This is a genomic window from Micrococcus sp. HOU01, from assembly GCF_035609305.1.
GTDB lineage: Bacteria > Actinomycetota > Actinomycetes > Actinomycetales > Micrococcaceae > Micrococcus > Micrococcus luteus.
This window is the reverse complement of sequence record NZ_CP141211.1, coordinates 57,672-171,164: the sequence shown is the minus strand read 5'-3', so window position 1 is coordinate 171,164 and position 113,493 is coordinate 57,672. Positions and strand designations below refer to the sequence as shown.

General features: G+C 72.9%; 103 protein-coding genes, 5 tRNA genes and 2 pseudogenes (2 of these 110 running past the window's edge). 75 read left to right on the top strand and 35 right to left on the bottom strand.

All coding sequences use genetic code 11. From position 1 onward, the window contains the following. The 3 genes in view from SOY78_RS00810 to SOY78_RS00800 are tightly spaced (at most 3 nt apart) and all read right to left on the bottom strand, a layout consistent with a single transcriptional unit that may run on beyond the window. On the bottom strand, positions 1–1,547 hold the 5' portion of the coding sequence (locus SOY78_RS00810) for a PP2C family protein-serine/threonine phosphatase (protein WP_012750687.1). It extends 169 nt beyond the left edge of the window; 1,547 of the gene's 1,716 nt are visible here — the first part of the coding sequence; its start codon is at positions 1,545–1,547; its stop codon lies beyond the left edge, outside the window. Positions 1,548–1,550: 3 nt separating this feature from the next. Then, positions 1,551–2,111, bottom strand: a complete 561-nt coding sequence (locus SOY78_RS00805; RefSeq protein ID WP_324701651.1) for an FHA domain-containing protein FhaB/FipA — start codon at positions 2,109–2,111, stop codon at positions 1,551–1,553. Further along, positions 2,108–3,025 (bottom strand): FhaA domain-containing protein, encoded by a 918-nt coding sequence (locus SOY78_RS00800; RefSeq protein ID WP_078026171.1) that lies wholly within the window; start codon positions 3,023–3,025, stop codon positions 2,108–2,110. Before SOY78_RS00800 ends, SOY78_RS00805 begins: the two co-directional genes overlap by 4 nt. 249 nt (positions 3,026–3,274) lie before the next feature. On the opposite strand from SOY78_RS00800, the gene SOY78_RS00795 reads away from it, so the two are divergent. Continuing rightward, positions 3,275–3,358: transfer RNA gene (locus tag SOY78_RS00795), tRNA-Leu, on the top strand. A 174-nt stretch (positions 3,359–3,532) separates the two neighbouring features. On the opposite strand, the gene SOY78_RS00790 is transcribed toward SOY78_RS00795, so the two are convergent. Continuing rightward, the gene (locus SOY78_RS00790) at positions 3,533–3,883 is read right to left on the bottom strand and encodes a universal stress protein (RefSeq protein WP_324701650.1); all 351 of its coding nucleotides are present in this window, start codon (positions 3,881–3,883) and stop codon (positions 3,533–3,535) included. Between the two features lie 176 nt (positions 3,884–4,059). Here SOY78_RS00790 and SOY78_RS00785 point away from each other — a divergent pair, with 176 nt between their 5' ends. The 3 genes from SOY78_RS00785 to tctA are packed head-to-tail and all read left to right on the top strand — an operon-like array spanning position 4,060 to position 7,131. Next, on the top strand, positions 4,060–5,067 hold the full coding sequence (locus SOY78_RS00785) for a tripartite tricarboxylate transporter substrate binding protein (protein ID WP_324701649.1): 1,008 nt from the start codon (positions 4,060–4,062) through the stop codon (positions 5,065–5,067). Then, on the top strand, positions 5,064–5,624 hold the full coding sequence (locus SOY78_RS00780) for a tripartite tricarboxylate transporter TctB family protein (protein ID WP_010079710.1): 561 nt from the start codon (positions 5,064–5,066) through the stop codon (positions 5,622–5,624). The genes SOY78_RS00785 and SOY78_RS00780 overlap by 4 nt, the downstream gene beginning before the upstream one ends. Before the next feature lies 1 nt (position 5,625). Continuing rightward, a complete protein-coding gene (gene tctA / locus SOY78_RS00775; RefSeq protein ID WP_036384168.1) occupies positions 5,626–7,131 on the top strand; it encodes a tripartite tricarboxylate transporter permease TctA in 1,506 nt (501 codons plus the stop codon). A 111-nt stretch (positions 7,132–7,242) separates the two neighbouring features. On the opposite strand, the gene SOY78_RS00770 is transcribed toward tctA, so the two are convergent. Then, complete coding sequence (locus tag SOY78_RS00770; RefSeq protein ID WP_052007077.1) at positions 7,243–8,208, bottom strand: HpcH/HpaI aldolase/citrate lyase family protein; 966 nt, start codon at positions 8,206–8,208, stop codon at positions 7,243–7,245. Between the two features lie 344 nt (positions 8,209–8,552). On the opposite strand from SOY78_RS00770, the gene SOY78_RS00765 reads away from it, so the two are divergent. From SOY78_RS00765 to SOY78_RS00725, 9 genes are all read left to right on the top strand, one after another. Beyond that, complete coding sequence (locus SOY78_RS00765; RefSeq protein WP_036384170.1) at positions 8,553–9,833, top strand: Glu/Leu/Phe/Val family dehydrogenase; 1,281 nt, start codon at positions 8,553–8,555, stop codon at positions 9,831–9,833. 295 nt (positions 9,834–10,128) lie between these two features. Continuing rightward, positions 10,129–10,680 (top strand): YceI family protein, encoded by a 552-nt coding sequence (locus tag SOY78_RS00760; RefSeq protein ID WP_036384171.1) that lies wholly within the window; start codon positions 10,129–10,131, stop codon positions 10,678–10,680. 106 nt (positions 10,681–10,786) lie between these two features. Then, positions 10,787–13,561: a DEAD/DEAH box helicase family protein gene (locus tag SOY78_RS00755; protein WP_324701648.1), complete on the top strand. Its 2,775-nt coding sequence runs from the start codon at positions 10,787–10,789 to the stop codon at positions 13,559–13,561. Then, positions 13,558–14,847, top strand: coding sequence for a restriction endonuclease subunit S (locus tag SOY78_RS00750; protein ID WP_052007078.1), 1,290 nt, complete (start codon positions 13,558–13,560; stop codon positions 14,845–14,847). Before SOY78_RS00755 ends, SOY78_RS00750 begins: the two co-directional genes overlap by 4 nt. A gap of 85 nt (positions 14,848–14,932) precedes the next feature. Then, positions 14,933–16,648, top strand: coding sequence for an ATP-binding protein (locus SOY78_RS00745; protein WP_036384185.1), 1,716 nt, complete (start codon positions 14,933–14,935; stop codon positions 16,646–16,648). Next, a complete protein-coding gene (locus SOY78_RS00740; protein ID WP_036384173.1) occupies positions 16,645–18,141 on the top strand; it encodes an HsdM family class I SAM-dependent methyltransferase in 1,497 nt (498 codons plus the stop codon). The genes SOY78_RS00745 and SOY78_RS00740 overlap by 4 nt, the downstream gene beginning before the upstream one ends. Before the next feature lie 41 nt (positions 18,142–18,182). Next, positions 18,183–18,896: a dienelactone hydrolase family protein gene (locus SOY78_RS00735; RefSeq protein ID WP_036384174.1), complete on the top strand. Its 714-nt coding sequence runs from the start codon at positions 18,183–18,185 to the stop codon at positions 18,894–18,896. A gap of 86 nt (positions 18,897–18,982) precedes the next feature. Then, entirely contained in the window at positions 18,983–19,888 is a 906-nt protein-coding gene (locus tag SOY78_RS00730; RefSeq protein ID WP_036384175.1) for a hypothetical protein, read from the top strand. Positions 19,889–19,940: 52 nt separating this feature from the next. Next, positions 19,941–21,332, top strand: a complete 1,392-nt coding sequence (locus SOY78_RS00725) for an aspartate aminotransferase family protein (RefSeq protein WP_317676516.1) — start codon at positions 19,941–19,943, stop codon at positions 21,330–21,332. 169 nt (positions 21,333–21,501) lie between these two features. On the opposite strand, the gene SOY78_RS00720 is transcribed toward SOY78_RS00725, so the two are convergent. Then, complete coding sequence (locus SOY78_RS00720; RefSeq protein ID WP_182488546.1) at positions 21,502–22,839, bottom strand: uracil-xanthine permease family protein; 1,338 nt, start codon at positions 22,837–22,839, stop codon at positions 21,502–21,504. Between the two features lie 126 nt (positions 22,840–22,965). Here SOY78_RS00720 and SOY78_RS00715 point away from each other — a divergent pair, with 126 nt between their 5' ends. After that, positions 22,966–23,886: a carbohydrate kinase family protein gene (locus tag SOY78_RS00715; protein WP_036337149.1), complete on the top strand. Its 921-nt coding sequence runs from the start codon at positions 22,966–22,968 to the stop codon at positions 23,884–23,886. 103 nt (positions 23,887–23,989) lie between these two features. Here SOY78_RS00715 and SOY78_RS00710 read toward each other — a convergent pair whose 3' ends face one another. Continuing rightward, positions 23,990–25,066 (bottom strand): malate dehydrogenase, encoded by a 1,077-nt coding sequence (locus tag SOY78_RS00710; RefSeq protein ID WP_145951296.1) that lies wholly within the window; start codon positions 25,064–25,066, stop codon positions 23,990–23,992. Positions 25,067–25,139: 73 nt separating this feature from the next. Here SOY78_RS00710 and SOY78_RS00705 point away from each other — a divergent pair, with 73 nt between their 5' ends. Next, positions 25,140–25,988 (top strand): HAD family hydrolase, encoded by an 849-nt coding sequence (locus SOY78_RS00705; RefSeq protein ID WP_036316534.1) that lies wholly within the window; start codon positions 25,140–25,142, stop codon positions 25,986–25,988. 22 nt (positions 25,989–26,010) lie between these two features. Here SOY78_RS00705 and SOY78_RS00700 read toward each other — a convergent pair whose 3' ends face one another. From SOY78_RS00700 to SOY78_RS00675, 6 genes are all read right to left on the bottom strand, one after another. After that, the gene (locus tag SOY78_RS00700) at positions 26,011–26,559 is read right to left on the bottom strand and encodes an NYN domain-containing protein (protein ID WP_002858225.1); all 549 of its coding nucleotides are present in this window, start codon (positions 26,557–26,559) and stop codon (positions 26,011–26,013) included. Positions 26,560–26,592: 33 nt separating this feature from the next. Continuing rightward, positions 26,593–27,684, bottom strand: a complete 1,092-nt coding sequence (locus tag SOY78_RS00695; protein WP_049146377.1) for a hypothetical protein — start codon at positions 27,682–27,684, stop codon at positions 26,593–26,595. Positions 27,685–27,706: 22 nt separating this feature from the next. After that, positions 27,707–29,209 carry an amino acid permease gene (locus SOY78_RS00690; RefSeq protein ID WP_036380762.1) on the bottom strand — a complete coding sequence of 501 codons (1,503 nt, stop codon included), beginning with the start codon at positions 29,207–29,209 and terminating at the stop codon, positions 27,707–27,709. A 100-nt stretch (positions 29,210–29,309) separates the two neighbouring features. Beyond that, positions 29,310–30,383 (bottom strand): threonine aldolase family protein, encoded by a 1,074-nt coding sequence (locus SOY78_RS00685; RefSeq protein ID WP_036380765.1) that lies wholly within the window; start codon positions 30,381–30,383, stop codon positions 29,310–29,312. A 5-nt stretch (positions 30,384–30,388) separates the two neighbouring features. Beyond that, positions 30,389–31,063: an SDR family NAD(P)-dependent oxidoreductase gene (locus SOY78_RS00680; RefSeq protein ID WP_036380768.1), complete on the bottom strand. Its 675-nt coding sequence runs from the start codon at positions 31,061–31,063 to the stop codon at positions 30,389–30,391. Between the two features lie 3 nt (positions 31,064–31,066). Continuing rightward, entirely contained in the window at positions 31,067–32,497 is a 1,431-nt protein-coding gene (locus tag SOY78_RS00675; RefSeq protein WP_216880180.1) for a DUF6421 family protein, read from the bottom strand. 123 nt (positions 32,498–32,620) lie between these two features. On the opposite strand from SOY78_RS00675, the gene SOY78_RS00670 reads away from it, so the two are divergent. Together SOY78_RS00670 and SOY78_RS00665 are read left to right on the top strand one after the other, a co-directional pair. Next, the gene (locus tag SOY78_RS00670; protein WP_324701647.1) at positions 32,621–33,079 is read left to right on the top strand and encodes an Lrp/AsnC family transcriptional regulator; all 459 of its coding nucleotides are present in this window, start codon (positions 32,621–32,623) and stop codon (positions 33,077–33,079) included. 131 nt (positions 33,080–33,210) lie between these two features. Continuing rightward, the gene (locus SOY78_RS00665; RefSeq protein ID WP_134417071.1) at positions 33,211–34,050 is read left to right on the top strand and encodes a glycerophosphodiester phosphodiesterase; all 840 of its coding nucleotides are present in this window, start codon (positions 33,211–33,213) and stop codon (positions 34,048–34,050) included. A gap of 10 nt (positions 34,051–34,060) precedes the next feature. Here the strand turns inward: SOY78_RS00665 and SOY78_RS00660 are convergent, their stop codons facing one another. The 3 genes from SOY78_RS00660 to SOY78_RS00650 all read right to left on the bottom strand — a co-directional run bounded on the left by SOY78_RS00660 (position 34,061) and on the right by SOY78_RS00650 (position 37,988). Further along, complete coding sequence (locus SOY78_RS00660) at positions 34,061–35,566, bottom strand: aldehyde dehydrogenase family protein (protein ID WP_134417072.1); 1,506 nt, start codon at positions 35,564–35,566, stop codon at positions 34,061–34,063. Positions 35,567–35,773: 207 nt separating this feature from the next. Then, positions 35,774–37,492, bottom strand: coding sequence for a phosphoglucomutase (alpha-D-glucose-1,6-bisphosphate-dependent) (gene pgm / locus SOY78_RS00655; RefSeq protein ID WP_036380774.1), 1,719 nt, complete (start codon positions 37,490–37,492; stop codon positions 35,774–35,776). Positions 37,493–37,559: 67 nt separating this feature from the next. Further along, positions 37,560–37,988, bottom strand: a complete 429-nt coding sequence (locus SOY78_RS00650; RefSeq protein ID WP_036380778.1) for a Fur family transcriptional regulator — start codon at positions 37,986–37,988, stop codon at positions 37,560–37,562. A 161-nt stretch (positions 37,989–38,149) separates the two neighbouring features. On the opposite strand from SOY78_RS00650, the gene SOY78_RS00645 reads away from it, so the two are divergent. The 3 genes from SOY78_RS00645 to SOY78_RS00635 are packed head-to-tail and all read left to right on the top strand — an operon-like array spanning position 38,150 to position 42,056. Further along, the gene (locus SOY78_RS00645) at positions 38,150–39,268 is read left to right on the top strand and encodes an acyl-CoA hydrolase (protein ID WP_036380781.1); all 1,119 of its coding nucleotides are present in this window, start codon (positions 38,150–38,152) and stop codon (positions 39,266–39,268) included. Continuing rightward, complete coding sequence (locus SOY78_RS00640) at positions 39,265–41,490, top strand: PIG-L family deacetylase (RefSeq protein WP_324701646.1); 2,226 nt, start codon at positions 39,265–39,267, stop codon at positions 41,488–41,490. The genes SOY78_RS00645 and SOY78_RS00640 overlap by 4 nt, the downstream gene beginning before the upstream one ends. Next, the gene (locus tag SOY78_RS00635) at positions 41,487–42,056 is read left to right on the top strand and encodes a DUF4190 domain-containing protein (protein ID WP_036380784.1); all 570 of its coding nucleotides are present in this window, start codon (positions 41,487–41,489) and stop codon (positions 42,054–42,056) included. Before SOY78_RS00640 ends, SOY78_RS00635 begins: the two co-directional genes overlap by 4 nt. 9 nt (positions 42,057–42,065) lie before the next feature. Here SOY78_RS00635 and SOY78_RS00630 read toward each other — a convergent pair whose 3' ends face one another. Beyond that, entirely contained in the window at positions 42,066–43,574 is a 1,509-nt protein-coding gene (locus SOY78_RS00630; protein ID WP_324701645.1) for an amidase, read from the bottom strand. An 83-nt stretch (positions 43,575–43,657) separates the two neighbouring features. Here SOY78_RS00630 and SOY78_RS00625 point away from each other — a divergent pair, with 83 nt between their 5' ends. Continuing rightward, entirely contained in the window at positions 43,658–43,984 is a 327-nt protein-coding gene (locus SOY78_RS00625; RefSeq protein WP_010079684.1) for a rhodanese-like domain-containing protein, read from the top strand. After that, a complete protein-coding gene (pheA, locus tag SOY78_RS00620) occupies positions 43,981–44,931 on the top strand; it encodes a prephenate dehydratase (protein WP_020625278.1) in 951 nt (316 codons plus the stop codon). The genes SOY78_RS00625 and pheA overlap by 4 nt, the downstream gene beginning before the upstream one ends. Before the next feature lie 248 nt (positions 44,932–45,179). Here pheA and SOY78_RS00615 read toward each other — a convergent pair whose 3' ends face one another. Beyond that, positions 45,180–46,358 (bottom strand): diacylglycerol/lipid kinase family protein, encoded by a 1,179-nt coding sequence (locus SOY78_RS00615; protein WP_324701644.1) that lies wholly within the window; start codon positions 46,356–46,358, stop codon positions 45,180–45,182. A 43-nt stretch (positions 46,359–46,401) separates the two neighbouring features. Here SOY78_RS00615 and serS point away from each other — a divergent pair, with 43 nt between their 5' ends. The 3 genes from serS (at position 46,402) to SOY78_RS00600 (ending at position 50,167) form a co-directional block, all read left to right on the top strand. Then, positions 46,402–47,685 (top strand): serine--tRNA ligase, encoded by a 1,284-nt coding sequence (serS, locus tag SOY78_RS00610; RefSeq protein WP_036380800.1) that lies wholly within the window; start codon positions 46,402–46,404, stop codon positions 47,683–47,685. Between the two features lie 126 nt (positions 47,686–47,811). Next, entirely contained in the window at positions 47,812–48,621 is an 810-nt protein-coding gene (locus tag SOY78_RS00605) for an HAD family hydrolase (RefSeq protein WP_063189155.1), read from the top strand. 361 nt (positions 48,622–48,982) lie between these two features. Beyond that, a complete protein-coding gene (locus SOY78_RS00600) occupies positions 48,983–50,167 on the top strand; it encodes an STAS-like domain-containing protein (RefSeq protein ID WP_324701643.1) in 1,185 nt (394 codons plus the stop codon). A gap of 167 nt (positions 50,168–50,334) precedes the next feature. On the opposite strand, the gene SOY78_RS00595 is transcribed toward SOY78_RS00600, so the two are convergent. Both SOY78_RS00595 and SOY78_RS00590 read right to left on the bottom strand, forming a co-directional pair. Further along, complete coding sequence (locus SOY78_RS00595) at positions 50,335–50,976, bottom strand: hypothetical protein (RefSeq protein WP_063189153.1); 642 nt, start codon at positions 50,974–50,976, stop codon at positions 50,335–50,337. A gap of 89 nt (positions 50,977–51,065) precedes the next feature. Beyond that, positions 51,066–51,653, bottom strand: a complete 588-nt coding sequence (locus tag SOY78_RS00590) for an inorganic diphosphatase (protein WP_069941985.1) — start codon at positions 51,651–51,653, stop codon at positions 51,066–51,068. A 220-nt stretch (positions 51,654–51,873) separates the two neighbouring features. Here SOY78_RS00590 and SOY78_RS00585 point away from each other — a divergent pair, with 220 nt between their 5' ends. The 4 genes from SOY78_RS00585 to hpt are packed head-to-tail and all read left to right on the top strand — an operon-like array spanning position 51,874 to position 56,219. After that, positions 51,874–53,184, top strand: a complete 1,311-nt coding sequence (locus SOY78_RS00585; RefSeq protein ID WP_324701642.1) for a D-alanyl-D-alanine carboxypeptidase/D-alanyl-D-alanine-endopeptidase — start codon at positions 51,874–51,876, stop codon at positions 53,182–53,184. A 33-nt stretch (positions 53,185–53,217) separates the two neighbouring features. Next, positions 53,218–54,450 carry a zinc-dependent metalloprotease gene (locus tag SOY78_RS00580; protein ID WP_324701641.1) on the top strand — a complete coding sequence of 411 codons (1,233 nt, stop codon included), beginning with the start codon at positions 53,218–53,220 and terminating at the stop codon, positions 54,448–54,450. Further along, entirely contained in the window at positions 54,437–55,618 is a 1,182-nt protein-coding gene (gene tilS / locus SOY78_RS00575) for a tRNA lysidine(34) synthetase TilS (protein WP_324701640.1), read from the top strand. Before SOY78_RS00580 ends, tilS begins: the two co-directional genes overlap by 14 nt. Positions 55,619–55,667: 49 nt before the next feature. Further along, the gene (gene hpt / locus SOY78_RS00570; protein WP_020625288.1) at positions 55,668–56,219 is read left to right on the top strand and encodes a hypoxanthine phosphoribosyltransferase; all 552 of its coding nucleotides are present in this window, start codon (positions 55,668–55,670) and stop codon (positions 56,217–56,219) included. A 41-nt stretch (positions 56,220–56,260) separates the two neighbouring features. On the opposite strand, the gene SOY78_RS00565 is transcribed toward hpt, so the two are convergent. Further along, complete coding sequence (locus SOY78_RS00565) at positions 56,261–57,325, bottom strand: type IV toxin-antitoxin system AbiEi family antitoxin domain-containing protein (protein WP_324701639.1); 1,065 nt, start codon at positions 57,323–57,325, stop codon at positions 56,261–56,263. 394 nt (positions 57,326–57,719) lie between these two features. Between SOY78_RS00565 and ftsH the strand changes: the two genes are divergently transcribed. From ftsH to SOY78_RS00520, 9 genes are read left to right on the top strand one after another with little or no spacing between them, the layout of a single operon-like run. Next, entirely contained in the window at positions 57,720–59,810 is a 2,091-nt protein-coding gene (gene ftsH / locus SOY78_RS00560; RefSeq protein WP_324701638.1) for an ATP-dependent zinc metalloprotease FtsH, read from the top strand. Between the two features lie 17 nt (positions 59,811–59,827). Then, positions 59,828–60,448 (top strand): GTP cyclohydrolase I FolE, encoded by a 621-nt coding sequence (gene folE / locus SOY78_RS00555; protein ID WP_036380827.1) that lies wholly within the window; start codon positions 59,828–59,830, stop codon positions 60,446–60,448. 26 nt (positions 60,449–60,474) lie between these two features. Further along, the gene (folP, locus tag SOY78_RS00550; protein ID WP_036380829.1) at positions 60,475–61,389 is read left to right on the top strand and encodes a dihydropteroate synthase; all 915 of its coding nucleotides are present in this window, start codon (positions 60,475–60,477) and stop codon (positions 61,387–61,389) included. Beyond that, positions 61,386–61,766, top strand: coding sequence for a dihydroneopterin aldolase (gene folB / locus SOY78_RS00545; RefSeq protein WP_036337193.1), 381 nt, complete (start codon positions 61,386–61,388; stop codon positions 61,764–61,766). Before folP ends, folB begins: the two co-directional genes overlap by 4 nt. Then, the gene (folK, locus tag SOY78_RS00540) at positions 61,763–62,407 is read left to right on the top strand and encodes a 2-amino-4-hydroxy-6-hydroxymethyldihydropteridine diphosphokinase (protein WP_036337194.1); all 645 of its coding nucleotides are present in this window, start codon (positions 61,763–61,765) and stop codon (positions 62,405–62,407) included. The genes folB and folK overlap by 4 nt, the downstream gene beginning before the upstream one ends. Further along, a complete protein-coding gene (locus SOY78_RS00535; RefSeq protein ID WP_036337195.1) occupies positions 62,404–62,931 on the top strand; it encodes a DUF3180 domain-containing protein in 528 nt (175 codons plus the stop codon). The genes folK and SOY78_RS00535 overlap by 4 nt, the downstream gene beginning before the upstream one ends. Beyond that, the gene (locus SOY78_RS00530; RefSeq protein ID WP_020625296.1) at positions 62,912–63,424 is read left to right on the top strand and encodes a PH domain-containing protein; all 513 of its coding nucleotides are present in this window, start codon (positions 62,912–62,914) and stop codon (positions 63,422–63,424) included. Before SOY78_RS00535 ends, SOY78_RS00530 begins: the two co-directional genes overlap by 20 nt. Next, positions 63,421–65,106 (top strand): PH domain-containing protein, encoded by a 1,686-nt coding sequence (locus tag SOY78_RS00525; protein ID WP_141843439.1) that lies wholly within the window; start codon positions 63,421–63,423, stop codon positions 65,104–65,106. Before SOY78_RS00530 ends, SOY78_RS00525 begins: the two co-directional genes overlap by 4 nt. Then, on the top strand, positions 65,103–66,053 hold the full coding sequence (locus tag SOY78_RS00520; protein WP_063189138.1) for a Rossmann-like and DUF2520 domain-containing protein: 951 nt from the start codon (positions 65,103–65,105) through the stop codon (positions 66,051–66,053). The genes SOY78_RS00525 and SOY78_RS00520 overlap by 4 nt, the downstream gene beginning before the upstream one ends. A gap of 158 nt (positions 66,054–66,211) precedes the next feature. Here SOY78_RS00520 and SOY78_RS00515 read toward each other — a convergent pair whose 3' ends face one another. Further along, positions 66,212–66,688 (bottom strand): low molecular weight protein-tyrosine-phosphatase, encoded by a 477-nt coding sequence (locus tag SOY78_RS00515; RefSeq protein WP_141843437.1) that lies wholly within the window; start codon positions 66,686–66,688, stop codon positions 66,212–66,214. Between the two features lie 262 nt (positions 66,689–66,950). On the opposite strand from SOY78_RS00515, the gene SOY78_RS00510 reads away from it, so the two are divergent. The 10 genes from SOY78_RS00510 to SOY78_RS00465 all read left to right on the top strand — a co-directional run bounded on the left by SOY78_RS00510 (position 66,951) and on the right by SOY78_RS00465 (position 77,827). Continuing rightward, positions 66,951–67,400, top strand: coding sequence for a DUF3806 domain-containing protein (locus tag SOY78_RS00510; RefSeq protein ID WP_010079662.1), 450 nt, complete (start codon positions 66,951–66,953; stop codon positions 67,398–67,400). A gap of 95 nt (positions 67,401–67,495) precedes the next feature. Beyond that, complete coding sequence (locus SOY78_RS00505; protein WP_324701637.1) at positions 67,496–69,661, top strand: alpha/beta fold hydrolase; 2,166 nt, start codon at positions 67,496–67,498, stop codon at positions 69,659–69,661. Between the two features lie 184 nt (positions 69,662–69,845). Further along, positions 69,846–71,072 (top strand): glycerophosphodiester phosphodiesterase, encoded by a 1,227-nt coding sequence (locus tag SOY78_RS00500; RefSeq protein ID WP_324701636.1) that lies wholly within the window; start codon positions 69,846–69,848, stop codon positions 71,070–71,072. A gap of 157 nt (positions 71,073–71,229) precedes the next feature. Further along, on the top strand, positions 71,230–72,045 hold the full coding sequence (locus tag SOY78_RS00495; RefSeq protein ID WP_063189130.1) for a hypothetical protein: 816 nt from the start codon (positions 71,230–71,232) through the stop codon (positions 72,043–72,045). Further along, positions 72,042–72,509 carry a phage holin family protein gene (locus tag SOY78_RS00490; protein WP_036314802.1) on the top strand — a complete coding sequence of 156 codons (468 nt, stop codon included), beginning with the start codon at positions 72,042–72,044 and terminating at the stop codon, positions 72,507–72,509. The genes SOY78_RS00495 and SOY78_RS00490 overlap by 4 nt, the downstream gene beginning before the upstream one ends. Beyond that, on the top strand, positions 72,506–73,204 hold the full coding sequence (locus SOY78_RS00485) for a DUF3618 domain-containing protein (protein ID WP_063189128.1): 699 nt from the start codon (positions 72,506–72,508) through the stop codon (positions 73,202–73,204). The genes SOY78_RS00490 and SOY78_RS00485 overlap by 4 nt, the downstream gene beginning before the upstream one ends. Before the next feature lie 153 nt (positions 73,205–73,357). Continuing rightward, a complete protein-coding gene (gene panC / locus SOY78_RS00480) occupies positions 73,358–74,389 on the top strand; it encodes a pantoate--beta-alanine ligase (RefSeq protein WP_036338460.1) in 1,032 nt (343 codons plus the stop codon). Beyond that, the gene (locus SOY78_RS00475; protein WP_063189126.1) at positions 74,386–75,084 is read left to right on the top strand and encodes a DNA-3-methyladenine glycosylase; all 699 of its coding nucleotides are present in this window, start codon (positions 74,386–74,388) and stop codon (positions 75,082–75,084) included. Before panC ends, SOY78_RS00475 begins: the two co-directional genes overlap by 4 nt. Positions 75,085–75,131: 47 nt before the next feature. Further along, positions 75,132–75,614, top strand: coding sequence for an SRPBCC family protein (locus SOY78_RS00470; RefSeq protein WP_036380856.1), 483 nt, complete (start codon positions 75,132–75,134; stop codon positions 75,612–75,614). A 149-nt stretch (positions 75,615–75,763) separates the two neighbouring features. Next, on the top strand, positions 75,764–77,827 hold the full coding sequence (locus SOY78_RS00465) for a M13 family metallopeptidase (protein ID WP_324701635.1): 2,064 nt from the start codon (positions 75,764–75,766) through the stop codon (positions 77,825–77,827). A 39-nt stretch (positions 77,828–77,866) separates the two neighbouring features. Here the strand turns inward: SOY78_RS00465 and SOY78_RS00460 are convergent, their stop codons facing one another. Together SOY78_RS00460 and SOY78_RS00455 are read right to left on the bottom strand one after the other, a co-directional pair. Then, a complete protein-coding gene (locus SOY78_RS00460; protein ID WP_036314817.1) occupies positions 77,867–78,376 on the bottom strand; it encodes a MarR family winged helix-turn-helix transcriptional regulator in 510 nt (169 codons plus the stop codon). Further along, positions 78,369–80,243 carry an MDR family MFS transporter gene (locus tag SOY78_RS00455; protein WP_044658624.1) on the bottom strand — a complete coding sequence of 625 codons (1,875 nt, stop codon included), beginning with the start codon at positions 80,241–80,243 and terminating at the stop codon, positions 78,369–78,371. Before SOY78_RS00455 ends, SOY78_RS00460 begins: the two co-directional genes overlap by 8 nt. A 167-nt stretch (positions 80,244–80,410) precedes the next feature. On the opposite strand from SOY78_RS00455, the gene SOY78_RS00450 reads away from it, so the two are divergent. From SOY78_RS00450 to SOY78_RS00420, 7 genes are all read left to right on the top strand, one after another. Next, positions 80,411–81,400 carry a 2-hydroxyacid dehydrogenase gene (locus SOY78_RS00450; RefSeq protein ID WP_063189122.1) on the top strand — a complete coding sequence of 330 codons (990 nt, stop codon included), beginning with the start codon at positions 80,411–80,413 and terminating at the stop codon, positions 81,398–81,400. Positions 81,401–81,432: 32 nt separating this feature from the next. Continuing rightward, entirely contained in the window at positions 81,433–82,947 is a 1,515-nt protein-coding gene (lysS, locus tag SOY78_RS00445) for a lysine--tRNA ligase (protein ID WP_036384191.1), read from the top strand. 1 nt (position 82,948) lies between these two features. Next, positions 82,949–83,188, top strand: coding sequence for a hypothetical protein (locus SOY78_RS00440; RefSeq protein ID WP_036384193.1), 240 nt, complete (start codon positions 82,949–82,951; stop codon positions 83,186–83,188). A 164-nt stretch (positions 83,189–83,352) separates the two neighbouring features. After that, positions 83,353–83,655, top strand: a complete 303-nt coding sequence (locus SOY78_RS00435; protein WP_036314827.1) for a histone-like nucleoid-structuring protein Lsr2 — start codon at positions 83,353–83,355, stop codon at positions 83,653–83,655. Between the two features lie 156 nt (positions 83,656–83,811). Continuing rightward, complete coding sequence (locus tag SOY78_RS00430; RefSeq protein WP_036384196.1) at positions 83,812–86,367, top strand: ATP-dependent Clp protease ATP-binding subunit; 2,556 nt, start codon at positions 83,812–83,814, stop codon at positions 86,365–86,367. A 326-nt stretch (positions 86,368–86,693) separates the two neighbouring features. Continuing rightward, positions 86,694–86,876, top strand: a complete 183-nt coding sequence (locus tag SOY78_RS00425) for an Rv0909 family putative TA system antitoxin (RefSeq protein WP_036339128.1) — start codon at positions 86,694–86,696, stop codon at positions 86,874–86,876. Between the two features lie 96 nt (positions 86,877–86,972). Next, positions 86,973–87,488: an amino-acid N-acetyltransferase gene (locus SOY78_RS00420; protein ID WP_036314832.1), complete on the top strand. Its 516-nt coding sequence runs from the start codon at positions 86,973–86,975 to the stop codon at positions 87,486–87,488. Between the two features lie 37 nt (positions 87,489–87,525). Here the strand turns inward: SOY78_RS00420 and SOY78_RS00415 are convergent, their stop codons facing one another. Next, positions 87,526–88,458: an A/G-specific adenine glycosylase gene (locus SOY78_RS00415; protein WP_270618045.1), complete on the bottom strand. Its 933-nt coding sequence runs from the start codon at positions 88,456–88,458 to the stop codon at positions 87,526–87,528. A gap of 41 nt (positions 88,459–88,499) precedes the next feature. On the opposite strand from SOY78_RS00415, the gene SOY78_RS00410 reads away from it, so the two are divergent. Continuing rightward, positions 88,500–89,378, top strand: a complete 879-nt coding sequence (locus SOY78_RS00410; protein ID WP_324701634.1) for a hypothetical protein — start codon at positions 88,500–88,502, stop codon at positions 89,376–89,378. A gap of 13 nt (positions 89,379–89,391) precedes the next feature. On the opposite strand, the gene radA is transcribed toward SOY78_RS00410, so the two are convergent. Together radA and SOY78_RS00400 are read right to left on the bottom strand one after the other, a co-directional pair. Then, complete coding sequence (radA, locus tag SOY78_RS00405; RefSeq protein ID WP_230282497.1) at positions 89,392–90,828, bottom strand: DNA repair protein RadA; 1,437 nt, start codon at positions 90,826–90,828, stop codon at positions 89,392–89,394. Positions 90,829–90,917: 89 nt separating this feature from the next. Next, a complete protein-coding gene (locus SOY78_RS00400; protein WP_182488542.1) occupies positions 90,918–92,087 on the bottom strand; it encodes an FUSC family protein in 1,170 nt (389 codons plus the stop codon). Positions 92,088–92,313: 226 nt separating this feature from the next. On the opposite strand from SOY78_RS00400, the gene pstS reads away from it, so the two are divergent. The 4 genes from pstS (at position 92,314) to pstB (ending at position 96,593) form a co-directional block, all read left to right on the top strand. After that, a complete protein-coding gene (gene pstS / locus SOY78_RS00395) occupies positions 92,314–93,453 on the top strand; it encodes a phosphate ABC transporter substrate-binding protein PstS (protein ID WP_324701633.1) in 1,140 nt (379 codons plus the stop codon). A gap of 134 nt (positions 93,454–93,587) precedes the next feature. Next, positions 93,588–94,544 carry a phosphate ABC transporter permease subunit PstC gene (pstC, locus tag SOY78_RS00390; RefSeq protein WP_044658633.1) on the top strand — a complete coding sequence of 319 codons (957 nt, stop codon included), beginning with the start codon at positions 93,588–93,590 and terminating at the stop codon, positions 94,542–94,544. Position 94,545: 1 nt separating this feature from the next. Next, a complete protein-coding gene (gene pstA / locus SOY78_RS00385) occupies positions 94,546–95,727 on the top strand; it encodes a phosphate ABC transporter permease PstA (RefSeq protein WP_324701632.1) in 1,182 nt (393 codons plus the stop codon). A gap of 86 nt (positions 95,728–95,813) precedes the next feature. Then, on the top strand, positions 95,814–96,593 hold the full coding sequence (gene pstB, locus SOY78_RS00380; protein WP_036384205.1) for a phosphate ABC transporter ATP-binding protein PstB: 780 nt from the start codon (positions 95,814–95,816) through the stop codon (positions 96,591–96,593). 92 nt (positions 96,594–96,685) lie between these two features. Here pstB and SOY78_RS00375 read toward each other — a convergent pair whose 3' ends face one another. The 3 genes from SOY78_RS00375 to SOY78_RS00365 all read right to left on the bottom strand — a co-directional run bounded on the left by SOY78_RS00375 (position 96,686) and on the right by SOY78_RS00365 (position 99,167). Continuing rightward, positions 96,686–97,711, bottom strand: a complete 1,026-nt coding sequence (locus SOY78_RS00375; protein ID WP_036384207.1) for an inorganic phosphate transporter — start codon at positions 97,709–97,711, stop codon at positions 96,686–96,688. Positions 97,712–97,726: 15 nt separating this feature from the next. Next, positions 97,727–98,353, bottom strand: coding sequence for a hypothetical protein (locus tag SOY78_RS00370; protein WP_036314859.1), 627 nt, complete (start codon positions 98,351–98,353; stop codon positions 97,727–97,729). A gap of 139 nt (positions 98,354–98,492) precedes the next feature. Then, positions 98,493–99,167, bottom strand: a complete 675-nt coding sequence (locus SOY78_RS00365; RefSeq protein WP_002856103.1) for a hypothetical protein — start codon at positions 99,165–99,167, stop codon at positions 98,493–98,495. Between the two features lie 158 nt (positions 99,168–99,325). On the opposite strand from SOY78_RS00365, the gene SOY78_RS00360 reads away from it, so the two are divergent. Continuing rightward, a tRNA-Lys gene (locus SOY78_RS00360) sits at positions 99,326–99,398 on the top strand. A 519-nt stretch (positions 99,399–99,917) separates the two neighbouring features. Here the strand turns inward: SOY78_RS00360 and SOY78_RS11755 are convergent. Both SOY78_RS11755 and SOY78_RS00350 read right to left on the bottom strand, forming a co-directional pair. Continuing rightward, positions 99,918–100,470 (bottom strand): annotated as a pseudogene (locus SOY78_RS11755) (IS5/IS1182 family transposase); the annotation flags it as partial. A gap of 93 nt (positions 100,471–100,563) precedes the next feature. Further along, complete coding sequence (locus SOY78_RS00350) at positions 100,564–101,574, bottom strand: HNH endonuclease (protein WP_200867934.1); 1,011 nt, start codon at positions 101,572–101,574, stop codon at positions 100,564–100,566. Between the two features lie 169 nt (positions 101,575–101,743). Between SOY78_RS00350 and SOY78_RS00345 the strand changes: the two genes are divergently transcribed. The 3 genes from SOY78_RS00345 (at position 101,744) to SOY78_RS00335 (ending at position 104,073) form a co-directional block, all read left to right on the top strand. Further along, entirely contained in the window at positions 101,744–102,181 is a 438-nt protein-coding gene (locus SOY78_RS00345) for a hypothetical protein (RefSeq protein ID WP_036383545.1), read from the top strand. A gap of 263 nt (positions 102,182–102,444) precedes the next feature. Then, a complete protein-coding gene (locus SOY78_RS00340; protein ID WP_036383543.1) occupies positions 102,445–103,170 on the top strand; it encodes an alpha/beta hydrolase in 726 nt (241 codons plus the stop codon). 33 nt (positions 103,171–103,203) lie between these two features. Beyond that, positions 103,204–104,073, top strand: coding sequence for a hypothetical protein (locus SOY78_RS00335; RefSeq protein ID WP_036383541.1), 870 nt, complete (start codon positions 103,204–103,206; stop codon positions 104,071–104,073). A gap of 128 nt (positions 104,074–104,201) precedes the next feature. Here SOY78_RS00335 and SOY78_RS00330 read toward each other — a convergent pair whose 3' ends face one another. After that, positions 104,202–105,479, bottom strand: a complete 1,278-nt coding sequence (locus SOY78_RS00330; protein ID WP_324701631.1) for a DUF445 domain-containing protein — start codon at positions 105,477–105,479, stop codon at positions 104,202–104,204. A gap of 100 nt (positions 105,480–105,579) precedes the next feature. Between SOY78_RS00330 and SOY78_RS00325 the strand changes: the two genes are divergently transcribed. From SOY78_RS00325 to SOY78_RS00295, 7 genes and pseudogenes are all read left to right on the top strand, one after another. Then, positions 105,580–106,503, top strand: a complete 924-nt coding sequence (locus tag SOY78_RS00325; protein WP_036383537.1) for a glycerophosphodiester phosphodiesterase family protein — start codon at positions 105,580–105,582, stop codon at positions 106,501–106,503. Between the two features lie 8 nt (positions 106,504–106,511). After that, positions 106,512–107,172 (top strand): annotated as a pseudogene (locus tag SOY78_RS00320) (ATP-binding cassette domain-containing protein); the annotation flags it as partial. Positions 107,173–107,256: 84 nt separating this feature from the next. Then, positions 107,257–108,597: an Nramp family divalent metal transporter gene (locus tag SOY78_RS00315; protein ID WP_036383535.1), complete on the top strand. Its 1,341-nt coding sequence runs from the start codon at positions 107,257–107,259 to the stop codon at positions 108,595–108,597. A 31-nt stretch (positions 108,598–108,628) separates the two neighbouring features. Next, the gene (locus SOY78_RS00310) at positions 108,629–109,006 is read left to right on the top strand and encodes a thiamine-binding protein (protein ID WP_063189969.1); all 378 of its coding nucleotides are present in this window, start codon (positions 108,629–108,631) and stop codon (positions 109,004–109,006) included. 107 nt (positions 109,007–109,113) lie between these two features. Next, positions 109,114–109,677, top strand: a complete 564-nt coding sequence (locus SOY78_RS00305; RefSeq protein ID WP_036383531.1) for a GNAT family N-acetyltransferase — start codon at positions 109,114–109,116, stop codon at positions 109,675–109,677. Further along, entirely contained in the window at positions 109,674–110,603 is a 930-nt protein-coding gene (locus SOY78_RS00300; protein ID WP_324701630.1) for a spermidine synthase, read from the top strand. Before SOY78_RS00305 ends, SOY78_RS00300 begins: the two co-directional genes overlap by 4 nt. Before the next feature lie 60 nt (positions 110,604–110,663). Next, positions 110,664–111,638 (top strand): universal stress protein, encoded by a 975-nt coding sequence (locus SOY78_RS00295; protein WP_036383528.1) that lies wholly within the window; start codon positions 110,664–110,666, stop codon positions 111,636–111,638. Between the two features lie 7 nt (positions 111,639–111,645). Here the strand turns inward: SOY78_RS00295 and SOY78_RS00290 are convergent, their stop codons facing one another. Next, on the bottom strand, positions 111,646–112,035 hold the full coding sequence (locus SOY78_RS00290; protein ID WP_217565073.1) for a metallopeptidase family protein: 390 nt from the start codon (positions 112,033–112,035) through the stop codon (positions 111,646–111,648). A 118-nt stretch (positions 112,036–112,153) separates the two neighbouring features. Between SOY78_RS00290 and SOY78_RS00285 the strand changes: the two genes are divergently transcribed. From SOY78_RS00285 to SOY78_RS00270, 4 genes are all read left to right on the top strand, one after another. Further along, positions 112,154–112,226 (top strand) — tRNA-Glu (locus SOY78_RS00285). 116 nt (positions 112,227–112,342) lie between these two features. Continuing rightward, positions 112,343–112,416: transfer RNA gene (locus SOY78_RS00280), tRNA-Asp, on the top strand. Positions 112,417–112,488: 72 nt separating this feature from the next. Next, positions 112,489–112,564: transfer RNA gene (locus SOY78_RS00275), tRNA-Phe, on the top strand. Positions 112,565–112,656: 92 nt separating this feature from the next. Beyond that, the gene (locus tag SOY78_RS00270; protein WP_217565075.1) at positions 112,657–113,271 is read left to right on the top strand and encodes a cysteine hydrolase family protein; all 615 of its coding nucleotides are present in this window, start codon (positions 112,657–112,659) and stop codon (positions 113,269–113,271) included. Positions 113,272–113,278: 7 nt separating this feature from the next. Here the strand turns inward: SOY78_RS00270 and SOY78_RS00265 are convergent, their stop codons facing one another. Further along, positions 113,279–113,493, bottom strand: partial view of a hypothetical protein gene (locus tag SOY78_RS00265; protein WP_049147831.1) — the 3' portion only. The gene runs 52 nt beyond the window's last position; only the last 215 of its 267 coding nucleotides appear in the window; its start codon lies off the right edge, out of view; the stop codon is at positions 113,279–113,281.

Genomic DNA, 113,493 nt, shown 5'->3' with positions numbered 1-113,493 from the left:
CGCAGCTCGGCGACGATCTGCTCCGCGTGGTCCACGTCCCGGGCGGCCATGCCGGCGTTCACGCGGTCGCGTGCGTACGCGGGCAGCGCGTCCACCGGGAGGTCGGTCTGGCGGTCCACGTGGGACAGCTCGAGCGGGCCCAGCCGCTGGGAGACGCCCTTGAACACGGCGATCCGGCCGTCGTTGGCCCCCACGTAGTACTGCGTCTGGGTCCACAGGTAGCCCCACACGGCCACGGCCGCGAGGGTGAGGGCGAGCAGCGTGGTGAATACGGGGATGAACCAGCCGCGACGGTACTGCACCGGGCGGTCGTCCTTCCCACGCCGCCGACGCGCGGCCCTGGCCTCGGAGCCGCCGGCGGGCCCGGAGGTCGCCGGGGCCGGGGTGGGGGCCGTGGCCGACGCCTCGGCGGCCTCGTCGGACGGCTGGTCGGCAGCGGTGGCGGCCGGTGTGGCGGCGGAGGAGGAGCCGACGGCGGCCGCGGTGCCGCGCGGCGCGGCGGGCGGGGCGGACGGGTCCGGGCGCGCGGCGACGTCGGGATCCGGCCCGTCCGTGAGGACGGCCGCGGTGCGCCGGGGACGGTTCTCCGGCACGGGCGTCTCGCCGAGCAGGGCAGCGGCGCGGCGGCGCGTGGAGCTGCGGGTGACCACGGGGATGCGATCGGTCCTCACAGCGTTGGAGGCCGCGCCGACGAGCAGGTGGGGTCGTGCGTCCAGGTCCTCGCGCAGCAGCAGGCCGGAGACCGGGCCGACCTCGGGCGGGTGGGCCGCGGCGAGGGCCTGCTCGGACAGGTGGACGTCCGGGACGGGGGCCAGCTCCTCCGCCGTGCCCTCCGCGATCTCGAACGCCACCACGGTGACGTTGTCCGGGGCGCCGCCCTTGAGGGTCAGGTCCACGAGGGTGTCGACGGCCTGGTTGAGAGCCTCCGAGTCCCGCAGCACCTCGTGGATCTTCTCGGGGGAGACCACGTCCGTGAGGCCGTCCGAGCAGAACAGCCAGCGCTCTCCGGGGGCGACGGGCACCTCGAACACGTCCAGCTCGGGGGAGGCGTCCACGTCGCCGAGCACGCGCATGAGCACGTTCTTGTTCGGATGGAACGGGGCCTCCCCGGCCTCGAGACGCCCCTCGTCCACGAGCTTCTGCACGAACGTGTGGTCCGTGGTGACCTGGGAGAACTCGCCGTTCGCGAGCCGGTAGGCACGGGAGTCGCCGATGTGCGCGATGTGCAGCGTGGTCCCCGCGAGCAGGGCGGCGGTGCACGTGGTGCCCATGCCGGCGAGCTTGGGGTTGGCGTGCACCAGCTCGTTGAGGATCAGGTTGGCGTTCTGGATCTCGTCCGGCAGCACCGTGGCCGGGTCCTCGTAGCCCACCGCATCCAGCGGGGCCAGGTCCAGCACCGTGGACGCGCTTGCCACGTCGCCGCCCACGTGCCCGCCCATGCCGTCCGCGAGCACGACCAGATGACGGCCCACGTAGGCGGAGTCGTCGTTCTTGGCACGGACGCGGCCGACGTCGGAGCGGGCGGCGTAGCGGAGGACGAGGGTCATGGGTCAGGCCTCGAGCTCCATGACGGTCTTGCCGATGCGGATGGCCGTGCCGGGGCCCACGGGCACCGCGCGGGTGACGGGGGCGCCGTTGACGTAGGTGCCGTTCGTGGAGCCGAGGTCCTCGAGGAACCAGCGGGTGCCCTGGGGGAACAGCCGGGCGTGGCGGCCGGAGGCGTAGTTGTCCACGAGCACCAGGTCGGCGTCCTGGGCGCGGCCCATCAGCAGGGGACGGCCCTCCAGGGCGATGGTCTGCCCGGCCTTCGGGCCCTCGACCACCCGCAGAGTCCGGGACAGCCGCGGGGCCGGCGTCGTCGGCGCGGACGCGGCGGGGGACGGCGTCGACGCGGGCGCGGGGCGGTCGACCGCGGACGAGCCCGCCCCGGCGGCCCCGGCCGCGGGCACCGCGGTGACCAGGCCGGCGTCGCGCTGGGCCTGCTGGAGGCGCGTCTTGTTCCGCCGGCCGACCACGAGGTCGCGGCCCTGCGCCATGACGATGGAGATGATCAGCACCCACAGGGCCAGCAGCAGGCCCATGCGGAGCACGGCGACGGCGAGCTCGCTCATGCGCGGCCCCCCGTCCCGCCGAAGAACAGCAGCTCGGTCTGGCCGACGGTCACCACGTCCCCGTCGCGCAGGGTGACGGAGCCGTCCACGCGGCGGCCGTTGACGAGCACGCCGTTGCGGCTGCCCAGGTCCAGGAGCGTGACCGTGGAGCCGACGGTGAGCAGGCGCAGGTGCTCGCGGGACACCGAGGAGTCCGGGATCACGAGGTCGGCACGCTCGGCCGAGCGGCCGAGGATCAGGTCGTCCCCGTCCAGGGGGAGCATGCGGCCGTCCAGCTCGAGTGCCGGGCCGGCGGGCTCGGTCACGGGGCGGCCCATCACGACGGTCGGCTGGTCGGCGTGGGAGGGGGCGGCGGGCGCGGCCGGGGCGGCGGCCCGGCGGGGCGCCGGACGGGGCCCGACGCGCGGGGCGGGGGAGGGCTCGCGGGGCGCGGCCGCCGGCGGGTCCTCGACCAGTCGGTCCGGCGCCGGGGCGGTGGCTCCCGGGCCGTGGGCGGTGGCGGGCGAGGCGCCGTCGTCGTGGGGGGCCGGGGCGGTGAGCGAGCCGTCGTCCAGGCGGGTGACCACGCGCAGGTCCCCGCCGCGCACGTCCGCGTCCGGGTGGAAGGCGACCCGGACCGTGCCGGGCAGTGCATAGCCCTGGGAGTCGGCGTGGCGGATGACCTCATCGCACAGCTCGCTGGCGAGGGTGGACCCCCACGAGCGGGCGCGCTCGAAGTCGGCGGGGGAGAAGTGGACCACGTAGCTGTTGGGCGCGACCGTGTGGCCCTCGGACAGCGCGATCGACTCGTCGTCCATCGCCTGTCGCAGGGCCGAGGCGATCTCCACCGGCTTGACCGCCCGCGGACCGCCGGCCGAGAAGGCCGAGCGCACGGCCCGCTCCAGGCCGCGTTCGAGGTTGTCCAGAAGTCCCACGACGGGGCCCCTTTCCACAGTTGTCCGTCCCGATACTACGGGCCGGGCTGGGAGACCGCCGAGAACAGCGGGATTCTGCGGGTGGAGCGCGGGTGGGAGAGGCCACGGAGGGGGCGAGGCACGGGCGTGGCGGGGAGGCGGGGGCGGGCATCGGGGCCGATTTGCGCGCCCGGGCGGGCGGGGGTTAGAGTATTCCTCGCTGCCTGTGACGGTCGCCGGATGTCCGGGGCCGAGAGCAGGAAGCCGCTCGCGCGAGTGGCGGAATTGGTAGACGCGCTGGCTTCAGGTGCCAGTGTTCGCAAGGACGTGGGGGTTCAAGTCCCCCCTCGCGCACCGAGGACGAAGGCCCCGGAACCGTGTGGTTCCGGGGCCTTCGGCGTTCCCGGGCTGGTCCCACTCACCCGTTGGGGGCGGTTTCGGGCGGTATCCACGCCGAATACCGCCCGAAACCGCCCCCAAACGCCGCGGGGTGGGCCGGGCGCAGGGCCGCCCGCCCGACGCCGGCCCTCACGGCTTGACGCACACCACCGGGACGCGCGCCTCGAGGATGATCTGCTGCGTGGCCGATCCCAGCAGCAGCTTGCCCACGGGGGAGCGGTGCTTCACGCCCACCACGATCCGGCTCGCGCCCACGCGCTCGGCGTGCTCGAGCAGGTCGCTGACGGCGTCCCGGCCGCGCTCCTGGGCGTGCGCCACGGACACGGCGACGCCGGCCTCGCGCGCCTCCGCCTCGTCCGGCTCGGTCCCGTCGAGGGAGAACCAGACCACGTCCTCTCCGCGCAGGGCCGCCTCCGCCAGGGCGGCCCGCCAGGCCGCGGCGCTCTCGGGGGTGCTGGTTCCGGTGCTGATGATCGTCATGGGGACCACTGTGCGCCATGGACGCGGCCCCCGTCACCACCCGGACCGGTTGTCGTCGGTCACTCTGCGGACGCAGAGCGCACGCCTCCCCGCCGCGCTGTTACCGTGACCTCCACCACTCGCACCTGTCCCCGGCGCCACTCCCTGGCGGCGGGGTGTCTCTGTTAGGAACCGTTATGCCCTCCACCTCCCCCGACGGCCCCCCGCGCCGGCGCACGGGGATCGGCCGGATCGTCTTCAGCGTGATCGCGGTGCTCACCGTGCTCGCGGCCTCCGCCTTCTCCATCCGCTCGGCCTCGGGAGGCAACGACATCCGCACCAACCTGACCCTCATCGCCCCCGCGGCCGCCGGCGGCGGATGGGACTCGTTCCAGCGCGAGCTGCAGCAGACCATGCGCGTCAACGGGCTGGTGAACAACGTCCAGGTGGTCAACATCCCCGGTGCCGGTGGCACCATCGCCCTCGGTCAGCTGACCACGCTCGAGGACGCGAACAACCTCATGGTGGGCGGCACCGGCCAGATCGCCGCCCACGCGGCCCGTGGCACCGGCCCCGAGCTCTCCCAGGTCACCGCGGTCAGCCGCGTCGTCGAGGAGTACAGCCTCGTGGTGGTCCCGGCGGACTCGCCGTACCAGAGCATGGACGACCTGGTGACCGCCTGGCGCGCCGACCCCGCCCACGTGGCGTGGACCGGCGGCGGCTCCTTCGACCAGCTCGTCATGGCGGACATCGCCCGCACGGCCGGCGTGCCGGTCGCGGACACCACCTACATCCCGTCCGACGGCGGCGGCGAGGCCATCCAGGCCCTGCTCAACGGCACCGCCCAGGCCTCCGCCGGCGGCTTCGCGGACATCTACCCGCAGGTCGAGGCCGGCCGACTGCGCGCCCTCGGCGTGGTGGCGGCCGAGCCGCTGGCCGGCGTCGAGGAGATCCCGACCCTGCGCTCCCAGGGCTACGACGTCACGCTCACCAACTGGCGCGCCCTGTTCGTGCCCCCGGGCGTCTCCGCGGAGGAGCGCACCGAGCTCGAGGCCCTCATCGCCGAGGCGGTCGACACCCCCGAGTGGAAGGAGGCGGTGCAGCGCAACTACTGGAATCCGGTGCCCCTCTCCGGCACCGAACTCGAGGAGTTCATCGCCGCCGAGAAGGAGCGCATCGGTACGCTGACGGAGGAGATCAAGTGAGCCACGCATCCACCGTCCCCCCCGCCGCCGACGCCCCCTCCCGCTGGGGGCGCGCCGCCGGGCTCTCCGCGCTCGTCATGCCGGCCGTGCTGGCCGCGTTCAGCCTCTACCTGCTGCTGGGATCCCTGGCCATGGACACCGAGGGCGCCGACTTCCCCGGCCCGGACTTCTTTCCGCTGATCCTCGCGGTCGCGGGCCTCGTGATCGCCGCCGCGCTCGCGGTGGAGGTCGTGCGCGTGCGCCAGTCCCCCGAGGGTCAGGCCGACGCGGACGGCGAGGTCGGCCAGGCGGCCGGTCCGCTGACCCTGTTCCACTCGGACTTCGGCGCGCTGGCCTGGTGCTTCCTCGGCTTCCTCGCGTTCGCCGTCCTGCTGCCCTGGCTGGGGTGGATCCTCGCCGGGGCGCTGCTGTTCTGGTGCGTGACGCGCGCGTTCGGCGCCCCGCACCCCGTGTTCGACATCCTCGTCGCCCTGTTCGTCTCCTCGCTGGCCTACCTCGGCTTCGCGGTGGCCCTGGGCCTGACCCTGCCCTCGGGCATCCTGGGAGGTGGCTTCTGACATGGAGACCCTCGGACTCCTCATGGAGGGCTTCGCCGGAGCCCTCACCCCCATGAACCTGCTCTGGGTGGTGCTGGGCTGTCTGCTCGGCACCGCGGTCGGCGTGATGCCCGGACTGGGCTCCTCGATGGCCGTGGCCCTGCTGCTGCCCATGACCTTCGCCCTCGAGCCCACCGCCGCGTTCATCATGTTCTCCGGCGTGTACTTCGGCGGCCTCTTCGGCGACTCCACCATGGCCATCCTCATGAACACCCCCGGCCAGGCCTCGGCCATCGCCTCCACGTTCGAGGGCCACCGCATGGCTCAGGACGGCCGGGCGGCCCAGGCCCTGGCGACGGCGGCGCTCGGCGCCTTCATCGGCGGCATGGTGGCCTCGGTGTGCGTCGTGTTCCTCGCCCCCGTGCTGGCGGAGTTCTCCACGAGATTCGGCCCCGCGGAGTACTTCGCGCTCGCGCTCTTCGCGTTCGTGGCCACCTCCTCGGTGGTCGCCGACTCGGTGCTGCGCGGCCTGGCCTCCCTGGTGCTGGGACTGGGCATCGCCGTCGTCGGGATCGATGCGGTGACCGGCGCCGAGCGCTTCACGATGGGCTCCCCGCAGCTGTTCGACGGCATCCCGCTCGTGACCGTCACGGTGGCGATCCTCGCGCTCGGCGAGGTGTTCCACGTGGCCTCCCGGGTGCGCCGCGAGCACGAGGACCTGCGCATCCGCCGCACCGGCCGGCCGTGGCTGTCGGGCGCCGAGTTCCGCGAGGCCGCCCCAGCGTGGCTGCGCGGCACGGCGATCGGCCTGCCGTTCGGCATCGTGCCGGTGGGCGGCTCCGAGGTGCCGACGTTCCTGGCGTACTCGGCCGAGCGGCGCCTGGACCGGCGCCGGGCGCATCCGCAGTTCGGCCGCGGCGCGATCCGCGGGCTGGCGGCCCCGGAGGCCGCGGGCAACTCGACCACCGGCATGGCGATGGGTGCCCTGCTCACGCTCGGCCTGCCCGTCTCCGCGACGGCGGCCATCATGCTGGCGGCGTTCCGCCAGTACGGGCTGCAGCCCGGCCCCCTGCTGTTCGACCGCAGCCCGGACCTCGTGTGGGCGCTGTTGGCGAGCTTCTTCATCGCGATGATCGTGCTGCTGGCGATCAACCTGCCGTTCGCGCAGCTGTGGGCCAAGCTCCTGCTCATCCCGAAGCACTACCTCTATGCGGGGATCACGCTGTTCTGCGGGCTGGGCATCTACGCCACCACGGGCGCGGTGTTCGACCTGCTGATGCTCCTGGGGATCGGCGTGCTGGGCTTCCTGATGCGGCGGTACGGCTACCCGCTGGCGCCGCTGATGATCGGCATGGTGCTCGGCCCGCTCGCGGAGACCAGCCTGCGAGACGCCCTGCTCAGCTCGGTCGGCGACCCGGCCGTGCTCGTCTCCACCCCCATCACGTGGGTGATCTACGGGATCCTGGCGATCGTGCTGGCGTTCTCGGTGCGGGCCGCCGTCGTGCGCCGGACGCGTCAGGACGTGTGAGCGGAGGCGGGATCCGCACCCCCGAAGGCAACGCGGGTTGAGTTGTCACCGGTGTGCGGCCTCCGCACCCATGACAACTCAACCCGCGTTTCTGGTGGGCGGCGGCCCCGCTCAGTAGTGGTACGTGTCCGACGGCGCTGTGATCGCGTTGTCCTGGTCCGGGTACCGCGTGGAGTGCACCCCGAACGCGGTGGCCAGCCCGAGGATCTTCTCCGCACGCGCCTTGCGGGGCAGGTCGGAGCCGTTGCGGATCTCGCCGCCGTCGGCCTCGAAGTCCGCAAGGAACTCGTGGGCCCACGCCAGCTCCTCCTGGGACGGGCTGAGCCCCTCGTTCACGGCCGCGCACTGCTCCGGCGCGAGGCACAGCTTGCCGGTCATGCCGAACTCCGCGGTCACCGCCGTCGCCTCGGCGAGCTTCACGCCGGTGGAGCCCACGGTCGGCCCGTCGATCGCGCCCGGCAGCCCCGTGGCCCGCGCCGCGATCGTGAACTGGGACCGCGTGTACGCCAGCGCCATCGGCGACTCGCCCAGGCCGGTGTCGCGGCGGAAGTCGCCGATCCCGAAGGCCAGCCGGAACGTGCCCTTCGCGGCGGCGATCGAGTCGATCCGCTGCAGCCCGCGCGCCGTCTCCACGAGCGCCACGACGGGCACGCCGGGCAGCCGTCGGGCGGTCTCGTTCACGTGGTCCGTGGACTCCACCATCGCCAGCACGACGCCGGCCAGGCCGCCCTCGGAGACCGGCCCGCCCAGGTGCGCGGGCAGGGCCGCGGCGAGCGCCTCGACGTCCTGCTCCCACCACCGCGAGCCGTAGCCGTTGAGCCGCACCCAGCCGGTGTGCCCGGAGGTCAGCCAGGCGACGGCGTCCCCGCGGGCCTGGTCCTTGTCCTTGGGGGCCACGGCGTCCTCGATGTCGAGGATGACGATGTCCGCGGCCGAGTCCTCGGCGGGCTGGAACCGTTCGGGCTGGGCGGCGTTGACCAGCAGCCAGGAGCGGGCGAGCTCCGGGTCGATGCGCTGGCCGGGCACGGGCTGGAACGCGGGGGAGGGGGTGATCGCGGCGGGCAGGGTCACGGTCATGAGGGGCTCCTTCACGGGGCTGGGGCGTCGGGCCGACGTCGCGGGCGGGGTGCCTCGCGCGGCGGACGGCCGGGGGACGGACCAGGTGGGCCCTGAGCGAGCGGCGTCGGTTCGACGCCGAAGGGCGCCGCGGGTGTGCGGCGCGTCCACAGCACAGTACACGCCACCGTGTCCGACGTCACCCGGGTGGGCGTGGATCTCGGCTCAGAAGGGGTGACGGGTGCGGGGGGAGCGCGTAGCGTTCATCGCGGTCCGGACGGCGTCGGCCGCGCAATGGGGCGCGGCCCTCCGCGCGTCGGTCGGGCCGCGACACATCCCTTCCCACCGGACCACGAGGACGCTCAATGACGAGGATCCCCGCCGAGGACGAGGCCGTGACGGCCCCGTCCTCCCCGCTCGACAACGCCCTGGCCCAGCTCTCCGCCGCCGTGAAGACGCTCGGCTACGACGAGGGCCTGCACCAGATGCTCGCCGCCCCCCGCCGCGAGATGGCCGTCTCCATCCCCCTGCGCCGCGACGACGGCTCCACCGAGGTGCTCCGCGGCTACCGCGTGCAGCACAACTTCTCCCGCGGCCCGGCCAAGGGCGGCGTGCGCTTCAGCCTGGACGTGGACCTGGACGAGGTCCGCGCACTGGCCATGTGGATGACCTGGAAGTGCGCCCTGCTGGACGTGCCCTACGGCGGCGCCAAGGGCGGGGTGACCATCGACCCGCGCCAGTACTCGAAGGCCGAGCTCGAGCGCGTCACCCGTCGCTACACCTCCGAGATCCAGCCGATCATCGGCCCCGAGGTGGACATCCCCGCCCCGGACGTGGGCACGAACGAGCAGACCATGGCCTGGATGATGGACACCTACTCGGTGAACGTCGGCCACACCACGCTCGGCGTGGTCACCGGCAAGCCCGTCTCGCTCGGCGGCTCGCTGGGCCGCGCCTCCGCCACCTCGGCGGGCGTGGTCCACGTGGCGCTCGCCGCGCTCGAGCACCTCGGCATCGAGCCGTCGCGGGCGACGGCCGCGGTCCAGGGCTTCGGCAAGGTCGGCGCCGGCACGGTCGAGCTGCTCGAGGCGGCCGGCGTGAAGGTCGTGGCCGTGTCCGACCAGTACGGCGCCGTGCGCGACGACGAGGGCCTGCACTACGACGCCCTGCAGAGGCAGCTCTGGGACACCGGCTCCGTGAAGGACACCCCCGGCACCGCGCCCATGGACGCGGACGAGCTGCTCGAGATGGACGTGGACCTCGTGGTCCCGGCCGCCGTGCAGTCCGTGCTGACCGAGGAGAACGCCCCGCGCGTGCGCGCCCGGCTGGTGGTGGAGGGCGCCAATGGCCCCACCACGGGCGAGGCCGACCGCATCCTCTCCGAGAAGGGCGTCCTGGTCGTCCCGGACATCCTGGCCAACGCCGGCGGCGTGATCGTCTCCTACTTCGAGTGGGTCCAGGCGAACCAGGCCTACTGGTGGAGCCGCGAGGAGGTGGACGAGCGCCTGAAGCGGCGCATGGTCGCTGCGTGGCAGGCCGTGCTGGCCACCTCCGAGAGTCGCCGCGTGAGCCTGCGGGAGGCCGCCACCCTGACCGCCGTGCAGCGCGTGGCCGAGGCCCACCGCACCCGCGGCCTCTACCCGTGACGGGGGGCGGCCCCGCCGCCTGACCCCGTCCGGCCGCCCGAGCGCGGCCCCGCTGCCCGACCGCGGGCCGGCGGCCCGGAACCCCCGGAGGTTCCGGGCCGTCGTCGTGGGCGGACTCGTCCCTGATGTGCCCCCGGCCCGTGACGTCCGTCTCTATTTCGAATTTTGACGATCGAGCGTGGACGGACCGCCCGGATGATGTTTGAATTTGAAACAAGTTCGGAGGCCGAGGCGCCGCCCGCCGTGGCGGCCCACCCCGGACACACCAGACAGACCCGCTGAAAAGGAGCACCCCATGCGCGCCATCACCCCCGGCACCTGGAACCTGGACGCCGCGCACTCGGACGTCGACTTCGTCGTCCGCCACGCCGGCATCTCCAAGGTCCGCGGCACCTTCCACGCCGTGGAGGGCCAGCTCGTCATCGCCGAGGAGTTCACCCAGTCCTCCGTCGAGGTGACCGTCGACGTCGCCTCCATCAGCACCAAGAACGAGGGTCGCGACGCCCACCTGCGCTCCGCCGACTTCTTCGACGTGGAGCAGTTCCCCACCATGACCTTCCGCTCCACAGAGGTCCGCGGCGAGCCCGAGGAGTTCACCCTGGTCGGCGAGCTGACGCTGCACGGCGTCACCCAGACCGTGGAGCTCGAGGCCGAGTTCGGTGGCCAGGACAAGGATCCCTTCGGCGTGACCCGCGTGGGCTTCGAGGCCACGGGCGAGATCTCCCGCAAGGACTTCGGCCTGACCTGGAACGCGGCCACCGAGGCCGGCGGCCTCCTGGTCTCGGACAAGGTGAAGCTCGAGATCGGCGCCGCCTTCGTGCTGCCCGAGGCCGACGCCCAGGCCTGAGCCCGAGCACCGCACAGGTCGCTGTGCACCCGTCTGAATGAGACGCATCCCCCGGACCGGGCCCCTCGATGAGGGGCCCGGTCTGCTCACGCTATTCTCAGCTTTCATGGACACACCTTCGGATGCCGCCAGGGTCGCCGCCGAGGAGCGGGCCAGGGCTCTCATCGACGAGCAGTTCCGGCGCGCTGGTTGGTCCGTGCAGGACGGCGCTCAGAAGAACCTCATGGCGTCGGCGGGCGTCGCCGTTCGCGAGGTGACCATGCGGGCCGGCCACGGACGTGTCGACTACCTGCTGTACGTCGATCGCCGCCCAGTCGGCGTGATCGAGGCCAAGCCGGTGGGGACGACGCTGGCCGGAGTGGAGTGGCAGTCCGGCATGTACGCCGACGGCCTGCCGGATGACGCACTCAAGCGGGCGGTCGTGGTCGACGGCCGCCTGCCGTTCGTCTTCGAGTCCACGGGGTCCGAGTCATACCTGACCAATGGATACGATCCGAACCCGCGCGCGCGACGGGTCTTCTCGATCCCCCGGCCGGAGTACTTCTCTCAGCTGATGCGGGACGCGGAGGCCGACCCGGACGCGCCGACCTGGCGCGGCAAGGTGCGCGCCATGCCGCCCCTGCAGACGGAGGGCCTGCGCCCGGCGCAGATCGACGCCGTCCGCGGGCTGGAGCGGTCTCTGGCAGAGCAGCGGCATGATCGTTCACTGATCCAGATGGCCACCGGCGCCGGCAAGACGTTCACGGCCATCACGGCGGCGTACCGACTGCTCGCGCACGGCGGGTTCCGCCGCATCCTGTTCCTGGTGGACCGCAACAACCTGGCGGACCAGACACTGGCGGAGTTCGAGAACTACCGCCTGCCGGGTGACGGCCGGCGGTTCACCGAGGTCTACCCGGTGGACAAGCTGCGTCGCGCGGGGATGAGGGACTCCGCCAACGTGGTGATCTCCACGATCCAGCGGGTGTACGCGGGGTTGCAGGGCAAGGAGGTGCCGGACTCGGACGATCCGATGCTGGACGAGTTCGTCCCGGACCGCCCGGTGACCGTGGACTACAGCGCAGACCTTCCCCCGGAGTCCTTCGACCTGGTGATCGTGGATGAGGCGCACCGGTCGATCTACGGCGTGTGGCGGGGCGTGCTGGAGTACTTCGACGCCCACGTGGTGGGGCTGACGGCCACCCCGGGGAAGCAGACGCTCGGCTTCTTCCGCCAGAACCTCGTCTCCGAGTACACCTACCCCCAGTCGGTCGCCGACGGCGTGAACGTGGACTTCGACCTCTACCGGATCCGAACTCAGATCTCGGAGGAGGGGTCGACCATCGAGGCCGGGACGGTGGTTCCGGTGCAGGACAAGTCGACTCGGATCGAGCGCTTCGAGACGCTCGACGAGGACCTCGACTACACGCGCACGCAGCTGGACCGCGCGGTCGTGTCCACGAACCAGATCCGCCTGGTCCTGGAGGTGTTCCGGGATCGGCTGTTCACGGAGATCTTCCCGGGACGCACCGAGGTGCCCAAGACGCTGATCTTCGCCAAGGACGACAACCACGCGGAGAGCATCGTCCGCACGGTCCGCGAGGTGTTCGGCAGGGGCAACGAGTTCGCGGCCAAGATCACCTACAGCGCCCGAGACCCCAAGGGCCAGTTGCAGGCGTTCAGGAACTCGCCGGCCCTGCGTGTGGCCGTGACGGTGGACATGATCGCCACCGGCACGGACGTGAAGCCGCTGGAGTGCGTGCTGTTCATGCGCGATGTCCGCTCGGCCCAATACTTCGAGCAGATGAAGGGCCGTGGCGCCCGCACCATCCCGGATGCCGACTTCCAGGCGGTGACGCCGGACGCCGCGACGAAGACGCGGTTCGTGATCGTGGACGCCGTCGGCGTGACCGAGCACGACTTCGTGGACCCGCCGCTCAACCGCCAGAAGGCCGTCCCACTGAAGAAGCTCCTGGAGAAGGCCGCGTCACTGACGATCACCGAGGACGAAGCCGCCACCTTGGCCTCGCGGCTGGCCAAGCTCGAACTGGAGCTCTCCGACTCCGAGCGGCAGGAGCTGGACGACGTGGCCGGCGGCTCCGTCCGTCAGATGGTGAAGGACCTCGTGGCAGCCGTGGACGCCAATGAGCAGGCGTCGGTGCGTGCGGAGGCCGCCGCCCGGGGTGAGGACGAAGACAGGGCGCTCGAGGAGCACATCGAGCGGGCCGTGACACCCTTGGCCGCGAATCCGGACCTGCGGATGCGCATCCTCGAGCTGCGCCGGGCGCATGATCGTGTGATCGACGAGGTGAGTGCCGATGTGCTCCTCGACGCCTACGGCGTGGTGGATGCGGACAAAGCCCGTTCCGTGGTCGAGTCCTGGTCCGCCTACCTGGAAGAGCACCGTGATGAGATCACGGCGGTGCAGGTGATGTTCGAGGCGGGTGAGGGGCGGCTGCAGTACGCGCAGGTGGCCGAGCTCGCCGAACGGATCAAGCGCCCGCCGTATTCGTGGACGCCCGAGATCCTCTGGAAGGCGTACGAGTCCCTCGACGCCGGCCGGGTGCGGAGGAGCGATCACCACACCCTCACGGATCTCGTCTCCCTGCTGCGGTTCGCCACGGGCACCGATGACGAGCTCGTGCCCTTCGCCGACCGCGTGCGGGAGAACTACGCCGGCTGGCTGCTGGCCCAGGAGCAGGCCGGAGCCGAGTTCTCCGACACGCAGCGGTGGTGGCTGGACCGGATGGTGGAGGTGATCGGCGCGTCCGCCGAGCTGACCGTGGACGATCTGGAGGGCGCGCCCTTCACCGACCGCGGGGGCATCGACGGTGCCGTCCGCGACCTCGGCCCGCGGGCAGGGTTGCTGATCGAGGAACTGAACGAGGAGTTGACGGCGTGACGGGGCAGTGGGAGTGGACGACGCTCCGGGAGGTTCTCGTCCCGCAGCCGAACAAGAAGCCGTTGCAACAGGGCTGGAGTCCGAAGTGCATCCCCTCTCCGTCGCCCGACTCCGAGACGTGGGGCGTCTTGAAGACCACTGCGATTCAACCGGGCCGATTCGACGAGACACAGAACAAGGAGCTCCCAGCGACTCTTGCGCCCCGCCCGGCGATCGAAGTGCAGCAAGGTGACCTGTTGATGACGTGCGCGGGCCCGCGATCTCGCTGCGGCATTCCTGCCCTGGTGCGATCGACTCGCCCGCGGCTCATGATGTCCGGCAAGATGTACCGCTTCCGCCCGGTGGAGGGTGTGGACTCTGCCTTTCTTGAGAAGTGGTTGCTCTCTGCTGAGGCACAGGCGCGGATTGACGCGATGAAGACGGGGATCAGCGATAGCGGCCTGAACCTGACTCAGGATCGGTTCCTCGCGCTTCCTGTCCCTATGCCGGGCATGGAGGAGCAACGTCGGATCGTGGACATCGTCGAGGAGCACTTCGCGCGGCTCGACGTTGCTGAGGGGTCTTTAGATGTGGCTGACAAGCGCTTGGAAGGTTTGGTAGAGAGTGCAATTCAGTTATGCCTGGACTGGGGCAGTGTGCGGCAGGTTGAATTGAGAAGTCTCCTTGCGGAGCCCCTTGCGAATGGCCGCTCGGTTCCTACGCGGGAGGATGGATTCCCTGTAATTCGATTGACCGCGATTCGCGACGGGTGGGTTGACCCATTGCAGAGAAAGGGAGGTGACTGGAGTCGAAACGACGCCAAGAAGTGGCTGATTCGTCCGGGTGACTTTCTGCTGTCGCGCGGTAACGGTTCTTTGGGCCTTGTCGGACGAGGGGGGCTTGTTCTGGATGATCCTGGTGAGGTTGCATTTCCCGACACCATTGTTCGCCTTCGCCCGAATAGAGAGAAGATCGATCTGGACTACCTTTCCATGTTGTGGAACTCGCGATTAGTTCGTCGACAAATTGAGTCCAGGGTCAGGACTACCGCGGGGATCTACAAGATCAATCAAGAAGCGCTCAAGTCCATCGAGATTCCCGTGCCCAGTCTTGAAGTCCAGGGCCGCCTGGCATCCTCAATCGGAGGAGTTCGCTTGGCGGGACGACGCATTGCAGGCGTGGTGGAAGCCGAGCGGCGGCGCACCGCGGCCCTCCGCCGCGCGATCCTCACCGCTGCCTTCGCCGGCCGCCTGAGCGGACGCTCGACGGACACGGAGGTCATCGAGGAGCTGGTGGCGTCGAGGTGAGTCGCCCGCTGCTGCTCACGGCGCGTCGTCATTGCAGTCGTCATTGCACGTATCATTGCAACGTTGCAATGAGGGAGGGGTGTTGATGCTCGACGAGGTCCTCGCGCAGCTCCGCAGCACGGGTTCGGAGACCGCGCTGATCGAGGTCAAGTCTGCCGCAGGGGGGTGTCCGAGGTCGGTGCGCGAGACCCTCAGCGCCTTCGCCAACGCCCGTGGCGGCGTCGTCGTACTCGGCCTGGACGACTCCACCTTCGAGCCCACGGGCGCCGATGCGCCCGCCCTCCGGGACGCGCTGGCAGGGATGGCCGCGGATGACATGACGCCCCCCGTGCGAGGAGTCATCAGCATCGAGAACGCGGAGGGCGGCCACCAGGTGGTGGTCATGGAGGTCCCCGAGTTCGCCCCTGACCAGAAGCCCTGCTACATCACCGCCGCCGGCCGCTACCAGGGCTCCTACACCCGGAGCGACGAGGGTGACCGGCGCCTGACGGCCTATGAGATCGACCGGCTCATCGAAGGCCAGGGGCAGCCGCAGCATGACCGCGAACCGGTGCACGGAGCCACGGCGGATGACCTGCGGCCGGACCTCGTGGAGGCCCTCACCGGCCGACTGCGGACCGTTCAGCCGCGCGCCTTCGGCTCCCTGACGGATCAGGAGTGCCTGCGGCGGGCCAACGTCCTCGTCGACGCAGACGGGGTCCTCGTCCCCACTCTCGCCGGGCTGCTGGCGTGCGGCGAATACCCCCAGGGATTCTTCCCCCAGCTCAGCATCTCCGTCGTGGTCCTCCCCGGAACGACGTTCGGCGACACCGGGCCGCACGGCGAGCGCTTCGTGGACAACCGCACGTGCGAGGGGCCCCTCGTGGACATGATCGCGGATGCCCGCGACGTGCTCGTCCGGCACATGTCCCGGGCCTCCGTCATCGACGGGACAGGCAGGGCGGACCGCCTCGAATACCCACTCGAGGTGATCCGCGAGCTGCTCGTCAACGCCGTGATGCACCGGGACTACTCGGCGGGGGCCCGGGGGACCCAAGTGCAGGTGGAGCTCTACCCCGACCGCCTCGTGGTGCGGAGCCCGGGCGGCTTCTTCGGCCCCGTGGACCCGTCTTCCTTCGGCGAGCCGGACGTCTCCTCCTCCCGGAACAGCGTCCTGGCACGGCTCCTCTCCGACCTGCCGGGCTCCGACGGCAGGATGATCGCCGAGAACCGCGGATCCGGAATCCCGACCGTGCTGAAGGTGCTCGAGGCCGCCGGCATGGTCCCGCCCGAGTTCCACAGCACGCTGACGCGAGTCGAGGTGGACGTGGCCCACGACTCCCTCCTCACGGCGGAGACCCACGAATGGATTCAGGGGCTGGGCCAGGACGGACTGACGCAGTGGCAGATCCAGGCACTCGCCCTGGCCCGCAGCGGGCGGACCGTGCGGAACCAGACGCTGCAGGGATGGGGCGCCCATCAGGCGGACGCCACGCGGGAGCTGTCCGACCTCGTGCGGCGCGGGCTCACCGTCAAGCTGGGCGACCGCCGGGGTGCCAGGTACACGCTGAACCCCGACTACGTGCCGCCGGCCGCCGAGACGGGTGCGGGAGGGCTGAGCGAGCGGCAGCAGGCCATCCTCCGTGCCCTTGCCGACGGCCCCATGAAGGCCACGGAGGTGGGTGACGCCGTCGGCACCTCCTACCGGACCGCCATGAACGCGCTGAACGACCTCATCGAGGCCGGGCTGGTCGAACCCACCGCCCCGCCCCGCAGCAGAAGACGCCGCTACCGGCTCACCCCCCAGGAGGAAACCGCATGACCGTCGACGCCCGCCGCCTGGTGGACAAGCTCTGGTCCTACGTCCACGTCCTGCGGGACGACGGCGTGGGCGTGCTGGACTACACCGAACAGCTCACCTACCTGCTGTTCCTCAAGATGGCCCACGAGCGCGCCACCCGCCCGCTCAAGCCGGAGCAGGTGCTGCCGGAGCAGTACTCGTGGCAGCGCCTCATGGATGCGCGCGGACAGGACCTCGAAGCGGTCTACACCGGCATGCTCCAGGGGCTCTCCCGTGAGCCCGGTGTCGTCGGCACCATCTTCCGGAAGGCGCAGAACCGCATCCAGGACCCGGCCAAGCTCCGCAGGATCATCGTGGACCTCATCGGCGCACAGCAGTGGTCCCAGTCCGGCACGGACCTCAACGGCGACGCCTACGAGGCCATCCTCGCGCGCAGCGCGTCCGACGGAAGCTCCGGTGCCGGCCAGTACTTCACCCCCCGTGCTCTCATCGAGGCGATCGTGGACGCGGTGGACCCCACGGTGGAGGACACCGTGGTGGACCCGGCCGCCGGCACCGGCGGATTCCTCCTCGTGGCGCATGACCACGCCTCCCGGGAGGCGAGTTCCATGACGCCCACCCAGCGGGAGAAGCTGAGGGACGACTTCGTCCACGGCTACGAGCTGGTGGACGCCACCGCGCGGCTCGCCGCGATGAACCTCCTGCTCCACGGCATGGGCCGCTATGACGGAGACTCGCTGATCGACGTCCGGGACTCCCTGACGTCCGCGCCCAGCCGCCGCTGGTCCGTGGTCCTCTCCAACCCGCCTTTCGGGCGCAAGTCCTCCATGACCGTGGTGGGCGACGACGGCCGTGAGGTGCGGGAGGACCGCGAGATCGTCCGCCAGGACTTCGTGGCCACCACCAGCAACAAGCAGCTGAACTTCGTCCAGCACATCATGACGATCCTGGACGTGAATGGGCGGGCCGCCGTCGTGCTCCCTGACAACGTGCTGTTCGAAGGCGGTGCCGGCGAGGTGATCCGACGCAAGCTCCTCACGGACTTCCACCTCCACACGCTCCTGCGCCTGCCCACGGGCATCTTCTACGCCCAGGGCGTCAAGGCGAACGTGATCTTCTTCGACAAGAAGCCGGCCCGTCCCGGCGAGGTCTGGACCGATGCGATGGCCGTGTACGACCTCCGGACCAACAAGCACTTCACCCTCAAGCAGAGCCCCCTCCGCAGAGCCGACCTGGATGAGTTCGTGTCCGGATACCGGCGTCCGGAGGCGCAGGTCGGGGAACGGTGGAAGACCTTCACCTACGACGAGCTCATCGCCCGCGACAAGGCCAACCTGGACATCACGTGGCTGCGCGACGAGACCCTCGAGGACATGGACAACCTGCCGTCCCCGGACGTTCTGGCCCGGGAGATCGTCGAGGACCTCACCGCAGCTCTCGCCGAGTTCGAAGCCGTGGCCGTCTCGCTGGAGGAGCAGCTCTCGTCAGCGGACGGAACGCAGGAGGACCGCTGACCCCTCGCAGAGGGGCCCGGTCCGCTCGTAGTGTGGGGGACATGATGGCTTCGAAGACCCCGCACCAGAACGTCACGTTCGACCTGCCCACCAAGGACGGCGACCAGACGGGCCACGGCTACCTCGCGCTGCCCGCCTCCGGGAAGGGCCCCGGCGTGATCGTGATCCAGGAGTGGTGGGGTCTGGTGGACCACATCAAGGATGTGTGCGACCGCCTCGCCGACCTCGGCTTCGTCGCGCTCGCCCCCGACCTCTACGGAGGCTGGATCGCCCACGACGGCGACGAGGCCGGCGAGATGATGCAGAACCTGCCCGCCGAGGAGGGCGCCCGCCAGCTCGCCGGTGCCGTCGACTGGCTCCTGGCCCGGGACGAGGTGACCTCGCAGACCGTGGGCGCGATCGGCTTCTGCATGGGCGGCGGCTTCGTGCTCGCCCTCGCGGCCCAGCAGGGGGACAAGGTCTCCGCCGCCGTGCCCTTCTACGGCGTGGGCCAGGGCGTGCCCGGTGACTTCTCCGGCGTCACCGCCGCCGTCCAGGGCCACTACGCCGAGCAGGACGACTCCTTCCCCGTCGAGGACGCGCGGAGGCAGGAGCAGCAGATCCGCGAGGAGTCCGGGGCCGACGTCGAGTACTTCTACTACGACGCCCCGCACGCCTTCCACAACGACGAGAACCCCCAGGGCAACTACCGGCCCGAGGCCGCCGCCCTCGCCTGGGACCGCGCGGTCTCCTTCCTGAAGGAGAAGGTCCGCTGAGCGGCTCCCGTGGCGGCCGGGGCGGGAAGTCCCGCGCGAGCAGGGGCGGCCCCGCCCGGTCCACCCGCTCCGGCGACGGGCGTGGCGTGGCCAAGGGCGTGAAGCCCGCGGGCCGTGCCGGGGGCGAGGGCCGGCGTCGTCCCGCGCCCGCCCCGCCGGCCGACCTGCCCGTCCCGCCCGAGACCCTCTTCCTGGCCACCATCCCCGGGGCCACGCCGTCCACGTGGGTGGAGCGGTTCACCACGCGCCAGCGCACGGTGCAGCTCGTCAACCACGACGACGCGGCCCAGCTGGCCCACCTCGCCCACGACGACGCCGGTCAGCCCCGCCACTTCCTGCCGCAGCTGGGCTACGTGCGGCGCCGACGCGACGTGTCCGCCGAGGAGTTCCTGCGCGCCGGCGGCGTCGACCCGCGGCACGTGCACCTCGTGGGCGTGTACTCCGAGCTGCCGGTGGTGTGCGTGGGCAGGGACCACCTGCTCGCCGCGTGGGACGTGGACGCGGACGGCCCGGTGCCGCCCGCCGAGCTCGACCCGGACGAGGAGCTGGAACCCGCCCGCTTCGCCCCGGCCCCCAGTGCGGAGCCGATGGACGCCGCCGAGCTGCCCGGCGCGGGCGAGCGGATGGTCCTGGAGATCGCCGCGTCCGGCGCCGGCCACGTCGTGCTGCCGATGTCCGTGGCCCGCATGTTCGGCCGCAAGGACGTGATCGTGCTGCCGCTGGCCTCCACCCTCGACGACACCGTGGGCCTGTCCCGCGCCGACCGCGAGGCCGCCGCCACGCGGGCCGCGCTCGCGGACGAGCAGGCAGGGGCCGAGGCGGACGCGGGCGCCGCCGTCGTCGACGGGCCGGATCCCGCGGGCCAGGCGGACGACGACGCCCGCCACCCCGGCTGGGACGTCGCCCTGGCCTGGCTCAAGGCGGCCGACTCGGAGCTCGTGCAGGCGTTCGTGGGGGTGGCGCGCGGGCGAAGGGGCGCCAGCTCGCGCTGAGGGCGGGCGCGCCTATGCTCGGAATGAGCCGCATCACACTCAAGGAGGGCGCATGTCCGAGCATCAGCAGCACGTCGGCCGCCGGGACCCCCGGATCAGCGACGAGGCCATCGAGCGGGGCCGCCGCGCCCACGAGCTCGACCGCGCGCACGTGTTCCACTCGTGGAGCGCGCAGCGCGACCTGAATCCCATGACCATCCTCGATGCCGAGGGGTCGTGGGTGTGGGACGGCGAGGGTCGGCCCATGGTCGACTTCAGCGGGCAGCTCGTCTTCACGAACGTCGGCCACCGCCATCCGAAGATCGTGGCCGCGATCCGCGAGCAGGCCGAGACGCTGGCCACCGTGGCCCCGCAGCACGTCAACGACGCCCGGTCCGAGGCGGCCCGGCTGATCACGGAGCGGCTGCCGGAGTCCATCAACCACGTGTTCTTCACGAACGCGGGCGCAGAGGCCAACGAGCACGCGGTGCGGATGGCACGCCTGCACACGGGCCGGCACAAGGTGCTCTCCGCGTACCTCTCGTACCACGGCGCCACGCGCCTGACGGCGAACCTGACCGGCTCCCTGCGGCGCGTGGGCTCGGACTCGGCGTCCGACGGCGTCGTCCACTTCCAGCCCGCGTACACGTACCGCTCCGCGTTCGGCTCGGAGAGCGACGAGCAGGAGGCCGAGCGCGCGCTGGCCCACCTGCGGGACGTGATCGAGCTCGAGGGCCCCTCCACCGTGGCCGCCGTGATCCTCGAGGCCGTCCCCGGCACCGCGGGCATCTTCCTGCCGCCGCCCGGCTACATGGCCGGCGTCAAGGAGCTGTGCCGTGAGCACGGGATCCTGCTGATCATCGACGAGGTCATGGTCGGCTTCGGCCGCGTGGGCGAGTGGTTCGGCCACCAGCTCACGGGCGTCACCCCGGACATCGTCACGTTCGCCAAGGGGGTCAACTCCGGGTACGTGCCGCTGGGCGGCGTCGCCATGAGCGACGACGTCTACGAGAGCTTCGCGACCACGCCCTACCCCGGCGGCCTGACCTACTCGGGCCACCCCCTCGCGTGCGCGGCCGCCGTCGCCGCGATCACCGCGATGGAGGAGGAGGGCATGGTCGCCCATGCGAAGCGCATCGGCGATCAGATCATCGGGCCGCGCCTGGCCGAGATCGCCGCGGCCCACCCGAGCGTGGGCGAGGTGCGCGGCGCCGGTGCGTTCTGGGCCGTCGAGCTGGTGAGGGACCGGCAGACCCGGGAGCGGCTGGCCCCGCTCGGTCAGGTGGCGCCCGTGATGGGGCGGATGATGGCCGAGGCCAAGGATCGCGGGCTGCTGCTGTTCATGGCCGAGAACCGGTTCCACCTGTGCCCGCCGCTGAACATCTCGGACGAGGACCTGCACTTCGGCCTCGACGTGCTCGACCAGGTCCTCACCCTCGCCGACGAGGAGGTCGCAGGCGGCTGACGGGCCCCGCCCCCAAGCCCCGCCCGGCCCGGCCCCGCCCACCCCACCCCGCGTTTTCGAACGTGAAAGGGGGGTTCTCAGCGCTTTCGGTCGTGAGATTGGCCCTATCTCACGATCGAAAGTGCGCGTGGCGCGGGGATGCGCGGGGCGGGGCGGCGCGGGATCGGGGTCAGCCGAGCCGGCCGGCCTCCGAGGCCTCGAACTCCTCCTCGTCCTCGGGCACCGGCTCGGTGCCGCGGGCGCGGGCGATCGCCGTCATGAGGTGGTACACCACCAGGGCGGCGACCGTGCCGAGCGTGATGCCGCCGAACACGAGCCCGCTGACCACGAGCTGGGGGTCGGCGATCGCGATGATCAGGCCCGCACCCGCCGTCATGAGGTTCACGGTGTTGGAGAAGTCCACGCGGTTCTGCACCCAGATGCGCACGCCCATCATGCCGATCATCCCGTAGAGGATGATGCCCGCGCCGCCGGCCACCCCGGCCGGGATGGTGGCGACGGCGGCCCCGAACTTCGGCAGGAACGCGAGGGCGGTCGCGGTGAGGCCGGCCACCCAGTACGCCGCCGTCGAGTAGACGCGCGAGCTGGCCATCACGCCGATGTTCTCCGCATACGTGGTGGTGCCGACGCCGCCGCCCGCGCCGGAGAGCATGGTCGACAGGCCGTCCGCGATCAGGGCACGGCCGGTGAGCGGATCCAGGTCGCGCTTGGTCATCAGGCCGACGGTCCTGACATGGCCGATGTTCTCCGCGACCAGCACGAGCACCACGGGCAGGAACAGGGGCAGCAGGTCCCAGCGCAGCTCCGGGCCGTGGAAGGGCGGCAGCCCGATCCAGGGGGCCTCCCCGACGGCGGTGAAGTCCACCTGGCCCTGCGCGAGGGCCAGCAGGTAGCCCACCACGATGCCCACGAGGATGGACAGGCGGCCCAGGAGCCCCCGGAACGTCACGGCCGTGAGCACCACCGCCAGGGCCGTGCCGAACGTGGTGACCGGCACCTCCTGCATGGCCGTCGTCGTGGCGCCGGCGAGGTTGAGGCCGATCAGGGCCACGATCGTGCCCATCACCGCCGGCGGCATGAGCGCGTGGATCCATCCGGTGCCGGCGCGGTGCACGATCACGCCGATCACCGTGAGCAGCAGGCCCGTCACGAGGATGCCGCCGAGCGCGGCCCCCGTGCCGCCGATCGTGGCGGCGGCCGTCAGCGGTGCGATGAACGCGAACGAGCTGCCCAGGTACGAGGGCAGGCGGTTGCCCGTGATGACCAGGAAGAGCAGGGTGCCGAGGCCGGAGAAGAGCAGCGCCGTCGTCGCGGGCATGCCGGTCAGGGCGGGCACGAGCACGGTGGCACCGAACATGGCCATCACGTGCTGCACGCCGATGCCCACGGTCCGCGGCCAGCTCAGCCGCTCGTCCGGGGCGACGACGGTGCCCGGGGTGATGGTGCGGCCGTCGCCGTGGAGGCGCCAGCCGGGGCCGCGCGAGGGCCGGGTGGGGGTGGGGGACATGGCCGCCTGCCGAGGGGTCGGGGATGGGGGTGTCGGGCGTTTCTCGGGGGCCTGGAAGCCTGCGCACAGCCCCGGTTCCGCGCCGGTGATTAGGGTACCGTGGGGCGCGTGGCTCAGTACTGTGGTGTGATCGGAGAGGCGCTCGTCGACGTCGTGGTCTCGGACACCGCGACCCCCCGCGTGCACGTCGGGGGCAGCCCCCTGAACGTGGCCGTGGGCCTGAGCCGGCTGGAGCGGCCCGTCCTGTTCGCCGGCCGCCTCGGCCGCGATGCGCACGGGGACATGATCGCCTCGCATCTGCGGGAGAACGGCGTGCGCTGCCTGCTCGAGCCGGATGCCGCCGCCACCTCCGTGGCCACCGCCCGCCTGGACCCCACGGGCGCCGCCAGCTATGAGTTCGAGCTGGACTGGACGCTGCCGCCCGCCGCCGCGCTCGCCCGGGACTTCGACGACGCCGCCGGCGGCCCGCTGCACCACATGCATGCCGGATCCATCGCCACCATGCTCGCCCCCGGCGACGCCGAGGTGATGGCCCTGCTCGAGCGGATCTCCGCGGTCACGACCATCAGCTACGACCCCAACGTGCGGCCCACGATCGTGCCGGACCGGGCGTTCGCCCGCGCCCGCGCGGAGGAGTCCGTGCGGCTGGCGGACGTGGTGCACGCCTCGGACGAGGACATCGCGTGGTTGTACCCGGACCGCCCGCTGCTCGAGTCGCTGCAGGCGTGGCAGCGGATGGGCCCGGCGTTCGTGGTGATGACCCGCGGCGCCGAGGACATCGTGGCCGTCACCGCGCACGGCGTGGTGGAGCGCCCGATCGTGCCCGTGGACGTCGCGGATACCGTGGGCGCCGGCGACTCGTTCACCGCCGCCCTGCTCGCCGCCCTCGACGACCGCTCCCTGCTCGGCGCCGCGAACCGCGGCCGCCTGCACGCGATGGACCCGGCCGACGTCGAGTCGGTGCTGATCTACGCCTCCCGCGCGTCGGCGATCACGGCTTCCCGCCCGGGGGCGGACCCGCCCACGCGGGCCGAGCTGGCGGACTGATCCCACGCCCGCCCGTCCCCGCACGAATCTGTTGCGCATCCGACCCTTCCGGCGGGCGGGGACGCCCCCAGAAGGGTCAGAGACGCAGACGATCCCGGCCGCCTCAGAGCAGGCCCAGCCCTCGCACGGCGTCGCGCTCGGCCTCCAGCTCGGCGACGGTCGCGGCCAGCCGCCCGCCCTCACCCGGCAGCACGGACTCGTCCGGCTCCAGCCCCGGCACGATCCGCCACGCGGTGCCGCCGTCGGAGGTCACGGGGAACGAGCTGATCAGCCCCTCCGGCACCCCGTAGGAGCCGTCCGAGACCACCGCGGCCGACGTCCGGCGCGGCGCACCGTCCGCGTCCACACCGGTGCCGAGGGTCCAGTCGCGCATGTGATCGATCGCCGCGGACGCCGCCGACGCCGCCGAGCTCGCCCCGCGCACCTCGATGATCTCCGCGCCCCGCTTCGCCACGCGCGGCACGAACTCCTCGCCCGCCCACGCCGGATCCACCACCTCGAGCGCCGGCCGCCACGTCCCGTCCACCCGCACGCGGGCGTGGGTGAGGTCCGGGAACTGGGTGGCGGAGTGGTTGCCCCAGATCGTCACGCCGGACACGTCCGTCACCGCGACGCCGGCCCGCGCGGCCAACTGCGCCACGGCCCGGTTGTGGTCCAGCCGGGTCAGCGCCGTGAAGCGCGCGGCCGGCACGTCCGGGGCGTGGGCGGCGGCGATCAGCGCGTTGGTGTTGGCCGGGTTCCCGACGACGACGACCCGCACGTCCTGCGCCGCGTGGTCGTTGATCGCCCGGCCCTGAGGCCCGAAGATCCCGCCGTTCGCCTCGAGCAGGTCGCCGCGCTCCATGCCCTTCGTGCGCGGCCGCGCGCCGACGAGCAGCGCGTGCTGGACCCCGTCGAAGGCGCGGGCCGGGTCGTCCGTGACCTCCACGTCGGCCAGCAGCGGGAAGGCCGCGTCGGCGAGCTCCATGGCGGTGCCCTCCGCGGCGCCCAGGGCGGCCGGGATCTCGAGCAGGCGCAGCCGGACCGGGGTGTCCGGGCCGAGCATCCCGCCGGCGGCGATGCGGAAGAGCAGCGCGTAGCCGATGTTGCCGGCGGCGCCGGTGACGGTGACCGTGCGGGGCGTCGTCGACGCGGGGTCCGGGGCGGTGTCCTGTGCGGTGGTCTGCTGTGCGGTGTCCACGCCCCCATCGTGCCCCCGCTCGCCCGCGGAGGACACCCCGGCCCGCCGCACGGCCCCGGCCTAGACTGAGCGCATGCCCGCCCTGCCCCTGCCCTCGCGCCGTCCGCGGATGATCGCGACGGACCTGGACGGCACCATCATCGGGTACCGGCACACGCGGTCGGGGCGCCTGAGCCCGCGCACCATCGCGGCGCTGCGGGACGCCCACGACGCCGGCGTCGAGGTGGTGTTCGTGACCGGCCGTCCCCTCCGCTGGCTCGGCCCGCTGAGCGCGCAGCTCGGCCCCGTCGGCCCGGTGATCTGCTCCAACGGCGCCGTCCTCGTGGACACCGCCACGGACGACGTCCTGATCGCCCACCCCATGCCCGTCGAGGCCGTGTGGACAGCCACGGACCGGCTGCGCGCCCTGGACCGCACCGTGTCCTTCGGCGCCGAGACCCTCGAGGGCTTCTTCTGGGAGCACGCGTTCTCCGAGCGCGCCGAGTTCCGGGCCGAGGTCCACGCGGCGGCCACGCTCGAGGCCGCGCTGCCGGGTCGGCTGGGCGTGGTGAAGCTGCTGGCCCGCTCGGACACCCTGGCCCCGGACGCCTTCCTCGCCGCGGCCCGCGCCGAGCTGGACGAGCTCGTGAGTGCCACGCACTCCGCGCCCGGCATCGCGCTCGTGGAGATGTCCGCCCCGGGCGTGCACAAGGCCGCGACCCTCGCCGAGTTCGCCGCGAGCCGGGGGGTCGCGCCGGTCGACGTCGTCGCGTTCGGGGACATGCCCAACGACCTGGAGATGCTCCAGTGGGCTGGTCTCGGCCTGGCCGTGGCCTCGGGCCATCCGTCGCTGCTGGCCGCGGCGGACGGCGTGGTCGGGGCGTGCGACGACGACGGGGTGGCCGCCACCGTCGAACGCCTGCTGGAGCTGCCCACGGACTGAGCCGCGGGCCACCCCCGGCGGGTCAGAGGAACTCGTACGGGTCGAACGCCTCGACGTCGATCACGCGCAGGCGCGGCAGGGACGAGTCGAACGCGCCCACCGCGTGCTCCAGGTCGAAGAACTCGACCCCGGGGATGCGGCGCAGCTCGTGGGAGAGGAACTCCTCGAAGCCCATGATCCCGGTGCGTCGGCCCGGCGTGGCCGCGAGGTCGGTGAGCTGGGGGGCGAAGTCGGCGTCGTGGCTGACGAGGACGACGTCGTCCTCCCGGCCCAGCAGCGCCTCCGCGGTGCGCTGGATGCCGATGTCCACGACCTTGCCCTCGCCCCGCAGCATGATCGGCTGGAAGCCGAGGGCGGTGAGCGCCTGGACGAACGGGATGGGGATCTCACCGTCGATGGCGAGGAAGAACAGGCCCTTGACCGGCTGGTCCCAGCGGTCCTCGAGGTAGCCGAGCAGGCGCTTCCAGCGTGGCCGCTCGTCGGGCTGGGGGCGCCGCTGCAGGATGGACGTGCCGAGGGTGGCGTCGATGTTCTCGCCGTCGATCAGCAGGTAGGTGGTTCGCTCGCTCACGCTCTCGAGGCTACCCGCTGGGGTGGACGTCGGTCAGCGCGCGCGGTCGAACGGGGCCGTCAGCAGGCGGACGACGCCCTCCAGCGGCCCCGCGCGGAACGGGCCGATACGCACGACGGCCCGCCACAGCAGCGGCAGCAGCAGCGCGCCGGCCACCAGCACGGCCAGGTTGAACCACGTGTCGTCCGTGCCCGTGGCGCTGCGCCACGGCCCGGGTCCGAGCCCCCGCACCCAGCCGAGGTACCACAGGTGCGCCACGTACACGGACAGCGTCATCGCGCCGGGCACGGCCAGCAGCCCGGCCCACCGCGGCGCCAGGGCCGCGCACCCGCCGAGCACGGTCAGCACGAGGCCCGTGTCCAGCAGGGCCTCCGCGGGGGTCGCCGTGTAGGGCACGGGGGCGGCGCCGGTCTGCGTCCGGGACAGGGCGAGCACGACGCCGGCCAGCGCGATCCCCCCGGCCGCCCAGGCGAGCCCCGTGAGCCGTGCGCGCCGGGCCGGGGCCGCCGTCGTCGTGCCGTGGACGGTGGCGACCAGCACCGCCCCCAGCAGCGCCCACGCGAGGAACAGGGGGAGACGGTACGGGCCGTCCGTGAGGAACGCGGAGACCCACGGGGTCAGCGTCGCGCGGCTCAGCCCGAGCGCCTGCGCGGCGGGGAGGAGCCGGTCGACGACGTCGGCCGTCGGTGTGGCGGCGAGCAGGAGGCCGCCTCCGCCGGCCAGGACGGCGAGCACGAGGTGCGCGGCGAGGGGGAGGGCGGCCAGCAGTGCCATGAGCACCGTGAGCACAGCCAGGTGCGCCAGCACGTTCACGACGGCCGCCCCGAAGAGCCCGGTCAGCCACGCCGCCCCGCACAGGGCGGCCGCCCGCACAAGCGCGCGGGGCACGGCCCGGCCACGGCCCAGCCACTCCGCCTCGAGGCGCGCGCCCACGCCCACGAGCGCCGCGAACAGGGGCGCGGTGAGGTGCTCGGAGAGGTGGAGCACCCCACCCGGGCCGCCGGCGGGCGCCGTGTGGGCGACCATCATCGCGACCAGGGCCAGGCCGCGCGCGACGTCCACCCAGACCAGGCGGCCCCGGGCGGTGTGGGTGGCGGCGGGAGCGTGGGAGGAGGGGGCGGGCACGGCGACCTCCGAGGTGGGGGACTCAGTCCAGGACGCGGGTGAGGTCGGCGTCCTCGTAGCGGACCGGCTTCGAGCCGGTGACGAGCTTGTGGCCGAGCCACAGCGCGAGGAACAGGGGCAGGCCGATGTAGGCGGTGGCCACGGCCACGAGGTCCACGTCGCCCATGAACGCCTGGTAGTTCTGCCCGAGGATCACGACGGCGCACATGACCAGCGCGACGATCGGGCCCAGGGGGAACAGGAACGCGCGGTAGGGCAGGTCCTTCGGGTCGTGGCCCTGCGCGACGTAGGCCCGCCGGAACCGGTAGTGGCTCCAGGCGATGCCCATCCACACGATGAACCCGGCCAGGCCGGAGGCGGAGACGAGCCACACGTAGGCGGCGCCGTCCCCGATGAACGTGGTCAGGAAGCACGCCGCGCCCACCACGGTGGTGGCGTAGAGGGCGTTCATGGGCACGCCGCGCCGGTTCACCTTCGCCAGGAAGCGCGGGGCCTTGCCGGAGTCGGCCAGGGCCCAGAGCATGCGGGTGGAGGCGTACAGGCCCGAGTTGCCCGCGGAGAGGATGGCCGTGAGGATCACGGCGTTCATCACGGAGGCGGCGGCGAGCACGCCCGCGTTCTCGAAGACGAGCGTGAACGGGGAGATCGAGATGTCCTCGACGTCGCTGCCCAGCAGGTGGGGGCTGGTGTAGGGGATGAGGAAGCCGACGACGGTGATCGCGCCGACGTAGAAGAGCAGGATGCGCACGAACACGGTGCGGATCGCCTTGGGCACGTTCTTCTCCGGGTCCTCGGCCTCGCCCGCGGCCACGCCGACCAGCTCGGTGCCCTGGAAGGAGAAGCCGGCCACCATGAAGATCGCCAGGATGCCGGCGCCGCCGCCCACGAAGGGGGCCTCGCCGTCCGTCCAGTTGTGGAAGCCGGGGGAGGAGCCGCCGAGGATGCCGACGATCATCAGGACGCCGAGCACCAGGAAGATCACCACGGTGGCGACTTTGATGAGCGAGAACCAGAACTCGCTCTCGCCGTAGGCGCGCGTGGAGAGGGCGTTGAGGCCGAAGAGCAGCACGAGGAAGGTCGCGGACCAGATCCACGAGGGCACGTCCGGGAGCCAGTACCGCATGATCAGGGCCGCCGCGACGAGCTCGGCGGCCACCGTGATCGCCCAGTTGTACCAGTAGTTCCAGCCGATGGCGAAGCCGAACGAGGGGCTCACGAAGCGGGTCGAGTACTCCTCGAACGCGCCGGAGACCGGCAGGTACGTGGACATCTCGCCGAGCGACTGCATCAGCAGGAACACCATGAAGCCGATGGCCACGTAGGCCGCAAGGGCGCCACCGGGGCCGGCGGTCGCGATGGTGTTGCCCGAGGCCACGAACAGGCCCGTGCCGATGGCGCCGCCCATCGCGATCATCGTCAGGTGCCGGGATTTGAGGGTGCGCCGCAGGGAGCCGCCCTCGGGGGTGATGTGGGCGGCGGAGGCGGGCGGCGTCGACGGGGACGTCCGGGGTGCGCTGGTGTCCACGGTGGCCTTTCGGTGGAGGAGCGGTCGGACGCGCGTCGAAGGCCGCGGCGTCCCACCCTGCTGCACGGTGGTAGAAGGGTATCCCGGCCGGGCGCGTCCGTCAGACGGCGGGGACGAGTTCGGCGCGCAGCGCCGCCGTGAACGCGTCCACGTCCTCCTCGGTCGTGTCGAAGCCGCACACCCAGCGCACCTCGCGGCGCGCCGCGTCCCAGTCGTAGAACCGGAAGCGGGCGCGCAGCCGGTCGGCCACGCCCTCGGGCAGGACGGCGAACACGGCGTTGGCGTCCGTGGCCTGCGTGAACTCGACGCCGGCCAGCGAGCCGTCGGCGACCCCCGCCTCGATGCCGGCGCGCAGCCGGGCGGCCATGGCGTTGGCGTGGCGGGCGGAGCGCAGGTACAGGTCGCCGTCGAACAGGGCGAGCAGCTGCGCCGAGATGAAGCGCATCTTCGAGGCCAGCTGCATCTGGTTCTTGCGCAGGTACACGAGGCCGTCCGCGGCGTCCGGGTCGAGCACGACGACGGCCTCGGCCAGCAGCGCCCCGTTCTTGGTGCCGCCGAGGGAGAGCACGTCCACGCCGACGTCGGTGGTGAAGGCGCGCAGCGGCAGGCCCAGGGAGGCCGCGGCATTGGCGATGCGGGCGCCGTCCATGTAGACGCGCATCCCGTGCTCGTGGGCGTAGTCCGTGATGGCCTTGACCTCCTCCGGGGTGTAGACCGTGCCGAGCTCGGTGGACTGGGTGAGGTAGACGACCAGGGGCTGGGCACGGTGCTCGTCGCCCCAGCCCCACGCCTCGGCGGCGATCAGCTCGGGGGTGAGCTTGCCGTCGTCGGTGGCCACGGGCAGCAGCTTGATGCCGGCGGACTTCTCGGGCGCGCCGCCCTCGTCCACGTGGATGTGCGCGGTGTCCGCGCAGATCACCGCGCCCCAGCGGGGCAGCATGGCCTGGAGCCCGACGACGTTCGCCCCGGTGCCGTTGAACATCGGCCACACGGTGGCGTCCTCGCCGAAGTGCTGGGCCACGACCTCCTGGAGGCGGGCCGTGTACACGTCCTCGCCGTAGGCGACCTGGTGGCCCCCGTTGGCCTCGGCGATCGCCGCGAGCACCTCCGGGTGGACGCCGGAGTAGTTGTCCGAGGCGAAGCCCCGCTCCTGCGGATCGTGGATCCTCTGCATGTCAGTTACGTTCCCTTCTCCTGGAGCGTGAGGACGGCGTCGTTCAGCGCGCCCGCCTCAGCCTTCCACAGTCGCGCGCACTCCTCGGCCAGCCGTTCCTCGAGCCCGGCGAGGGACTTCACGCGGAACACGACGGCCGCCGAGCGCAGCGGCGCCTCCGCGTCCCGGGCGGCCTTGGCCCAGCCCTGGGCCACCGCGCGGGTCCATGCCTCGCTCGCCGCCTTCACCGCGGTGTAGTTCGCGCCGCCGGCGAGCGGCCGGGTCACCGCCGTGGACGAGACGATCGCGAGGCGACCGGCGGACGAGGCCCGCAGGTCGTCGTCGAGGGCCCGGCTCACGTGCCGCAGCGCCGTGAACGAGGCCTCGAGGGCGCGGTAGTCCTCCTCGGACTGGCCGGCGAGGCCCCCGCCGCCGCGCCAGCCGCCCACCAGGTGGAGCAGGCCGTCGATCCGGGTGCCGCGGGCGTGCAGGTCCTCGACGAGGCCGCGGACGGCGGCCTCGTCCGTGAGGTCCAGGGCCGCGGTCTCGGCGCCGAGTGCGGCGAGGGGGGCGAGCTTCGCGGCGTCGCGCCCGGTCGCGACGACGTGCGCGCCGGCGTCGAGGAGCGTGCGCGTGACGGCCCGGCCCGAGGCGCTCGTGGCGCCCGCGATCAGGACGGCGCGGTCGGTCAGGGCGGCCACGGGTCAGGCGTCCGTGCCGCGGATCCCGGCGGTGGACTCGATGACGCCGCGCATCTTCTTCTCGAGGGCCTCGAAGAACATGGACAGCGGGAACTCGTCGTCGAGCACGAGGTCGGTGTAGCCCTTGGGCGGACCGGCGAGCACCTCGCGCGGCAGGCCCTGCGCCCACACGGAGGCCGGGTGCGGGGTGACCACGGAGGCGACGAGCTCGTAGGCCTGGAGCCAGTGCACGGTCTTGGGGCGGTCGATGGACTCCCAGTAGAGCGTGTCGATGGCGTCGCCCAGCTCGACGACGGCGTCGGCGAGCCGGTCCCAGTCCACGCTGAGCTCGACGTCGCGCCACTGGATCACGTCCTTGCGGTGCAGCCAGGCGAAGAGCAGCTGGCCGCCGAGGCCGTCGTAGTTGCGGACGCGGGAGCCGGTGAGGGCGAAGCGGAAGACGCGGTCGAAGAGGACGGCGTGCTGCACGAGCCCGGCGTGGCGGCGGGTCTGCTCCTCGAGCGCGGTGAGCTGCTCACCGGCGGCGGCGCGCGCCGTGAGGCGGCGCTCGATCGCCACGCACTCGCGGAAGGCGGTCATGTCGCAGCGCATCTCCTCGAGCGTGTAGAGGAAGAAGGGCATGCGCTGCTTGATCATGAACGGGTCGAAGGGCAGGTCGCCGCGCATGTGCGTGCGGTCGTGGATGAGGTCCCACATCACGAAGGTGCCCTCGGCGAGCTCCTGGCTGGAGAGCAGTTCGGCGAGCTCGGCCGGGAGCTCGAGCTGGGTGACCTCGGCGGCGGCGGTGACGACCCGGCGGAAGCGGGCGGCCTCGCGGTCCTGGAAGATGGCGCCCCACGTGAAGGTGGGGATCTCGCGCATGGCCACGGTCTCGGGGAAGAGCACGGCGGAGTTCGTGTCGTAGCCGGGGGTGAAGTCGATCAGGCGCAGGGAGAGGAAGAGGCGGTTGCCGTAGTCGCCGGCCTCCAGTGCGGCGATGAACTCGGGCCAGATGGTCTCGACGACGAGGGCCTCCACGTGCCGGTCGGGGGAGCCGTTCTGCGTGTACATCGGGAAGACCACGAGGTGCCGGACGCCGTCGACACGGTGGTCCTGCGGCTGGAAGGCGACGAGGGAGTCCAGGAAGTCGGGCTCGGCGAAGCCGCCGTCGGCCCAGCGGGCGAAGTCGCGGGGCAGGGTGGCGAGGTAGGCGGCGTCGTGCGGGAAGAGCGGGGCGAGCTCCTCGACGGCGGCGACGATGGTCTCCACGTGCTCACGCGCGGCGGCGTGGTCCGCGGGGTCCGGGATGGAGCCGTCCTTGACCTGCAGGGGCTGGAGGGCGGTGGCGGCGGCCTTGAGGCGGAGCCAGGCCGGGTGGGTCTCGACGGTGCGCGCGTCGGCCGGGGTCTCCGGAACGACGACGTCGGTCCGGGCGGGCTGCAGAGTGGTGGACATGGAACCCTCCTGAGGTCGAATCGCCGGAAAATATCCGGTGAGGCGGATCACTTGCCGGAAGGGTTCCATGAGGGCACGGGGCTGTCAACCCGGCGGCCGGGGCCGGCTGATAGCGTGCGGCGCATGGACAACCCTGTCGACGCGCGGCTCGCGGCCGCCGTCTCCCATGACCCGCGCGCCACGCTCGCCCAGCTCTCCGAGCGGGTCGGCCTCTCGACCTCCGCGGTGCAGGCGCGCCTGCGCCGGCTCGAGAGCACGGGCGTGATCACGGGCTACCGTGCGCTGCTCGACCCCGAGGCCGTGGGCAGGCCGCTCTCCGCGTTCATCGAGATCAGCCCGCTGGACCCGCGCCAGCCCGACGACGCCCCCGAGCTCCTCGAGTCCATCGCGGCGATCGAGGCATGCCACTCCGTGGCCGGCGACGCCGCGTACATGCTCTTCGTCCGCGTCGGCTCCCCGCGGGAGCTCGAGGCGCTGGTGACGGAGATCCGCCAGACGGCGTCGGTGTCCACCCGGACCACCGTGGTGCTGCAGACCTTCTACGAGCACCGTCCCATGCTGGAGCTCCCGGTCGAGGACTGAGGGCGGGCGCGTCGGCCCCACCTGTCACGTGAGTGGTCGGAATGAGGGCCGATCTGACGCTCATTCCGACCTCTCGCGTTCCCGGCTGCGGAAGCGGGCACCCCGCCGCCCGTCCCCGCTACGGTGATCCCGTGCGTCCGACCTCGCCCCGTCCCGCCCCCGCCTACCTCACCGACTCCGTCCCCGCCCGTCGCGGCCACCCGCTGGGGTTCGCGCACCGGGGCGCCGCCGTCGACCGGGAGAACTCCCTGGCCGCGTTCCGCGCGGCCTGGGAGGCCGGGTTCACCTACCTCGAGCTGGATGTGCGCACCACGGCGGACGGCGAGCTCGTCGTGTTCCACGACGAGACCCTGGACCGCGTCAGCACGGGCCGCGGGCGGCTGCGCGACCACACGTGGGAGCGGCTGGCGGACGTCACGGTCGGCGGGGAGCCGCTGCTGCACTTCACCGAGCTGCTCACGGCACTCCCCGGAGCCCGCCTCAACGTGGACCTCAAGGACCGCGCGTCGGCCCCGGCCCTGGCCCGCATCCTCGCCGAGCACGGCGCCTGGGACCGCGTGCTCGTCGCCTCATTCCACGACTCGCGGCGCCGCCTCTTCCGGCGCGCCCTCGCCCGCCTCGGCCACCCCGAGCGGGCGTACGGGCCGGCGCGGGTGGCGACGTCGGGCGGGGCGGCCGCCATCGCGGCGCTCGTGACGCTGGGTCCGCTGGGACTGACCCGCTGGCTGCGCCGGTACGCCCTCGACGTCGACTGCGTGCAGGTGCCCGTCCGGCACGGCCGCGTGCCCGTGGCCACCGCCGACTTCGTGCGGCGGTGCCACGCGGCGGGCCTGCCGGTGCACGTGTGGGTCGTGGACGAGCCCGCGGAGATCGAGCGCCTGCTCGACCTCGGCGTCGACGGCGTCATGACCGACCGCGCCGACGTCCTCGCGGAGGTCTACGACCGCCGCGGCTTCTGGCCGCAGCGCTGACCCCCACCCCTCAGAGCATCTTCGGCAGCAGCGCCCGCTTCATCCGCCCGTACGGCGGGTACGCGGTCTTGAGCGTGTCCACCTGGTCCGACTTCGTGATGGACGGGCGCAGGTGGGAGAACGTCTCGAACCCGTGGATGCCGTGGTACGCGCCCATCCCGGACGCGCCGATCCCGCCGAACGGCAGCGTCGCGATGCCGGCGTGCAGCAGGCCGACGTCGTAGCCGAGGCCACCGGCCTGCACCTGCTCGTCGAACGCCCGGTGGTAGCTCGGCCGGTCCGTGAACAGGTAGGCGGCCAGCGGGTGCGGGCGCTCCGCGATGAAGTCCAGGGCGTCCTGGAAGGTGTCCACGGTCAGCACGGGCAGGATCGGGCCGAACAGCTCCTCCTGCATGAGCGCGCCGTCCGGTTTGACGCCCGTCACCACGGTCGGCGCCATGTACCGCGCCGCCACATCCACGTCGCCGCCGACGAGCAGCTCGGCGCCGGCGTCGAGGTCCGCCTGGAGCATCTCCCGCAGCCGCTCCGCGTGCTCGGCGGAGATGAGCCGGCCGTAGTCCTTCGACGCGCGGGGGTCGTCGCCGTAGAACTCGCGCAGGGCGGCGGGGATCTCGGCGGTCACCTGGCGCAGCGCGGCCTCGCCGACGGCCAGCACGTAGTCCGGGGCCACGCACGTCTGGCCCGCGTTGGTGAACTTCGCCCATGCGATGCGGCGGGCCATCGCGCCCGTGTTCCGCGACGGCGTCACCACCGCCGGCGACTTGCCTCCCAGCTCGAGCGTCACGGGGGAGAGGGTCTTCGCCGCCGCCTCGTAGACGATCCGGCCCACGCGCTCCCCGCCGGTGTAGAGGATGTGGTCCCACGGCTCCGCCAGCAGCGCGGTGTTGCACTCCTTGCCGCCCGCCACCACGGAGACCAGCGCGGAGTCCAGGTACTGCGGCACCAGCTCCTGCAGCGCCGCCGCCGTGGCCGGGGCCTTCTCCGACGGGCTGAGCACCACCGTGTTGCCGGCCGCCAGCGCACCCACGACCGGGGCGAGCGCGAGCTGCACCGGGTAGTTCCACGCGCCGATGACCAGCACGAGACCCTTGGGCCGCGGCCTGACCTCCGCGCTCGCGGGCCGCAGGGCCAGCGGCAGCTTCACGGGCCGCGGTTCCATCCAGTCGGTCAGATGCAGCAGCGCGTGGTCCACCTCGGAGCGCACCGAGACGATCTCCGTGATCAGCGCCTCGGTGGCCGGCTTGCCCAGGTCCGTGCCGAGCGCCGCGACGAACCGGTCCGTGTGCTCGGTCAGCATCCGCTTCAGGCCCTTGAGCTGGCGCACCCGCACCGCGCGCGGGTGGGCGGCGCGGGAGCGGGCGGCGGCGCGCAGCCGCTCGACGGCGGCCCGCGGCTCCTCGGGTCGGGGCCCGGCCGGCGCGATCGGCAGGGCCTCGGTGGGCAACGGCTCGCGGACGGGATCGTCGTCGGGGGTGTCGGGGGAGCCGGTAGTCAGACCGGGGGGCTGCGTGCTCATGTCGGCCACGCTACCGAGCCGCCCTGTGCGGCGGCAGGGCGGGGCGCCGTCGTCGTCCTCCGGCCGCTGGTGCCGCCCCGACGGGCGCCACGGCGTTTTCGTTCGGGAAACGGCGCACGCGCCCCGCCATTTCCCGAACGAAAGCGGTGCGACACGCCGCCGTTTCCCGAACGAAAGCGGACGGGGGGAGGGGAGATGGGGCGGGGGTCAGCCGATGACCGCGTCCACCAGCCGCTGCGCCTCCGCCTGCACCTGCGTCAGGTGCTCGGGGCCGCGGAAGGACTCCGCGTAGATCTTGTAGACGTCCTCGGTGCCGGAGGGCCGCGCCGCGAACCACGCGTGCTGCGTGACCACCTTGAGCCCGCCGATCGGGGCGTCGTTGCCCGGGGCGTTGGTCAGCGTCGCGAGGATGGTCTCGCCGGCCAGCTCGGTCACGGGGACGTCGTCGGGGGAGAGGGTCTTCAGCTTCGCCTTCTGCTCGGCGGTCGCGGGGGCGTCGATGCGCGCGTACGCCGGGTCGCCGTGCAGGGCGACGAGGTCGCGGTACCGCTCGGACGGGGACTGGCCCGTCGCGGCGATGATCTCCGCGGCCAGCAGGCACAGCAGCAGCCCGTCCTTGTCGGTGGACCACGGGCTGCCGTCGAACTGCACGAAGGACGCGCCCGCGGACTCCTCGCCGCCGAACACGCCGGTGCCCGTCAGCAGGCCCGGCACGAACCACTTGAAGCCCACCGGCACCTCCACGAGCTCGCGGCCCAGGTCCCCGGCCACGCGGTCGATCATCGAGGAGCTCACCAGGGTCTTGCCCACGCCCGCGCTCTGGGGCCACTGCTGGCGGTGGCGGTACAGGTAGTCGATGGCCACGGCGAGGTAGTGGTTCGGGTTCATCAGCCCGCCGTCGGGGGTGACGATCCCGTGCCGGTCCGCGTCGGCGTCGTTGCCGGTGGCGACGTCGAAGGGCGCCTGCCCGTCCGCGTCCGGGGTCATCCGCTCGATCAGCGAGGCCATCGCGTTCGGCGACGAGCAGTCCATGCGGATCTTGCCGTCCCAGTCCAGGGTCATGAACCCGAACCGCGGGTCCACCTCCGGGTTCACCACGGTCAGATCCAGCCCGTGGCGGTCGGCGATCTCGCCCCAGTACGCCACGGACGCCCCGCCCATGGGGTCGGCGCCGATGCGCACGCCCGCCTCGCGGATCGCCTCCACGTCGATCACCTGCGGCAGATCGGACACGTACCGGTCCAGGAAGTCGAAGCCGCCCAGCTTCGCGTGGCCGGCGACGTCGGCGCTCGCCACCCGGTGCACGCCCGCCAGCCCGGCGGCGAGCAGCTCGTTGGCGCGGTCGGCGATCCACGTGGTCGCCTCGGTGTCCGCGGGGCCGCCGTGGGGTGGGTTGTACTTGAAGCCGCCGTCCGCGGGCGGGTTGTGCGAGGGGGTGATCACGAGGCCGTCCACGAGGCCGGCGTTGTCCCCGTCCACCGCGAAGCCCGACGGCGACAGCTCGCGCCCGGCGTTCAGGTGCAGGATCGCGTGGGAGACGGCGGGGGTGGGCGTGTAGCCGCCGCGGGAGTCGACGAGCACCTCGACGTCGTTGCCCAGCAGCACCTCGACGGCGGTGTCCTGCGCGGGCCCGGACAGGGCGTGCGTGTCCTTGCCGACGAGGACCGGCCCCGTGATCCCGTGGTGCGCGCGGTACTCGACCACGGCCTGCGTGATGGCGGCGATGTGGTCGTCGTTGAACGAGGTCGTGAACGCGGAGCCGCGGTGGCCGGAGGTGCCGAACACGACCTTCTGCGCCGGGTCCGTCACGTCCGGGTGACCGGTGTGGTACGCCTCCAGGAGGGCGTCGACGTCGATCAGGTCCTGCGGCAGGGCGGGGGTGCCGGGACGCTCGGCGGCGGGCAGGGCGGCGGTGTTCTCGGTCATGTGCCACACCTTGGCACGGGCGGGCGGACGGGGGAAGACGCGCGGCCCACCGGGGCGACGCCGGCGGTCACTCCCGGCAGCCGGCGCACAGCCCCCAGTAGTAGACCTCGGCCTCGTCGACCGCGAAGCCGTGGCCCTCGGGGGCGTCGAGGCACGGGGCGGAGCCGGTGCGGCACGGCACGTCCACGACCGTGCCGCAGCCGCGGCACACGAGGTGGTGGTGGTTGTCGCCCGTGCAGATCTCGTAGCGGGCCGGGGAGCCGGCGGGCTGCAGGGAGCGCACGAGCCCGGCCTCGGTGAGCGCGTGGAGGCAGTCGTAGACGGCCTGGTGCGAGGTGCCGGGCAGGGCCCGACGCACGGCGGCCAGCACGGTGGACGCGTCCGCGTGGGGGTGGTCGGCGAGGGCGGTCAGCACCGCCAGGCGGGGCCGGGTCACGCGCAGGCCGACGCCGCGCAGCAGCGTGCGCTCGTCCTCGTCCCGCGTCGTGGTCTCCATGCCAGTCGATCCCATCCGGTTCTCTGGAACATGTCAAGAAAGAGCGGGCCGCTTCGCCCCCGGCGCACCGGCCATTCCCCGCCGTGCCCGTGCTGACTACGGTGAATCCTCGACCCCGGGGCGCACCGGCCCGGGCGCCGTCGACGAGGAGGTCCCCACCCATGGCCCAGCCCGAGCCCGTCCGTCTCGTCCCGGGTGGAGCCGTGGACCGCCCGGCCGAGCAGGCCCTCCTCGCGGCCGCCGCGGCCTGCGACGGGGACGTCGACGCGATGGTCGAGCTGCTCCGTGCGGCGTCCGGCGCCGTGTCCGGCGACGACGCCGCCCCGCTCGACCTGCCGCTGACCGGCGCGGGGCGCACCCGGGAGCAGTGGGAGCTGCTCGCCTCCGTCGCCGCGCAGGACCTCTCGGCCGCCCGCGTGCTCGAGCCCCATCTGGACGCGCTCTCGATCCTGTCCCAGGCCGGCGTCCCCGCCCCGGCCGGGCTGCTCGGCGTCTACGCCTCCGAGTCCGGCGGCCGCACCCCCGCCCTGCGCCCCGTCCCGGACGGCCCCGACACCGCCTGGCTGCTCGACGGCGAGAAGCCGTGGTGCTCGCTCGCGGACCGGTGCGCGGCCGCCGTCGTGACCGGCCGGGAGGCGGACGGCACCCGCCGCGCCGTGCTCGTGGACCTGTCCCACCCCGGCGTCGCCGAGACCGACTCGGCCTGGCCCGCGCTCGGCCTCGCCCCGATCCGCACGGTGGGCCTGGCCTTCGACGCCGTCCCCGGCAGCGCCGTCGGCGGCGCCGAGTGGTACCTGCGCCGGCCCGGCTTCGCATGGGGCGGCATCGGCGTGGCGGCGGTGTGGTTCGGCGGCGCCGTCGGCATCGCCCGCACCCTGCGGAACGCCACCGCCGCCCGCGCGGCCGCCGAGGCCGAGGGCCGCGGACCGGGCCCGGACCAGATCGGCCAGGCGGCGCTCGGCCGCGTCGACCGGCTGCTCCATGCGATGGCCGCCCTGCTCGCCCGTGCCGCCGACGACGTGGACGCCGGCCGCTTGGACCACGGCCGCGGCATGGTCGAGGCCGACCGGATCCGCGGCACCGTGGCGCAGCTGTGCACCGAGGTGATGGACGTCGTCGGGCAGGCCACCGGCCCCGGCCCGCTCACCGGCAGCGCCGCGCACGCCCGCGCCGTCGCCGACCTGCAGGTCTACCTGCGCCAGCACCACGGACACCGCGACGACGCCCGGCTGGGCGCCGCGCTCCTGACCGGCGAGACCGACGGCGGCTGGACGTGGTGAGCTTCTCCCACACCGACGACGGCACGTCCGAGGCGGCCTGGGCCGAGGGCGGCGTCGGCGAGCTGCCGGAGCTGCGCCTGCCCGTCTGGGACGCGCAGACGCTGCTGCTCGTGGCCGTGGCGCACCCGGACGACGAGACCCTCGCCGCCACCGGCCTGATCCGCTCCGCCCTGCGCGGCGGGGCACGCGTGCACGTGCTGGTCGCCACCGCCGGCGAGGCCTCCCACCCGCACTCGCTCACGCACACGCCCGCGGACCTGGTCCGGCTGCGCCGGGACGAGATGGAGCACGCCCTCGACGCCCTCGCCGCCGGCCTGCCCGCCTCCGCGGGCCCCGGCGCCCCGGCGCGGGACCGGCTGACGTGGGCGTCCCTGGCCCTGCCCGACTCCGGCGTGGCCGAGCACGAGGACGCCGTGCGCGACGCCGTCGCCGCGGCCCTCGACGCCCACCCCGGCCCCGCCGTGCTCGCCTCCCACGACCCGGGCGACGGCCACGCGGACCACGAGGCCGTGGGCCGGGCCGTCGGCGCGGTCGCGGGCGAGTGCGACCTGCCGCTCTACGCCTTCCCCATCTGGTTCTGGCACTGGGCCGACCCGGCCGACCTGCCCGCCCGCCGCTACCGACGGCTGCCGCTCACCGACGACGACCGTGCCGCCCGCCGTGCCGCCCTCGACGCGCACGCCTCCCAGGTCCGGCCCCTCTCCGCCGCGCCCGGCGACGAGGCGATCCTGGGCCCCGCCGTGCTCGCCCACCACGAGCGCCCGTTCGAGGCCCACCGCGTCTCCGGCCCCGACGACGCCGACGCCCACCGGGCCGCCGCCGTCTTCGATCGGCTCTACCGGGCCCAGGAGGACCCGTGGCGCTACCTCAGCTCGTCCTACGAGGCCCGCAAGCGGGCGCTCACCCTCGCCGCCCTGCCCCGGCCCCGCTACGGGACCGTGGTCGAGGCGGGCGCGTCCATCGGCGTGCTCACCGCGGACGTGGCCGCGCGCGCGGACCGCGTGGTCGGCCTCGAGGCGTCCTCCACCGCCGTCGAGCGCGCCGCCGCCCGGCTGGCCGGCGCGCCGCACGCCGAGGTGCGCCGAGCCGTGCTGCCCGCGGACTGGCCGGCCGACGTCGCCGGCGCGGACCTCGTGATCGCCTCCGAGATCGGCTACTTCCTGCAGCCCGAGGAGCTCGACGCGCTGATCGACGACGCCGACGCCGCGCTCGCCCCCGGCGGCGAGCTGCTGCTGTGCCACTGGCGCCACCCCATCGAGGGCTGGCCGCTGGACGGGGACGCCGTGCACGCGCGCGTCGCCGCCGACCCGCGCTGGCGGCTGCGCACCGAGCTCGTGGAGGACGACTTCCGGCTCAGCCTCCACGTGCGGGCCGCCGCCGCGACCCACGCCGTCGTCGTGGTGCCCGCCAAGGACGAGCAGGAGCGGCTGCCGGCCGCGCTCGCGGCCCTCACCGCCGCCCTGGACCGCTGGGAGGAGCACCACGCGCAGGGCACGGCCGCGGTCGTGGTCGCCGCGGACCGCTGCGACGACGCCACGGTGGCCGCCGCCCTCGAGGCCCGCGCCGCCGACCCGCGCATCCACGTCCTCGAACTGGGGGAGCCGACCGCCGGGCAGGCCGGCGTCGGGCGGGCCCGCGCGGAGGGTGCGCGCCGGGCCCGCGCGCTGTTCCCCGACGTGCCCGCCGAGCGCCTCTGGCTCGCCTCCACCGACGCGGACAGCCGCGTCCCCGCCGACTGGCTGCTGGCGCAGACCGTGGCCGCCGGCCGCGACGAGGCGCTCGTGCTGGGCACGGTGGACGTGCGCCAGGGGCCGCTGCGGCAGGCCTGGCTCCGCGGCTACCGGCACGAGGAGGGGCACGCGCACGTGCACGGGGCGAACCTGGGGCTGCCGTGGTCGCTGTACGAGGCCGTGGGCGGGTTCCCGCCGGTGGCCGAGCACGAGGACGTCGGCCTGGCCGCGGCGGTGCGGGCCCTGGCGGGGGAGCGCGACGGCGGTGACGGCCGCCGGGTGCGCGTGATCGCCACCGACACCACCCGCGTGCTCACCTCGTCCCGCCTGGAGGGGCGGACCCCCGGCGGGTTCTCCGGGCACCTCAAGGCGGTGGGCCGGCCCGGGCGAGGCCGGCCGTGGAACAGGGGGTGCGGGTCCGGGCCGGGTCCGGGGGCACCGCCTAGACTCGGCACCGGGCCGCGACGCCCCGAACCGGAAGGACCGTCATGACCGACCCCCACTCCTCCCACGACCCGCGCCGCGAGGCCGCCCGGCCGAGCTGGTACGGGTCCGAGGCCGGTGCGGGCTCCTCCGGCACCGGCTCCTCCGCCGCCGGCTGGCCCGACGCCCCGGCCGGCGACGCCGACCGCGCCGCCTGGGACCGGGCCCCCTCGTACGCCGAGCAGGAGGGGCAGACCCGCCCCGCCTACGGGCAGCCGTACGGCTACGGCCAGGACGCGAACACCGTCCCCGCCTACGGCTACGGGCAGGGCACGCCCGGCTACGGCTTCGGAGCCCCGCTGCAGCCCGGCCAGACCGAGGGCGTCGGCCGCTCGGTGGCGTCCATGATCCTCGGCATCATCTCCGTGGTGGGCGGGTTCACGTTCCTCCTCCCGCCGATCGTGGGCGTGGTCCTCGGCCATCTGGGCCTCAAGCGCGAGCCCCACGGCCGCGGCATGGCGATCGCCGGCCTCGTGATGAACTACGTGTCCCTCGCCCTGCTGCTGCTCGCCGTCGTGTTCCTCGTGATCCTGGTGATCGCCGGCATCTCCCTGGGCGACTACACCTCGACCTGACCGGCCGGCTCAGCCGGCCAGCAGCAGTTCGAGGTGCGCGGCCAGGGCGAGCAGGGGCGCGGACGTGCCGGGTCGGCCGATGAGCTGGACGGACCAGTTCAGGCCCCGCTCGTCCCGGAGCACGGGCACCGCGACCGCGGGCAGGCCGAGCACGTTGACCATCGAGGTGTAGGGCGTGAACGCGCACTGCGCCTCGTAGTTGGCCTCGGGCTCCATCGCCAGGAAGTGGCCGACCGGCGGGGGCGCGGTGGCCAGCACCGGGGTCATCACCACGTCGACGGCGGCGAACTGCGCCCGCACCCCGCGCGCCCACTCCTCGAGCCGGTGGGCGGCGTCGTCGAGCTCGGCGCGCCCTGCGGCCCGGGCCGTGCGCAGGAAGTGCGCGGCCACCGCGCCCACGTGGGCCTCGGCGTCCTCCGGCAGCGGCGCCCGGAGCAGTCCTGCGGTCCACACCGTGCGGAAGTCCCGGTGGTAGTCCTCGCCGTAGTAGGGGGAGAGGTCCTCGACCGCGTGGCCGCCCGCGTCCAGGGCGGCGGCGGCCTTCGTCAGGGCGGTGAGGGCGGGCCGGGCCAGGGAGATCTCGAGGTCGGAGGTGAAGGGCGAGGCCGTGGTGACGCCGATCCAGCGGACGTCGACGGCGCCCCCGGCCCGCGCGGTCTCCACGGTGCGGCGCAGGTCCGGCAGCACGCGGCCGGGCAGGCCCTCGGGGGAGAGCAGCACGTCGTAGAGCAGGGCGGCGTCCTCGACCGTGTGGGCCAGCGGGCCCGACACCGTGAGGTTGCGGACCGTGTCCGCGTGCTCGTCCATCGGCAGCTCCCCGCGGCCGGGCTTGAGGCCCACGAGCCCGCACGCGGCGGCGGGGATGCGGATGGACCCGCCCCCGTCCGAGCCCGGGGCGAACGGCAGGATCCCCGCGGCGACGGCGGCCGCGGCCCCGCCCGAGGAGCCACCCGCGGTGCGGGCGGGGTCCAGGGGGTTGCGGGCCGGCGCCGTGACGAGGTTCTCCGAGTAGGAGTCCAGGCCGAACTCGGGCACGGTCGTCTTGCCGAGGGTGACCGTGCCGGCCGCGCGCAGGCGGAGCGCGAGCGGGTTGTCCTGCGCGGCCGGCGGCGCATCGGCCAGCAGGGCGGAGCCGAACCGCGTGGGCATCCCGCGCACGTCGATCAGGTCCTTGTACGCCAGCGGAAGGCCGTGCAGGGAGGCGGGGGCGCCGTCGTCGTCCGGGGCGGGGGAGGTGCGCGGACCGGGCACGGCCCGGGGTGCGACGCGCGGGTGGGCCGCGTCCAGCTCGGCCGCACGGGTCCGGGCGCCCTCGGCGTCGAGGAGGGCGAACGCGCCGAGGTCCGCGTGGGCCTGGGCCGCGGCGAGGGCCGCCTCCGTGACCTCCCGGGCGCTCAGCGCCCCGGCGGCGAGGTCCTCCCGCAGGCGCACGGCCGAGCGGTCCAGGAGCCGGGCCGGGCCGGGGGCGGAGGGGGTGCGGTCGTCGTCGGCGGCGGGTGCGGCGTCGGAGGTCTGCATGCGGCCGAGCCTAACGGGCGTGGGCCGGGTCATGGACGGCGGGGCCTTCCTGGGACGTCCGGGCGGGTGGCTACGCTGAAGCCATGAGCGCCTTCGAGACCGTCGATGTGAACGAGATCCCCGCCGATGCGGCCATCCTGGACGTCCGCGAGGACGACGAGTGGGCCCTGGGCCGCGCCGCCGGCGCCCAGCACATCCCGCTGGGCCAGCTGCCGGACCGGCTCGAGGAGCTGGACCCGGACACGGACTACTACCTGATCTGCCGCACCGGCGGCCGCTCCGCCCGCGCCGCCGAGTTCATGACCGGCCGCGGCTACTCGGCCATCAACGTGGCCGGCGGCTCCGGCGCGTGGCTCGAGGCCGGCAAGCCGATGGAGGCCGACGGCGACGCCGAGCCCACCGTCAAGTGACGGGGACGGACTCCGCTGACGCGACGCCGTCGCGCCTGCGCTACGCCTTCCTCGGCCCGGCCGGCACCTTCACCGAGGCCGCCCTGCGCAAGGTGGCGGACCCGGCCGAGGCCGAGTTCGTGTCTGCGGGCTCCGTGCTGAGCGCCGTGGCGGCGCTGCGAAGGGGGGAGGTGGACCGCGCCGTCGTGCCCATCGAGAACTCGGTGGAGGGCGGCGTCTCCGCCACCGTGGACGAGATCGCCCTCGGGGAGACGCTGCAGATCCTCGCGGAGGTGCACGTGCCCATCAGCTTCGTGCTCGTGGGCCGGCCCGGCGTCGCGATCGAGGACGTGCGGCGCGTGACCACGCACCCCCACGCCTGGGCGCAGGTGCGCGGCTGGGCCGAGACGGCGCTGCCGGGCGTGGAGTTCACGCCCGCCCCGTCGACGGCGGCCGGGGCCGGCCTCGTGGCCCAGGGCGACTTCGACGCCGCCGTGTGCGCCCCGCTCGTGGCCGAGCAGACCGGGCTGCCGGTGCTCGCCGAGCGGATCGAGGACGTGCCGGGCGCCGTGACGCGCTTCGTGCTGCTCTCCCGGCCGACGGCCCTGCCCGCGCCCACGGGGGCGGACAAGACCACGCTCGTGGTGCCGCTGCCGGAGGACCGGCCCGGCGCCCTCGGGCAGATCCTGGCCGAGTTCACCACGCGCGGGGTGAACCTCTCCCGCATCGAGTCCCGGCCGACCGGCGAGGGCATCGGGCGGTACTTCTTCTCCCTCGACCTCGAGGGGCACCTGGCGGAGGCCCGCGTGGGTGATGCGCTCGCGGCCCTGTACCGGGAGTACCCCGACCTGCGGTTCCTGGGCTCCTACGCCCAGGCCGAGCCCGTGCCCACGAGGGTGCCGGCCGAGTTCACCGACGCCGCGTACCGCTCCGGCCGCGCCTGGGTGGAGTCCCTCCGCTCCCGCTGAGGCGGTGCCGCACTTTCGTTCGGGAAACGGCGGCCCCCGGGCCACTTTCGTTCGGGAAACGGCGGCCCCAGGGTCACTTTCGTTCGGGAAACGGCGGCCTCGAGAGACTTTCGTTGCCGAAACGGGACGATCACCGCGACGACGGGCCGTCGTCGCGCTTCCCGTCCGCGCGTCGCCCCGGCGCCCGTTTCCCGAACGAAAGCGCTGGGGAAGCCGCCGTTTCCCGAACGAAAGCGGGGACGGGGGGGTCAGATGTGCGGGGCCGGTTCCGGGACGGGGGCGGCGGCGGAGACCCCGTCGTCGCGCACGGAGGCGTCGTCCTCGGCCACGAGCATCACGACGAGCGAGTCCGGCTGCACACGGGCGTCGAGGGCGGTGATGACCCCGGTGGCGTCGCCGTCGAGCTGGGAGGGCATCGGCTCGGCGAACTCGACCTTCACGCGCTGGGCCTGCTCCGTGTGCATCGCGGGGACGGAGCTGCGGTGCCGGGTCACGGTCTTCACGGCGATCCGCGCCCAGTCGAGCGCGTGCCGGGGCGAGAGGACCATGACGTCGAGGAGGCCGTCGTCGAGCTTGGCCTGGGGCAGCAGCTCGATGCCGCCCGTGAGCATCCCGCAGTTGGCCACCATCACGGTGCGCACCTTGAACCGGCGGGGCTGACCGCCGTCGAGGGCCACGGTCACCTCGTGCCGCTTGCCGCGCAGGTGCCGTATGCCGGCCTCGCCGTAGGCCAGCCAGCCGGCCAGATCCTTCAGCTCATCCTTGGTGTCGCCCATGATGTCCGCGTCGTAGCCGGCGCCACCGATCACGGTGAAGGTCTGCCGGGTGACGCGCCCGTCCTCGTGCGTGAAGCGGACGTCCACGGTGTCGATGCGCCGCTGCCGGCCCCCCACGGCGATCCGCAGGCACTGCTCGACGTCGTTGATCGGCAGGTCCAGGTTGCGGGCCAGCAGGTTCCCGGTGCCCAGCGGCACCACGCCGAGGGCGACGTCGGTGCCGGCCAGCTGCTCGGCCACGGTGCGGACCGTGCCGTCGCCGCCCGCGGCGATCACGAGCCGGGCACCGGCGTCGAGGGCCTGCCGCGCCATGGCGGTGCCGGGGTCGTCCTCCTGCGTCTCGAGCACGAGCACCTCGCCGAGGCCCTCCGCCGCCGCGAGCCGCTCGAGCTCGCGCCGCACCCGGTCCGCGTGCGTCTTGATGGGGTTCAGCACCAGCGCGACCTCGTGGCGGCCCGTGCCGATGCCGGGCACCTCCTCCAGCCGGCGCTGCACGCCGCCCACCCGCGCGTCGAGGGCGTCCACCAGGAGACGCGTCCGTTGGTGCTGCACGCCGAGGCGGACCTGGCGCACCGCCAGCACCACCACGACGACGGCCAGCACGGCCAGGAGCACCAGGGCGGCCAGCGCCATCCACCACTCGGGAGTCATGCCCTGAGTCTAGGCGTCGGCCCCGCCCGCTAGGCTGGCGCACGTGATCGACGTCAAGGACCTCATCGAGCAGCCCGAGAAGTACCGCGTCTCCCAGGAGGCGCGCGGGGAGGACGCGTCCCTCGTGGACCGCGTGGTCGAGGCGGACGCGGCCCGCCGCTCGTCCATCGCGGGCTTCGAGCAGCTGCGCGCGGAGCAGAAGGCCTTCGGCAAGCGCGTCGCCCAGGCGAAGGGCGAGGAGAAGCAGGCCCTGCTGGCCGAGGTGAAGGACCTGGCCGCGCGCGTGAAGGAGGCCGAGTCGGCCGCCGGCGCCGCCGAGGCCCGCCTCGCGGAGCTGCAGCGCGCCTTCCCGAACCTGATCGTCGACGGCGTCCCGGCCGGCGGCGAGGACGACTTCGTGGTCCTCAAGGAGGTCGGCACCCCGCGCGACTTCGCCGCCGAGGGCTTCGAGCCGCGCGACCACCTCGAGCTCGGCGAGCTGCTCGGGGCGATCGACATGGAGCGCGGCGCGAAGGTGTCCGGCGCCCGGTTCAGCTTCCTCAAGGGCGTGGGCGCGCGACTCGAGCTCGCCCTGATGCAGCTGGGCCTGGACTTGGCCCTGGAGAACGGCTTCGTGCCGGTCATCCCGCCCACCCTGGTGCGCCCGGAGACCATGCAGGGCACCGGCTTCGACGTTGAGCATGACGACGAGATCTACCGCCTGGAGCGCGACGACCTGTATCTCGTGGGCACCTCCGAGGTGGCCCTGGCCGGCTACCACGCGGACGAGATCATGGACGTGAGCGCCCCCGTCCGGTACGCAGGCTGGTCCACGTGCTACCGGCGTGAGGCGGGCTCGGCGGGCAAGGACACCCGCGGCATCATCCGCGTGCACCAGTTCAACAAGCTGGAGATGTTCATCTACGCCGCACAGGAGGACGCGGAGGCGGAGCACGAGCGCCTGCTGGCGTGGGAGGAGCGGATGCTGGGCGCCATCGAGGTGCCGTACCGCGTGATCGACATCGCCGCCGGCGACCTCGGCCTCTCCGCCGCCCGCAAGTTCGACTGCGAGGCATGGGTCCCCACGCAGGGCACCTATCGCGAGCTGACGTCCACCTCGAACTGCACCACGTTCCAGGCCCGCCGCCTCAACATCCGCGAGCGGGTCCGCACGGAGGACGGCTCCAAGGGCGGCACCCGCATGGTCGCCACGCTCAACGGCACCCTGGCCACCACCCGCTGGATCGTGGCGATCCTGGAGAACCACCAGAACGCGGACGGCTCGGTCACCGTGCCCGCCGCGTTGCGCCCCTACCTCGGCGGGATGGAGCGCTTCGAGCTGGTCTGAGCGGACGACGTCGTCCCCCGGCGGCGCCGGCCGCCTCGCCCGAGTGCTCCGCGGCGCCCCTGCGGCGCCCCCGCCGTTCACCCGCGCGTCGCCGTCGTGTCCGGGCCGTGTGGTTGGGTGGGGGCCATGACGAAGAAGCTCGTGTGCCTGGACGTGGACGGAACGATCGTGGACCATGACGGCCATCTGCATGAGCCCGTGCGCGCGGCCGTGCGGGCCGTGCTGGACGCCGGGCATCACGTGGTCATCGCGACGGGCCGCTCCCGCGGGGCCACCCTGCCCGTGGCCCGCTCCCTGGGGATCGGCGCCGGCTTCATGGTGTGCTCCAACGGCGGTGTCACGCTGCGCCTGGACCCCGAGCTGGAGGAGGGCTACGAGGTCACGGACCTGCGCACCTTCGACCCGCGCTCGGTCCTGACCCAGCTGCGCCACCGCCTGCCCAGCGCCAAGTACGCGCTCGAGCTGCCGGACGGCACCTTCCGCTCCACCGAGCGGTTCCAGGACATGTCCTTCGGCGTGGCCGCGGAGGGCGTCACGTTCGAGGAGCTCATGGACACCACGGCCGTGCGCCTCGTGGTGTTCTCCACGGACTCCTCCGCCGAGGAGTTCGGCCGCGCGGTGGAGGGCATCGGCCTGTCCGGCGTGACCTACTCCGTGGGCTGGACGGCGTGGCTCGACGTCGCCGCGGCGGGCGTGACCAAGGCCTCCGGGCTCGAGGCGCTGCGCACCGTGCTGAAGGTGGCCCCCGAGGACACGGTGGCCGTGGGCGACGGCCGCAACGACATCGAGATGCTCCGCTGGGCCGGCCGCGGCGTGGCCATGGGCCAGGCCGTGGAGGAGGTCGTGGCCGCCGCGGACGAGGTCACCGGCCACGTGGACGAGCACGGGCTCGCCACCGTGCTGCGCTCGCTCCTTGAGGAGCCGGCCGCGGCCTGAGCGGCGCGGCCGGCCCGGGTCGCCGGGTCAGCCCCCCGCCAAGGTGAGCAGCCGCGCGGCGGTAAATGCCGGTCGGAGAAATTATCACAATGCGGCGGGTGGTTGGGACGGCTGCAAAAACAATAATGACCGCGTTAGCACTATCGGGATGCATTCGCCAACGCCCGGGTGTGCCGGGGTCAGATGCCCTAGGATTTGTAGTACTTGCCGTGCCCCATTTCCGAGAGCGCTCTCAGCTAAGTTAACCCACTATTTCGGGGGCGGACATCCCAAGCACATGAATAGCAAGCGTGCGCTATCATTGTGAGCTCGACCACTACACGAGGCGGGGGGAGTAATGTCCCAGGTACACAATTTCGACTTGACCCATTTGGCGAGTCTAAAAGATGTAGATGAGTTCGTTCGGGCGGCTGGTACGTGGAGTGATGGAGACGTAGTCGTTGTCGACGCTAAGCGTCTGCGTACAACGTACCCCAATGCGTGCACCTACTTTGCCGCAGCAGTCGATAACCTTAGAACAACTCGTGACATCAAGGTGCAGGTTGTCAATCTCCACAAGAACCAGAAACGGGTTCGCATTTTCGATCCGGTTACCCGCGCGACCCATAACTCCGGTGAGTACCCAACTGACGAGGTTTGGAAATATTCTTCCGAGTCGGAGGCAAACTACGTTACCAGGCAATTTATGCGTTCCATTGAGGAGCTTGTTCCTTGTGAAGAGGGTGTTCTGGACACCTTAAATTGGTGCATATATGAAGTTCTGGATAATGTTTTTCAGCACAGCAGGAGCGATTGTGGCTTCGCCATGATGCAGCTGCATGTACGGAACAGGACCTGTGTCATATCAGTTGCAGATTCTGGCCGTGGTATTCATCGGGCAATGTACGACGGGGTTGAGAGTGGTCTGATAGATGCTGGCCGGGTGTGCTTTGCTGAGAGGGCAATCGAGTATGCGATGGAACAAGGAATCACGAGTAAGGGGCGCGAGAATCAGGGAAATGGTCTTCATGGACTGCGACGAGCGATTGAAGTAAACGGGGGCTTGCTTGAGATCACTTCCGGCAAGGGGTCATTGTTATTGGAAGGTGGCAAGCAAGATCTGAACCATAATGGATATCGCCCCCTCTTGAATTCTGACACAGCCCACTCGACAGTCGTGGACTGGCGCCTGGATTGTAGCCGTGCTGTGGTAATTGATCGTGCGATGGGCGGGCCGGTAACATCGGGCTCCTATATCGAGTCCAGGGTGGACATGGATGGCACCTACGTGATCCCGGCTGAGGAGGTTGAGGTCCATATTGGATCTCGAAACGAAGGCCGCGAACTTCGTATTAGGATTGAAAATATTTTGGGGGCCGGTGCAGAGTATGTCATCGTGGATTTGACGGGTGTGGGGGTTATTTCATCGTCCTTTGCCGATGAGGTATTTGGTAAGCTAGCGGAAGCTTATGGAATTGATGCGTTTCAGTCTAAAATTTTCTATAAGGGGGCGAGAGACTTAAATATCTCACTGATCAACAAGGCAATATCAAATCGCCTAGAATGAACGTCGTCCGATTCAAATTTAACTTGACAATTGAGAGAACTATCTCTAATCGTCTTTATCCAACCGGAGGATGCTTTAGAGCAAGTAATATCGCCTAATGAGCGGCGCTGAGCCGTAAGCGCCACGCTGGGTCTGAAACACGCGGTCATGGGTTGCGCGTTGGGAGATCACCTCGACGCTAGGCCCCCCGCCAGCGTGAGCAGGCGCGCGGCGGCGGGGCGGCAGGCGTGCTCCTCGTTCCAGTAGGAGCGCTGCACCGCCTGCGAGACGGCCTGCGCCGTGATCCCGAGCGCGGCGGCCGCCGGCTTCTGCTGGCCGCGCACCCCGGGCACCAGCAGGTCCAGCACCGCCCACTCGGCGTCGGTCCGGGACCACACGAGCTGCCCGACGAGTCGCAGCACGGCCTCGGCCTCGGCGGCCGCCTCCTCGTCCCGGCCGCGCACGGCCAACGGGATCCGCGCGGTGGACACGGCCGCCGCCTCCACGGCCCGCCGCGCCGCCGCGAGACCGGGCCCGCCGGCGTCGTGCAGGTCCCCGGAGGCGGGCACGCCCGCCGCACCGTCCGCGTGCGTCACCGTCCCGACGCCGACCCCCACGTTCCAGCGGCGCTGCCGCAGGGCGCGCAGCGCCACGTCCACGGCGACGCGCGGGTCCTCGACGGCGCCGATCAGCTCGTCGCCCACGGCGCGCTGGAACGGGAGCACGACGGCGTCGCCCAGCCCCGGCACGTCCTGGAGGGCGCGCAGGAACGTGTCCACGCGGTCGCCGGCGTCGAGGGTGTCCCGCTGGTTGATGGTGAGCACGAACATGGTCGTCGATTCTGCCAGCCCGCAGACGACGCCGGCCGCCCACCCCGAGGGGTGAGCGGCCGGCGTCGCGCGCGGGGGCGGTGCGGGGATCAGCGGCCCTGGGGCTCGTCCGTCGCCTCGCCCTCCTCGGTGGCCGGCTGCGCCTCCTCGGTGTCCACCGCGCGGCCCTGGGGCTCGTCGGTCGGGGACTCCTCGCCCTCGGCGTTGAAGCGCTGGATGGAGGCCTCGAGCTCGGCCTCGGCCGCCGCGCGGCCCTCCCAGCCCTCGGCCTTGACCCACTTGCCCGGCTCCAGGTCCTTGTAGCGGGTGAAGAAGTGCTCGATCTCCTGCTTGAGCGACTCCTCCACGTGCTCGAGCTCGGTGATGTGGTCGTAGCGCTTGTCCGCCGGGACGCACAGCAGCTTGGCGTCGCCGCCGCCGTCGTCGGTCATGTTGAACACGCCGATCGGGCGGGCCTCGACGACGCAGCCCGGCACCAGGTCGAAGCCCGGCAGGTACACGAGGGCGTCCAGCGGGTCGCCGTCCTCGCCGAGGGTGTTCTCGAAGTAGCCGTAGTGCGTGGGGTACTGCATGGAGGTGAAGAGCACACGGTCCAGGCGCAGGCGGCCGGTCTCGTGGTCGAACTCGTACTTCACGCGGGAGCCCGCGGGGATCTCGATGGTGACGTCGTGCGCCATGACTCTCCTTCGCACAGAGGGTGGGGTGTCCGGGCGGCGCGGCGCCGACCGGCGGTGCTGCCGTCAGCCTACCGGGGGCGTCCGTCATGATGGACGCATGGGACAGGTGGACACGGGGCGCGCTGGGCGTCGGGATCGACGCACGGAACGCCCCCGGAGCCGCTCGCTCCCCGCCGTCCTCCTGGCCGCGCTCGCGGCCGTCCTGGTCGCCTGCGGGCCCGTGACCGCACCGACGGCCCCGTCGAGCGCGCCCGCGTCGTCGACGACCGCCGCGCCGACGTCGTCGTCCCCGTCCGCCGGCCCCACCGCGGCCCAGGTGGCGGCCGCCGTCGAGCCGGGACTGGCGACGTCCCCGGGCACGGTCTCCGCCGAGTTCCGCGACCTGGCCACCGGCGAGGTGCTGTACGCGCGGGACGCGGACGAGCCCGTGGCCCCCGCGTCCTCGCTCAAGGTGCTCGCCGCCGCGGCCATCGTCTCCGCCCTGGGTCCTGAGACGACCCTGCAGACCACCGTGGTGGCCCAGCCCACCGCGGACGGCGCGGCCACCGAGCTGGTGCTCGTGGGCGGCGGCGACGTGCTGCTGGGCACGGGCGCCTCGGACTCGAAGGCCGTCTCCGGCCGCGCGGGCCTGCGCACCCTCGCGGAGCGGACCGTGGCCGGGCTGGTCGAGGACGGCGTCACCGGGCAGGTGGTGGTCAGCACGGACCTGCGCCTCTTCACGGACCGCACGGCCCTGAACCCGCGCTGGACGTCGGACATCCCGGAGAGCGGCAACATCGCGCCGGTGCAGCCGTTGGCCACCTACGGCGGCCGTGAGGCCTCCGGCACCGGGGAGGACCGCATCGAGGACCCGGCGCAGTTCGCCGCGCTCACCTTCCAGGCCGCGCTCGACGACGCGGTGGCCGCCTCCGGCGCCGACCTCGAGGTGGGTCTGCGGGACACGATCCCGGCCACCGAGGTGCCGCGCGCCACGGTCCTCGCCGCCGTCCCCGTCGCGGCGGTGGAGTCCGCGTCCGTGGGGGAGCAGGTCGCGTACCTGCTGGCCCACTCGGAGAACCAGGTGGTCGAGGCCCTGGCCCACACGGCCGCGCCCGCCACGGACCTGCCGGCCACCCACGAGGGCGCCACGCGGCTGCTGACGGCCACCGCCGAGGACCTCGGCGTGGACACCGCCGGGATGGCGCTCGTGGACTCCTCGGGCCTGTCCCCGGACAACCGCGTCAGTGCGGGCCAGCTGGCCGGCGTCGTGGCCGAGGTGGCCCGCACGCCCGCCCTGGCCACCGTGCTGGAGGGCCTGCCGCGGCCCGGCGAAGACTCCACCCTGGGCGACCGGTTCCCGGATGCCCCCGCGCGGCAGGCCGTGGCCGCGAAGACCGGCACGCTCGACCAGACGGTCTCCCTCACCGGCACCGTCACCATGACGTCCGGGCGGGTCCTCGCCTTCAGCATCATCTGCTCGGATCTGCAGTGGAAGCTGGAGCCCGCGCGCGCGGCGGTCGACGAGGCCGTCAGCGCCGTCGCCGGGCTCTGATCCGAGGTCCGGGGCCTGTGATCTGATGGAGCCATGAGCGACGACCACGCGACCGACCGCCCCCGCGCCGCCGCGGACGCCGAGCCGGGCGCCCCCGCCGAGCCGGGCCCCGCCGTCGCCCACCCGGTGGACTGGGCCTTCGCGGCACGGACCGCACGGTCCCTCGCCGCCGCCGGCCCCCGGTTCACGCCGCGGGAGGCGACGCGCGAGGCGGAGGGCCTGCGCGCCGCCGCGGAGGCCGCCGTGCCGCACGTCCACCGCCTGACCGGGCTCGAGGCGGCACGGGACCTGCGCGACTCGCAGGTGCTCGTGGTGGACCGCCCCACCTGGTCGCGCGCCGCCACCCAGTCCTTCGCCACGCTGCTGGACCCCACGTTCGCGCATCTGCGGGACACCCGGCCCCGCGAGCACGCCGCCGCCACCACCCGCGTCACCCGGCACGCCACCGCCCTGGAGATGGGCGGGATCCTCGCCTGGATGTCCGGGAAGATCCTCGGCCAGTACGACCCGTTCATCGCGCTGCCCGGCCCCGGGGGGACGACGGTCGGCCCCGCCGGCGGACGCCTGCTGCTCGTGGCCCCGAACGTCGCGCAGGTGCGCGCGGAGATCAACGTGGACCCGGCGGACTTCCGCCTCTGGGTGTGCCTGCACGAGCAGACCCACCGCGTGCAGTTCGCGGCCGCGCCCTGGCTGCGCGAGCACCTGCGGGCCGAGATCACGGCGCTCACCGTCGGCCTGTTCGAGAAGGCCGAGTCCCTGCCCGAGCGCCTGCGCACCGCGCTCGCGGCGGCGAACCCGCTGGGTCGGGAGGCCGACGCCGGCCGGATCGGGACGCGGGACGGACACGACGTGCAGGACGCGGCCCCGGCCCGCCCCGCGCCGGGCCTGCTCGGTGCGATCCAGGACGAGGAGGACCGGGAGCGTCTGTCCCGGCTGACGGCCGTGATGTCCCTGCTCGAGGGGCACGCGAACGTGGTGATGGACGGCGTCGACTCCTCCGTGGTGTCCTCCGTCAAGACCATCCGCCGCCGCTTCGACGAGCGCGGCGACCGCCGCTCGCCCCTGGACCGCATGCTCCGCCGCCTGCTGGGCATGGACGCCAAGATGGCCCAGTATCGCGACGGTCAGAGGTTCGTGGCCGCCGCCGTGGCCGAGCTCGGCATGGCCGGGTTCAACGTGGTCTGGGACGCCCCCGAGCTGCTGCCGAGCGAGGCCGAGCTCCACGCCCCCGAGACGTGGGTGGCGCGCATCCGTGCCCAGGCCTGAGGCGCGGGACCCGGGGCCGACGCCGGCGGGCGGGGCCGGCGGCCTGCCCGCGGTCGGCGCCTGGCCGCCGCGCACCCGCTGGCCCGAGCCCCTGCACCGGGCCGTCGCGGCGGTGCGGGAGGCCCTGGCGGGCGACGGGTCCTGTCGCGCGGATGCCGTGCCGGGCCGGGCGGGGAGTCGCCCCCGCGGCCTCGTCGCCCTCTCCGGTGGCGCCGACTCCCTCGCGCTCGCCGTGGCCTGCGCCGTCCTGGTGGGCACCCGGGAGGGTGCGCGGCTCGGCCCGATCGGCGCGGCCGTGGTGGACCACGGGCTGCAGTCGGGCAGCGACACCGTGGCGGCGGCCGCCGCCGACGTCGCCCGCATCCTCGGTCTGACCCCGGTCACCGTCACGCGGGTCGAGGTGGCCCGCACCGGCGACGGCCCCGAGGCCGACGCCCGGCGTGCCCGCCGGGAGGCCCTCGCCGCCGCCGCCCGGGACGCGGGGCAGGGGGGCGCCGCCGTCGTCCTCACCGCCCACACCGCCGACGACCAGGCGGAGCAGGTCCTCCTCGGGCTCGCACGCGGCTCCGGCACGCGGTCCCTCGCGGGGATCCCGGCGCGCGGGACGCTGCCGGGCGGGGCCGCCGTCGTCCGCCCCCTGCTGGGCCTGACCCGAGCGGACACCGAGACGATCTGCCGCTGGGCCGGGCTGACCTGGTTCGAGGACCCGCACAACCGCGATCCCGCGCTGCTGCGTTCGCGGGTCCGCACCCGCGTGCTGCCCGCGCTCGAGGACCCCGACGCCGGCCTCGGCCCCGGCGTGCGGGCCGGGCTGGTGCGCACCGCGGCCATCGCGGCCGAGGACGCCGCGGCCCTCGAGGCATGGGCCGGCGCCGAGGTCACCCGGCTGCGCGTCGACCCGCCCGCCCGGGACCCGCGCGTCGTCTCCCTGGATCTGGACGCCCTGGCCGCGCTGCCCGCCGCCGTGCGCCACCGCGTGATCGCGCGCGCCGCCCGCGCCGCGGGAGGGCAGGCCCCGCCCCGCGAACGGATCCTCGCGGTGGACGCCCTCGTGACGGGCGCCCGCGCGGGGGGCACGTCGGCCGGTCCGGTGGAGCTGCCCGGCGGGGTGGCCGCGCATCGGGCGTGTGCCAGACTGGACCTCATCCCCTGCCTGCCCGGTCCCTGACTGCGGCCCGGCCCGGCATTCCCGCACGAGCACTCACCAGGAGCGGCGCATGGACGCACAGGATGTCCAGAACGATCTCAGCCACGTCCTCATGTCCCGCGAGGACGTGCAGGACACGATCACGGACCTGGCCCGCCAGATCGACCGCGACTACGCGGACAAGGACCTGCTCATCGTCGCTGTGCTCAAGGGCGCCGTGATGGTGGTCGCCGACCTCACCCGCGCCCTGCACTCCCACGTGGAGCTGGACTTCATGGCGGTCTCCTCCTACGGCTCCGGCACCAAGTCCTCCGGCGTGGTGCGCATCCTCAAGGACCTCGACGCGGACCTCACGGGCCGGCACGTCCTGATCGTCGAGGACATCATCGACTCCGGCCTGACCCTGTCCTGGCTCAAGGCCAACCTGGAGTCCCGCGGCCCGGCCTCGGTCGAGATCTGCACCCTGCTGCGCAAGCCGGAGGCCATGAAGGTGGACATCGACGTGAAGTACGTCGGGCGGGACATCCCCAACGAGTTCGTGGTGGGCTACGGCCTGGACTACGCGGAGAAGTACCGCAACCTGGACTTCGTGGGCACCCTCGCCCCGCACGTGTACAGCTGACCGGGGGCCCGGCCCGGCGTGGCCGCCGCAGCAGCGACCTGTCACGTGAGCGGTCGCTCTGAGGTGCCATTCACGCCCCATTCCGACTCCTTGCGTGACAGGTCGCCGGCGTCCCCGAGGTGACGGCGCACCTCCACGAACACGCGCGTGAATCCGCGGCGAGCGTCGGAGGAGGACACGGTGATGTTCCGGTAGCCCCGTCGCTCGAAGGCCGCGTTGCGCTGCACGTCGCGATCGATCTGGCGATCCGCACCGTGGTGGCCGCCGTCGTAGTGCAGGGCCACTCTCGCCTGCCGATAGCCCAGGTCCGCCGTCGCGGGGTGGTGCAGGGAGAACTCCGGGTCCCAGACCTCGAGCTGCAGTGCGGGCTCGGGGAGCCCGGCGGCCCTCAGCGCGAGCCGGAGCCGCGTCTCCTTCGGCGAGTGCGCCCCCACCCGGACCAGTGTGGCGGCGGTGCGGAGCCGTCGTCGTCGGTTGTGCGCGGACGGGCTCGCTTCGGCCGCCTGGGCCAGGGCCGCCCGGGTCCGCTCGGCGGCGTCCGGGCCGCCGGACAGCTCCGCCCGGCGGACGAGATGGTCGCCGAGGATGACGAGCTCGTCGTCGTCGAGCAGGGCGGCGAGGTCGACCCAGAGACGGGGCGGGGCGGTGACGTGCCAGGCCAGGCCGCCGATCCGCACGCGCTCCACGTCCGCGGGCGGGAGCGCTGTTCGGTGGGAGGTGACGCCGGGGAGGGAGAGCTGGCCACGGTCTCGCGGGCGGCTCACGTGGACGTCGTCCCCCGCGTCCAGTCGCTCCGGCAGCCAGATCTCCCGGGCGCGGGCCGCGGTCTGGTGCGACACCACCGTGGTGGCGCGGTGCCGGGCGAGTCGCAGCAGGAGCTCGTGTTGGGTGGCCGAGAGCGGGGTGCTCCACCGGTAGGGGGAGGAGCCGGCCACGGGGCGTTCGACGGCGGCCGGGGTGGCCTCACGCCGGCGGTAGAGGCCCCGGGCGAGGCGTTCGACGTCGGAGCGACGCAGCCGGTTGCGGTCGATGCCGGCGGCCCTCGCCTGCGCGGCGGTGAAGGGACCGTCAGGCAAGGCCGCGGGAAGCGGGGCGGGGCGACGCATGGTGCCAGCCTGGCGCGGTGGGGCGGGCGATGTGCTGGGCCGCCGCCGGCCCGGGGAGGATTTCGGGTGCGCGGGGGCCTGTGCAGGAGGGGACACAGGGGCGCGACCGCAGCGCCGGCGACCTGTCACGCGAGCGGTCGCTCCGAGGCGCCATCCACGCGCCATTCCGACCTCTCGCATTCCCGGTGGGCGTCAAGACGGCGCTGGCCGACGTCGGCGCCGGCCGACCGCCCGCGCCCTGTCCACCTGACGCGAACAGTCAGCGGACACCCGGGCGGGGCCGGTACCGTGGAGGCTTGACCCGGGCGCGACGTCGGCCCTGCGCCGGCCCCGGCTGCACGGCGGCCGCCCCGGGGAGCCCGGCCCCCGCGGCAGACCAGGAGACACTCGGACCGTGAAGAAGCTGTTCAACAAGCCCTACGTCTGGATCCTGCTGGGCCTGCTGGTCCTCGCCGTCGCGATCCCGCTGACCACGTCACAGAGCGGCCGCACCATGGTGGACACCAACGTGGGCATGGCCCTGCTGAAGGACGACAAGGCCGCGCAGGCCCGCGTGGTGGACGGGGACCAGCGCGTGGACCTCACCCTGCGTGAGCCCTACAAGCAGGACAACCGGGACCTCGGCAAGGAGGTCTACTTCTACTTCGCCACCGCGCGCGCCACGGACGTGGTCACCGCGGTGGACAACTCGGCCCTGGACGGCTACACGGACGAGCCGGTGCGGAGCAACTGGTTCCTCTCGCTGCTCGGCTTCATGGTTCCGTTCCTGCTCATCGCACTGCTGTTCTGGTTCCTGATGTCCCGCATGCAGGGCGGCGGCGGCAAGGTCATGCAGTTCGGCAAGTCCCGCGCCAAGCTGATCAACAAGGACAACCCGGACGTGCTGTTCAAGGACGTCGCGGGCGCGGACGAGGCCGTGGAGGAGCTCCAGGAGATCAAGGAGTTCCTCACCGTGCCGGACCGCTTCCGCGCCGTGGGCGCCAAGATCCCCAAGGGCGTGCTGCTCTACGGCCCGCCCGGCACGGGCAAGACCCTCCTCGCCAAGGCCGTGGCCGGTGAGGCCGGCGTGCCGTTCTACTCGATCTCCGGCTCGGACTTCGTGGAGATGTTCGTGGGCGTCGGCGCCTCGCGCGTGCGCGACCTCTTCGAGCAGGCCAAGTCCAACGCCCCCGCCATCATCTTCGTGGACGAGATCGACGCCGTCGGCCGGCACCGCGGCGCAGGCATCGGCGGCGGCAACGACGAGCGTGAGCAGACCCTGAACCAGATGCTCGTGGAGATGGACGGCTTCGACGCCTCCACGAACGTCATCATGATCGCCGCGACCAACCGCCCGGACGTCCTGGACCCGGCGTTGCTGCGCCCGGGCCGCTTCGACCGCCAGATCCCCGTGGACGCCCCGGACCTCGAGGGCCGCGCCAAGATCCTCGAGGTGCACGCGCAGGGCAAGCCGATCGCCCTGGACGTGGACCTGCGCTCCCTGGCCAAGCGCACCCCCGGCTACACGGGTGCGGACCTGGCCAACGTGATCAACGAGGCCGCGCTGCTCACGGCGCGCTCGAACAACAACGTGATCGACAACCACGCCCTGGACGAGGCCGTGGACCGCGTAATGGCCGGCCCGCAGAAGCGCACCCGCCTGATGAACGAGCACGAGCGCAAGGTCACCGCCTACCACGAGGGCGGCCACGCGCTCGTCGCGGCCGGGCTGCGCAACTCCGCCCCGGTCACCAAGATCACGATCCTGCCCCGCGGCCGCGCCCTGGGCTACACGATGGTGGTCCCGGAGGACGACAAGTACTCCGTCACCCGCAACGAGCTCCTGGACCAGCTCGCGTACGCGATGGGCGGGCGCGTGGCGGAGGAGATCGTGTTCAAGGACCCGTCCACGGGCGCCGCGAACGACATCCAGAAGGCCACGGACACGGCCCGCAAGATGGTCACCGAGTACGGCATGTCCGCCAAGGTGGGCGCGGTCAAGCTCGGCGGCGGCAGCTCCGAGCCCTTCGTGGGCGGCGCCGCCGGCGGCTCCTCCCGTGAGTACTCCGAGGAGCTCGCGTACCTGGTGGACGCCGAGGTCCGCACCCTGCTGGACCAGGCCCACGCCGAGGCCCACTGGGTGCTCACGGAGAACCGGGACGTCCTGGACCGGCTGGCCTACGAGCTGCTCGAGAAGGAGACGCTGACCCAGGAGGCCATCGCCGCCATCTTCGCGGACGTGCGCAAGCGGCCCGAGCGCGGCGTGTGGCTGGCCTCGGACGACCGGCTCCCGCAGGACATCCCGCCCGTCCTCTCCCCCTCCGAGCGCCGCTCGCGCCACGACGGCGGGGAGCAGACCCCCGTCGGCGTCGAGGGCACCACGGTGCCGGTGCGTCCGGAGGGTGCGCCGCCGTCGTCGCTGGGCGGGGACGCGGCCGGCCCCGGCCTGCCGCCGCACGGCGGCCCGAGCAACACGCCGGGCCCCGGCGAGGGACCGACCTTTTGACCGCGCAGGAGGCCCGCTTGACAGCACACACCCCCGTCGACGGCGTCCCCGGCACGTTCGACCCGGACTCGACCGCGGTGGATCGGCCGCGCATCGAGGCGGCGGTGCGGGAGATCCTGCTGGCGATCGGTGAGGACCCGGACCGCGAGGGCCTGGCGGACACCCCGGCGCGGGTGGCCAAGGCGTACGCGGAGTTCTTCGCGGGCCTGCACCAGCGCCCGGACCAGGTGCTCGGCACCACGTTCGACATCGCGCACGAGGAGCTCGTGCTCGTGAAGGACATCCCGTTCTACTCGACGTGCGAGCACCACCTGGTGCCGTTCCACGGCGCCGCGCACATCGGCTACATCCCCTCCGCCGAGGGCCGCGTGACGGGGCTGTCCAAGCTGGCCCGCCTCGTGGAGCTGTACGCGCGGCGTCCGCAGGTGCAGGAGCGGCTGACCACGCAGGTGGTGGAGGCGCTCATGGAGCACCTGGCCCCGCGCGGGGCGATCGTGGTGGTGGAGGCCGAGCACATGTGCATGTCCATGCGCGGCGTGCGCAAGCCGGGCGCGAAGACCGTCACCTCGGCGGTGCGCGGCCAGCTGCGGGATCCGTCCACGCGCTCCGAGGCGATGAGCCTCATCATGCACGGCTGAGGACCACCGACGGCGGAGGAGGACACGTGGACGAGAGCATCGACGCGGCGGCGCGGGAGGCGAACCGCGCCCTGCTGGGGCGGCTGCCCGCGGACCGGACCCTGGTCATGGGCATCCTCAATGTCACCCCTGACTCGTTCTCGGACGGCGGGGAGCACGCCACCGTCCGCGCGGCTCTCGACCACGCCCGGCGCATGGTCGCGGACGGCGCGGACATCGTGGACGTGGGCGGGGAGTCCACCCGCCCCGGGGCCCGCGCCGTGCCGCCGGCCGAGGAGCAGGAGCGCATCCTGCCCGTGATCGAGGCGCTGCTGGCCGAGGACGTCGTCGTCTCCGTGGACACGCGCCACACCGCCACCGCCCGGGCCGCCCTGGCGCTGGGGCCGGTGATCGTCAACGACGTCTCCGGCCTCGCCCACGAGCCGGAGATGCCGGCGCTGATCGCCGCGTCGGGCGCGCCCTACATCCTCATGCACAACCGCGGGAACCCGCAGACCATGGACGGGCTGGCCGTCTACGAGGACACCGTCCCGGACGTCGTGTGCGAGCTGCGGGACGTGGCCGGCCGCTTCCTCGCCGCGGGCGTCGAGCCCGCGCAGCTGATCGTCGACCCGGGCCTGGGCTTCGCGAAGGCCGGCGAGCAGAACTGGGAGCTGCTGCGCGGCCTCGAGTGGCTCCGCGCCATGGGCCACCCGGTGCTCGTCGCCGCCTCCCGCAAGCGGTTCCTGGGCACCCTGCTGGCGGACGACGACGGCACCCCGGCCCCGCCCGCCGCGCGCGACGCCGCCACCGCGGCCATCTCCGCCCTCGCCGCCGCCCAGGGCGCGTGGGGCGTGCGCGTGCACGACGTGCGCGCCAGCGCCGACGCCGTCCGCACCGCCGCGGCCTGGGCCGGGGCCCACGCCCCGGGTGAGCCCGTCTCCGAGGACGTGCTGCCGTGAGCGCCCGGGACCGCATCCGCCTGGCCGGGCTGTCCGCCGTCGGGCACCACGGGGTCTTCGACCACGAGCGCCGGGACGGGCAGCCGTTCGTCACGGACGTCGTCCTCCACCTCGACGCCGGCCCCGCCGCGGCCGGCGACGACCTCGCCCGCACCGCCAACTACGCCGGGGTCGCGGACACGGTGGTCCGCCTGGTCACCGGGGAGCCGGTAGACCTGATCGAGACCCTCGCCGACCGGATCGCCCGCGCCGTCCTCGCCGAGCAGCCCGTGGTGACCGCCGTCGAGGTCACCGTGCACAAGCCGCAGGCGCCCATCCCGCACGACTTCGCGGACGCCGCCGTCACCGTGCACCGCACCCGGGAGGACCTCGCGTGAGCACCGTCGACTGGACGCACCCGGCCGAGGGCCCCGCGCCCGTCCCCGAGCTGGGCACCCGCCCGGACGCGCCCGTCCCGGCCGTGCTGGCCCTCGGCGCCAACCTGCGCGAGCCCGCGCAGACGCTCGACGCCGCCGTCGCCGCCCTGTCCGCGCTGCCGCACATCACGGACGTCCGGGCCTCGCCCCGGGCCGTCACCGCGCCCGTGGGCGGGCCGCCGGGGCAGCCCGACTACCTCAACCAGGTGGTCACCCTGCGCACGGACCTCGCGCCGTGGGAGCTGCTCGCGGTGGCGCACCGGCTCGAGCAGGACCACCATCGGCGGCGTGAGGTCCGCTGGGGCGCGCGCACCCTGGACGTGGACGTGATCGCCTACGGAGACGTGCGCAGCGACCACCCGGACCTCACCCTGCCGCACCCCCGCGCGGCCGAGCGGGCCTTCGTGCTGCTGCCGTGGCTGTGGCTCGACGCGGACGCCACGCTCGCCGGCACGCCTGTCGCCGACCTCGCCGCCGTCGCCGCGGACGCCCCCGGGGTGCGCCGTCAGGAGCCCGAGCGGCACCGGCTGCTGGCCGGCTCCGACGACGTCGTCCCGCTCCGTCCGGCACGCCCGGACGCCCTCGGGAGGGAGGCCACGTGATCGCGCTGCGCTCCGGGTGGACCCTGCTCGTGGTGCTGGTGGCCGCCGTGCTCGGCTGGCTGGCCGGGCTCGCCGCGCCGTCCCTGGGCTGGCCGGCGCCCGTGGTGGGCCGCAGCGGCCTGATCACCGTGGCCGCGGTCTCCGTGCTGTGCCTCGCGCTGGGCTGGCGGGTGCGCCGCGACCGGGAGAAGCCCGCCGCCGCGCGGATGGACCCGCTCGCCGCGGCCCGCACCCTCGTGCTCGGCCAGGCCTCCGGCTTCGCGGGAGCGGCCCTCGGCGGCTGGCACGCCGGGGTGGCGGTGCAGGTGCTGCTGCGGGCCGGCGTGGAGGCACCGACCGTGCGGGAGGCCGCCCTGCAGGCCGTCGGCGGTCTCGTCCTGCTGGTGGTGGGGCTGATCGTCGAACGGTGGTGCCGGATCCCGCCTGAGGAGGATGCGCCCGAGGGCGGTCGTGGGCAGGATGGGTCCCCGGGCCGACCGGCCCGTCCCGAGACCGAAGGAGGGTATGCCCGTGCCCGGCATTGACCTGAGCGGCGTGGCCTTCACCCCGGCCTCGCCCCGGCTGGCGACGGTGAAGCTCATCGCCACGACCATCGGCCACCTGATCTGGCTCGCCGCGTTCTCCGTGCCGCTGATCCTCAAGCTCACCGGCCCGTGGGCGGGGATGGCCGCGTGGGTCGCGTGGGGGCTGCCGGCCGTCGTCGTCGTGTCCTGGATCGTGGACCTGATCCTGATCCCGCGGCGCGTGCGCGCGATGGGCTGGGCCGAGCGCGAGGACGACGTCCTGTGGCGCGAGGGCATCCTGTTCCGCAGCGTGCATGCGGTGCCGTACGGCCGCCTGCAGTACGTGGACGTGTCGGACGGTCCGCTGCTGCGCCGGGTCGGGCTGCAGACCCTCACCCTGAAGACCGCCGCCGCGGGCGGGGACGTCACCCTGGAGGGCGTGCCCCGCGAGAGGGCCGAGGAGCTGCGCGAAGTCCTCATGGCGCGCGGCCAGGCGCGGCTGGCGGGCCTGTGAGCGCGGCCGCCCCGCCCCCCGCCGACGACGCCGGCTGGGTCCGCGTCCACCCCGCCTCGCCCTGGGTGCGGGGCTGGACCTTCCTGCTGCTGATCCTGTTCTTCGCGGGCCGCAACGCGGTGGAGGACTTCGCGGCGGGCCGGCTCAGCGGGGAGGACGCCCCGGGCGGCGGCGACGGCAGCCTGCTCGTGGCCGGCGGCATCCTGCTGGGGGTCACCCTGCTGATCAGCCTCGTGTTCTTCTTCTCCTGGTGGTTCACCCGGTTCCGCTGCGGGGAGGACCGGATCGAGCTGCGCCAGGGCTGGCTCTTCCGCAGTCGCCGGCAGATGCGCTACGACCGCATCCAAGCGGTGGACCTGCAGCACCCGCTCGTGGCCCGGCTGCTCGGGCTGGCCACGGTGAAGGTCGAGGCGGCCGACGGCGGCGAGTCCGCGCTCGAGCTGTCCTTCCTGCGCCGCGCCGAGGCCGAAGCGGTGCGCCGGGAGATCCTGGACCGCGCGTCGGGGGTGCTCGGGGGAGCCGGGGCGGACGCGTCCGCCCCGGAGCGGGCGGCCGAGCCCGGCCTCCCCGACGCCGACGCCGCGGACGCGGACGCCGGCGAACTCATGCTGCAGGTGCCCGCGGGGCGGCTCCTCGGCTCCGTCCTGCTCTCGGGAGGCGTGCTGGGGGTGCTGGCCGGGTCCCTGATCTGGCTGGGCGGCCTCGCCCTCGTGGTCGCGCTGCTGCCCGAGGCGGTGCTGGACGAGGGGGAGACCCTGACCGGGATCGGCGCGGCCGCGTCCCTGCCCGCCCTGTTCTCCGTGGCCGGCGTCGCGTGGTCCCGGCTGAACGCCGGCTGGGGCTTCCAGGTGCGCCGCTCCACCGACGGGCTGCGACTGCGGCACGGGCTCACCGAGACCACCCACCAGACCGTCCCGCCGGGGCGGGTGCAGGGGGTGACCGTCTCCCAGCCCCTGTTCTGGCGGCCCTTCGGCTGGTATCGGGTGAACGTGGCGGTGGCCGGCTACGGGCAGGAGTCCGACGGCGCCCGGGACGTCGCGCTGCCCGTCGGCCCGTGGGAGGACGTGCTCCGCGTCCTCACGGTCGTGGCCCCGGACCCGGGCCTGGACGGTGATCCGCGCGCCGCGCAGGGGCTGACCCCCGCCGGGCTCATGCACCTCGGCGTGCACGGCACCGGCACGGAGGGGGGCTTCCAGCACGTGCCGCGGCGCGGCAGGTGGTGGTTCAACTGGTTCGCCTGGCGGCGGACCGGCTTCACGACGACGCGGTCCCTGCTGGTGGTGCGCAGCGGCTGGTTGAACCGCCGGCTGCAGACCCTCCAGCACGAGCGCGTGCAGGCGGCCGAGCTGGCGCAGGGCCCGGTGCAGCGACGCCTGGGTCTGGCCACGGTGCGCGTGTGGGTCGCGGGGGCGAACGCCGTGGTCCGCGACCTCGACGAGGACGTGGCCGTGGACCTGTACGCCCGGGAGGCCCGGCACGCGGCCGTCTCGCGTCGCCTCACCGACCGCGACCAGTGGATGCGCCCCGAGGAGCTGGCCCGCTTCGAGCAGCGCACGCGCGAGGTCGCGGCCACCGAGGTGGGCCGCCGCGAACTGGCCCGGGCCGGCGTCGTCGGCGGCGCCGTCGTCGGGGAGGAGAGCGGGGCAGACGTCCCCGCCGTGCGCAGCGAGGAGGAGCGATGACCGGCGGACTCGACCTGAGCCTGGACCCGCACGACCCGGCGCAGCGGCCCGGGCGGCTGGGCGTCGGTGTGGTGAGCGCGGGTCGTGTGGGGGCCGTGCTGGGCTCGGCGCTGCGGGCTGCGGGCCACACGATCACGGGTGTGCACGCCGTCTCGGAGGCATCGCGGGACCGCGCGGAGATGCTCCTGCCGGGCGTGCCCGTCCTGGAGATCCCCGAGATCCTGCGCCGCTCCGAGATGGTCGTCTTCGCCGTCCCGGACGACGCGCTGGGCGAGCTCGTGGCGGGTCTGGCCGCCGCGGGCCATGTGCAGACCGGCCACCTGCTCGTGCACACCTCGGGCCGCTACGGGGTGGGGGTGATGGAGCCGGTGCGGGCGCACGGGGCGATCCCCCTGGCGATCCATCCGGCCATGACGTTCACGGGGCTCAGCCTCGACGTCGCCCGGCTGCAGGACTGCGTGTTCGGCGTGACCGCGGACCCCGTGGTGCTGCCCGTGGCCCAGGCGCTCGTGGTGGAGATGGGCGGCGAGCCCGTGGTCGTGAAGGAGGCCGACCGTGCGGCGTACCACCTGGCGCTGTCCCACGGGTCGAACCACCTGGTGACGCTGACGGCGCAGGCCCGTCAGATCCTGGAGACGATCGGGGTGGCCGACCCGGAGCGGGTGCTGCGCTCACTCATGACCGCCGCGCTGGAGAACGCGCTCACGGACGGCGACGGCGCCCTCACCGGGCCCGTGGCCCGCGGTGACGTCGACACGCTGCGGACCCACCGTGAGACCCTCGGCGAGCTTGAGGCCGGGGGACTGCCGGCGGACGTGCGGGCCGTGTGGGAGACCCTCGCCCGCGCGACGACCGACCGCGCCGAGACCCGCGGCACCCTGCGCGCGGACACGGCGGCGCGGCTGCGCGAGGTCCTCGACGGCTCCGACGACCCCCACGACGACTGACCGACCCCCGCCGCCCCCGCTTTCGTTCGGGAAACGGCGGGTCCCAGGCCGCTTTCGTTCGGGAAACGGCGGGTCTCAGGCCGTTTTCGTTCGAGAAACGGCCGCTTCCGGCGGCGTTCGCGTGGCGGGGACGGGACCCCGGGACTGCGCCCCGGCCGTCAGAGGCGCCCGTCGCGGATCGCGGCGACGACGCCGTCTGCCGCGTCCTCGATCTGCCGGTACATCTCCTCGAACTGCGGCCGCGGATACCCGTACGGATCGGGGACCTCGCGCACCCCGGCGCGGTCCGCATCCGACGCGAACTCGCCCATCAGGTGGATCCGGTCCCGCTGCTCGTCCGTGGTCGCGAGGCGCCGCGCGTCGGCGAGGTTGGCCTCGTCCATCACCAGGATCAGGTCGGCCTCGTCCACGAGGTCGGCGGACAGCTGCACCCCCACCGTCGCAAACTCGTACCCCAGTTCCCCGCCGACCTCGCGGGTGAGGTGATGCGGCCGGGCGCCCACGTGCTCGTCGGACGTGCCGGCGGAGGTGACCTCGACGTCGTCGAGACCGGCCTCCGCGAGCTTGCGGTTCAGCACGGCCTCGGCGGCGGGCGAGCGGCAGATGTTCCCCAGGCAGACGGTCATGATGCGCATGGGGCCAGTGTCTCAAGTCCGGTCGGGGGCGGCGGACGACGACGGCCCGCACGCTCGCCTCGTCGCTGGCGGCACGACATCGGGCGCGTCCACGAGTGCTCCCGCTGGGGGATCGCAGGCCTCCGGCGGTGTGTCCCCCCGGTTCCTCGCCGTTTCTCGAACGAAAGCGCTGCGACACGCCGCCGTTTCTCGAACGAAAGCGCGGCCGGCGCCGCCCGTTCCGGCGACGACGGCGCCCGACGCGCCTGGCAGGATGGAGGCCATGACCGACCAGCCCGAGATGAGCCCCCTGACCGAGCCCGAGCGGGAGTGGGTGCGCGTCCGTCGCGACTTCGCCGCGCAGGAGGGCGTGGACCACCTGGACCTGGACGCGGTCGCCGCGTACTACGACGCCGTGCTGGCCCGTTCGCAGGCCGAGGCCGAGGAGCTGGACCCCGAGGAGCTGGCGGTGCTGCTGGACGTCGTCGCGGTGCTGCTCGGCGAGCACCTGGGCGCGCGCCACGGGATGCAGTGGGTGACGGTCGCGGATGAGGAGGGGCCCGCCCTCGCGCTGCGGGACACCCTCTCGGACGCCGTCGTCTTCCCGCAGCCGGTGGTCGGCCAGAGCTGGAACCATCAGGCCACGGGGGAGTGGATGGGCGAGTACGTCGACTGGCTCGGCGAGCAGCTCCAGCAGATCCGGGCCGACGCCGGCACCCTGCCCGGCGCCTGAGGCGCGGCGGGCACCGGGGCGGCCCGCCCTCGAGGCCACCACCCCGCCGCCCTTCGTGTTGCCCGGATCACGTGCGGGCCGATAGAAACGAACGCATGACCTCCACCCCGGACAGCCCGGACAACACCCCCGCCACCCCCTTCCACGACCTCGACGCCTTCACCGCCCTGCCGCGCGTCGCCGGTCTCACCCTCAGCCCGGACGGCGCCCGCCTGGTGACCACCGTCGCCACCCGGGACGCGAAGGGCACCGGCTACGCCACCGCCCTCTGGGAGGTCGACCCCGCGGGCGAGCGCCCCGCCCACCGCCTGACCCGCTCCCGCGAGGGCGAGGCCGGCGCGCAGTTCGCCGCGGACGGCACCCTCTTCTTCACCTCCGCCCGTCCCGACCCCGCCGACGCCGAGGCCGAGAAGCGCAGCGCCCTGTGGGCCCTGCCGGCCCGGGGCGGCGAGGCGCGCGTGGTGCTCTCCCGCCCGGGCGGCGTCGCCGCGGTCACGTGCGCCTCCGCGGCGGACCGCGTGGTCGTCACGGCGGACCGGCTGCTCGGTGCGACCACCGAGGCCGAGCACGCGGCCCTCGCGCAGACCCGCAAGGACGCCGGCGTGGACGCCATCCTGCACACCGGCTACCCCATCCGCTTCTGGGACCACGACCTCGGCCCCGCCCGCCCCGAGCTCTTCGTCCTCAAGGCCGGCCCGGACCCACAGGGCGAGCCCGCCACGGACGCCGACGCCGCCGAGCCCGGCCCCGCCGCCTCCGGCCTGGCTCCCGAGGCCGACGACGTGGCGCACCACCTGCGCCACGTCTCCGGCTTCCCTCGCTCCCACGCGTTCGGGATCGGCGCGCAGGTGGCCCCGGACGGCTCGTTCCTGATCACCACGGCCGCCACCGCCGAGGCCCGCGGCAACGTGCGCGAGGGCACGGTGGTGCGCGTGGACCTGGCCACGGGCGAGCACCGCGTCCTGCACGACGTCCCCGGCGAGGACGTGGCCGTCGGCCCCGTCAGCCACGACGGCACGCGCGCCGTCGTCGTCCGCACCCCCGACTCCACCCCGCACTCCGCCGTGCACCCGCGCCTGTTCGTGATGGACACGGCCACGGGCCAGACCACGCCCCTGGCCCACGGCTGGGACCGGTGGGCCGACGTCGTCGCGTGGCTGCCGGACGACTCCGCGGTGATCGCGCTCGCGGATTCGGAGGGCCGTCGCCCGGTGTTCCGCATCGAGGTGGCCACCGGCGCCGTCGCGCAGGTGACCCGGGAGGACGAGGCGTGGACCGACGTCGTGCTCTCCCCGGACGGGGCCACGGCCTACGGCGTCCGCTCCTCCTACCTGTTCCCGCCGGAGGTGGCGCGGATCGACCTGGCCACGGGTGAGACCACGCGCCTGCCGAACCCCGTGGAACGCCCCGCGATCCCGGGCACGCTCGAGGACGTGGAGACCGTCGCCGAGGACGGCACGCGCGTGCGCGGCTGGCTCGTGCTCCCCGAGGGGGAGGCGCCGGCCGGCGGCCACCCGCTGCTGCTGTGGATCCACGGCGGGCCGCTGGGCTCGTGGAACGCGTGGAGCTGGCGTTGGACGCCGTGGATCATGGCGGCGCGCGGCTACGCGGTGCTGCTGCCGGACCCGGCGCTGTCCACGGGCTACGGCCAGGACTTCATCGAACGCGGCTGGGGCCGCTGGGGCCAGGCGCCCTACACGGACCTGATGGCGCTCACGGACGCCGTCGTGGCACGTGAGGACGTCGACGGCGACCGCACCGCCGCCATGGGCGGCTCGTTCGGCGGCTACATGGCGAACTGGGTGGCCGGGCACACCGATCGGTTCCGGTGCGTGGTCACGCACGCCTCGCTGTGGGCGCTGGACGGCTTCGGCCCGACGACGGACGCCGCGTTCTACTGGGCCCGCGAGATGGACGAGCAGATGCAGCAGGAGAACTCTCCGCACCGGTTCGTGGGGGAGATCGTCTCCCCGATGCTCGTCATCCACGGCGACAAGGACTACCGCGTGCCGATCGGCGAGGGGCTGCGCCTGTGGTCGGACCTGCTGGCGAAGTCCGGGCGGCCGGCCGCCGCGGACGGCACCACCGACCACCGGTTCCTCTACTTCCCGCACGAGAACCACTGGATCCTCGCCCCGCAGCACGCGAAGGTCTGGTACGAGGTCGTCCTCGGCTTCCTGGGCGAGCACGTCCTCGGCGACGGCGTCCCGTCGGCCCCGGAGACGCTGGGACTGACGCGGCTGTCGTCGACGGCGGGCTGAGCCGCCGGGCCCGGCGCCGCGCCCGGTGCCGCGCATCGTGACGGGCGGCTGAACCTCTCCGATCAGCCGCCCGTCACCGGCTGTTCACCGGACGGGCCGGCTGTGGCCGGAGGGGGGGCCACCCGGTCGACACCCGGCTCTGGCCTACTGGGGCGGTCATCCCCCTCCCGGAAAGGACCGTTCCATGACCTCCGTCCGTCGTCAGGCCGCCCGCGGCCTCGTGGCCCTCGCCGCCGCCGTCGCCGTCAGCGCCCCGCTGGCCGCCCCGGCCGTCGCCGCCCCCGCCGCACCGACGGCCCCGGCCGCCGCGCAGTCCACCACGGGCAAGCCCGTGGTGCGCCCCGACGTCGTCGGCCACCGTGGTGCCTCCGGCTACCGCCCCGAGCACACCCTGGCCGCCTACGAGCTGGCCGCCGCCCAGGGCGCGGACGTGATCGAGCCGGACCTGGTCTCCACCAAGGACGGCGTGCTCGTGGTCCGCCACGAGAACCTGATCGACGGCACCACGGACGTCGCCCAGCGGCCCGAGTTCGCGGACCGCAAGACCACCAAGGTCGTCGACGGCGTGGCCCTCACCGGCTGGTTCACCGAGGACTTCACCCTCGCCGAGCTCAAGACCCTGCGCGCCAAGGAGCGCCTGCCGCAGGTCCGCCCCGAGTCCGCGTCCTACGACGGCCGGTACCAGGTGCCCACCTTCGAGGAGGTGCTCGAGCTGCGGGAGCGCCTCTCTGCCCGGTACGGCCGCGAGATCGGCGTCATCCCCGAGATCAAGCACCCCACCTACTTCGACTCCATCGGCCTGTCCATGGAGGAGCGCGTCGTCGAGCTGCTCGACGAGCACGGCCTGAACAAGCGCAACGCCCCCGCCACCGTGCAGTCCTTCGAGCTCGCCAACCTGCGCGATCTCAACGAGAACCTCGGCCTCAGGGCCGAGACGGTGTTCCTCTCCAGCGTCAACGGCGCGCCCTATGACTCCGTGGCCGCCGGCGACACCGTCCGCGACTACGACTTCTACGAGACCGCCGCGGGCATGCGCGAGGTCCGCGCGGCCGGCGTCGACACGCTCGGCCCCGCCTTAGCGCAGATCATCACCAGGGAGAAGGACGGCTCGATGGGCGAGGAGACCGCGTTCGTCTCCCTCGCCCACCGCGCGGGCCTCGAGGTGGTGCCGTACACCTTCCGCGCCGAGAACCAGTTCCTCTACACGGAGTTCCGCTCCTCCGCGGACCCGAATGCGCAGGGCGACATGGTCGGCATGATCCAGCCGTTCCTCGACGCCGGGATCGACGGCTTCTTCACCGACCACCCCGACCTCGGCGTGCAGGCCGTGGACGTCTGGATGCAGGGCAAGAAGGAGCACCCGGGCCGGGGCGTCGGCAGGACCGCCCAGCGGGGCCTGCAGGGGCGCTGACCCCGTTCCGACCGGAGACGATCCCGGCGGACCCGAGGTCTTCCGGCACGTCCGTCGCGGTGCTTATCTTGGCCCTCAAGACCGGTGGGCCCGGTGACGTGGACGGCCAGAAGGGCTGGCCATGAGGGCCGCCGACCCGGACGAAGGAAGGCACAGCATGACGACGAACACGCCGAAGAACGCCCACGGCTCCTCAGCCGAGGGCCGTGACGCCAAGGACCAGGCGAAGGACAAGGCCCAGCAGGCCGCGGGCGAGGCCCAGGGCCAGGCGAAGGCCGTGGCCCAGGACGCCAAGGACAAGGCCCAGGACCTCGCGGCCACCGCCAAGCACGAGGCCGGCCAGGTGAAGGACGAGGCCGCTGACCAGGTGCAGTCGCTGGTCGGCTCCGCCCAGGAGCAGGTCGGCGCGCAGGTGCAGACCCAGCAGGAGCGGTTCGCGGGCCAGGTGCGCAACTACACCGACGACCTGCACCGCGTGGTCTCCGGTGAGCAGCCGCAGACCGACCTGGTGCGCCAGGGCGTCGCCTCGGTGGCGGACCGTGCCGAGGCCCTGACGCAGCGCCTGGAGACCGCTTCCCCGCAGGACCTGCTGCAGGACGTGCGCGGCTTCGCCGCTCGCCGTCCGGGCACGTTCCTGGCCCTCGCCCTGGGCGCCGGGCTGGTGGCCGGTCGACTGACGCGCGGCATCCGCGACGCCGCCCAGCCCGACTCCGCCGCCTCCACCTCGCCGCGCCGTCACACGACCCGTCCGGACGCGGTGCACGCGGACGTGACCCCGCACCACCTGGACTCGCAGGCCCCGGCCTACTCGAGCGATTCGCTCTCCCAGGCCGACGGCCGCGTCGCGGACGGCGCCGGGCCCCGCCGCGCGGCCGGCGTCGGGGACACCCCGTATGGCACGCAGGCGCCGGTCCAGCAGGGCCTGACCGCCGAGCGGCCGTTCGACCAGACCCGGCCCGGGGGTGACGCATGAGCACCGCCCACGAGCCGTTCCGCGACGCGACGCCGCACTCCGGGGCGCACACCCCGCCGCCCACGCAGGCGGAGTTCCGTGCCGAGCACGAGAGCCTCGGCGAGATGTTCCAGAGCCTGTCGGCCAAGCTGTCGACGCTGGTCAGCCAGGAGATCGCCCTGGCCAAGGCCGAGGCCACCGAGTCCGCGAAGAAGGCCGGCAAGGGGGCAGGTCTGCTGGCCGGCGCCGCCGTCGGCGGCTTCTTCCTGCTGATGTTCCTGTCCCTGGCCCTGATGCACCTGCTCGACGTGTTCCTGCCGATCGGCTGGGCCGCGTTGATCGTGGCCGTGCTGTGGGGCGTCGTCGCGGCCGTGCTGGCCGTGCAGGGCAAGAAGGACATCGAGAAGATCAAGGGTCTGCCGCAGACCCAGGAGACGCTTCAGGAGATCCCCGAGACCCTGAACCCCGCGAAGGAGACGCGATGACCACGAGCAACAACCCCGATGAGATCCGCGCCGACATCGAGCGCACGCGCCGCGAGCTCGGCCAGGACGTGGACGCCCTCGCCGAGAAGGTGAGCCCCACGAAGGCCGTGTCCCGGCAGACCAACCGCATCAAGGACGGCTTCATCCACGCGAAGGAGAACATCATGGGCTCCCCGGAGCAGCACCGCCACGAGCCCTCGCTGGGCGATCGCGCCCACGCGGTGGTCGACGACGCCCGGGCCTCCGCGTATGACGCGGCCGGCCAGGCCCAGGATCGCCTGGGCGACGCCGGCGACCGGGTGTCCGAGTGGGCCGACGACGCCCAGCACGCCCTGCAGCAGGCCCCGGCTCAGCTGCGCGGCCGCACCGCGGGCAACCCGCTGGCCGCCGGGCTGATCGCCTTCGGCGCCGGCCTGCTGCTCAGCTCGCTGATCCCCGCCTCACGCGTGGAGCAGCGCGCCGCGGAGGGCCTCAAGGAGCAGGCCGCCCCGCTGGTGGACGAGGCCAAGCAGGCCGCCCAGCAGCTGCGCGAGGACCTCGAGCCCGCCGCCCGCGAGGCCGCCGGGAGCGTGAAGGAGTCGGCCGCCGAGGCCGCTTCCCACCTCAAGGAGCAGGGCACGGACACGGCGCAGGACCTCAAGGCGGAGTCCCAGGACGCCGCCCGCCAGGTGAAGGACACCGCGAAGGACGCCTGAGCCCGACCCGAGCACGACGCCGGCCGGTCCCGTTGACGGGACTGGCCGGCGTCGCGCGTTTGGGGCCGAATCCGGCCCGCGGCTCAGGCCTTGGACCAGATGCGCGTGGTGAGGCGGAAGTCCTCCCCGAGGCCCCGTGCCTAGACTCGGAGGGTGACCCCTCTCGACCGCGTCCCCGACCAGCGCCCCGTCCCCGCCGGCACCGGCCTGACCCTCGAGGACGCCCTCCCCGCTCCCGTGACGGCCGAGGCCGACGGCGTCTCCGCGCGCCCGCGTCTGGCCCGGACCGTCGCCGAGATGCGCTCCGCTCTCCGTGAGCTCGTCGCCCACGCCACGGACGACGGCGACGCCGAGCCCGTCACCGTCGGCCTGATCCCCACGATGGGCGCCCTCCACGGCGGCCACGCGGCCCTGGTGCGGCGGGCCCGCGCCGAGAACGACGTCGTCGCGGTCAGCATCTTCGTGAACCCGCTCCAGTTCGGCGATCCGGCCGACCTGGAGCACTACCCGCGCACCCTCGACGCGGACCTGGACCTGCTGGCGGCGGCGGGCGCCGACGTCGTGTTCGCCCCGGACGTGCAGGAGATGTACCCGGGCTACCCGGACGCGCCGATCGTCACCGTCTCCGCCGGCCGCATGGGGGAGGTCCTCGAGGGCGCCTCCCGCCCGGGCCACTTCGACGGCGTGGCCACCGTCGTGGCGAAGCTGTGGAACATCGTGCGCCCGGCGGCGCCGGTCCTGCGCAGCTACTTCGGCCAGAAGGACGCGCAGCAGCTCACCGTCCTGCGCCGCCTGGCCACGGACCTCGACATCGACGTCGACGTCCGCGCCGTGCCCATCGTCCGCTCGCCCGAGGGCCTCGCGCTCTCCAGCCGCAACACCCGCCTGGACGCCGCGGGCCTGGAGCACGCGCTCGTCCTCAGCCGCGCCCTGCGCTCCCTGGCCGACGCCGCGGCGTCCGGTGAACCCGTCGACGTCCAGGCCGCGCGCCGGATGGTCGAGGACGAGCCGGGCGTCGAGCTGGACCACCTCGTGGTGGTGGACCGGGACACCTTCGCCGAGCTCGGTCCGGAGCTGCTGTGCCAGCCGCTGCGCCGCGAGGCCCTCGCCCTCGTGGCCGCGCACGTGCCGCCCGTCCGGCTGATCGACACCATGGTGCTGCCCGCCGCGGGGCCCCTGCCGTGACCCCGGAGCGTCTCGCCGCCGCCTTCGACAGCCCCTCGCCCACGCTCGCCGCGACGCTGCTGGGGTGCCGGCTGACCGTCGTCGCCCCGGACGGCGCCGTCACCGTGCGGCTGACCGAGACCGAGGCGTACGGGAACGCGGGAGCGGACCCCGGCGCCCACTCGTTCCGCGGCCGCACCGAGCGCAATGCCGCGCTGTTCGGGCCGCCGCGGCGCACGTACGTGTACCTGAACTACGGCATCCACCGCTGCCTGAACCTGGTGGGCCACCCCGAGGGGGAGGCCGGCGGTGTGCTGCTGCGTGCGGCCGAGGTGCTCGCAGGAGGGGACCTCGCGGTGGCCCGCCGTGGCCGGGACACCGGCCCCAAGCTGCTCTCCGGCCCGGGCAACCTCGGCCAGGGCCTCGGCATCACCCTGGAGATGGGCCACGCGCCCGTGGAGATCGTCGCCGCGCCGCCGGAAGTGGCCGACGACGGCGGCACCCCGGCCCGCCTCGCCGCGCCGGCCGCGCCCGCCCGCTTCCTCCTGGCCCCGCCCGCGCCCCGCGATCCGGCCGAGCCGCCGATCGAGGTCGTGACGGGCCCGCGCGTCGGCGTCTCGGGGGAGGGCGGCTCCGTGCGCTTCCCGTGGCGGTTCAGCGTGGCCGGCCACCGCAGCGTGTCCGCGTTCCGGCGTGGCCGCAACGTGCCGGACTGACCCCCAGACCTTGTCGACCGCCCCGGCCCCGTGCCTAGGTTGATCCCATGACCGAGATGAACAAGACCGCCCACGGCGAGACCCAGCAGACCGTCACCCGGACCATCGACGCGTCCGCCAAGGACGTGTTCGACTTCCTGACCCTGCCCGCGAACCACGCGAAGTTCGACGGCTCGGGCATGGTGCAGTCCGACGACAAGACCCAGCGCATCCAGAAGGTCGGCGACGTGTTCACCATGAACATGCACGCGGAGCACATGGGTGGCGACTACCAGACCGACAATCACGTGGTCGCCTACGACCCGAACAAGCTGGTCGGCTGGAAGACCGCCCCCGCCGGCACCGAGCCCAAGGGTTGGCAGTGGGTCTACCGGCTCGAGGACAACGGCTCCGGCAGCACGGTCGTGTCCCTCACCTACGACTGGACCGCCGTGACCGACCCGGAGCTGCTGGCGAAGAACCTCTTCCCGATGGTGTCCGAGGAGCAGATGGAGGAGTCGCTCGCGAAGCTGGCCGCCGAGGTCGGCTGACCCCCGCCTCCCGACGGCGGCCTCCGGGCTGGCCGTCCCCTCGACGACGGGCACGCACCCGGCCAGGGTGCGGTGCCCGTCGTCGTGTCCGGTGTCACGGCTAGAGTGCCGTGCGAGACCGTCCACCCCCACGTCCAGGAGGATCCGCCGTGACCGCCACCGCCGAGCCCGAAGTCCCGTCGCCGCGCGAGGACCTGTACCGCCACGTCAACGCCGGGTGGCTGGACACCCATGAGATCCCCGCGGACCAGGGCGCCTACGGCGCGTTCCTCGAGCTGCGGGACGCGGCCGAGCTCGCCGTCCGGCACCTGTGCGAGGACGCCGTGCGCGAGGTCGGCGCGGGCTTCGACCCCGCCCAGGCGCGCGTGCAGGCCACGGCCGCGGCCGGCGCGCACCGGGACGTCCCGCTCGCGCCGCTGGATGCGGAGGACACGGAGGGCATGGAGCATCCGGTGCTCAAGCGCCGGATCGCCGCGCTGTACGCCTCCTTCATGGACGACGAGACCGTGGAGGCCCGCGGCCTCGAGCCGATCGCCTCGGACCTGGCGGCGGTGGCCACCGTGACCACCCCCGCGGAGCTGCTCGCCCTCTCCGGGCGATTGCAGCGTCAGGGCGTCTCCGGCCTCATCAACACCGGCGCACTCAACGACGCCGGGAACCCGGACCGCATGCTCCTGCACCTGCTCCAGGGCGGTCTGGGCCTGCCGGACGAGTCCTACTACCGGGACGAGGCCTACGCCGAGATCCTCGCGCAGTACACCGAGCACACCGGCCGCCTGCTGGCGCTGGCCGGGATCGGTGCGGACCGGGACGAGGCCGCCGCGCTGGGCGTCCGGGTGGTGGAGCTGGAGAAGCGCATCGCCGCCCTGCACTGGGACCTGGTCCGCAGCCGGGACGCCGTGGCCCGCTACAACCCCATGACCCACGACCGGCTGACGGAGCTCTTCCCCCTGGCCGAGGCCTGGCTCGAGGGTGTGGACGCCGCGGGCGAGCGCGCCGCGGAGGTCGTGGTGTGGCAGCCGGACTTCCTCTCCGGTGTGCAGGGGCTGCTCGAGGGACCCGAGGCCGCCGACCTCGAGGACTGGCGTCACTGGCTGATCCTGCAGGTGCTGCGCTCCTTCGCCGGGTTCCTGCCGGACGCGTTCGTGCAGGAGAACTTCTCCTTCTACGGCCGCCGCCTGGCCGGCACCGAGGAGGTCCGCCCCCGTTGGAAGCGCGCGGTCGCGTTCGTCAACGGGGCGGCCGGCGAGGACGTGGCGCAGCTCTACGTGGCCCGCCACTTCCCGCAGGGCCACGTGGCCGCGATGGACGAGCTCGTGGGCCTGCTCCAGGAGGCCTATCGCCGGTCCATCGAGGAGCTCGAGTGGATGGGCGAGGAGACCCGTCAGCGGGCGCTCGAGAAGCTGGCGATGTTCCGCCCCATGGTGGGCTACCCCTCGAAGTGGCTGGACTACTCCGCCCTCGAGGTCCACGCCGGCGACCTGCTGGGCAACGCCCGCTCCTCCTCGGAGCTCGAGTGGGAGCGGGACCTGCGCAAGATCGCGGACGGGCCGGACCCGGAGGAGTGGCACATGACGCCGCAGACGGTGAACGCGTACTACTCCCCGCTCGAGAACGCCATCGTCTTCCCGGCCGCCATCCTGCAGCCCCCGTTCTTCGACCCCGAGGCCTCGATGGCCGCGAACCTGGGGGCGATCGGCGCTGTGATCGGCCACGAGATCGGCCACGGCTTCGACGACCAGGGTTCGCGGTACGACGGCGCCGGTCGGCTCGAGGACTGGTGGACCGAGGAGGACCGCGCGGCGTTCACCGAGCGCACCTCCCGGCTGGTGGCCCAGTACAACGCGCTCTCCCCGGCCGAGGCCCCGGACCACCGCGTCAACGGCGAGTTCACCCTGGGGGAGAACATCGGCGACCTCGGCGGCCTGGGCATCGCCCACCGCGCCTTGGAGATCTGGCGGGACGAGGGCGACGGCGCCTCCCTCGACGCCGCGGCGGGGGACCGCGAGTTCTTCACCGCCTGGGCCACCGTGTGGCGTCAGCTCACGCGACCGGAGGCCATGGTCACCCGCATCGCCTCGGACCCGCACTCGCCCAACGAGTTCCGCTGCAACCAGGTGGTCAAGAACATCGACGCCTTCCACGAGGCGTTCGGCACGCGCGAGGGGGATCCCATGTGGCTGGCCCCGGAGGAGCGCGTCACCATCTGGTGATCCCGCCCGCCGGCCGGGCCCGCGGGTCCGGCCGGCGGCTCACTCGGACTCGGCGGGGTCCTGCATCCGGGTCTGACGCTCGGCGGCCAGCCGGTCCAGCAGGCGCGTCAGCGTCCGGATGTCCTCGCGGTCCCAGCGCGCCAGGTCGTCGCGCAGCCCGCGACCCGCCGGGCCGCCGCGCACCGCGTCGAGGCGGGCGAGCCCCTCGGGGCTGGCGCTCAGGAGGGCGGAGCGGCGGTCCCGCGGGTCCGGCTCTCGGGTGATCAGCCCGGCGGCCTCGAGGTCGCGGACCATGCGGGAGACCTGGGCGCGGTCCACCAGCAGGCCCTCGGCCACGGCCGAGGGCGTCATGGTCCCCTCGTTGGCCAGCATCATGAACGCCTTCATCGCCCCGACGGACAGGGCCGGGCTGAGGGCCGCCGCGTAGCGGACCATCACCTGGCGGTGCTGCAGGACCAGACGCGAGAACGCCTGCTCGAGCCCCTGGACGGCGGCCTCGAAGCCCGCGTCGTCGCCGCCTCTGCCCGGGTCCGGGGCGCCGTCAGCCACGGCGGGCCCGGACCAGCGCGGTGACGACGGCCGCCAGCAGGGCCGTCCCCGCCACGGCCAGCGCCGCGGGGACGACGGGCCGGCCGGCCACCGGCGACGCCGTCGCCGGGCGCTCGGCCGCCACCGCCCGGGACTCCTCCGGGTCCTCGGCCGGATGCTGCCCCTGCGCCGCGGTCACCACGGGGATCGGACCGGTCGCGGGCAGCGTCTGCATGGCCTCGGCCGTGGAGTGGGTGGCCAGGTCGGCGCGGGTGGCGTGGAGGCGCTCGGAGGTGGTCATGCGGCCCAGCGGGATGTTCGGCAGGAACAGGATCGCGATCAGCGCGACGATCGCGAGCGGCACGCCCACGAGGAACGCGTGGGAGATGCCGGTGGCGTAGACGTCCTCGAAGATCGAGCGCAGGCCGTCGGGCATCTCCGCCACGCGTGGCAGGGTGCTGGACTGCAGGCTCTCGGACCACTCGGCGGCGTCCGGGCCCAGGCTGCGCAGGGCCGCGGCGAGGTCCGCGCGGCGCTCCTCGATGCGGTCCGGGACCACGTTGGAGACCACGGCGCCCATCACGGCGACACCGATGCTGCCGCCCAGGGTGCGGAAGAAGGTGACGCCGGAGCTGGCGACGCCCATCTGCCGCGGGTCGGTGGTGTTCTGCACCACGAGCACGAGGTTCTGCATGGTCATGCCGACGCCGGCACCGAGCAGGAACATGTAGAGGGACACCAGCCAGAAGGAGGTGTCGTAGTGCAGGGTGCCGAGCAGGGCGGTGCCGGCGATCAGCAGGACGGCGCCGATCACGAGCCAGCGCTTCCACACGCCGGTGCGGGTGATGAGGCCGCCGATCACCGTGGAGGACACGAGCAGGCCGAGGATCATCGGGATGGTCATGAGGCCGGCCTGGGTCGGCGTCGCGCCGCGGGCCAGCTGCATGTACTGGGCCAGGTAGACGGAGGAGCCGAACATGGCCAGGCCCGTGGCGATCGAGGCGATCGTCGCGAGGGTGAAGGTGCGGTCGCGGAAGAGGGTGAGCGGGATGAGCGGCTCGGCGACGCGCAGCTCGGTCACGACGAACAGGACGGTGGCGACGGCGGCGCCGCCGAGCATCCACGCGGTGGTGGTGCTGGCCCAGTCGAAGTCGCGACCGGCGCTGGTGACCCAGATCAGCAGCAGCGCGGTGGCCGCGGTCAGGAACACGATGCCGAGGTAGTCGATGGACACCTTCTGGCGCTCGCGGTGCGGAAGGTGGAGGGTGCGCTGCACCATCACCAGGGCGACGACAGCGAAGGGCACCGCCACGAAGAAGTTCCAGCGCCAGCCCCACAGGTCGGTGATCACGCCGCCGGCGAGCGGGCCGCCCACCGTGGCCACGGCCATCACGGCGCCGAACAGGCCCATGTAGCGGCCGCGCTCACGCGGGCTGATGATGTCCGCCATGATCACCTGGCTGAGCGCGACGAGGCCGCCGCCGCCCAGGCCCTGCACGGTGCGGCAGACGATCAGGAAGGTCGGATCGTGGGTGAACCCGGCCGCCGCGGAGGCGGCGACGAAGATCGCCAGGGCGACCTGGAAGAGGACCTTGCGGTTGACGAGGTCGGCCAGCTTGCCCCAGATCGGGGTGGCGATGGCCGTGGCGAGCAGGGCCGAGGTGATGACCCAGGTGTAGGCGGTCTGGTCGCCGCCGATGTCGTGGATGATCACCGGCATCGAGGTCGAGACCACCGTGTTGGCGATCATCGAGACGAACATGCCCAGCAGGAGGCCGGTCAGGGCCTGGAGCACGGAGCGGTGGCGCGCGGCGTCGGCGGCGGCGCGCTCGAGCGAGGGGGCGCCGGCCGGCGCGACGGCCTCGGGGGCGGGGGAGGTTGGGGTCATGGGGTCCTTCGGCGGGAGGGGCGGCGCGGTGATTGACATGAGTCAATGATTGATGAGAGTCAATCATAGGGGGCGTCGGCCCGGGCCGCACCCGCCGTCCGCGGTTAGCCTGGTCACGCCGGACGACGCCGCGTCCTCCCCGCCCCGATCCGAGAGTGAGGCCCGCCGTGACCCCCCGTTTCCTGCTCATGACCCGCCTCCCTGAGCCCGGGCTCGGGATGCTGCGCGAGGCCGGAGAGGTGGTGGACGGCGCCGACGTCGGAGGGGACGCCGCGCTCGCGCGGCTGGTGGCCTCGGGGGACTACGACGTCGTCGTCGCGGCCCTGGACCAGAAGTTCACCGCCGACGTGCTCGCCGACGCGCGGATCAGGGGCATCGCCAACTACGCGGTCGGCTACAACAACGTGGACGTGGCCGCCGCGACGCGGCGGGGGATCGCCGTCGGCAACACCCCGGACGTGCTCACGGACGCCACCGCGGACATCGCGATGCTCCTGATCCTCGGGGTGACCCGCCGTGCCCCCGAGGGTGAGCGGATGGTGCGCGAGGGACGCTTCCACGGCTGGGCGCCGGACCTGCTCGTGGGCCGGGACGTGCGTGGCGCGACCCTGGGCCTGGCCGGTTTCGGGCGGATCGGCAAGGCGGTGGCCGAGCGTGCGCTCGCCTTCGGCATGGACGTCGTGTTCGCGCCGCGGCCGCCCGCGCACCGGGAGGTCGCGGCCGCGGAGCTCGGCGACCTCGCCGGCCGCGTCCGTCAGGTCCGCTGGGAGGAGCTCGTCGAGGCCGCGGACGTCCTGTCCCTCCACGTGCCCCTGACGGACGACACCCACCACCTCGTGGATGCGGACGTGATCGCGAAGATGAAGGACGACGCCGTCCTCGTCAACACGGCCCGCGGCCCCGTGGTGGACGAGGCGGCCCTCGTCACGGCCCTGCGCGAGGGGCGGCTCTTCGGCGCCGGTCTGGACGTCTACGAGGACGAGCCCGCCCTCGCCCCGGGCCTGGCCGAGCTGGAGAACGTGATGCTCCTGCCGCACCTGGGCTCCGCCACCCGGGACACCCGCGCCGCGATGGCCGAGCTGGCCGCGCGCAACGCGATCGCCATGGCCACGGGCGCGGAGGCCCCGGCCCTCGTCAACCCCGAGGTGCGCGGCTGACCGGCGGGGCGCCGTCGGTAGACTCGGGGACCGTGACCACCCAGAACTCCGCCTCCGCCGCCGTCGACCACCACGATCAGCAGGCCGTCCGCGCCGCCAAGCGTGAGCAGCTGCTCGCCTCGGGCCGCGAGGCCTACCCCGTGCAGGTGCCGCGCACCCACGCGCTGGCCGAGGTGCGTGAGCGGTTCGACGGCCACGAGCCCGACTGGACCTCGGGCGAGACCGTGTCGGTGACCGGGCGCGTCGTCTTCCTCCGCAACACCGGCAAGCTCTGCTTCGCCACCCTGCAGGAGTCCGGCGCGGACGGGGAGGCCGTCCGCCTCCAGGTCATGGTGTCCCTGGCCGCCGTCGGTGAGGAGTCCCTGGCCGAGTGGAAGAAGGTCGTGGACCTGGGCGACTTCCTCTCCGTCACCGGCGAGGTGATCGTCTCGCGCCGCGGCGAGCTGTCCATCATGGCCTCGGCGTGGGAGATGGCCTCCAAGGCGCTGCGCCCCCTGCCCGTGCTGCACGCGGACCTGAACGAGGAGACCCGCGTCCGCCAGCGCTACGCGGACCTGATCGTGCGCGAGGAGGCCCGCCGCATGGTCTACACCCGGGCCAAGGTCACCTCGGCGGTGCGGCGCACCCTCGAGGGCCACGGCTACGTGGAGGTGGAGACCCCGATGCTCCAGCTGGTCCACGGCGGCGCCCTCGCACGTCCCTTCGAGACGCACCTCAACGCGTTCGACCAGCCGATGACCCTGCGCATCGCCACCGAGCTGTACCTCAAGCGCGCCGTCGTCGGCGGCATCGACCGCGTGTTCGAGATCGGCCGCGTGTTCCGCAACGAGGGCGTGGACTCGACCCACTCGCCCGAGTTCACCACCCTCGAGTCCTATGAGGCGTGGGCGGACATGCACGTCATGGCCGAGCGCATGCAGGAGATCATCCTCAACGCCGCGGACGCGGTGGGCGCCGGGCGTCGGCTCGAGACCGCGAAGGGCGTCATCGACCTCGACGGCGAGTGGGCCTGGGTCGCCGTGTACCCGGGGCTGTCCGAGGCCGTGGGCCGCGAGATCACCCCGGAGACGGACGCCGAGACGCTGCGGGCGATCGCCGCGGAGCACGAGGTCAAGGTGGACCCCGCGTGGGACGCGGAGAAGCTCGTGATCGAGCTGTTCGGCGAGATCGTGGAGCCCACCCTGATGAACCCCACGTTCGTGTACGACTACCCGCCGGCCGCCCAGCCGCTCGCGCGCCCGCACCGCTCGGACGACCGGGTCATCGAGGCCTGGGACCTGATCATCGGCGGCATGGAGCGCGGCACCGCGTTCTCCGAGCTGATCGACCCCGTCATCCAGCGCGAGCGCCTGACCGCCCAGTCGGCGATGGCGGCCGCCGGCGACGACGAGGCGATGCAGCTGGACGAGGACTTCCTGCGCGCCCTCGAGTACGGCGCCCCGCCCATGGGCGGCATCGGCCTGGGCATCGACCGCCTGGTGATGCTGTTCACGGACGCCGGCATCCGCGAGACCATCCTCTTCCCGCTGCTCAAGCCGGAGGCCTGACATGGCCGACTTCTGGGACTACTTCTCCGTCCTCGCCCCCTCGATCGGCCTCGGGCTCATCTTCTGGCTGGTGATGCGTTCCCTGCTGCGTTCGGACACGGGTGAGCGCGAGAGTCAGGCCCGCCGGCTCTCGGGCGCGGACGCGCGGGCGGCCCGCGAGGAGGCCGAGGCCCGTGAGTGGGCGGCCCGACGCCGAGCCGAGGGAGGGCCGGGGGCTGATCCGGAGGACCGCGCCCGGTGAGATTCCTTCCCCGGCGTTGAAGAATCCTTCTGCCCGGCTTCGTTGCGGTATTCTTGAATCACCACAAGTGCACGGCCGGAATCGTGAGCACGCGGGAAAGAACCCCGAGAGCGAAGACCGGAACCCAGGGACACGCGCACGAGAGAAGAAAGTGGGAATCACCGTTGGCACAGAAGGTAGAAGTGGTCCTCGTGGATGATCTTGACGGTTCGCCTGCAGATGAGACCGTGAACTTCGCATTGGACGGTCGCAATTACGAGATCGACCTGTCGAAGGAGCACGCCGCGGAACTCCGTGAGTTCCTGAAGCCCTACATGAAGAAGGGCCGCGCCGTGGCGCCGCCGTCGCCCAAGGTCGAGGCCGCCCAGATCCGCAAGTGGGCGGCCGAGAACGGCTACGAGGTCTCGAGCCGGGGCCGTCTGCACCGCGACGTGGTGGAGGCCTACCGCAACGCGAAGCGCAAGTGAGCGCCCCGCCCGGGTGCGTCGAGGAATCGGCGTCCCCGGGCCTCGTTCCGGCACCTCCCGACGACGGCCGGGCCGCTTCTCCCGCTGGCGAACAGTCGCGCGGCACGCGGCCCGGGTGCGTAGTCTCGACCACGACCGTACGCAAGGAGTGTGCCCATGTTCGAGAGATTCACCGACCGCGCCCGGCGGGTGGTCGTGCTCGCCCAGGAAGAGGCGCGCATGCTCAACCACAGCTACATCGGTACCGAGCACATCCTGCTCGGTCTGATCCACGAGGGTGAGGGCGTCGCAGCCAAGGCACTGGAGTCCATGGACATCTCCCTGGGCGCCGTGCGAGAGAAGGTGCAGGAGGACATCGGCCAGGGTCAGCAGAACCCGCCCGGCCACATCCCCTTCACGCCGCGCGCCAAGAAGGTGCTCGAGCTGTCCCTGCGCGAGGCGCTGCAGCTCGGCCACAACTACATCGGCACCGAGCACATCCTGCTCGGCCTGATCCGCGAGGGTGAGGGCGTGGCCGCCCAGGTCCTCGTGCAGCTCGGCGCGGACCTGAACCGCGTCCGTCAGACGGTCATCCAGCTGCTCTCCGGCTACCAGGGCGGTGCCCAGGGCGGCAAGGAGACCGCCGGCGCCGGGGTGGGCCAGGGTGGCGAGGCCGGCCAGAACGCCGGCTCCGTGGTGCTGGACCAGTTCGGACGCAACCTCACCGCGGCCGCGCACGACGGCAAGCTGGATCCCGTCATCGGGCGTGCGGGCGAGATGGAGCGCGTCATGCAGGTGCTCTCCCGCCGCACCAAGAACAACCCCGTGCTCATCGGCGAGCCCGGCGTCGGCAAGACCGCCGTCGTCGAGGGCCTGGCCCAGGCGATCGACCGCGGCGACGTCCCGGAGACGCTCAGGGACAAGCAGCTCTACTCGCTGGACCTCGGCTCGCTCGTGGCCGGCTCCCGCTACCGCGGCGACTTCGAGGAGCGCCTGAAGAAGGTGCTCAAGGAGATCCGCACGCGCGGGGACATCATCCTGTTCATCGACGAGATCCACACCCTCGTCGGGGCGGGTGCGGCCGAGGGCGCGATCGACGCCGCCAGCATCCTCAAGCCGATGCTGGCCCGCGGTGAGCTGCAGACCATCGGCGCCACCACGCTGGACGAGTACCGCAAGCACATCGAGAAGGACGCCGCGCTCGAGCGCCGCTTCCAGCCGATCCAGGTCGCCGAGCCGTCCGTCGAGGACGCCACGGAGATCCTGCGCGGCCTGCGGGACCGCTACGAGGCGCACCACAAGGTCTCCATCACGGACGGCGCGCTCAAGGCCGCCGCCGGCCTGGCGGACCGCTACGTCTCCGACCGGCACCTGCCGGACAAGGCCATCGACCTGATCGACGAGGCCGGAGCGCGTCTGCGCATCCGTCGCATGACCGTCCCGCCGGAGATCAAGGCCTACGAGTCCCGGATCGCGGAGGTGCGCACCCAGAAGGAGGCCGCCATCGACGGCCAGGACTTCGAGGGCGCCGCCCGCCTGCGGGACCAGGAGCAGCAGCTCGAGGACGAGCGTCGCGAGAAGGAGCAGGCGTGGCGCACCGGCGCGGACGCCGACGTCGCCACGGTGGACGAGGACCTCATCGCCGAGGTGCTCTCCAAGTCCACCGGCATCCCGGTGTTCAAGCTCACCGAGGAGGAGACGGACCGCCTGCGCAACATGGAGGAGGAGCTCCACCGCCGCGTGATCGGCCAGGACGAGGCGATCAAGTCCCTGTCCCGCGCCATCCGCCGCACCCGCGCGGGCCTGAAGGACCCGAACCGCCCCTCGGGGTCGTTCATCTTCGCCGGCCCCACCGGCGTCGGCAAGACGGAGCTGGCCAAGTCCCTCGCGGAGTTCCTCTTCGGGGACGAGGACGCGCTCATCACGCTGGACATGTCCGAGTTCCAGGAGAAGCACACCGTCTCGCGTCTGTTCGGTGCCCCTCCCGGCTACGTGGGCTACGAGGAGGGCGGCCAGCTCACCGAGAAGGTCCGCCGCCGTCCGTTCTCCGTGGTGCTGTTCGACGAGGTGGAGAAGGCCCATCAGGACCTCTTCAACTCCCTGCTGCAGATCCTCGAGGACGGTCGCCTGACCGACTCGCAGGGCCGTGTGGTGGACTTCAAGAACACCGTGATCATCATGACCACGAACCTCGGCACCCGGGACATCTCCAAGGGCGTCATGACCGGCTTCCAGTCGGCCACGGACACCACCACCGGGTACGAGCGGATGAAGGGCAAGGTCAAGGAGGAGCTGCGCCAGCACTTCCGCCCCGAGTTCCTCAACCGTGTGGACGACGTGATCGTGTTCCCGCAGCTGCAGAAGCACGAGATCGTGCAGATCGTGGACCTGTTCGTCTCCCGTCTCGGCAAGCGCCTGGCGGAGCAGGACCTGTCCATCGAGCTCACCCAGTCCGCCAAGGACCTGCTCGCGGACCGCGGCTACGATCCGGCCATGGGTGCCCGCCCGCTGCGCCGCACCATCCAGCAGATGGTGGAGGACCAGCTCTCGGAGAAGATCCTCTTCGGTGAGATCCCGGCCGGCTCCCTCATCACCGTGGACACCACGGGCGAGGGGGAGGGCGCCGAGCTGACGTTCACGTTCTCCGGCGGCCGGGAGGCCCTGGAGGGCGCGGACCTGGCCGAGCTCGAGCCCGGTGCCGGCGATCCGGTGGACGCCGACCGCTCCGCGTGACCCGCGGGGCCTGACCCACGACGCCGGACCGCGCGTCCGGTGCCCACGGCCCGCCGCCTCCTCCCCTCGGGGAGGAGGCGGCGGGCCGTCGTCGTGCCCCCGCGGGACGCCGGGGCCGAGGTCCGCGACACCGCCGTAGGCATCAAGGACGGCCTCTCGAAGGACCGCTGAACCGGACCGCCTCCCCGGAGGCACGAGAGGGGTTCCCTCGCGGCGGGATCGGTGCCAGCGTGGTCTGTGACCGCTCGACGGTGGTCCTGTCTCCGCTTCGACCCGGCGCTCGCCGGGACGGCCGCGGAGCAGCCCCGAGAAGAAGGAGGCCGCCCATGGGTATCGGTGACCTGAACAACCTCGCAAACCAGCACTCGGACAAGATCGACGAGGCCGTGGACAACGCTCAGGAGCAGCACGGTGACAAGCTCGGCGAGCACGCCGACACCGTGAACAAGGGTGTCGACGGCGCGCAGGAGAAGTTCCTGTCCGGGGACGAGGGCGAGCAGCAGGCCTGAGCCTGCCGTCGACGCCGCGGGAGCCCCCGCCCGGTCCGCCGGGACGGGGGCTCCCGTCTCTCCGGGGTCGGGATGTCCGTGCCTAGACTGGACCCCATGCCTGCCGACCGCCCCCTCACCCTCCGCTCGGCGCGGACCCAGGACGTCCCGGTCATCCAGGCGCTCGTGGAGCCACTGGCGCGGGAGCGCGTGCTGCTCCAGAAGGAGGCTGTGGCCTACTACGAGGCCATCCAGGAGTTCGTGGTCGCCGAGGAGGCGGACGGGACCCTGGCCGGCTTCGGCGCCCTCCACGTGATGTGGCAGGACATCGCCGAGGTCCGCACCCTCGCCGTCTCGGAGGCCCACCGGGGGGCCGGCGTCGGGCACCTGCTCATCGAGGAGCTGCTGGACCGTGCGCGGGCCGTGGGCGTCGAGCGGGTCTTCTGCCTGACCTTCGAGGTCGAGTTCTTCCGCCGGCACGGTTTCGAGGTGATGGCGGACCAGTCCGCCGTGGACCCGGAGGTCTATGCGGAACTGCTGCGCTCCACGGACGAGGGCGTCGCCGAGTTCCTGGACCTCGCCCGGGTCAAGCCGAACACGCTCGGCAACACGCGGATGATCCGCCGCCTCTGAGCCGCCGCACCGCGGGCCGCCCCGTACCCCGGCGAGGTCAGGCCGGGAAGGTGAGGCCGCCGTCGTCGTCCCGGGCCAGCAGCCCGTCCGACACGAGTCCGGCCACGCACCGCGCCCACTGCGCGTCGTCGGGGCGGTGCGACCCGAGCCGGCCCCCGGCCACGACGACGGCGGGCACCTCCGCCTCGGCCACGCGCCCGTGCTCGCGGACGGCGGCCATCACGGCCCCGCGCACCTGACGGTCCGTGCCGGCCCAGGCCTGGCCGCGCGGCACCTCCACCGGCGGCGGGGAGCCCGCCGCGACCCACGCGCACGTCTCCGCCAGGGGGCAGCGGTCGCAGGCGGGGGAGCGGGCGGTGCAGACGAGGGCCCCGAGTTCCATGACGGCCGCGTTCCACGCGTTGGCGCGGGCGGGGTCCTCGGGCATGAGGGCCTGGGCGCGGCACATCTCGGCGCGGGTCAGCGACCTGCCGGGCAGGGCCTCACCCGCGACCGCGCGCGCGATCACCCGGCGCACATTGGTGTCCACGACGGTCTCGGGGACGCCGAACGCGAAGCTCGCGACCGCCGCGGCCGTGTACTCGCCGATGCCGGGCAGGGCGCGCAGGGCGGCGGGGTCGGCCGGCACCCGGCCGTCGTGGCGCTCGACGACGGCCCGGGCGGCCTCCTGGAGGCGCAGGGCCCGGCGCGGGTAGCCGAGTCGGTCCCAGGCCGTGAGCACGTCTGCGGTGGGGGCGGCGGCCAGGTCCGCGGGGGTGGGCCAGCGCTCCAGCCACTCCCGCCAGCGGGGCAGCACCCGCACGACCGGCGTCTGCTGGAGCATGATCTCCGAGACGAGCACGCCCCACGGGGAGCAGTCCGGGCTACGCCAGGGCAGGTCCCGGGCGTGGACGGCGAACCAGCCCAGCACCGCGTCGTGCAGGCGTGGCACGTCCACTGTGGGCGGGACGAGGGGGGCGGGCGCGGGCATGGCGTCCACTGTAGGGTGCGCCGCCGCCTACCCTGGATCGCATGCCGTCTCGTCCGACTTCCCCCGGGTCGAAGCCGTCCCCCGCCGTCTACCGCCGCCGGCGGCTCGTGGCCGCCCTGCTCGCCCTCGTGCTCCTGATCCTGGTGGGATGGGCCGTCGTGGCGCTCGTCCGTGCCGGGATCGGCGCCTTCTCCTCCGAGGACGCCGACCCCTCCGCCGCCCCGACGCCGGTGCACTCCCCGTCGCCCGCCCCGGCGACGGACGCCGAGTCCGGCTCCGCCTCGCCCACCGTGGCCCTCGAGGACGCGGCCGAGTGCCAGCCCTCGGACCTGCGGATCGCCGCCTCCGCGGACCGGTCCGAGTACCAGCGGGGCGAGGAGGCCGAGCTGCGCCTGGGCATCACGAACCTCTCCTCGACCCCGTGCCGCACGGATGTGGGCACGGCCCGACAGGAGTTCAGGATCCGCACGGCCGAGGGCGACGACGTCTTCTCCACCCGCATCTGCCAGGCGGACCCCGCGGAGGCCCAGCGGGTGCTGTACCCGCACGAGGAGCTCACCGCCGTGTACCGCTGGTCCGGCCGTGCCTCGAGCCAGGACTGCGGCCGACTCGGCGCTCTCGCGGAGCCCGGACCCCATCTGCTGACGGTCAGCCTCGGCGACGTCACCTCCCGCCCCGTCGCGCTGAAGATCCTCGAGGAGCTCGCCCCGGGGGCCCAGGACGGCGGCTCCTCGGCCACCCCCTCCTCGGCCACCCCCTCCTCGGCCACCCCCTCCTCGAGCGGCAGCGCCTCCCCGTCGGCGTCCGCCTCAGCTCCGGCGTCGGCCTCAGCCTCGGCGTCCGCCTCAGCATCGGCGTCGGCTTCGCCGTCCGCGGCACCGGCCACGACCACCGACCCGTCGCCGTCGCCGTCCCGCTGAGCCGGGCGCGTCGTCAGCGGCCGGGGCCGACCTCCGGACGCGCGGCCGGGCCGCCGCCGGTCCACGTGGGGATCGTGGCGAGGGCCTCGCCGATCGAGCCGACCTCCGCCACCGTGAAGCCCGCCGGGACCTCCCCGAGCGGCTCGGGGGAGCGGGGGACCAGCGCGCGGGTGAAGCCCAGCCGCGCAGCCTCACGCACCCGTCGCCCGATGCCGGGCACGGGGCGCACCTCCCCGGCAAGCCCGAGCTCGCCGACCGCGATCATCCCCTGCGGGACGGGGGCCGAGAGCTTCGCCGAGGCCACGGCGACGGCCACGGCCAGGTCCGAGGCGGGCTCCGAGAGTCGCACGCCGCCCACGGTGGCCACGTAGCAGTCGTCCTGGGCGACGGCGAAACGGGCCCGGCGCTGGAGCACGGCCAGGAGCATGTTCACGCGCGCCGCGTCCACGCCGGAGACGGTGCGGCGCGGGCTGCCGCCGGCGGACGGGGTGAGCAGGGACTGCACCTCGGCCACGAGCGGGCGCCGGCCCTCGAGCGTCACCGTCACGCACGTGCCCTCGACCGGCTCCGAGACGCCCGAGAGGAACAGACCGGAGGGGTCGTCCAGGGACTCGATGCCGTCCTCCCGCAGGTCGAAGCAGCCGACCTCGTCCGTGGGCCCGAAGCGGTTCTTCACCGCACGCACCAGGCGCAGCCGTGAGTGGCGGTCCCCCTCGAACTGGCAGACCACGTCCACGAGGTGCTCGAGCAGCCGCGGGCCGGCGATGGTCCCGTCCTTCGTCACGTGGCCCACCAGGACCGTGGTGATCCCCTTCTCCTTGGCCGTGCGGATGAGGCTGGCCGCCACCTCGCGCACCTGGCTGACGCCCCCGGCGATCCCGTCCACCTCGGTGGACTGCAGGGTCTGCACGGAGTCCACGATCACCAGCTCCGGGTCCGTCCGCTCGATCTGCCCCAGCGCCCGACCCAGGTCCGTCTCCGCCGTCAGACGCAGGGTCTCCGCGATCGCCCCGATCCGGTCTGCGCGGGAGCGCACCTGCGCCGCCGACTCCTCGCCCGTCAGGTACAGCACCGAGCGCGGACCGCCGCCGCCCGCGCCGCGCGCCGTCTGGGCGGCCACGTCCAACAGCAGCGTGGACTTGCCGATGCCCGGCTCGCCGGCCAGCAGGATCACCGCGCCCGGCACGAGGCCGCCGCCGAGCACGCGGTCCAGCTCACGCACCCCCGTGGAGCGGAACGAGGCCAGCGTGGCGTCCACGTCCGCGATGCGCGGCGCGACCTCCGCGACCGTGGCCGCGCGCGTGCGACCGGTGGTCGACGTCAGCCCGATCTCCTCGACCGTGCCCCACGACTGGCACTCCCCGCAGCGGCCGACCCACTTCACGGTGGTCCAGCCGCACTCGGTGCAGCGGTATCCGGGGGCGCGCTTCGGGGCGGTCTTGGTGGCCATGCGCCCACTCTAGGAGCCGAGGCGGACGCGTTAACCGGCACCGCGCGCGGTCCGACGTCGGCCGCCGGGGCCGTGCGCCGCCGTCGGGCTCAGACGCGGGGCAGGTAGGCCCGCGCCTCGTCGTGCTCGGCGCCCGTGGCCTCGATGAGGTCCACCATCATGGGCCGCAACAGCATCACGAGCGCCTCGCCGTGCACGGACCCGCCGCCCAGCTGGTGCGGGTCCAGTGCGGACGCGGCCGCCCCCAGGGCGTCCCGCGCCACGGACAGCGAGCGATGGCGGCCCTCGGCCTGCGGCTCCACGAGGGAGCGGTGCAGGATCTCGACGGCGTCCGCGGCGTCGTCGAACCAGGCGGCCAGGCGCTCGCGGTCGTCGTCGTCGAACACGCCCTCGTCCAGGACCGAGACCACGCGCCGGGCCACGATCCGCAGGGAGCGCACCGCCAGGTCCGAGCGGTCCGCCGCGTTCACCGCGTCGTCCACGAAGGAGCGCGAGGAGCGGTGCAGCGGGTTGAACACGGTCTGCTCATGCGTGACGCGCAGCTCCTTGCGCAGCGCCTCCAGCGTGGTGTGCGTGCCGCGGCTGGCCACGAGCGCCATCCAGGCGGTGCGGGAGTCGTCCTCCCGCAGGGCCCGGGAGAGGTCGCGCAGCACCGTGGCGATCGAGTCGTAGAGCCCACCCAGCTGACGCACCGCGGGACGGCGCACGTCCTGGGGCGAGAGGAACGTGACGAGCAGGGCCAGGACGCCGCCCACGATCGCGTCCTGGCTGCGGACGAACGGCCCTCCCGTGCCGATGGGCAGGAGGACCACGAGGACGGACTGCAGGGACATCTGCATCGTGAACGTGGCGCCGGAGTCCAGGAACCGGGCCACCATCACGGACACGAACACGACCACCGAGGCCTGCCACAGGCCGCGGCCGAGCCCGACCATGAGCAGGTCCCCGATCAGGATGCCGACGGTGCAGCCGACGGCGACCTCGGCCACCTTGCGCAGCTTCGGCTCCCGTTGGAAGCCGAGGGCGATCAGCAGGGCGGTGGAGGCGAACAGGGGCTGCTGGTGGCCCAGGATGGTCTCCGCGAACCAATAGGCGCCCACCGCGCAGACCGCGACGAGGGCGGCCTGGCCCACGGAGGAGCGGACGCGGGACCAACCCGCACGGGCGCGCCGACGCAGGAAGCGGCCGAGGCGCTCCCCGCGGGTCTGGGGGTCGACCATCGGCACCGTGCCCGTGGCGGTGGCGAAGCGGTCCGTCATGCGGCCAGCCTAGTCCGACGCCGGGGAGCCCTCGCCGTGCGAGGCTCAACCAAGCATTGTGGTCCACGGCACAGATCATTCCTGCGAATGCCGCTCCCGTTCACCATCTGTTCACCCCGGCCGAGCACTCGATTCACCTCTGGACCGTACGGTCGGGTGCGGTGCAGAACCGGGCCAGCCGGACGCTCTGCCCTCACCGTCGTCATCCGATTGAAAGAGGCTCTTCGTGAAGGCTCACCGCTTCGGCCGCTCCGCCGCCCTCCTGTCCGTGGCCGCCATCGCCCTGACCGCCTGCTCCTCCGCGGACAGCGGCAACGGCGGCTCCGATGCCTCCGGCTCCGCCGGCGGCTCCGATGCCTCCGGCTCCGCCGGCGGCGAGCAGGGCACCACCTCCGAGGTCCAGGGCAACCTGGTCGGCGCCGGCGCCTCCTCGCAGGAGGCGGCCATGACCGCCTGGACCCAGGGTGTCACCGAGACCGCTCCGAACCTGACCGTGCAGTACTCCCCGGACGGCTCCGGTGCCGGTCGTGAGAAGTTCCTCGCCGGCGCCACCTCCTTCGCCGGCTCCGACGCCGCCCTCAAGGAGGAGGAGGCTGAGTCCGCCAAGGAGAACTGCGGCGACGAGGGTGCGTTCCACGTGCCGGCCTACATCTCCCCGATCGCCGTGGCCTACAACCTGCCGGGCGTCGATGAGGTCAAGATGGACGCCGAGACCATCGCCAAGGTGTTCTCCGGCGAGATCAAGAACTGGAACGACGAGGCCATCGCCGCGCAGAACGAGGGCGTCGAGCTGCCCGACACCCCGATCACCGTCGTGCACCGTTCCGACAACTCGGGCACCACCGAGAACTTCACCGCCTACCTCACCGAGGCCGCCGGCGATGCCTGGTCCTACGACGAGGTCGAGACCTGGCCGTCCGACATCACCGCCGAGTCCGCCCAGGGCACCAAGGGTGTCGTGGGCCTGGCCTCCCAGACCGAGGGCGCCATCACCTACGCCGACGCCTCCGCCGTGGGCGAGCTGGGCACCGTGTCCGTGAAGGTCGGCGAGGAGTACGTGAAGTACTCCGCCGAGGCCGCGGCCGCGACCGTCGAGAAGTCCGAGGCCAAGGAGGACGGCTCGATCGAGCTCGACCGCGCCACCGACGAGTCCGGCGTGTACCCCGTCGTGTTGGTCTCCTACCACATCTACTGCAACCAGTACAAGTCGCAGGAGACCGTGGACCAGGTCAAGGCCTTCGCCGAGTACGTCGTGTCCGAGGACGGTCAGAAGACCGCCGAGGAGTCCGCGGGCAACGCCCCGATCTCCGAGGACACCCGCAAGAAGGCCATGGAGCGCATCGAGGCCATCTCGGTCAAGGGCTGATGTCGCTTCTTGTCGGCTGACCCACCGCCGCTTCGGCCGCCGGGCCCCACGGGCCCGGCGGCTGAAGCCGCGTCAGGGCTCTCGTTCGTCGCGGCCCGTCCATCACCACGCACGTCGATCTGAGGGAAGGCACTGTGTCCTCAACCACCAACGAGGCGGCACCGAAGCCGTCCAGCCTGCGCGGCCCCCGCCGCGGAGCCGCCGGAGACAAGCTCCTCTCCGGCGGGGCCCTTGCGGCCGCCGTCCTGATCCTGCTCGTGCTCGCCTTCGTGGCGGTCTTCCTCCTGACGGAGGCATGGCCTGCCCTGCAGCCGGGTGCGGAGCTCGTGTCCGCGGACTCCTTCTTCCAGTACGTGTGGCCGCTCATGGCCGGCACCGTGATGGTGTCGATCATCGCTCTGCTCATCGCCACCCCGGTCGCGATCGGTGTCGCCCTGTTCATCTCGCACTATGCGCCCCCGCGCATCGCGCAGTCGGTGGGCTTCGTGATCGATCTGCTGGCCGCGATCCCCTCCGTGGTCTACGGCGTGTGGGGCTGGCTGACGCTCGCTCCGCTGATGGTGCCGATCTACGGCTGGCTCAACGAGAACCTGGGCTTCATCCCGTTCTTCGGCGGCTCGGCCACCACCACGGGCCGTACCCTGCTGACCTCGGGCGTCGTGCTGGCCGTGATGGTCCTGCCGATCATCACCGCGCTCTGCCGTGAGATCTTCACCCAGACCCCGAAGCTCCACGAGGAGGCCGCGCTCGGCCTCGGCGCCACGCGCTGGGAGATGATCAAGATGACCGTGTTCCCGTTCGCCCGGGCCGGCATCGTCTCCTCGATCATGCTCGGCCTCGGCCGCGCGCTCGGCGAGACCATGGCGGTCACCATGGTGCTCTCCGGCGGCGTCTTCTCCTGGTCGCTCGTGGAGTCCGGCAGGAACCAGACGATCCCGTCGGAGATCGCGCTCAACTTCCCCGAGGCGTTCAACATGCGCCTGCACGAGCTGATCGCTGCCGGTCTCATGCTCTTCATCATCACCCTGGCGGTGAACATGATCGCCCGCGCGATCGTGAACAAGCACAAGGAATTCTCGGGAGCCAACTGACATGAGCACTGTCTCGACTTCTCCCCGGGCCACCGAGGACAGCGTGACGCCGCGGCGTCACTCCCTGACCGAGGGTCAGAAGCCCGGCTGGACCTGGATGGCCGTCGCAGCTGCCGCGGCCGTCGTCGCCGCCGGCCTGACCGTGCTGCTCAGCGGCGCCTTCAACGTCGTCGGTTTCGTGATCATCGCCGCCATCCTCTACATCGCGGGGCTCTACGTGGCCACCCGCGTGATGGAGAACCGGCGCCGCGCCGCAGACGGCCTGTGCCGCAACCTCGTGTGGCTGGCGTTCCTCGTGGCCCTGGTGCCGCTGGTCTCCGTGCTGTGGTCGGTCCTCTCCGCCGGTCTGCCGACCCTGATCGCCAACCCGCAGATCATGGCGTACGACATGAAGGGCATCACCGGCATCGACAACTCGGCGTGGGTGGAGGACGGCAAGCCCGCCGGCGGGCTCGCGGGCGGTTTCGGCCACGCCCTGATCGGCACCGTCGTGATCACGATCATCGCGACCCTGATCTCCGTGCCGATCGGCATGCTCACCTCCATCTACCTGGTGGAGTACAGCCGCGGCGGCTGGTTCTCCCGCGCCATCGTGTTCTTCGTGGACGTCATGACCGGCATCCCCTCGATCGTGGCCGGCCTCTTCGCCTACGCCGCGATCACGTGGGTCCTGACCCTGGTCACCGGCAGCAAGTCCACCGCACTGCAGTCCGTGCAGATGGGTCTCACGGCCGCGATCGCGCTCTCGGTGCTCATGATCCCCGTGGTCGTCCGATCCACGGAGGAGATGCTCCGTGTGGTGCCCAACGAGCTGCGCGAGGGCGCCTACGCCCTCGGCGTGCGCAAGTGGCAGACCATCGCCAAGGTGGTCCTGCCCACCGCGATCTCCGGCATCGCCTCCGGCGTCACCCTGGCCATCGCCCGCGTGGCCGGCGAGACCGCGCCGATCCTCGTGACGGCCGGCTTCGCCACCAGCATCAACTGGAACCCGTTCGACAACTGGATGACCGCGCTGCCGGTGTACATCTACCGCCAGCTGGTCGCCCCGACCTCGCCCACGGCGGCGGACCCCTCGACCGCCCGCGCCTGGGCAGCCGCCCTGCTGCTCGTGACCATCGTCATGCTGCTCAACCTGGCGGCACGGTTCATCGCCAAGGCGTTCGCCCCCAAGAAGGGCCGATGAGGTCCGGCCGCCCGGAATCCCCCGGGCGGCAGGCCCCGACCCCGTCGCACCCCCCCAGAGACTTCCACGAAGGAACAGAACCACTCATGTCCAAGCGCATCCAGGCCATCGACGTCGATGTCTTCTACGGCAAGTTCAAGGCCGTCGAGGGCGTCAACATCGACATCGCCCCCCGCTCCGTCACCGCCTTCATCGGCCCCTCCGGCTGCGGCAAGACCACTTTCCTGCGCAGCATCAACCGCATGCACGAGGTGCTCCCCGGCGCCACCGTGGACGGCCAGCTCCTGCTCGACGGCGAGGACATCTACGGGCCCGGTGTGGACCCGGTCCGCGTCCGTTCCCAGATCGGCATGGTCTTCCAGCGCCCGAACCCGTTCCCCACGATGTCCATCCGGGACAACGTGCTGGCCGGCTACAAGCTCAACGGCACCCGCCTGAACAAGTCCCGTGCGGACGAGCTCGTGGAGAAGTCCCTGCGCGGCGCCAACCTGTGGAACGAGGTCAAGGACCGCCTCGACAAGCCCGGCTCCGGCCTCTCCGGCGGTCAGCAGCAGCGTCTGTGCATCGCCCGCTCCATCGCGGTGCAGCCCGACGTGATCCTCATGGACGAGCCCTGCTCCGCGCTCGACCCGATCTCCACCCTCGCCGTCGAGGACCTGATCAACGAGCTCAAGGAGGAGTACACGGTCATCATCGTCACGCACAACATGCAGCAGGCCGCGCGCGTGGCGGACAAGACCGCGTTCTTCAACATCCAGGGCGTCGGCAAGCCCGGCAAGCTGATCGAGTACGACGACACCAACGTCATCTTCAACAACCCCTCGAGCCAGCAGACCGAGGACTACGTCTCCGGCCGTTTCGGCTGAGCCGCCCCGCGCTCCGTCCCCGACCCCGTCCGGCCGCACGCCGGGCGGGGTCGCGGCGTCTGCGGGGCCGGGCGTCGTCGTCGGGCGCGGCCTCAGGCCAGCGGGAGGAGGGCCAGCGTGCCGAGGAGGCCGAGGAGGGCGCAGGCCACCGGCGTGAGCAGCCACCAGCCGACCACGCGCAGCACGGTGGGCCAGCGCACGGACGCGTAGGTCTGCGTCTGGCCGGCGCCCACGATGGCCGCCGTCGCCGTGTGGGTGGAGGACAGGGGCAGGTGGAACACCAGGGATCCGACGAACAGCAGGCCCGCGGGGATGACGGCGGCCACGGACGCCCGCAGGGGGTCGAGGCGCACGAGACGCTCGGTGAGGGTCCAGGCGATCCGCCAGGCGCCGCCCAGCGTGCCGAGCCCGACCGCGAGGGCGAACAGGAACGCGCCCCCCACGAACTCGGCCGTCAGGGCGTCCGGCGCCAGGACGGACCCGGACCCCACCAGCACGGCGGCCCACAGCACCCCCATGCGCTGACCGGCCTGCAGGCCGTGGCCCATGGCCATGGCGCTGGCGGAGATGCCCAACGCGACGCGGGCCCGGTGCTGGACGTTGACCGTGGTGCCGCGGGTGGCGAGCCGCGTGGCGGGCGCGGTGAGCAGGCGGGCGAGCGCCCACGCGATCAGGGGCGAGAGCAGCAGGCTGAGCAGCACCTCGGCGCGGACGAGGTCGAAGATGGTGTGGGCGACGTCGATGTGCAGGCTCAGGCGCACGGCGAGGTGGCTGCCCGCCAGCGCGGAGATCAGCGCGTGCGTGCTGGAGCCGGGCAGGCGCCGCCACCACAGCAGCAGACCCCACACGAGGGTCACCACGCAGGACACGCCCACGGCCAGGGGGCCGATCTCGCTGCGCACCGCGGGCGAGGTGAAGTAGTGCACGCTCAGCGTGATGAGCCCGATGCCCAGCAGCGCGCCCACGGTGTTGACCGCTCCGGTCAGGAGGAGGGCCCCGCGCGGGGTCAGCGCCCGGTACCGGACAGGCAGCGCCGCGGCGTTGGGGGCGTCGCGGAACCCCATCAGCGCGCCGACGGCGCACAGCAGCACGAGGACGACGGCGAGCCCCGCGGTCACGGCGCCTCCACCGGCTCAGGACTCACGGACGAGCACCATGCCCAGGTCCATGTTCACGCGGGAGAGGGCCTCGAGCGCCGCGTGCAGCGCCCAGGCGACCTCGCGCTGGCGGTTGTAGTCGCGCTGCAGCAGGTCCATGCCGAGGTCGGCGAGCCACTCGACCATGATCCGCTCCGTGCGGCGGGAGGCGCGCAGCAGCTGCATCCACGTGGCCTCCAGTGCGTCGAGGTCGCGCATCTCGGCGGCGCCGCGGGCGAGCAGCTCGGCCTGACGACCCACGGTCTCGAGGACGTCGAGGGCGTGCGTCGGCAGCTCCTCGAGGTCGGCCCGCTGGATCAGCACGCCCGCCGACACGACGCGCCGGGTGGTCGCGTGCACGCCGCTGGCCAGCCGGTAGAGGTCCTGACGGGGCAGCGGCGTCACGTAGGCGCTGCGCAGCGCGGTGAGGAAGGCCATGAGGGTGGCGCTCGAGGACGAGTCGAGCTCCTCGAGCTCACGGGCGGCACGGTCCGCCTCGGGTCCGCGGGTCCCCGCGACCTGGGCCACCAGATGCACGGACCGGTGCAGGGCCTCGGCGAGGTCCGCCATGTGGCGCAGCGCCGGGGTGTCGCGCGTGACGAGCCAGGGCATGCGGGGGGACATGGGCAGCGGTCGCTCTCTCGTCGACGGGTGGCGAAGGGGTCGACGACGACGCCGGACCGGGAACGCCTCTCGGCGGAAGGCCGCTCGCAGCGGCTATGTGTTGGAGCCCGGGGTTACCAGCGGCCCGGCGCCGTCCCCTTCAGTCTAGCGATCCGTCCCGAAACGCTCGACCCGCCGCCTCCAGGGCGTCGGCGGTGCTGACCAGGCGCGCGGCCCGGCGGGTGAGGGCGGCGGCGCGGTCCGGGGCGGCGGCCTCGGAGCCCTCGGCGTGCTCGACCTGGCCCAGGGCCACGACGCGGGCGTAGGCCGCGGCGCGCTCGAACGCGACGTCGATCTCGGAGCGGTAGGCGCCCGTGAGGATCGTGTCCGTGAGGCGGCGCAGCTCGGCCGGCCCCGGCGGCTCGACGGCCCCCGCCACGACGCGCGAGGCGTAGGCGGCGTGCCCGGCGCGGTACCAGGCGGCCCAGCGCTCGCCGTCGCGGGTCGTCGCCTCCTGGAGTGCGTACAGGCGCCACAGGGCGCCGGCGAGCGAGACGGGCGGGGCGTCCGCCCACAGCTCGGCGAGCGTCTCGACGCCGAGCTCGCGGACCAGCCCGACCAGCCGCTCGACGACGGCCGGGTCCTCCTCCGCGCGGCCGCCGGCCACGAGGGCGTGGGCCAGGCGCGAGGCCGCCGCGGCCACTTCCTGCGGGTCTTCGCCGCCGGCGAAGTGCGTGAGCTCCTGCGGCTCCGAGAGGCGGGGCCGGTGCGGGCGCAGCACGCCCGAGGCGCTCGAGCTGGCGCCGCGGCCGGCGGGCAGGCGGTGACGTGCCATGGGCGGGCTCCCTTCGAGGGCGCATCGGGGTGGGGATGTGGTCGCCGGAGGCGGCGGCCCCGTCCACGGTAGTGCCCCGGGCGCCTGGGCTACCATCGGAGGGCACCCGTGAGGGTCGCCGTCGTCGGCCGCGCGCCGTCGTCGTCGGCCGCGGGTGAGGGCCTTTAGCTCAGCTGGCAGAGCATCGGACTTTTAATCCGCCGGTCGCGGGTTCGATCCCCGCAGGGCCCACCGGAAAGCGGCCCCTGACCAGGCATGACGCCCAGTCAGGGGCCATTGTCATGCCCGCGCGGACCTGGCCTATCCAGCGAAAACCCAGCATTTTCGATCCGACGTCACCCCTCCACATCTCGGAAGAAGTCGGCCAGGACGGCCTTCATGTCCGCCGCCTCCGGAGCTTTCGCCTGATAGTGCGCTGCCGTCACGGCTTCCGAGGCGCGCCCCAGGGACGCCGACGACGCCACAAGCCCCCGGATGTCTGCGTTTCGTGTCGGGGCCGCCCTCCGCATCGTGTCCGGATGGACCACCCGAAGCCGATGGTTCGCATGGCCGTGCGCCACTGCTTCCGGAAGTTGGATGGGTCCCGCACGGTCCCCGTCGCCGACGGAAACACTACGCCGAGCTCCGTCATCCGCTCCCAGCGGCTCGCAACATGTCCGCCGCCGGGGCCACTGTGTAGCCCTGGACAGCGCGAGCCGACTTCGGATGATCCCGACGCACTACGCCCCGGAGACGCGGCACCCTGTGGCGCTAGGGCGTGTCCGACAATGGTTTGGACCATGCGAGTGCAGCGCTCAGGGCCACCGCGATCCGGTAGTCGATCACGTACTTGTCATGCCTGGTCGTTAGTCCCGTTACTGCTTCAGGCGCGCGGACTGAGGCTCTAGGACGTTACGGCCTTTGTACACGGCCCCGTCGAGGCCAATAGACCGCTCGCGGCCTGGATCGCGGCGTCCGCAGTGACCCTGCTGGTTCGACGGCTCGGGGTCACTGCTGTGATGCCGCGGGCCCGCAGATCGGAACGGATCGTCCAGCAGGAGTAGGCCTTGTCGCCCAGCACCATGTTCGGGCGGGTCCGGGGCCGACCCACCGGCCGGTGTGCGCGCGGCTGCTCAGCAGGGGAGCCGTGATGGGCCAATTCCTTGCCTGGCTGGGGTGTGATCGGGCTGGCGAGCGACATGCCTGCACCGTCGACGAGCTGATGGTTCTTCGTGCCCAACCCGCCATGCGAGGGCACGATCCCGTGATCGGCAGGGCCACCCCGCAGATTCTTGTAGTTCGATCCGCCCCCTGTGTGGCGGGTGATGGTTCTGACGTGCAGGTCTGGCGGTATCAGATGGCTTCGAGGGCCAGACGTCCATTAGTGGCGGGTTCCCGTTGACGGCCCATCGAGCCCTTAGATTTTATTGGACTTCGACCGATTGCACTTCCAGCATAGCGCTTGCAAGTTTTCTTCTGTCGTCAGGCCACCTCGAGAGACCGGGATGATGTGGTCCACCTCAAGCAGAAGGTGGGGCTCGGCATAAGTACTAACCCCGCAGTTCTGACAAGTGAAGTTACCTCGATCCTTAATGTGATGGCGGAGCTTGGACGTCATGAGGGCCCGCTGACCCGCGGCCGACTTCCGAAACTTGATACGAGCCGACATCGTATCGATGAGGGCGTCGAGGGCTTGGGAGTTCAAGACCACATTGGTTCGTTCGCTGCTATTGCCACCCGCGCTGACGTACTCAAAGGTGTATGTCTCATACGGGATCGTAATGGGGGAAATCTCCACCCCGACCTGTTCCATAAACTCGTCCAAGAAGTGCTTCTGAATGAACGAAGGGGGCTCGATGGCTTCAGTGATTGAGGCCTCTCTGTTCTGGAGGTTGGAGAGGGCTTCCTCGAGCTGAGCCAAGCTTGACCCCATCTCTTCCACTTCCGCTAGTCGATCTTCCTCTGCGTTGATGTGGAAGTACTTCATCAGGTAGCGGATGGGGTCCATCTGAGCCTTCCGTACCACCTGAAGCGAACAATTGTGGACGTTCGGCTCCCCGAGGGTCGCCACGTTCCGATCCCGGATGTAGTTGTGGCGGCTCGTGTTCTCGCTATAGGCAAGGTGCGCGTGCTGGCCGGTCGACGATTCGCCAAGGCTGAAAGAGCCTCTAGCGCGAATCTCGTCGATGTACTCCTTGAGTTCGTTGTGTTCTGCCACGAAGGCCCGAATCTCCGCTTTCTTCTCTTGGAACTCTTCACTATTGAAGTATCGGTGCTTCCTGATGAGCAAGATGATCCGCGGGAGTACTGGCATGAGGAAGATGAGTGCCCCGGGCCCTGCCGGGATCGAGATGACCGCAAGGGCGATAAGTGCCCACTCCCACCACCGGAACAGTTCACGCCGCTTGGGGCCTTCAGCACTCATCATCGAGTCCTCCCTTATTGATCGCTGTGATCCTACGGGATGGGGCGTCTGAGGAGGCGGTGGCAATGGCGGGGGCGTGGCGTGGTTCGGCGCTGTGGGTGGCCGCGCAAGTCAGGCGACCACGGGCGCGACTGCCAGTAGGTAGACAGCATGCCTAAGACAGACTGTCCGCATGGATGCATGGATCGGCGTTGTCGGAACGCTCCTCGGCGCCGTCGTCGGCGGCGGCGTGGCATACCTCAACGGCACAAGAGATCGGAAGTTGGAGGCCCGCCGGGACCAGGAAAAGCGCGTAACGGAGGTTGCCGGGGAGCTTCTCCAGATAGTCGACGCGCGGGAGAGGTACGTTCACGGCTACCTGGAGGTCGTGGGAGAGTTCCCACACGATGGCACTCCGGACGGTGAGGAGGACCCCGCGCGGAAGACGCTCGCACTCCTGGAGCTCTACGCCCCGGCTCCGGTCACAACGGCCGCCCGCGAGTACGTCGATCTCATGGACAAGTGGGAGGCGGGATGGACGTGGGAGGCCACCGGGAACGACGTCCGCGCGGCCCGGGAGCGGTACATCTCGGCTCTCCGGACGTTCATCGGGTCGGACAACCCCGCGTAGAGCCCCAGGTTGCCGCAGACCTGCGAACGGCCCAGTGATTATGCAGCGGAGACGTTCAGAAGCGAGGGACGGGCTCGGACGGAAACATGGGTAGGGTCGGCCAAAATCAGCGGAGGTATTCAGATGGAGAGCAGCAGGCAGAAAAAGCCAGAATTGATACCCCAGACTCCGCCGGTCGCGGGTTCGATCCCCGCAGGGCCCACCGGAGAGCGGCCCCTGACCAGGCATGACGCCCGGTCGGGGGTCCTCCCTAGGATGGAGCCATGAGCCCCACGCCCGCACCAGTCACCGAGACGATCAGCTCCGGCCACAGCGTGGTGTGGTCGCGCCCGCCGGCGGAGCGCGCGGGCACGGACCTGGTGCTCGTGTTCCACGGCTACGGCTCCAACGAGGTCCGCGCGGCGCGCCGCCACTTCCCGATGCTCCCGGAGCGGTGCACCGGCCTGGCGGTGCGCGGCGGCTTCGAGATCGACGAGACGGCGTCCGAAGGCCCGGGCGACCCCGGCGCGCACGGCTGGTTCCTGCTCGACCTGCTGCTGCAGTCCGACTTCGCCCAGGTGCTCGCCGCCGCCCACCGCGTGTTCGACGTGCTCTCCGCCGAGGAGGTCGTGGCGGCCGGCTTCCGCACGGTCTCGGTGCTCGGCTTCTCCCAGGGCATGGCCATGGCGACGACGGTCCTGCGTCTGCGCCCCGAGGCGTTCACCTGCGGTGTGGGCCTGAGCGGCTTCGCCGTCGACAACGAGCTGCTGGCCATGCTCGACTCCCCGGCCGAGGGACCGGGCCCGCGCCCGTTCTTCTGGGGCCGGGACGCCGAGGATCCCGTGATCCATCCGGACGCCGTCGCCCACACCCGCGCGTGGGCCGAGGAGCACACCCGCCTGACCGTGCGCACCTACCCCGGGATCCTGCACGGGACCGGCCCCGACGAGGTCCGTGACGTGCGCATCTTCCTCGAGCACTCCCTGCGCGCGGCGACGCCCGGGTCCTGACCGCGGGGGTCGCGCGCCGATACTGTGGCGCGCATGGCAAAGAACTCGACGATCGGCCGGTACGCGTCCGGGAAGGTGAAGGACTTCGGGCTGAAGTCGGCACTCGATGAGAACGGCGAGCCCACGGAGGGCTTCGAGAAGGCCCTCTCCACGGTGTTGGCGGTCCAGCGCCCCCTGGTCCTGAAGAACATCCAGCGCATGGCGGCGAAGCACCCGGGGGAGAGCCCGGAGCGTCTCGCCGAGCGGCTCGGGCAGCAGTACCTGACCACCGTCACGGGGGCCGGTGCCGCCGTGGGCGGCACCGCGATCGTCCCGGGCATCGGCACCGTGGCCGCGCTCGGCCTGTCCGGTGCCGCGGTCGCCGGCTTCATGGAGGCCACCGCCCTCTACGCGCAGTCCCTCGCCGAGCTGCACGGCATCACCACGCAGGACCCGCAGCGCGCCCAGGCCCTCGTCATGGGCCTCATGCTCGGCGACGACGCCAAGGAGCTGCTCCGCGAGGCCGCCGCCAAGGCCGGCCGTCCCTACGACCCGCAGTCCAGCCTCAACGCGCTCGCGGGCACCGCATCGGGCACCGGCATCAGCGCGTTCGTGGTGGATCGCCTCAAGAGGACGTTCATGCGCAAGATGCGCCTGCGGCAGGGTGCCGGCTTCGTGGGCCGCGCCGTGCCGTTCGGCGTGGGCGCCGTGATCGGCGGCGTGGGCAACCGCGCCATGGGCAAGGCCGTGATGGAGAACGCCGCGGAGCTCTTCAGCCCCCTGCCGATGGTGATCCCCGGCGAGATCCGCGAGGGCGCCGCACAGGGGCGCGCCGATGGCACCAAGGACGACGGCGGCGTCTTCGGTGCGATCCGTCGCGCCCTGCCCGGCGGCAAGGACGAGAAGGACAAGCCCGCCGCCTGACGGCCTCGTCCCCGCGCGTCCATCGCCCCCGTCCCCGCGCTTTCGAACGTGAGAGAGGGCCTATCTCACGCTCGAAAGCGCCCATTCGCCCCATTTCACGTTCGAAAGTGCGGGGTAGGGGCGGCGGCTCAGAGGAACAGCGTGGCTACCCCGTGGATCGCCAGGCCCGCGAGCGCGCCGACGATCGAGCCGTTGATGCGGATGAACTGCAGGTCCTTGCCCACGAACAGCTCGAGGGTGCGCGCGGTCTGCTCGCCGTCCCAGCGGGCGACCGTCTCCTCGATCACCCCGGTGAGCGCCGGGCCGTAGGAGCTCAGCGCATACGCCGCGGCGCGGCGGGCGTGGCCGTCCACGCGGTCGCGCAGCTCGGGGTCCTCCTGCAGGCGGGCGCCGAGGTCGCGCAGGGCGGCCACGAGCGCGCGATGCAGGTCGGAGGACGGGTCCTCGAGCGCGTCCAGGAGCGAGTCCCGCAGGGAGACCCAGGCCCGCCCGGCCCACGCACGCAGCCGTTCGTCCGCGAACAGGTTCCGCTTGAACCGCTCCACCGAGGCGCGGGTGGCCGGCTCGTTCCGCATCTCGTCGGCGAGGCGGTCGAGCCAGTCGTCGACAGCGCGGCGGGCCTCGTGCTGCCGGTCGCGGCGGATGCCGGCGAGATACTTGAGGGTCTCGGCGTGCAGTCGCTCGGCGAGGAGGCGGTCCACGAGGTCCGGGCTCCACTCGGGGGAGCGACGGCGCACCGTCTCGACGAACAGCTCGGGATGGGCGGCCACCCAGTCCCCGGTGTGGGCGACCACGAGGTCCACCACGCGCTCGTGGTGCAGGCCGGCCACCACGTCCTCCAGCACGCCCGCGAGCGTGGGGGACCAGTCCGGGGCCACCATGTGGCGTTCCATCAGCTGACGCAGCAGCTCCTGGACGGCGTCGTCGTCGGCCGCGGCCATGGCGCCCCGGGCCGCCGTCGCGATCTCCCGGGCGGTGCGGGCCGCGTTCTCCTCACGGCGCAGCCAGCCGCCGGCGGCCTCGGCCACCTTCAGTCCGTCGACCTTCTCGTGGGCGACCTCCGAGTCCAGGAAGTTCTCCTGCACGAACTCGGTCAGCGCGGCGCCGAGCTGGTCCTTCTTCCGCGGGATCAGGGCGGTGTGCGGCACGGGCACACCCATCGGGTGGCGGAACAGCGCCGTGACCGCGAACCAGTCCGCCAGTGCGCCGACCATGCCGCCCTCCGCGGCGGCGCGCACGTAGCCCCACACCGGGTGGGTGTCCTGCAACGGGAACGCGACCACGAACACCACGGCCAGCAGGATGAGCAGCCCCAGGGCGACGGCCTTCATGCGCCGCAGGCCCGCCGCGCGTTCGAGGGCACCGGCGCTGAGCAGCTGCTGGGCGGGGTCGGGGGAGAAGGACACGGGAGGCTCCTGATCGCGTGCACCGAATGGTCCCCACCAGTTAACCAGCCGGGCACCCTGCGGTGACGTGGCCGGCACTCGCGCTCCCTAGCCTGGCGGCGTGCCCGCCCTCGTGATCGCCCACCGCGGTGCCTCCGCCGCCTTCCCCGAGCACACCCGCGCCGCCATGCTCCACGCCCTCGCCGTGGGCGCGGACGGTCTCGAATGCGATGTCCAGCTCACGCGGGACCGTGAGGTCGTCTGCTGGCACGACCCCACCGTGGATCGCACCTCGGACGGGCGCGGCGCGGTCGCGGACCACACGCTGGATCGTCTGCGCGGCCTCGATGTCGTCTCGTGGCACGCCCGGCGTCCGGGGGCCGAGCCCGCCACGACGACGGCGCCGCCCGCCGTGTACGGCGGCGCGGGGGAGCAGGTGCTCACCCTGGCCGACCTCCTGGCGATCGCGGCGGCCGCGGACCGGCCGCTGCGCCTGGCCGTGGAGCTCAAGCACCCCTCCCCGTTCGGGCATGAGCTCGAGGAGCGGGTGCTGCGGGAGCTGCTGCGGGCCGGTTGGGACCCGGAGACCGGCCGACTGGGTCAGGTGCAGGTGTCCCTCATGAGCTTCCATCCGGACGCGCTGCGCCACGTGGCGCCGCTGGCCGGCACGGACCCCCTCTGCCCCCTGATGGACCTCATGCCGACGGAGCTGCCGACCCGGCTCGCGCGGGGGCCGCTGAGCCGGGCGGCGGTGCGTGCGGCGGCGCGTCAGTCGCTGGCGGGGTCCGAGGCGCTCGTCTGGCGCGGCCGGGCCGGGATGGCGGGGCCCTCCGTGGCCTACGTGCGGGAGCACCTGGCGGACGTGAAGGCGTGGCTGGCGGCGGGGCGGCGGCTGCGGGTGTGGACCGTCGACGAGCGCGAGGACGCCGATTTCCTCCTCGCCCAGGGGGTGCAGGAGCTCACCACCAACCGTCCGGAGGACGTGCTGCGCTGGGTCCGCGAGCGGGCCGCCGCGCGTCGGGAGCGGGTGCCCACCGGGGCCTGAGGGCGCCGACGACGGCGCGCATGCTGCTCAAGCTGATCGAGCCGACCTCGGGCGAGATCAGCTTCGAGGGCAAGGACGTGCTGGCGCTGAAGGGGGGAGGGGCTCAAGGACTTCCGGCAGCGCGTGCAGGCCGTGTTCCAGGACCCGTTCTCCTCGCTCAACCCCTCGTTCACGGTGGGCCGGATCATCGAGGAGCCGCTGCAGACGTACCGGCGGGGCAACGCCACGCAGCGGCGGGCACGTGTGCTCGAGCTCATGGACCAGGTGGCCCTGCCCTCCCACTTCCACCGCCGGTACCCGGCCGAGCTCTCGGGTGGACAGCGCCAGCGCGTGGCGATCGCCCGCGCGCTCGCGCTGAACCCCGAGCTGATCGTGTGCGACGAGCCGGTCTCCGCGCTGGACGTGCTCGTGCAGGACCAGATCCTCACGCTGCTGCGCCGCCTGCAGGACGAGCTGGGGCTGAGCTACCTGTTCATCTCGCACGACCTGGCGGTGGTGCGGCTCATCTCCGACTACGTGTGCGTCATGAAGGACGGCCGGGTGGTGGAGGCGGCCAGCTCCGAGGAGGTCTTCACCAACCCCCGACACCCGTACACGCGGCGGCTGCTCGCCTCGATCCCGGGCAACGAGCTGGGGATCGCGGTGGAGGCGGACGGGACGCACGTGTGAAGCACCGCGGAGTGATGTGAGCGGCATCGCTCCCGTGCGTGATACTTGCTGCATCACTCGCATCCCCGATCGCAGGAGCATCCCATGGCCCACGCCGTCGACCCCGGGCGCCCCGTGCACAACCCGGACATCGTCGGGTTCACCGACGCTGAACTGAACGAGACGCCGATCCGCCCGCGCTGGAACTCCCTCGGCCCGGGCATCGTCGCCGCGGCCACGGGCGTGGGCGCGGCGGACCTGGTGGCCACCCTGACCGCCGGCTCCCGCTACGGCTACATGCTGCTGTGGGCCGTGGTGCTGGGCGTGATCTTCAAGATCGTGCTCGTGGAGGGCGTGGGCCGCTACTACCTCTCCACCGGCAAGACGATCTTCCAGGGCTGGCGCACCCTCGGGGCCTGGACGTCCTGGTACTTCGGCCCGTACATCCTCATCTGGGGCATCGTGTACGGGGCGACGGCGATGTCCTCCACCGCCCTGCCGCTCGCGGCGCTGTTCCCCGGTGTGGACAGCAAGGTGTTCGCGATCGCCGCGGGCCTGATCGGCCTGGGACTGGTCTGGCTGGACAAGTACCGGCTCATCGAGTGGCTCATGACGGTGCTGATCGGCGTCATGTTCGTGACGGTGCTGCTCTCCGCGGCGCTGACGGCCCCGAACCTGGGCGAGATCCTCGCCGGTCTCGTGCCGCGCCTGCCCTCCGGCGATCCCCAGGCCATGTTCTACGTGCTCGGCCTGGCCGGCGGCGTCGGCGGCACCATCACGCTCGCGGCCTACGGCTACTGGCTGCGCGAGAAGGGCTGGAACGTCCCAAAGTACCTGAAGGTCATGCGGTTCGACAACGCGACCTCGTACATCCTCACGGGCATCTTCGTGATCGCCACCATGGTCATGGGCGTGGAGCTGCTGCACTCGGCGGGGCTGGCGATCTCCTCGGGCGACAAGGGCCTGCTCGACGTCGGCGACGTGCTGGCCGAGCGCTACGGCTCGGCGTGGTCCACGGTGTTCCTCATCGGATTCTTCGCCGCGTCCTTCTCCTCCCTGCTGGGTGTGTGGCACGGCGTCTCGCTGATGTTCGCGGACTTCTGGACGAACTTCCGCCGGCCCGCCGCGGAGCTGGACCAGGACGACGCGCCGTCGCTGTCCTCGAAGCCCGGCCGCTTCTTCCTGCTGTGGCTGACCCTGCCGCCCATGGCACTGCTGTTCCTGGACCGGCCGATCTTCCTGATCCTGCTCTACGGCACGCTCGGCGCCCTGTTCATGCCGTTCCTGGCCGTGACCCTGCTGTTCCTCAACAACACGAAGGACGTGCCGCGGCAGTTCCGCAACGGCTGGGTCCGCAACACCCTGTTGGGCCTGACCGCGGCCGTGTTCGTGGCGATCGGCGTGAACGAGCTGCTCAAGGCCCTGCAGCCGGTGCTCGGGGGGTGAGCCGGCGGCGGGAGCGGGGCACACTGGTGCCATGATCGTCGCCTTCTCCGTCGCCCCCTCCGGCCAACCCGCCGACGCCAACCACCTGCCCGGCGACGCGGACACCGCGTCCGTGCACCGGGCGGTCGCGGCCGCCGTCGCCGTGGTGCGCGCCTCCGGCCTGCCGCACCGCACCTCCTCGATGTTCACCGAGATCGAGGGGGAGTGGGACGAGGTGATGGAGGTCGTGCGCGCCGCCGTGGACGCCGTGTCCCCGTACGGCACACGCGTCTCGCTCGTGCTGAAGGCGGACATCCGCCCCGGCCGCACCGGCGAGCTGGACGGCAAGCTCGAGCGCCTCGAGTCGGCCCTCGCCGAGGACGAGGGGCGGCGCGCCGCCCCGGCCCCGCGCGACGGCGACGCCGGGTGACCCCCCTCCCCGCTGCCCCCGGACGCTTTCGTTCGAGAAACGGCGGCGTGTCGAGGCGCTTTCGTTCGAGACATGGCCGCCGCGCCGGCGGCCCGGAGGAGCAGTCCGTGCCTGAGCCCGTGGCCGTGCGCCCCGCCGCACCCGGGGACGTCGAGGCGCTGCTGCGCGTCAAGGCGCGGTCGTGGCGGGAGGCCTACGGCGCGCTCCTGCCGTCCGCGTACCTGGACGCGATCGAGGCCCGGATCCCGGAGGACGTACCCGCGTGGACCGCGCTGATCGGACCGGACCGTGACCTCTGGGTCGCCGACGACGGCGGCCGGCTGCTCGGCGTGGCGCTCGCGGGCCCGCGTCGCTCGGCGGCGGAGACGGCCCGGACGGGTGCGGACGACGCGGCCGCATCGCCCGCCGACCTGCCCGATGTCGAGCTCATGGTGCTCTACGTCCTGGCCGAGGCATACGGCACCGGCCTGGGAGCGCGCCTGCTGGACGCCGTCGTCGGGGGCCGCCCCGCGCTGCTGCGCGTCCTCGCCGAGAATCCGCGGGCCGTGGCGTTCTACGCCAAGCACGGGTTCGCGGCCGTGGGGGCGCCGGAGCCGATGAACGGCCCGTGGGCCGGCCTGCACGAGCAGCTGATGGTGCGCCGTCTCCCGCACGACGGCGGTGCGGCGTGAGCCGCCGGTTGTCGGCGCGCCGGGGCCGGGCCGCGGGCGGATCCGCCGGCCCCGCCGGGATCGAGCCGGGCGTCCACGCGATCACCCACGGCACCGCCGAGATCCGCGAGGACGCCTTCGAGCCGGGCGCGTTCATCCTCTACGTCAACGGCGTCGAGTCCTCGCCGCTGGACCCCGAGCGCCCCGAGCGCATGGCCTTCGAGTACATGCGCTGGGCCGCCGCGGCCGTCCGGGCGCACTGGCCGGAGCCCACGCCCCTGCGGGCCCTGCACCTGGGCGGCGCGGGCTGCGCGCTCGCCCGCTGGGTGGACCACGCGTACCCGGGCTCCCACCAGACCGCGGTGGAGATCGACGCCGGCCTGGCCGCCCTCGCCCGCGAGCGCTTCGGCCTGCCCCGCGCCCCGGCCCTGCGCATCCGCGTGGCAGACGCCGCCGAGGTCCTGGCCACGGCCCACCCGGCCAGCCGCGACCTGATCATCCGCGACGTCTTCGCCCCGGACCCCACGGACCTGACCGGTGCCCGCCACATCACCCCGCCGGGCCTCACCGGCCTGGACGCGGCCCGCGCCGCCGCGCGGGTCCTCGCCCCGGGCGGGCTGTACGTGCTCAACGTGGGCGGCGGGCCGGACCTGACGTCGGTGCGGGCGGACGTGGCTGCCGTCGTCGCCGCGTTCGAGCACGTCGAGGTGATCGCGGATCCGCCCATGCTCAAGGGGCGGCGCCGCGGCAACGTCATCGTGGCGGCCTCGGACGCCCCCGTGGCCCGCCCCGCCGCGGACGCCCCGCCCGGCGCCGACCCCCGCGACCGCCTGGCCCGCGCCCTGCGCATGGACGCCTTCCCGGCCCGGCTCGCGGAGGATCCACGCGGCTTCCCCGCGGGCGTCTCGCCCGGGATCACGGGACTCATCCCGGGCCCCGAGGCGTAGACTGGAGGCACTCGGCCGGGTCCGCCCGGGGCCCGTCGAGTCCGACTCGAGGAGGTCGCCATGTCCGCCCAGACCCAGCCCGCCGCCACCCGCCGTGAGGACGCACCGCTCGGCGTCCTGGTGGGTGTGGACGGCTCCGACCAGTCCGTCTCCGCCGCCCGCTGGGCCCAGCGCGAGGCCGGCCTGCGCGGCGAGCCGCTGACCCTCGTCACCGCCTACTCGATCCCCGCGTACTGGGGTTACGGCGCGGACGCCGGCGGCGCCGTCCTGGACGACTCCCGTCTCCGCGAGGGCGTGCAGGCCCTCCTGGAGGAGGTCGCCGGCAAGCTCGACGCCGACGGGGTGCGTCCGGAGCTGCGTGTGGAGATCGGGGACGCGGCCGGCGTCCTCGTGGAGCTCTCCGCCGAGGCCTCCCTGCTCGTCTCGGGCGCGCGCGGCCGCGGCGGCTTCATGGGCCGCCTGCTCGGCTCGGTGGCCGCCGCGCTGCCCGGCCACGCGCACTGCCCGGTCGCCATCATCCCCGCCGGGGTCGAGGCCAGCCGCGCGGGGGACAGGACCGCCGTCGTGGTGGGCGTCGACGGTTCCGAGCAGGGCCGTGCCGCCGCTCTCGAGGCCGCTGAGGAGGCCCGCCTCCGCCAGGCCCCGCTGAAGCTCGTGTGCGCCGTCCCGCCCCTGGGCGCGAACGCCGCGTGGCTGGCCGTCAGCCTGGACGAGGAGGCCCGAGAGCGGGAGCTGCGCGAGCGTCTCGACGCCGGCGCCGCGTGGATCCGCTCCGAGTTCCCCGGCCTCGAGGTCCTCACCGAGCTCGTGGACGGCACCCCCGTGGACGTGATGGTGGACCAGACCGCCACCGCCCGCCTCACCGTGGTGGGCACGCGCGGTCTGGGCGGCTTCGCCGGTGCGATCGTCGGCTCCACGAGCCGCGGCGTCGCGGACCACGCGAAGGGCCCGGTGCTCGTCGTCCCGTTCCGCAAGGACGTCCGCCTCGGCCGCCGCGCCTCGTTCGGCCCGGTCCAGGACCAGCCGGAGTCCTGACCGGCGCTCAGCCCCAGCCGAGCTCGTGGAGGCGCTCCTCGGAGATGCCGAAGAAATGCCCCACCTCGTGCATGACGGTGACGGTGATCTCGTCCTCGAGCTCGGCGCGGGAGGTGCAGTGGCGGGTGAGCGGGCCGCGGAACACCACGATCCGGTCCGGCATCTGCCACGCGAACTCGGCGCGCTCGGTCAGCGGCACGCCCTCGTAGAGGCCGAACAGCTCGGTGGCCGGGTCCTCCCAGCGCTGCGGCTCGTACTCGTCCTCCACCACCACGACGACGTTCGTCAGCAGCCGTGCCAGCTCGTCCGGGATGCGGGTGAGGGCCGCGGAGACGGCGTCGTCGAACTCCTGCTCGCTCATCCACGTGGCGGCGGGGCGGTCGGGGCGATGGCTCACGGAGGGCTCCTGACGGCGGGGCACGACGACGGCGGACCGGCTCCGGCGGGAACTTGCCGGGGGGCGTGCGGCCACCATAGACTCCCAGGGTCCACCTCGGGAATCTCGAACCGGACCTGCCCCTATCGTCTAGAGGCCTAGGACACCGCCCTTTCACGGCGGCGACACGGGTTCGAATCCCGTTGGGGGTACGCAGGCCGGCCGCCCTCGGCGGCCGGAACGGCACTCGCCGACTGGGTTTGCACGACGCGCGGAGGCTCTGCTAGAGTTTCCACTCGTTGCGAAAGCGGCGAGAACAACAGAACATGGCCCTGTAGCGCAGTTGGTTAGCGCGCCGCCCTGTCACGGCGGAGGTCGCGGGTTCAAGTCCCGTCAGGGTCGCTCGGATCATCCGATCACCGGCATTCGGAAATGGAGTCCGGTGACGCATGGTCCTGGTGACGAAGGTCGCCGGGCTCTGTAGCTCAGTTGGTAGAGCGTACGACTGAAAATCGTAAGGTCACCGGATCGACGCCGGTCGGAGCCACCACTTCGAGAAGGCCCCCCGCAGACGCGGGGGGCCTTCGTCGTCCGGGGCGACGAGCCACTGACAGGCGGCGACGCGGTGGGCACACTGGGTCGATGCCCGATTCCCCCTCCGCCCGCGCGACCGGCGGCGAGACCGCGCTTGTGGTGATCGACGTCCAGCACAGCTACTTCGAGCATCCCGCGCTGGCCGCCCATCAGGCCGAGCTGACGGCGGCGGTCGTGGAACTGCTCCGGACCGCCCGCGAGGCCGGCCGTCCCGTCTTCCTGGTGCGGACCGAGCACGCGCGGGACCGCTCCACGTGGACGTTGAACATGCTGGCCGACGGCGAGGGCTTCGCCTTCCCGGGCACCCGGCAGGCGGCTCTGCTCGACGGGGTCGCGGCGGCCGCCCCGGACGCCGTCGAGGTCGTGAAGACCCGGGACTCCGCCTTCCACGGCACGGGACTGGCGGCCGAGCTGCGGGGCCGCGGGGTGGATCGGCTCCTGCTGTGCGGCGTCTCCACCCACAGCTGCATCGCCGCGACCGCCACGGCCGCGTTCGCCCTCGACTTCCACGCCGCGATCGCGACGGACGCGATCGCCTCCGAAGAGCCGGCGCTGGCCTCGGCGATGCTCGACTTCCTCCGCGACGAGATGCGTCAGCCGCTCCTCGGGCAGGACGAGGCACTCACCCTCCTGCGCACCGGCCTCGTCCCCGACCGGGGCTGAGGGGCGGTCACAGGATCTCGACGTCGCCCTCGTCCGCACGCGTGCGGTCCTGGGCGTCCTCCTCGATGTGCATGGCGGCGGACTCCGCATTGCGCAGGGAGTCCGGGGCACGTCCCTCCCCGGCCCAGTGCTGCGGGTCGTCCGAGCCGCCGCGCACGGGCTGGCCGTCGCGGCCGTCCTGCGGCGCGGGGTCGCCGGCGGCGTTGGGATCGGCGAGCAGGT

What these genes read in the sequence shown, in the direction of transcription:
- SOY78_RS00805 (WP_324701651.1), bottom strand. Translation starts at nt 2,111, where the DNA reads ATGAGCGAGCTCGCCGTCGCCGTGCTCCGCATGGGCCTGCTGCTGGCC.
- SOY78_RS00790 (WP_324701650.1), bottom strand. Translation starts at nt 3,883, where the DNA reads ATGACGATCATCAGCACCGGAACCAGCACCCCCGAGAGCGCCGCGGCC.
- SOY78_RS00785 (WP_324701649.1), top strand. Translation starts at nt 4,060, where the DNA reads ATGCCCTCCACCTCCCCCGACGGCCCCCCGCGCCGGCGCACGGGGATC.
- tctA (WP_036384168.1), top strand. Translation starts at nt 5,626, where the DNA reads ATGGAGACCCTCGGACTCCTCATGGAGGGCTTCGCCGGAGCCCTCACC.
- SOY78_RS00770 (WP_052007077.1), bottom strand. Translation starts at nt 8,208, where the DNA reads ATGACCGTGACCCTGCCCGCCGCGATCACCCCCTCCCCCGCGTTCCAG.
- SOY78_RS00765 (WP_036384170.1), top strand. Translation starts at nt 8,553, where the DNA reads ATGACGAGGATCCCCGCCGAGGACGAGGCCGTGACGGCCCCGTCCTCC.
- SOY78_RS00760 (WP_036384171.1), top strand. Translation starts at nt 10,129, where the DNA reads ATGCGCGCCATCACCCCCGGCACCTGGAACCTGGACGCCGCGCACTCG.
- SOY78_RS00755 (WP_324701648.1), top strand. Translation starts at nt 10,787, where the DNA reads ATGGACACACCTTCGGATGCCGCCAGGGTCGCCGCCGAGGAGCGGGCC.
- SOY78_RS00745 (WP_036384185.1), top strand. Translation starts at nt 14,933, where the DNA reads ATGCTCGACGAGGTCCTCGCGCAGCTCCGCAGCACGGGTTCGGAGACC.
- SOY78_RS00740 (WP_036384173.1), top strand. Translation starts at nt 16,645, where the DNA reads ATGACCGTCGACGCCCGCCGCCTGGTGGACAAGCTCTGGTCCTACGTC.
- SOY78_RS00735 (WP_036384174.1), top strand. Translation starts at nt 18,183, where the DNA reads ATGATGGCTTCGAAGACCCCGCACCAGAACGTCACGTTCGACCTGCCC.
- SOY78_RS00725 (WP_317676516.1), top strand. Translation starts at nt 19,941, where the DNA reads ATGTCCGAGCATCAGCAGCACGTCGGCCGCCGGGACCCCCGGATCAGC.
- SOY78_RS00720 (WP_182488546.1), bottom strand. Translation starts at nt 22,839, where the DNA reads ATGTCCCCCACCCCCACCCGGCCCTCGCGCGGCCCCGGCTGGCGCCTC.
- SOY78_RS00705 (WP_036316534.1), top strand. Translation starts at nt 25,140, where the DNA reads ATGCCCGCCCTGCCCCTGCCCTCGCGCCGTCCGCGGATGATCGCGACG.
- SOY78_RS00685 (WP_036380765.1), bottom strand. Translation starts at nt 30,383, where the DNA reads ATGCAGAGGATCCACGATCCGCAGGAGCGGGGCTTCGCCTCGGACAAC.
- SOY78_RS00675 (WP_216880180.1), bottom strand. Translation starts at nt 32,497, where the DNA reads ATGTCCACCACTCTGCAGCCCGCCCGGACCGACGTCGTCGTTCCGGAG.
- SOY78_RS00670 (WP_324701647.1), top strand. Translation starts at nt 32,621, where the DNA reads ATGGACAACCCTGTCGACGCGCGGCTCGCGGCCGCCGTCTCCCATGAC.
- SOY78_RS00660 (WP_134417072.1), bottom strand. Translation starts at nt 35,566, where the DNA reads ATGAGCACGCAGCCCCCCGGTCTGACTACCGGCTCCCCCGACACCCCC.
- pgm (WP_036380774.1), bottom strand. Translation starts at nt 37,492, where the DNA reads ATGACCGAGAACACCGCCGCCCTGCCCGCCGCCGAGCGTCCCGGCACC.
- SOY78_RS00650 (WP_036380778.1), bottom strand. Translation starts at nt 37,988, where the DNA reads ATGGAGACCACGACGCGGGACGAGGACGAGCGCACGCTGCTGCGCGGC.
- SOY78_RS00645 (WP_036380781.1), top strand. Translation starts at nt 38,150, where the DNA reads ATGGCCCAGCCCGAGCCCGTCCGTCTCGTCCCGGGTGGAGCCGTGGAC.
- SOY78_RS00635 (WP_036380784.1), top strand. Translation starts at nt 41,487, where the DNA reads ATGACCGACCCCCACTCCTCCCACGACCCGCGCCGCGAGGCCGCCCGG.
- SOY78_RS00630 (WP_324701645.1), bottom strand. Translation starts at nt 43,574, where the DNA reads ATGCAGACCTCCGACGCCGCACCCGCCGCCGACGACGACCGCACCCCC.
- SOY78_RS00625 (WP_010079684.1), top strand. Translation starts at nt 43,658, where the DNA reads ATGAGCGCCTTCGAGACCGTCGATGTGAACGAGATCCCCGCCGATGCG.
- SOY78_RS00615 (WP_324701644.1), bottom strand. Translation starts at nt 46,358, where the DNA reads ATGACTCCCGAGTGGTGGATGGCGCTGGCCGCCCTGGTGCTCCTGGCC.
- SOY78_RS00605 (WP_063189155.1), top strand. Translation starts at nt 47,812, where the DNA reads ATGACGAAGAAGCTCGTGTGCCTGGACGTGGACGGAACGATCGTGGAC.
- SOY78_RS00595 (WP_063189153.1), bottom strand. Translation starts at nt 50,976, where the DNA reads ATGTTCGTGCTCACCATCAACCAGCGGGACACCCTCGACGCCGGCGAC.
- SOY78_RS00590 (WP_069941985.1), bottom strand. Translation starts at nt 51,653, where the DNA reads ATGGCGCACGACGTCACCATCGAGATCCCCGCGGGCTCCCGCGTGAAG.
- SOY78_RS00580 (WP_324701641.1), top strand. Translation starts at nt 53,218, where the DNA reads ATGAGCGACGACCACGCGACCGACCGCCCCCGCGCCGCCGCGGACGCC.
- hpt (WP_020625288.1), top strand. Translation starts at nt 55,668, where the DNA reads ATGGACGCACAGGATGTCCAGAACGATCTCAGCCACGTCCTCATGTCC.
- SOY78_RS00565 (WP_324701639.1), bottom strand. Translation starts at nt 57,325, where the DNA reads ATGCGTCGCCCCGCCCCGCTTCCCGCGGCCTTGCCTGACGGTCCCTTC.
- SOY78_RS00530 (WP_020625296.1), top strand. Translation starts at nt 62,912, where the DNA reads ATGCCCGTGCCCGGCATTGACCTGAGCGGCGTGGCCTTCACCCCGGCC.
- SOY78_RS00520 (WP_063189138.1), top strand. Translation starts at nt 65,103, where the DNA reads ATGACCGGCGGACTCGACCTGAGCCTGGACCCGCACGACCCGGCGCAG.
- SOY78_RS00515 (WP_141843437.1), bottom strand. Translation starts at nt 66,688, where the DNA reads ATGCGCATCATGACCGTCTGCCTGGGGAACATCTGCCGCTCGCCCGCC.
- SOY78_RS00510 (WP_010079662.1), top strand. Translation starts at nt 66,951, where the DNA reads ATGACCGACCAGCCCGAGATGAGCCCCCTGACCGAGCCCGAGCGGGAG.
- SOY78_RS00505 (WP_324701637.1), top strand. Translation starts at nt 67,496, where the DNA reads ATGACCTCCACCCCGGACAGCCCGGACAACACCCCCGCCACCCCCTTC.
- SOY78_RS00500 (WP_324701636.1), top strand. Translation starts at nt 69,846, where the DNA reads ATGACCTCCGTCCGTCGTCAGGCCGCCCGCGGCCTCGTGGCCCTCGCC.
- SOY78_RS00495 (WP_063189130.1), top strand. Translation starts at nt 71,230, where the DNA reads ATGACGACGAACACGCCGAAGAACGCCCACGGCTCCTCAGCCGAGGGC.
- SOY78_RS00490 (WP_036314802.1), top strand. Translation starts at nt 72,042, where the DNA reads ATGAGCACCGCCCACGAGCCGTTCCGCGACGCGACGCCGCACTCCGGG.
- SOY78_RS00485 (WP_063189128.1), top strand. Translation starts at nt 72,506, where the DNA reads ATGACCACGAGCAACAACCCCGATGAGATCCGCGCCGACATCGAGCGC.
- SOY78_RS00470 (WP_036380856.1), top strand. Translation starts at nt 75,132, where the DNA reads ATGACCGAGATGAACAAGACCGCCCACGGCGAGACCCAGCAGACCGTC.
- SOY78_RS00455 (WP_044658624.1), bottom strand. Translation starts at nt 80,243, where the DNA reads ATGACCCCAACCTCCCCCGCCCCCGAGGCCGTCGCGCCGGCCGGCGCC.
- SOY78_RS00440 (WP_036384193.1), top strand. Translation starts at nt 82,949, where the DNA reads ATGGCCGACTTCTGGGACTACTTCTCCGTCCTCGCCCCCTCGATCGGC.
- SOY78_RS00430 (WP_036384196.1), top strand. Translation starts at nt 83,812, where the DNA reads ATGTTCGAGAGATTCACCGACCGCGCCCGGCGGGTGGTCGTGCTCGCC.
- SOY78_RS00425 (WP_036339128.1), top strand. Translation starts at nt 86,694, where the DNA reads ATGGGTATCGGTGACCTGAACAACCTCGCAAACCAGCACTCGGACAAG.
- SOY78_RS00420 (WP_036314832.1), top strand. Translation starts at nt 86,973, where the DNA reads ATGCCTGCCGACCGCCCCCTCACCCTCCGCTCGGCGCGGACCCAGGAC.
- SOY78_RS00415 (WP_270618045.1), bottom strand. Translation starts at nt 88,458, where the DNA reads ATGCCCGCGCCCGCCCCCCTCGTCCCGCCCACAGTGGACGTGCCACGC.
- SOY78_RS00410 (WP_324701634.1), top strand. Translation starts at nt 88,500, where the DNA reads ATGCCGTCTCGTCCGACTTCCCCCGGGTCGAAGCCGTCCCCCGCCGTC.
- radA (WP_230282497.1), bottom strand. Translation starts at nt 90,828, where the DNA reads ATGGCCACCAAGACCGCCCCGAAGCGCGCCCCCGGATACCGCTGCACC.
- SOY78_RS00400 (WP_182488542.1), bottom strand. Translation starts at nt 92,087, where the DNA reads ATGACGGACCGCTTCGCCACCGCCACGGGCACGGTGCCGATGGTCGAC.
- pstA (WP_324701632.1), top strand. Translation starts at nt 94,546, where the DNA reads ATGAGCACTGTCTCGACTTCTCCCCGGGCCACCGAGGACAGCGTGACG.
- pstB (WP_036384205.1), top strand. Translation starts at nt 95,814, where the DNA reads ATGTCCAAGCGCATCCAGGCCATCGACGTCGATGTCTTCTACGGCAAG.
- SOY78_RS00370 (WP_036314859.1), bottom strand. Translation starts at nt 98,353, where the DNA reads ATGTCCCCCCGCATGCCCTGGCTCGTCACGCGCGACACCCCGGCGCTG.
- SOY78_RS00365 (WP_002856103.1), bottom strand. Translation starts at nt 99,167, where the DNA reads ATGGCACGTCACCGCCTGCCCGCCGGCCGCGGCGCCAGCTCGAGCGCC.
- SOY78_RS00350 (WP_200867934.1), bottom strand. Translation starts at nt 101,574, where the DNA reads ATGATGAGTGCTGAAGGCCCCAAGCGGCGTGAACTGTTCCGGTGGTGG.
- SOY78_RS00345 (WP_036383545.1), top strand. Translation starts at nt 101,744, where the DNA reads ATGGATGCATGGATCGGCGTTGTCGGAACGCTCCTCGGCGCCGTCGTC.
- SOY78_RS00340 (WP_036383543.1), top strand. Translation starts at nt 102,445, where the DNA reads ATGAGCCCCACGCCCGCACCAGTCACCGAGACGATCAGCTCCGGCCAC.
- SOY78_RS00335 (WP_036383541.1), top strand. Translation starts at nt 103,204, where the DNA reads ATGGCAAAGAACTCGACGATCGGCCGGTACGCGTCCGGGAAGGTGAAG.
- SOY78_RS00315 (WP_036383535.1), top strand. Translation starts at nt 107,257, where the DNA reads ATGGCCCACGCCGTCGACCCCGGGCGCCCCGTGCACAACCCGGACATC.
- SOY78_RS00310 (WP_063189969.1), top strand. Translation starts at nt 108,629, where the DNA reads ATGATCGTCGCCTTCTCCGTCGCCCCCTCCGGCCAACCCGCCGACGCC.
- SOY78_RS00295 (WP_036383528.1), top strand. Translation starts at nt 110,664, where the DNA reads ATGTCCGCCCAGACCCAGCCCGCCGCCACCCGCCGTGAGGACGCACCG.
- SOY78_RS00270 (WP_217565075.1), top strand. Translation starts at nt 112,657, where the DNA reads ATGCCCGATTCCCCCTCCGCCCGCGCGACCGGCGGCGAGACCGCGCTT.